This window comes from Klenkia sesuvii (genome assembly GCF_037083825.1).
Lineage (GTDB): Bacteria > Actinomycetota > Actinomycetes > Mycobacteriales > Geodermatophilaceae > Klenkia > Klenkia sesuvii.
The window spans coordinates 54,709-168,275 of the sequence record NZ_JBAPLU010000009.1; the positions used below are offsets into that span (position 1 = coordinate 54,709).

General features: G+C 75.2%; 110 protein-coding genes, 2 pseudogenes and 1 riboswitch (2 of these 113 only partly in view). Of the genes and pseudogenes, 57 read left to right on the top strand and 55 right to left on the bottom strand.

Annotated elements, in window-relative coordinates; genetic code table 11:
- On the bottom strand, positions 1-115 hold the start of the coding sequence (locus tag TEK04_RS10670; RefSeq protein ID WP_336404323.1) for a DUF6518 family protein. The gene continues 542 nt to the left of window position 1, outside the view; the window shows 115 of its 657 coding nt (coding positions 1-115); its start codon is at positions 113-115; its stop codon lies off the left edge, out of view.
- 364 nt (positions 116-479) lie between these two features.
- On the opposite strand from TEK04_RS10670, the gene TEK04_RS10675 reads away from it, so the two are divergent.
- The 8 genes from TEK04_RS10675 to TEK04_RS10710 are packed head-to-tail and all read left to right on the top strand — an operon-like array spanning position 480 to position 8,560.
- Entirely contained in the window at positions 480-830 is a 351-nt protein-coding gene (locus TEK04_RS10675) for an NADH-quinone oxidoreductase subunit A (RefSeq protein ID WP_336404324.1), read from the top strand.
- Positions 827-1,990 carry a hypothetical protein gene (locus tag TEK04_RS10680; RefSeq protein WP_336404325.1) on the top strand — a complete coding sequence of 388 codons (1,164 nt, stop codon included), beginning with the start codon at positions 827-829 and terminating at the stop codon, positions 1,988-1,990. Before TEK04_RS10675 ends, TEK04_RS10680 begins: the two co-directional genes overlap by 4 nt.
- On the top strand, positions 1,983-2,885 hold the full coding sequence (locus TEK04_RS10685) for an NADH-quinone oxidoreductase subunit H (RefSeq protein ID WP_336404326.1): 903 nt from the start codon (positions 1,983-1,985) through the stop codon (positions 2,883-2,885). The genes TEK04_RS10680 and TEK04_RS10685 overlap by 8 nt, the downstream gene beginning before the upstream one ends.
- The gene (locus TEK04_RS10690; RefSeq protein WP_336404327.1) at positions 2,882-3,448 is read left to right on the top strand and encodes an NADH-quinone oxidoreductase subunit J; all 567 of its coding nucleotides are present in this window, start codon (positions 2,882-2,884) and stop codon (positions 3,446-3,448) included. Before TEK04_RS10685 ends, TEK04_RS10690 begins: the two co-directional genes overlap by 4 nt.
- Entirely contained in the window at positions 3,445-3,747 is a 303-nt protein-coding gene (locus TEK04_RS10695; protein ID WP_336404328.1) for an NADH-quinone oxidoreductase subunit NuoK, read from the top strand. Before TEK04_RS10690 ends, TEK04_RS10695 begins: the two co-directional genes overlap by 4 nt.
- Entirely contained in the window at positions 3,744-5,612 is a 1,869-nt protein-coding gene (locus TEK04_RS10700) for a proton-conducting transporter transmembrane domain-containing protein (RefSeq protein WP_336404329.1), read from the top strand. Before TEK04_RS10695 ends, TEK04_RS10700 begins: the two co-directional genes overlap by 4 nt.
- The gene (locus tag TEK04_RS10705) at positions 5,609-7,102 is read left to right on the top strand and encodes a complex I subunit 4 family protein (RefSeq protein ID WP_336404330.1); all 1,494 of its coding nucleotides are present in this window, start codon (positions 5,609-5,611) and stop codon (positions 7,100-7,102) included. Before TEK04_RS10700 ends, TEK04_RS10705 begins: the two co-directional genes overlap by 4 nt.
- Positions 7,103-8,560 (top strand): NADH-quinone oxidoreductase subunit N, encoded by a 1,458-nt coding sequence (locus tag TEK04_RS10710; protein ID WP_336404331.1) that lies wholly within the window; start codon positions 7,103-7,105, stop codon positions 8,558-8,560.
- Between the two features lie 44 nt (positions 8,561-8,604).
- On the opposite strand, the pseudogene TEK04_RS10715 reads toward TEK04_RS10710, so the two are convergent.
- From TEK04_RS10715 to TEK04_RS10750, 8 genes and pseudogenes are all read right to left on the bottom strand, one after another.
- Positions 8,605-9,312, bottom strand: a pseudogene (locus TEK04_RS10715) (GntR family transcriptional regulator); the annotation flags it as partial.
- Entirely contained in the window at positions 9,197-10,102 is a 906-nt protein-coding gene (locus TEK04_RS10720) for a DMT family transporter (protein ID WP_336404332.1), read from the bottom strand. The gene TEK04_RS10720 and the pseudogene TEK04_RS10715, both read right to left, overlap by 116 nt.
- A 30-nt stretch (positions 10,103-10,132) precedes the next feature.
- Entirely contained in the window at positions 10,133-10,939 is an 807-nt protein-coding gene (locus TEK04_RS10725; RefSeq protein ID WP_336404333.1) for a DNA-formamidopyrimidine glycosylase family protein, read from the bottom strand.
- A gap of 31 nt (positions 10,940-10,970) precedes the next feature.
- Complete coding sequence (locus TEK04_RS10730) at positions 10,971-12,542, bottom strand: AtzH-like domain-containing protein (protein ID WP_336404334.1); 1,572 nt, start codon at positions 12,540-12,542, stop codon at positions 10,971-10,973.
- Positions 12,539-12,976: a cupin domain-containing protein gene (locus TEK04_RS10735; RefSeq protein WP_336404335.1), complete on the bottom strand. Its 438-nt coding sequence runs from the start codon at positions 12,974-12,976 to the stop codon at positions 12,539-12,541. Before TEK04_RS10735 ends, TEK04_RS10730 begins: the two co-directional genes overlap by 4 nt.
- A gap of 9 nt (positions 12,977-12,985) precedes the next feature.
- Entirely contained in the window at positions 12,986-13,726 is a 741-nt protein-coding gene (locus tag TEK04_RS10740; RefSeq protein WP_336404336.1) for a cysteine hydrolase family protein, read from the bottom strand.
- Positions 13,723-14,478 carry an SDR family NAD(P)-dependent oxidoreductase gene (locus tag TEK04_RS10745; protein ID WP_336404337.1) on the bottom strand — a complete coding sequence of 252 codons (756 nt, stop codon included), beginning with the start codon at positions 14,476-14,478 and terminating at the stop codon, positions 13,723-13,725. The genes TEK04_RS10740 and TEK04_RS10745 overlap by 4 nt, the downstream gene beginning before the upstream one ends.
- Positions 14,475-15,254: a creatininase family protein gene (locus TEK04_RS10750; RefSeq protein WP_336404338.1), complete on the bottom strand. Its 780-nt coding sequence runs from the start codon at positions 15,252-15,254 to the stop codon at positions 14,475-14,477. The genes TEK04_RS10745 and TEK04_RS10750 overlap by 4 nt, the downstream gene beginning before the upstream one ends.
- 94 nt (positions 15,255-15,348) lie before the next feature.
- Here TEK04_RS10750 and TEK04_RS10755 point away from each other — a divergent pair, with 94 nt between their 5' ends.
- From TEK04_RS10755 to TEK04_RS10780, 6 genes and pseudogenes are all read left to right on the top strand, one after another.
- Complete coding sequence (locus tag TEK04_RS10755) at positions 15,349-16,638, top strand: amidohydrolase family protein (protein ID WP_336404339.1); 1,290 nt, start codon at positions 15,349-15,351, stop codon at positions 16,636-16,638.
- 331 nt (positions 16,639-16,969) lie between these two features.
- A pseudogene (locus TEK04_RS10760) lies at positions 16,970-17,068 on the top strand (NAD(P)-binding protein); the annotation flags it as partial.
- Between the two features lie 146 nt (positions 17,069-17,214).
- Positions 17,215-17,418, top strand: coding sequence for a hypothetical protein (locus tag TEK04_RS10765; RefSeq protein WP_336404435.1), 204 nt, complete (start codon positions 17,215-17,217; stop codon positions 17,416-17,418).
- A gap of 317 nt (positions 17,419-17,735) precedes the next feature.
- Positions 17,736-18,836: a Rieske 2Fe-2S domain-containing protein gene (locus tag TEK04_RS10770; protein WP_336404341.1), complete on the top strand. Its 1,101-nt coding sequence runs from the start codon at positions 17,736-17,738 to the stop codon at positions 18,834-18,836.
- Complete coding sequence (locus TEK04_RS10775) at positions 18,836-20,215, top strand: amidohydrolase family protein (protein WP_336404342.1); 1,380 nt, start codon at positions 18,836-18,838, stop codon at positions 20,213-20,215. Before TEK04_RS10770 ends, TEK04_RS10775 begins: the two co-directional genes overlap by 1 nt.
- On the top strand, positions 20,212-21,273 hold the full coding sequence (locus tag TEK04_RS10780; protein ID WP_336404343.1) for an acetamidase/formamidase family protein: 1,062 nt from the start codon (positions 20,212-20,214) through the stop codon (positions 21,271-21,273). The genes TEK04_RS10775 and TEK04_RS10780 overlap by 4 nt, the downstream gene beginning before the upstream one ends.
- A 69-nt stretch (positions 21,274-21,342) precedes the next feature.
- Here the strand turns inward: TEK04_RS10780 and TEK04_RS10785 are convergent, their stop codons facing one another.
- The 7 genes from TEK04_RS10785 to TEK04_RS10815 all read right to left on the bottom strand — a co-directional run bounded on the left by TEK04_RS10785 (position 21,343) and on the right by TEK04_RS10815 (position 29,092).
- Positions 21,343-22,740: an amidase family protein gene (locus tag TEK04_RS10785; RefSeq protein WP_336404344.1), complete on the bottom strand. Its 1,398-nt coding sequence runs from the start codon at positions 22,738-22,740 to the stop codon at positions 21,343-21,345.
- 66 nt (positions 22,741-22,806) lie between these two features.
- The gene (locus TEK04_RS10790) at positions 22,807-23,979 is read right to left on the bottom strand and encodes an ABC transporter substrate-binding protein (protein WP_336404345.1); all 1,173 of its coding nucleotides are present in this window, start codon (positions 23,977-23,979) and stop codon (positions 22,807-22,809) included.
- A 114-nt stretch (positions 23,980-24,093) separates the two neighbouring features.
- Positions 24,094-25,005 carry an ABC transporter permease gene (locus TEK04_RS10795; protein ID WP_336404346.1) on the bottom strand — a complete coding sequence of 304 codons (912 nt, stop codon included), beginning with the start codon at positions 25,003-25,005 and terminating at the stop codon, positions 24,094-24,096.
- Positions 25,002-25,775, bottom strand: coding sequence for an ABC transporter ATP-binding protein (locus tag TEK04_RS10800; RefSeq protein WP_336404347.1), 774 nt, complete (start codon positions 25,773-25,775; stop codon positions 25,002-25,004). Before TEK04_RS10800 ends, TEK04_RS10795 begins: the two co-directional genes overlap by 4 nt.
- 136 nt (positions 25,776-25,911) lie before the next feature.
- Positions 25,912-27,144, bottom strand: a complete 1,233-nt coding sequence (locus tag TEK04_RS10805; RefSeq protein WP_336404348.1) for an amidohydrolase family protein — start codon at positions 27,142-27,144, stop codon at positions 25,912-25,914.
- Positions 27,141-28,139, bottom strand: coding sequence for a methylenetetrahydrofolate reductase (locus TEK04_RS10810; protein WP_336404349.1), 999 nt, complete (start codon positions 28,137-28,139; stop codon positions 27,141-27,143). The genes TEK04_RS10805 and TEK04_RS10810 overlap by 4 nt, the downstream gene beginning before the upstream one ends.
- Positions 28,136-29,092, bottom strand: a complete 957-nt coding sequence (locus tag TEK04_RS10815; RefSeq protein WP_336404350.1) for a PDR/VanB family oxidoreductase — start codon at positions 29,090-29,092, stop codon at positions 28,136-28,138. The genes TEK04_RS10810 and TEK04_RS10815 overlap by 4 nt, the downstream gene beginning before the upstream one ends.
- A gap of 89 nt (positions 29,093-29,181) precedes the next feature.
- Here TEK04_RS10815 and TEK04_RS10820 point away from each other — a divergent pair, with 89 nt between their 5' ends.
- The 5 genes from TEK04_RS10820 (at position 29,182) to TEK04_RS10840 (ending at position 34,298) form a co-directional block, all read left to right on the top strand.
- Positions 29,182-30,528 carry an FAD-binding oxidoreductase gene (locus tag TEK04_RS10820; RefSeq protein WP_336404351.1) on the top strand — a complete coding sequence of 449 codons (1,347 nt, stop codon included), beginning with the start codon at positions 29,182-29,184 and terminating at the stop codon, positions 30,526-30,528.
- Positions 30,525-31,136, top strand: a complete 612-nt coding sequence (locus tag TEK04_RS10825) for a pyridoxamine 5'-phosphate oxidase family protein (RefSeq protein ID WP_336404352.1) — start codon at positions 30,525-30,527, stop codon at positions 31,134-31,136. The genes TEK04_RS10820 and TEK04_RS10825 overlap by 4 nt, the downstream gene beginning before the upstream one ends.
- Before the next feature lie 213 nt (positions 31,137-31,349).
- Positions 31,350-32,663: a nucleotide disphospho-sugar-binding domain-containing protein gene (locus TEK04_RS10830; protein WP_336404353.1), complete on the top strand. Its 1,314-nt coding sequence runs from the start codon at positions 31,350-31,352 to the stop codon at positions 32,661-32,663.
- On the top strand, positions 32,644-33,297 hold the full coding sequence (locus TEK04_RS10835; protein ID WP_336404354.1) for a TetR/AcrR family transcriptional regulator: 654 nt from the start codon (positions 32,644-32,646) through the stop codon (positions 33,295-33,297). The genes TEK04_RS10830 and TEK04_RS10835 overlap by 20 nt, the downstream gene beginning before the upstream one ends.
- Positions 33,298-33,326: 29 nt before the next feature.
- Complete coding sequence (locus TEK04_RS10840) at positions 33,327-34,298, top strand: TAXI family TRAP transporter solute-binding subunit (protein ID WP_336404355.1); 972 nt, start codon at positions 33,327-33,329, stop codon at positions 34,296-34,298.
- Here TEK04_RS10840 and TEK04_RS10845 read toward each other — a convergent pair.
- The 3 genes from TEK04_RS10845 to TEK04_RS10855 all read right to left on the bottom strand — a co-directional run bounded on the left by TEK04_RS10845 (position 34,228) and on the right by TEK04_RS10855 (position 37,702).
- Positions 34,228-35,607, bottom strand: coding sequence for a sensor histidine kinase (locus tag TEK04_RS10845; RefSeq protein WP_336404356.1), 1,380 nt, complete (start codon positions 35,605-35,607; stop codon positions 34,228-34,230). The two genes, TEK04_RS10840 and TEK04_RS10845, sit on opposite strands and share 71 nt — an antisense overlap.
- Entirely contained in the window at positions 35,604-36,287 is a 684-nt protein-coding gene (locus TEK04_RS10850) for a response regulator transcription factor (RefSeq protein WP_336404357.1), read from the bottom strand. The genes TEK04_RS10845 and TEK04_RS10850 overlap by 4 nt, the downstream gene beginning before the upstream one ends.
- Before the next feature lie 68 nt (positions 36,288-36,355).
- The gene (locus tag TEK04_RS10855) at positions 36,356-37,702 is read right to left on the bottom strand and encodes an MFS transporter (RefSeq protein ID WP_336404358.1); all 1,347 of its coding nucleotides are present in this window, start codon (positions 37,700-37,702) and stop codon (positions 36,356-36,358) included.
- Positions 37,703-38,106: 404 nt separating this feature from the next.
- Here TEK04_RS10855 and TEK04_RS10860 point away from each other — a divergent pair, with 404 nt between their 5' ends.
- From TEK04_RS10860 to TEK04_RS10870, 3 genes are all read left to right on the top strand, one after another.
- Positions 38,107-38,595, top strand: a complete 489-nt coding sequence (locus tag TEK04_RS10860; RefSeq protein ID WP_336404359.1) for a hypothetical protein — start codon at positions 38,107-38,109, stop codon at positions 38,593-38,595.
- 56 nt (positions 38,596-38,651) lie between these two features.
- Positions 38,652-39,002: a hypothetical protein gene (locus tag TEK04_RS10865; protein ID WP_336404360.1), complete on the top strand. Its 351-nt coding sequence runs from the start codon at positions 38,652-38,654 to the stop codon at positions 39,000-39,002.
- Positions 39,003-39,639: 637 nt separating this feature from the next.
- Positions 39,640-41,046 carry a carboxylesterase family protein gene (locus TEK04_RS10870; RefSeq protein ID WP_336404361.1) on the top strand — a complete coding sequence of 469 codons (1,407 nt, stop codon included), beginning with the start codon at positions 39,640-39,642 and terminating at the stop codon, positions 41,044-41,046.
- Here the strand turns inward: TEK04_RS10870 and TEK04_RS10875 are convergent.
- Positions 41,036-42,670, bottom strand: coding sequence for an SLC13 family permease (locus tag TEK04_RS10875; RefSeq protein WP_336404362.1), 1,635 nt, complete (start codon positions 42,668-42,670; stop codon positions 41,036-41,038). The genes TEK04_RS10870 and TEK04_RS10875 overlap by 11 nt on opposite strands.
- A 101-nt stretch (positions 42,671-42,771) precedes the next feature.
- Entirely contained in the window at positions 42,772-44,814 is a 2,043-nt protein-coding gene (locus TEK04_RS10880; RefSeq protein ID WP_336404363.1) for a DEAD/DEAH box helicase, read from the bottom strand.
- 322 nt (positions 44,815-45,136) lie between these two features.
- Here TEK04_RS10880 and TEK04_RS10885 point away from each other — a divergent pair, with 322 nt between their 5' ends.
- The 4 genes from TEK04_RS10885 to TEK04_RS10900 all read left to right on the top strand — a co-directional run bounded on the left by TEK04_RS10885 (position 45,137) and on the right by TEK04_RS10900 (position 49,502).
- Positions 45,137-45,940, top strand: coding sequence for an alpha/beta hydrolase family protein (locus TEK04_RS10885; protein ID WP_336404364.1), 804 nt, complete (start codon positions 45,137-45,139; stop codon positions 45,938-45,940).
- Positions 45,941-46,132: 192 nt separating this feature from the next.
- Positions 46,133-46,513: a hypothetical protein gene (locus TEK04_RS10890; RefSeq protein ID WP_336404365.1), complete on the top strand. Its 381-nt coding sequence runs from the start codon at positions 46,133-46,135 to the stop codon at positions 46,511-46,513.
- Between the two features lie 338 nt (positions 46,514-46,851).
- A complete protein-coding gene (locus TEK04_RS10895; RefSeq protein ID WP_336404366.1) occupies positions 46,852-48,042 on the top strand; it encodes a zinc-dependent alcohol dehydrogenase in 1,191 nt (396 codons plus the stop codon).
- Between the two features lie 20 nt (positions 48,043-48,062).
- Positions 48,063-49,502 carry a protein adenylyltransferase SelO gene (locus TEK04_RS10900; RefSeq protein ID WP_336404367.1) on the top strand — a complete coding sequence of 480 codons (1,440 nt, stop codon included), beginning with the start codon at positions 48,063-48,065 and terminating at the stop codon, positions 49,500-49,502.
- A gap of 15 nt (positions 49,503-49,517) precedes the next feature.
- Here the strand turns inward: TEK04_RS10900 and TEK04_RS10905 are convergent, their stop codons facing one another.
- Entirely contained in the window at positions 49,518-50,315 is a 798-nt protein-coding gene (locus tag TEK04_RS10905; protein ID WP_336404368.1) for a VldE C-terminal domain-containing protein, read from the bottom strand.
- A gap of 13 nt (positions 50,316-50,328) precedes the next feature.
- Positions 50,329-50,477: riboswitch (cyclic di-AMP (ydaO/yuaA leader) on the bottom strand.
- A gap of 122 nt (positions 50,478-50,599) precedes the next feature.
- Here TEK04_RS10905 and TEK04_RS10910 point away from each other — a divergent pair.
- Together TEK04_RS10910 and TEK04_RS10915 are read left to right on the top strand one after the other, a co-directional pair.
- A complete protein-coding gene (locus TEK04_RS10910; RefSeq protein ID WP_336404369.1) occupies positions 50,600-51,919 on the top strand; it encodes a M20/M25/M40 family metallo-hydrolase in 1,320 nt (439 codons plus the stop codon).
- Positions 51,916-53,349: an MFS transporter gene (locus TEK04_RS10915; protein ID WP_336404370.1), complete on the top strand. Its 1,434-nt coding sequence runs from the start codon at positions 51,916-51,918 to the stop codon at positions 53,347-53,349. Before TEK04_RS10910 ends, TEK04_RS10915 begins: the two co-directional genes overlap by 4 nt.
- 99 nt (positions 53,350-53,448) lie before the next feature.
- On the opposite strand, the gene TEK04_RS10920 is transcribed toward TEK04_RS10915, so the two are convergent.
- From TEK04_RS10920 to TEK04_RS10930, 3 genes are all read right to left on the bottom strand, one after another.
- A complete protein-coding gene (locus tag TEK04_RS10920; protein WP_336404371.1) occupies positions 53,449-54,618 on the bottom strand; it encodes an RNA polymerase sigma factor in 1,170 nt (389 codons plus the stop codon).
- A 228-nt stretch (positions 54,619-54,846) separates the two neighbouring features.
- Positions 54,847-55,857, bottom strand: a complete 1,011-nt coding sequence (locus tag TEK04_RS10925; protein ID WP_336404372.1) for an aldo/keto reductase — start codon at positions 55,855-55,857, stop codon at positions 54,847-54,849.
- Positions 55,858-55,891: 34 nt separating this feature from the next.
- A complete protein-coding gene (locus TEK04_RS10930) occupies positions 55,892-56,263 on the bottom strand; it encodes a MerR family transcriptional regulator (protein WP_336404373.1) in 372 nt (123 codons plus the stop codon).
- A gap of 34 nt (positions 56,264-56,297) precedes the next feature.
- Here TEK04_RS10930 and TEK04_RS10935 point away from each other — a divergent pair, with 34 nt between their 5' ends.
- From TEK04_RS10935 to TEK04_RS10945, 3 genes are all read left to right on the top strand, one after another.
- Complete coding sequence (locus TEK04_RS10935; protein ID WP_336404374.1) at positions 56,298-57,074, top strand: thioesterase family protein; 777 nt, start codon at positions 56,298-56,300, stop codon at positions 57,072-57,074.
- 15 nt (positions 57,075-57,089) lie between these two features.
- Positions 57,090-58,043 (top strand): SDR family NAD(P)-dependent oxidoreductase, encoded by a 954-nt coding sequence (locus TEK04_RS10940; protein WP_336404375.1) that lies wholly within the window; start codon positions 57,090-57,092, stop codon positions 58,041-58,043.
- 124 nt (positions 58,044-58,167) lie between these two features.
- The gene (locus tag TEK04_RS10945) at positions 58,168-58,299 is read left to right on the top strand and encodes a hypothetical protein (protein ID WP_336404376.1); all 132 of its coding nucleotides are present in this window, start codon (positions 58,168-58,170) and stop codon (positions 58,297-58,299) included.
- A 101-nt stretch (positions 58,300-58,400) separates the two neighbouring features.
- Here TEK04_RS10945 and TEK04_RS10950 read toward each other — a convergent pair whose 3' ends face one another.
- The 3 genes from TEK04_RS10950 to TEK04_RS10960 are packed head-to-tail and all read right to left on the bottom strand — an operon-like array spanning position 58,401 to position 62,174.
- On the bottom strand, positions 58,401-59,846 hold the full coding sequence (locus TEK04_RS10950) for a DUF2252 domain-containing protein (protein ID WP_336404377.1): 1,446 nt from the start codon (positions 59,844-59,846) through the stop codon (positions 58,401-58,403).
- 52 nt (positions 59,847-59,898) lie between these two features.
- Positions 59,899-60,717 carry an IclR family transcriptional regulator domain-containing protein gene (locus TEK04_RS10955; protein WP_336404378.1) on the bottom strand — a complete coding sequence of 273 codons (819 nt, stop codon included), beginning with the start codon at positions 60,715-60,717 and terminating at the stop codon, positions 59,899-59,901.
- Positions 60,717-62,174 carry an amidohydrolase family protein gene (locus tag TEK04_RS10960; protein ID WP_336404379.1) on the bottom strand — a complete coding sequence of 486 codons (1,458 nt, stop codon included), beginning with the start codon at positions 62,172-62,174 and terminating at the stop codon, positions 60,717-60,719. The genes TEK04_RS10955 and TEK04_RS10960 overlap by 1 nt, the downstream gene beginning before the upstream one ends.
- A gap of 190 nt (positions 62,175-62,364) precedes the next feature.
- On the opposite strand from TEK04_RS10960, the gene TEK04_RS10965 reads away from it, so the two are divergent.
- The 3 genes from TEK04_RS10965 to TEK04_RS10975 are packed head-to-tail and all read left to right on the top strand — an operon-like array spanning position 62,365 to position 65,195.
- Positions 62,365-63,516, top strand: coding sequence for a CaiB/BaiF CoA transferase family protein (locus TEK04_RS10965; RefSeq protein ID WP_336404380.1), 1,152 nt, complete (start codon positions 62,365-62,367; stop codon positions 63,514-63,516).
- Positions 63,513-64,307 carry a citryl-CoA lyase gene (locus TEK04_RS10970; protein WP_336404381.1) on the top strand — a complete coding sequence of 265 codons (795 nt, stop codon included), beginning with the start codon at positions 63,513-63,515 and terminating at the stop codon, positions 64,305-64,307. Before TEK04_RS10965 ends, TEK04_RS10970 begins: the two co-directional genes overlap by 4 nt.
- A gap of 27 nt (positions 64,308-64,334) precedes the next feature.
- Positions 64,335-65,195 carry a dioxygenase family protein gene (locus TEK04_RS10975; RefSeq protein ID WP_336404382.1) on the top strand — a complete coding sequence of 287 codons (861 nt, stop codon included), beginning with the start codon at positions 64,335-64,337 and terminating at the stop codon, positions 65,193-65,195.
- Positions 65,196-65,208: 13 nt separating this feature from the next.
- Here TEK04_RS10975 and TEK04_RS10980 read toward each other — a convergent pair whose 3' ends face one another.
- A complete protein-coding gene (locus tag TEK04_RS10980) occupies positions 65,209-66,153 on the bottom strand; it encodes an intradiol ring-cleavage dioxygenase (RefSeq protein WP_336404383.1) in 945 nt (314 codons plus the stop codon).
- A gap of 101 nt (positions 66,154-66,254) precedes the next feature.
- Between TEK04_RS10980 and TEK04_RS10985 the strand changes: the two genes are divergently transcribed.
- Complete coding sequence (locus TEK04_RS10985) at positions 66,255-67,871, top strand: bifunctional 3'-5' exonuclease/DNA polymerase (protein WP_336404384.1); 1,617 nt, start codon at positions 66,255-66,257, stop codon at positions 67,869-67,871.
- 10 nt (positions 67,872-67,881) lie between these two features.
- Here the strand turns inward: TEK04_RS10985 and TEK04_RS10990 are convergent, their stop codons facing one another.
- The 8 genes from TEK04_RS10990 to TEK04_RS11025 form a co-directional block, all read right to left on the bottom strand.
- On the bottom strand, positions 67,882-69,057 hold the full coding sequence (locus TEK04_RS10990) for a zinc-dependent alcohol dehydrogenase (RefSeq protein ID WP_336404385.1): 1,176 nt from the start codon (positions 69,055-69,057) through the stop codon (positions 67,882-67,884).
- Positions 69,054-69,521 carry a hypothetical protein gene (locus TEK04_RS10995; protein WP_336404386.1) on the bottom strand — a complete coding sequence of 156 codons (468 nt, stop codon included), beginning with the start codon at positions 69,519-69,521 and terminating at the stop codon, positions 69,054-69,056. Before TEK04_RS10995 ends, TEK04_RS10990 begins: the two co-directional genes overlap by 4 nt.
- The gene (locus TEK04_RS11000) at positions 69,518-70,111 is read right to left on the bottom strand and encodes a DUF3618 domain-containing protein (RefSeq protein ID WP_336404387.1); all 594 of its coding nucleotides are present in this window, start codon (positions 70,109-70,111) and stop codon (positions 69,518-69,520) included. The genes TEK04_RS10995 and TEK04_RS11000 overlap by 4 nt, the downstream gene beginning before the upstream one ends.
- 19 nt (positions 70,112-70,130) lie before the next feature.
- Positions 70,131-70,544 carry a phage holin family protein gene (locus TEK04_RS11005; protein ID WP_336404388.1) on the bottom strand — a complete coding sequence of 138 codons (414 nt, stop codon included), beginning with the start codon at positions 70,542-70,544 and terminating at the stop codon, positions 70,131-70,133.
- On the bottom strand, positions 70,541-71,281 hold the full coding sequence (locus TEK04_RS11010; RefSeq protein ID WP_336404389.1) for a hypothetical protein: 741 nt from the start codon (positions 71,279-71,281) through the stop codon (positions 70,541-70,543). The genes TEK04_RS11005 and TEK04_RS11010 overlap by 4 nt, the downstream gene beginning before the upstream one ends.
- Before the next feature lie 26 nt (positions 71,282-71,307).
- Positions 71,308-71,529, bottom strand: a complete 222-nt coding sequence (locus tag TEK04_RS11015; RefSeq protein ID WP_336404390.1) for a hypothetical protein — start codon at positions 71,527-71,529, stop codon at positions 71,308-71,310.
- A 75-nt stretch (positions 71,530-71,604) separates the two neighbouring features.
- Entirely contained in the window at positions 71,605-72,468 is an 864-nt protein-coding gene (locus tag TEK04_RS11020; RefSeq protein ID WP_336404391.1) for a manganese catalase, read from the bottom strand.
- Positions 72,469-72,594: 126 nt separating this feature from the next.
- On the bottom strand, positions 72,595-73,371 hold the full coding sequence (locus TEK04_RS11025; protein ID WP_336404392.1) for a sensor histidine kinase: 777 nt from the start codon (positions 73,369-73,371) through the stop codon (positions 72,595-72,597).
- A 65-nt stretch (positions 73,372-73,436) separates the two neighbouring features.
- Between TEK04_RS11025 and TEK04_RS11030 the strand changes: the two genes are divergently transcribed.
- From TEK04_RS11030 to TEK04_RS11040, 3 genes are all read left to right on the top strand, one after another.
- Entirely contained in the window at positions 73,437-74,120 is a 684-nt protein-coding gene (locus tag TEK04_RS11030) for a response regulator transcription factor (RefSeq protein WP_336404393.1), read from the top strand.
- Between the two features lie 229 nt (positions 74,121-74,349).
- Positions 74,350-75,636 carry an Nramp family divalent metal transporter gene (locus TEK04_RS11035; RefSeq protein WP_336404394.1) on the top strand — a complete coding sequence of 429 codons (1,287 nt, stop codon included), beginning with the start codon at positions 74,350-74,352 and terminating at the stop codon, positions 75,634-75,636.
- A gap of 23 nt (positions 75,637-75,659) precedes the next feature.
- Positions 75,660-76,784 carry a spore photoproduct lyase family protein gene (locus TEK04_RS11040; protein ID WP_336404395.1) on the top strand — a complete coding sequence of 375 codons (1,125 nt, stop codon included), beginning with the start codon at positions 75,660-75,662 and terminating at the stop codon, positions 76,782-76,784.
- A gap of 9 nt (positions 76,785-76,793) precedes the next feature.
- Here the strand turns inward: TEK04_RS11040 and TEK04_RS11045 are convergent, their stop codons facing one another.
- The gene (locus tag TEK04_RS11045; protein ID WP_336404396.1) at positions 76,794-77,327 is read right to left on the bottom strand and encodes a GNAT family N-acetyltransferase; all 534 of its coding nucleotides are present in this window, start codon (positions 77,325-77,327) and stop codon (positions 76,794-76,796) included.
- A 180-nt stretch (positions 77,328-77,507) separates the two neighbouring features.
- Here TEK04_RS11045 and TEK04_RS11050 point away from each other — a divergent pair, with 180 nt between their 5' ends.
- Both TEK04_RS11050 and TEK04_RS11055 read left to right on the top strand, forming a co-directional pair.
- Complete coding sequence (locus tag TEK04_RS11050; protein WP_336404397.1) at positions 77,508-77,783, top strand: isoamylase early set domain-containing protein; 276 nt, start codon at positions 77,508-77,510, stop codon at positions 77,781-77,783.
- A 160-nt stretch (positions 77,784-77,943) separates the two neighbouring features.
- Positions 77,944-78,078, top strand: coding sequence for a hypothetical protein (locus TEK04_RS11055; RefSeq protein ID WP_336404398.1), 135 nt, complete (start codon positions 77,944-77,946; stop codon positions 78,076-78,078).
- A gap of 1 nt (position 78,079) precedes the next feature.
- Here the strand turns inward: TEK04_RS11055 and TEK04_RS11060 are convergent, their stop codons facing one another.
- Together TEK04_RS11060 and TEK04_RS11065 are read right to left on the bottom strand one after the other, a co-directional pair.
- Positions 78,080-79,342: a fatty acid desaturase family protein gene (locus TEK04_RS11060; protein WP_336404399.1), complete on the bottom strand. Its 1,263-nt coding sequence runs from the start codon at positions 79,340-79,342 to the stop codon at positions 78,080-78,082.
- A gap of 29 nt (positions 79,343-79,371) precedes the next feature.
- Positions 79,372-80,445 carry a ferredoxin reductase gene (locus tag TEK04_RS11065; protein WP_336404400.1) on the bottom strand — a complete coding sequence of 358 codons (1,074 nt, stop codon included), beginning with the start codon at positions 80,443-80,445 and terminating at the stop codon, positions 79,372-79,374.
- 102 nt (positions 80,446-80,547) lie between these two features.
- Here TEK04_RS11065 and TEK04_RS11070 point away from each other — a divergent pair, with 102 nt between their 5' ends.
- The gene (locus TEK04_RS11070) at positions 80,548-81,714 is read left to right on the top strand and encodes a helix-turn-helix domain-containing protein (RefSeq protein ID WP_336404401.1); all 1,167 of its coding nucleotides are present in this window, start codon (positions 80,548-80,550) and stop codon (positions 81,712-81,714) included.
- Here TEK04_RS11070 and TEK04_RS11075 read toward each other — a convergent pair.
- The 3 genes from TEK04_RS11075 to TEK04_RS11085 form a co-directional block, all read right to left on the bottom strand.
- Positions 81,711-82,736, bottom strand: coding sequence for a class I SAM-dependent methyltransferase (locus TEK04_RS11075; protein WP_336404402.1), 1,026 nt, complete (start codon positions 82,734-82,736; stop codon positions 81,711-81,713). The genes TEK04_RS11070 and TEK04_RS11075 overlap by 4 nt on opposite strands.
- 36 nt (positions 82,737-82,772) lie before the next feature.
- Complete coding sequence (locus TEK04_RS11080; RefSeq protein WP_336404403.1) at positions 82,773-83,279, bottom strand: hypothetical protein; 507 nt, start codon at positions 83,277-83,279, stop codon at positions 82,773-82,775.
- 74 nt (positions 83,280-83,353) lie between these two features.
- Complete coding sequence (locus TEK04_RS11085) at positions 83,354-84,007, bottom strand: DUF6518 family protein (RefSeq protein WP_336404404.1); 654 nt, start codon at positions 84,005-84,007, stop codon at positions 83,354-83,356.
- Positions 84,008-84,228: 221 nt separating this feature from the next.
- On the opposite strand from TEK04_RS11085, the gene TEK04_RS11090 reads away from it, so the two are divergent.
- A complete protein-coding gene (locus tag TEK04_RS11090; protein ID WP_336404405.1) occupies positions 84,229-86,061 on the top strand; it encodes an HNH endonuclease in 1,833 nt (610 codons plus the stop codon).
- Between the two features lie 36 nt (positions 86,062-86,097).
- Here the strand turns inward: TEK04_RS11090 and TEK04_RS11095 are convergent, their stop codons facing one another.
- The gene (locus TEK04_RS11095) at positions 86,098-86,490 is read right to left on the bottom strand and encodes a GNAT family N-acetyltransferase (protein ID WP_336404406.1); all 393 of its coding nucleotides are present in this window, start codon (positions 86,488-86,490) and stop codon (positions 86,098-86,100) included.
- Between the two features lie 72 nt (positions 86,491-86,562).
- A complete protein-coding gene (locus TEK04_RS11100; RefSeq protein ID WP_336404407.1) occupies positions 86,563-86,775 on the bottom strand; it encodes a hypothetical protein in 213 nt (70 codons plus the stop codon).
- 49 nt (positions 86,776-86,824) lie between these two features.
- Between TEK04_RS11100 and TEK04_RS11105 the strand changes: the two genes are divergently transcribed.
- Both TEK04_RS11105 and TEK04_RS11110 read left to right on the top strand, forming a co-directional pair.
- On the top strand, positions 86,825-87,229 hold the full coding sequence (locus tag TEK04_RS11105; protein ID WP_336404408.1) for a VOC family protein: 405 nt from the start codon (positions 86,825-86,827) through the stop codon (positions 87,227-87,229).
- 73 nt (positions 87,230-87,302) lie between these two features.
- Positions 87,303-88,481, top strand: a complete 1,179-nt coding sequence (locus tag TEK04_RS11110) for an MFS transporter (protein ID WP_336404409.1) — start codon at positions 87,303-87,305, stop codon at positions 88,479-88,481.
- Positions 88,482-88,485: 4 nt separating this feature from the next.
- Here TEK04_RS11110 and TEK04_RS11115 read toward each other — a convergent pair whose 3' ends face one another.
- The 5 genes from TEK04_RS11115 to TEK04_RS11135 form a co-directional block, all read right to left on the bottom strand.
- Positions 88,486-91,095, bottom strand: coding sequence for a putative bifunctional diguanylate cyclase/phosphodiesterase (locus TEK04_RS11115; protein ID WP_336404410.1), 2,610 nt, complete (start codon positions 91,093-91,095; stop codon positions 88,486-88,488).
- A 194-nt stretch (positions 91,096-91,289) separates the two neighbouring features.
- On the bottom strand, positions 91,290-92,318 hold the full coding sequence (locus TEK04_RS11120) for an Atu2307/SP_0267 family LLM class monooxygenase (protein ID WP_336404411.1): 1,029 nt from the start codon (positions 92,316-92,318) through the stop codon (positions 91,290-91,292).
- Between the two features lie 14 nt (positions 92,319-92,332).
- Complete coding sequence (locus TEK04_RS11125; protein ID WP_336404412.1) at positions 92,333-95,092, bottom strand: FAD-binding and (Fe-S)-binding domain-containing protein; 2,760 nt, start codon at positions 95,090-95,092, stop codon at positions 92,333-92,335.
- 57 nt (positions 95,093-95,149) lie between these two features.
- On the bottom strand, positions 95,150-96,409 hold the full coding sequence (locus TEK04_RS11130; RefSeq protein ID WP_336404413.1) for an alkaline phosphatase family protein: 1,260 nt from the start codon (positions 96,407-96,409) through the stop codon (positions 95,150-95,152).
- Positions 96,410-96,482: 73 nt separating this feature from the next.
- Entirely contained in the window at positions 96,483-97,652 is a 1,170-nt protein-coding gene (locus TEK04_RS11135; RefSeq protein ID WP_336404414.1) for an MGDG synthase family glycosyltransferase, read from the bottom strand.
- Between the two features lie 184 nt (positions 97,653-97,836).
- On the opposite strand from TEK04_RS11135, the gene ppk2 reads away from it, so the two are divergent.
- From ppk2 to TEK04_RS11155, 4 genes are read left to right on the top strand one after another with little or no spacing between them, the layout of a single operon-like run.
- The gene (gene ppk2 / locus TEK04_RS11140) at positions 97,837-98,793 is read left to right on the top strand and encodes a polyphosphate kinase 2 (RefSeq protein ID WP_336404415.1); all 957 of its coding nucleotides are present in this window, start codon (positions 97,837-97,839) and stop codon (positions 98,791-98,793) included.
- Positions 98,794-98,812: 19 nt separating this feature from the next.
- Positions 98,813-99,619: a glycoside hydrolase family 25 domain-containing protein gene (locus TEK04_RS11145; protein ID WP_336404416.1), complete on the top strand. Its 807-nt coding sequence runs from the start codon at positions 98,813-98,815 to the stop codon at positions 99,617-99,619.
- 17 nt (positions 99,620-99,636) lie between these two features.
- Entirely contained in the window at positions 99,637-100,686 is a 1,050-nt protein-coding gene (locus tag TEK04_RS11150) for a Gfo/Idh/MocA family protein (protein WP_336404417.1), read from the top strand.
- Positions 100,683-101,162, top strand: coding sequence for a nucleoside deaminase (locus TEK04_RS11155; RefSeq protein ID WP_336404418.1), 480 nt, complete (start codon positions 100,683-100,685; stop codon positions 101,160-101,162). The genes TEK04_RS11150 and TEK04_RS11155 overlap by 4 nt, the downstream gene beginning before the upstream one ends.
- Positions 101,163-101,330: 168 nt before the next feature.
- On the opposite strand, the gene TEK04_RS21365 is transcribed toward TEK04_RS11155, so the two are convergent.
- Positions 101,331-102,665: a cold-shock protein gene (locus tag TEK04_RS21365; RefSeq protein ID WP_432277330.1), complete on the bottom strand. Its 1,335-nt coding sequence runs from the start codon at positions 102,663-102,665 to the stop codon at positions 101,331-101,333.
- Positions 102,666-102,735: 70 nt separating this feature from the next.
- Positions 102,736-103,800, bottom strand: coding sequence for a lysylphosphatidylglycerol synthase transmembrane domain-containing protein (locus tag TEK04_RS11185; RefSeq protein WP_336404419.1), 1,065 nt, complete (start codon positions 103,798-103,800; stop codon positions 102,736-102,738).
- Positions 103,801-103,863: 63 nt separating this feature from the next.
- On the opposite strand from TEK04_RS11185, the gene TEK04_RS11190 reads away from it, so the two are divergent.
- Together TEK04_RS11190 and TEK04_RS11195 are read left to right on the top strand one after the other, a co-directional pair.
- Positions 103,864-104,226 (top strand): hypothetical protein, encoded by a 363-nt coding sequence (locus TEK04_RS11190; RefSeq protein ID WP_336404420.1) that lies wholly within the window; start codon positions 103,864-103,866, stop codon positions 104,224-104,226.
- Between the two features lie 155 nt (positions 104,227-104,381).
- Positions 104,382-106,067 (top strand): ribonuclease J, encoded by a 1,686-nt coding sequence (locus TEK04_RS11195; protein WP_336404421.1) that lies wholly within the window; start codon positions 104,382-104,384, stop codon positions 106,065-106,067.
- 75 nt (positions 106,068-106,142) lie between these two features.
- Here TEK04_RS11195 and TEK04_RS11200 read toward each other — a convergent pair whose 3' ends face one another.
- A complete protein-coding gene (locus TEK04_RS11200; protein WP_336404422.1) occupies positions 106,143-106,448 on the bottom strand; it encodes a hypothetical protein in 306 nt (101 codons plus the stop codon).
- Positions 106,449-106,620: 172 nt separating this feature from the next.
- Between TEK04_RS11200 and TEK04_RS11205 the strand changes: the two genes are divergently transcribed.
- The 6 genes from TEK04_RS11205 to TEK04_RS11230 all read left to right on the top strand — a co-directional run bounded on the left by TEK04_RS11205 (position 106,621) and on the right by TEK04_RS11230 (position 111,531).
- Positions 106,621-107,193, top strand: a complete 573-nt coding sequence (locus TEK04_RS11205; RefSeq protein ID WP_336404423.1) for a sigma-70 family RNA polymerase sigma factor — start codon at positions 106,621-106,623, stop codon at positions 107,191-107,193.
- Positions 107,194-107,269: 76 nt separating this feature from the next.
- On the top strand, positions 107,270-107,950 hold the full coding sequence (locus tag TEK04_RS11210; protein WP_336404424.1) for an anti-sigma factor family protein: 681 nt from the start codon (positions 107,270-107,272) through the stop codon (positions 107,948-107,950).
- 89 nt (positions 107,951-108,039) lie between these two features.
- Positions 108,040-108,762, top strand: a complete 723-nt coding sequence (locus TEK04_RS11215) for a CHRD domain-containing protein (RefSeq protein WP_336404425.1) — start codon at positions 108,040-108,042, stop codon at positions 108,760-108,762.
- Positions 108,759-109,400: a class F sortase gene (locus TEK04_RS11220; RefSeq protein WP_336404426.1), complete on the top strand. Its 642-nt coding sequence runs from the start codon at positions 108,759-108,761 to the stop codon at positions 109,398-109,400. Before TEK04_RS11215 ends, TEK04_RS11220 begins: the two co-directional genes overlap by 4 nt.
- 15 nt (positions 109,401-109,415) lie before the next feature.
- Positions 109,416-110,267, top strand: coding sequence for a pyridoxal kinase PdxY (gene pdxY / locus TEK04_RS11225; protein WP_336404427.1), 852 nt, complete (start codon positions 109,416-109,418; stop codon positions 110,265-110,267).
- Between the two features lie 28 nt (positions 110,268-110,295).
- Complete coding sequence (locus tag TEK04_RS11230) at positions 110,296-111,531, top strand: MFS transporter (protein WP_336404428.1); 1,236 nt, start codon at positions 110,296-110,298, stop codon at positions 111,529-111,531.
- Here TEK04_RS11230 and TEK04_RS11235 read toward each other — a convergent pair.
- Positions 111,519-112,226, bottom strand: a complete 708-nt coding sequence (locus TEK04_RS11235; protein WP_336404429.1) for a TIGR03943 family putative permease subunit — start codon at positions 112,224-112,226, stop codon at positions 111,519-111,521. The two genes, TEK04_RS11230 and TEK04_RS11235, sit on opposite strands and share 13 nt — an antisense overlap.
- Positions 112,214-113,158 (bottom strand): permease, encoded by a 945-nt coding sequence (locus TEK04_RS11240; RefSeq protein WP_336404430.1) that lies wholly within the window; start codon positions 113,156-113,158, stop codon positions 112,214-112,216. Before TEK04_RS11240 ends, TEK04_RS11235 begins: the two co-directional genes overlap by 13 nt.
- 115 nt (positions 113,159-113,273) lie before the next feature.
- On the opposite strand from TEK04_RS11240, the gene TEK04_RS11245 reads away from it, so the two are divergent.
- Positions 113,274-113,567: the 5' portion of a DUF1490 family protein gene (locus TEK04_RS11245; RefSeq protein WP_336404431.1), read on the top strand. 18 nt of this gene lie beyond the right edge of the window; the window shows 294 of its 312 coding nt (coding positions 1-294); the start codon lies at positions 113,274-113,276; its stop codon lies off the right edge, out of view.

Consider the following 113,567-nt stretch of genomic DNA (forward strand, 5'->3'; position numbering starts at 1 on the left):
GCAGCCCGGCGGCGAGGGCGACCAGCAGCAGGCGCGCCGGCGGAGTACCGCGCCGGGAGCGGGTGGTCGGGGCGGCGGCGGTCGGGGCAGTGGCGGTCGGGGCAGCGGTGGTCACGGTGTCGAGTGTGCGGGCGGGAGCGTCGCCGGCGCATCGGCCCTGGGTCCGATCCTGGGTCCACCCGTGGGCGGAGCACGACCGGGCACACGTGCTGGGTGCTCAGCGTCGCCAGCCGCCTGATGCCCCCGCTGCTCCGCGCGATGCGCCGCACGGTCGCGCCCGATGGCGCGGCGTCCGGGCAGCACGTCGTGCACGTCCACGGCGGCACCTGGTCGGCCTGCTCCGCTGACCCTGGACGGTCGACCAGCCGCACGGCCGGCGGCCCGCCGCGGCGTCGTCCGTCCCGTCCCGCGCTGCGGGCCGCGACCTCCACGCCGACGATGGTCGACGCAACCAACCCCCTGCGCCGAGCTGGAGCCCGATGCCCGCCTACCTGGACCTCGCGGTGATGGCCGGCACCGGTGTGCTGGGTGTCGCGCTGGTCGTGGGCCTGGGGCACCGGCTGGCCGCCGCGCCGCCGGACCGGCACGTGCTGCCGTTCTCCGGGGGCCGCCGGCCCACCGAGCACGCGCTCTCCCGCTTCCACGCCCGGTGGTACCCGGTGACCCTGCTGTTCCTCGCCTTCGACGTCGAGATGCTCTACATGTACCCGTGGACCGTCGTGGTGGCGCGGGTCGGCGTCGGCGCGGTCGTCGAGATGTTCGTGTTCCTGGGTGTCCTCATGGCCGCGGTGGTCTGGGCCTGGCGCGAGGGGGCGCTGCGGTGGACGTGAGCGGTGCCCTGACCCGGCTCGCCGCCCGCCGGCTGCACGTGCTCCTGGTCGAGGCCCGCGGCGCGACCGCGGTGCGCTGGGCGGCGGAGGCGGAGCTGGACCGGCGCGGGTGGGTGGTCGCCGCGTCGGCCGCCGACGCCGACGTCGTGCTGGTCTGCGGGACACCCGGCCCGGCGCTGGCCGCCCTGGCCGACGCCGTGCTCGACCTGCTCCCCCGCCCCGCGGACCGGGCGGCCGCCGCCACCCCCGAGGAAGTGGGCACCGCCCTGGACGGCGCGCTCGCCCGGTGGGCCACCGGCGGGCTGCCGCGGGCCGGCCGAGCGGCCGGCGCCGAGGACGGCGACGGCGACGGCGACGGCGGCAGCGGCGACGGCGGCAGCGACGACGGCGGCAGCGACGACGATGACGGCGACGACGGCGGCGGCATGGACATGAGCGGCCCGGGTGGGGTGCCGCTGGCCGGCGGGGCCGAGGACCGGGACGGGCTGGAGATGGACGTGCTGCACGTGCCGCTCGGGCCGGTGCTGCCGGCGTGGCCGGCCGGCCTGGTGCTCACCGGCACGCTGGCCGGGGACGTGGTCACCGGCGCGGGGGTCGACGTGCTGCCGGCCGCAGGTCCCGCACCGGGGGCCGTGCCCGCAGCGGTGCCGGTGCGCCCACCCGGCGGGGCCCTGCGCGCCGACCTGGTCGCCCGGGTCCTCACCCTGGCCGGCCGCGCCGACCTGGCGGGGCGGGCCCGCACGGCGCGGGGGCTGCTGCTGGCCGGCGACCCCTCGGCGGCGCAGCGGCAGTGGGTGCGGGTCGGCCGCGCCGTCGGCAGGTCCCGGGGGCTGCGCTGGTCGCTGCGCGACGTGGGCGCCCTGGACGGGGTGCTGCTCGCCGAGCACCGGGTCCCCGCCGGGCTGGCCGGGGACGTCGCCGACCGGCTGGCCGCGGCCCTGGCCGACCCGCTGTCCCACCCGCTGGACGCCGAGCCGCTGGACGCCGGTTCCGCAGGCTGGCCCGGGCCGGCTCCGGCGGGCTGGCGCGCCCGGCTGCTGGGCCTGCTCCCCGGGCTGGTCACCGGCGCGGAGCTGGCCGGGGTGCGGCTGGTGCTGGCCAGCCTCCCCGCCGACCTCACCGCGGTCGTGCCCGAGGTCGAGCAGGTGCGGCATGGGTGAGGTCACCGCGGTCGGCACCGGCTGGGTGCCGCTGGCGGCCGCGGTGCTGCTGGCCACGACGGCGGTGACCGCGACCGCCGACGGGGCGCTGCTGGGCCGCCCGGACCGGCCGTGGGCCGAGGCCGCTCGGCTGCTGCGCCAGCAGCGCCGCACCACCCTCGCCGCGGACACCCTGCTGGGCCGCGGCGCGGTGCTGCTCGCCCCCGTCGTCGCACTGCTGATGGTCGCGGTGGTGCCCCTGGGCACCTGGACCGTCGCCGACCTCGGTGTCGGGGTGGTCTGGTTCAACGCCCTGGACGTGGTGCTGTGGGCGGTGTTCTGGCTGGCCGGCTGGGGCGCGAACAGCGCGCTCGCCCTGGTCGGGGCCTACCGGTTCCTGGCCCAGGCGCTGGCCTACGAGCTGCCGCTGATGTTCGCCCTCGCCGCGCCGGCGGTGGCCGCGCAGAGCCTGCGCCTGGGCGACGTGGTCGCCGCCCAGCAAGGACTGTGGTTCGTCGTGTGGATGCCGGCGGCCTTCGCCGTGTACTGCACCGGGGTGCTGGGCTTCACCGCCCGCGGCCCGTTCGCCGCGCCCGTGTCGGCCGACGTCGCCGGGGGGCTGGCGGCCGAGCTGTCCGGCGTGGACCGGCTGCTGCTGGCCGGCGGCCGCTGGCTGCTGCTGGTGGCCGGGGCCGCGTTCGGGGTCACGGCCTTCCTGGGCGGGGGCGGCGGTCCGCTGCTGCCGGGCTGGCTGTGGGTGCTGGTGAAGACCGTGCTGCTGTCCCTGGTCCTCGCCGCGGTGGCCCGCCGGCTGCCGCTGTGGCGGGCCGACCGGTTCACCGAGGTGGGCTGGCTGGTGCTGCTGCCGGTGGCGCTGCTCCAGCTGCTGGTCGTCGCCGTCGTGGAGGTGCTGTGAGCGTGCTGTCGGGGATCGTGTTCTGGGTGCTGGGGGCGCTCGCCGTCGGCACCGGCGTGGCCGTGTTCCGGGTCGACTCGATGGCCCGGGCCAGCTACGCCCTGGCGGTGAGCTTCGCCGCGGTCGGCCTGGCGCTGCTGCTGGTCGACCTGGAGTTCGTCGGCGTCGTCACCGTGCTCATGATGACCATGGAGATGGCCGTCATGGCGGTCTTCATGGTCATGTTCATGGGGATGAACCCGGCGTTGATGCCGATGAGCATGACCCACGGCACCCGCACGCCGGCGGTGCTCGCCGTCGGCTGCTTCCTGCTGCTGGGCTCCGGTTCGGTCCTGGTCCCCTGGCCGACCCGCGAGGGTTCACCCGCCGCCGACCCCACCGCCAGTCTGGGGCTGGCCCTCATGGAGTCCAAGATGCTGGTGATGCTCACCGTCAGCGCGGTGCTGTTCGCCACCGTCGTGGCCGCCCTGTGCCTGGCCGCGGCGCGCACCCGCTACGACCGGTTCGGCGACGACCTGCGCTCGCGGCCGGTCGACCCGATCCGCGGCGGGGTGGGCCGGTGACCCTGCAGACGGTCCTCCTGGTCGCCTCCGCGCTGTTCAGCGTCGGGCTGTACGGCGCGCTGTCCCAGCAGGTCGTGGTGATGGTGATGATGGGCCTGGAGCTGATGCTCAACGGCGTCGTCCTGGCCGCCGCGGCCTTCTGGTGGTTCCTGTCCCCCTCCCCCGACGGGCAGGTGCTGCTGCTGGTGGTCATCACCGCGATGACCGTGGAGATGGCCATGGGCTTCGCCGTCGCCACCCTGCTGCACCGCACCGCGGGCACCGACAGCGCCGAGTCGGTTGCCGAGCTGCACGGGTGAGCGCCGTGCTGCTCGGGGTCCTGGTGGGCCTGCCGCTGCTGGCCGGGACGGCGTTGTGCCTGCTGCCGGTGCGCCGCCCCGCACCCGTCGCCGTCGCGGTGGCGGTGGTCGTCGCGGTGGCCGCCGTCGTCGCGGCGATCCGCCGGCCCACCGGCGGGTGGGCGTTCCTGCCGCTGGTGGAGGGCGGTCGCGCCGAGCTGGCCGTCGACGACCTGGCCGCGCCGGTGCTGGTCGCCGTCGGGGCGGTCGCCGCCCTGGTGCTGCTGACCGCAGCCCTCTCCGGCGAGCCCCGACCGGCCCGGTTCTGGGGGCTGATGCTGGTCTTCACCGGCTCGGTGGTGCTGACGGTGACCGCGACGACGCTGCCGGCGCTGCTGCTGGGGTGGGAGGTCATGGGCGCCTGCTCCTACGCGCTGATCGGGCTGCGCTGGTCCGCGCCGGCGACGGTCGACGCGGGGGCCGCCGCGTTCCTCACCACCCGGACCACCGACCTCGGGCTGTACCTCGCCGGTGGCGCCGCGCTCGCCGGCGGGGCCGGCTGGTCGCTGGACCGGTTGCCCACCGCGGCCGGGCCGTGGCTGCACCTGGCTGCTGCCGGTGTGCTGGTGGCCGCGCTGGGCAAGGCCGCGCAGCTGCCGTTCTCGGCCTGGCTGTCCCGGGCCATGGAGGGTCCGGCCCCGGTCAGCGCCCTGCTGCACTCGGCCGCGATGGTCGCGATGGGCGGCTACCTGCTGCTGCGCACCGCCCCGCTGCTGGCCGCCACCGGCTGGGCCGGGCCGGCCGCCGCCTGGACCGGCGCGCTCACCGCGGTCGCCCTGGGCGCGGTGGCGGTGGCCCAGACCGACCTCAAGCAGCTGCTGGCCGCCTCCACCGCCGCGCAGCTGGGCTTCGTGGTGCTCGCCGCGGGGGTGTCGGCGACCGCGGCCGGCAGCGCCCAGCTGGTGGCGCACGCGGCGGTGAAGGCCGGGCTGTTCCTCGCCGCCGGGGCCTGGCTGACGGCGATCGGCAGCAAGCAGCTGCCCGCCCTGCGCGGCGCGGCCCGCCGCCCCCGCGGCCTCGGCGTGCTGGCCACCGTGGGGCTGCTCGCGCTGGCCGGGGTGCCACCGCTGGCGCTGTGGTGGACCAAGGACGCGGTGCTCGCGGTGGCCGGCGAGCAGTCGGTGCCGCTGCAGCTGGTGGGCCTGGTGGGCGCGCTGCTCTCGGCGGCCTACGCGGGGACGGCGCTGCGGGTGCTGTGGTCGCGTGCGGCGCCGGCACCCGGGGGCGACGAGCAGACCCCCACCGGGCACGTCCCCCGCCTGCAGCTGGTCCCCCTCGGCGCCCTGGCCGTCGGGTCCCTCGTCCTCGGTGCGCTGGCCCCGGGCACCGCCGGCCCGGCCGAGCTGGTGGTCAGCGGCGCCCTGGCCACCGCGGTCGTGCTGGTGGTGCTCCGCCACCCGGTACCGGCCCCCCGGTGGGCAGCTCGCTGGCTGGGCCTGCCGGCCGCCACGGACCAGGTGGTGCGCGGCCTGGCCCGGGTGGTCGCCGGCGCCGCGCGCATGGAGCGCCTCGTGGGACGCGGCACCGCCGGGGTCGCCCGCGCCGTCCCCCGGTCAGCCGCCGCGGTGGCCGTCCTGGACGACCGGGGGCCGGGCGCGGTGGTGCGCGGGGCCGGCCGAGCACTGCCCCGGCTGGCCGGGGCCGCAGCGACCCTGGACGACCGCGGCCCGGGCGCGGCGGTGCGCGCGGTCACCGCCGGCGCCCGCTCGCTCGGGGTGCTGGCCCGGCGGCCGCAGACCGGCCTGGCCCACCAGTACTACGCCCAGGTGCTCGTGGCGCTCGCCGTCGTCGTGGCCGCCGTCCTGCTGTCGATCGTGGTGAGGTGAGCGTGCTCGAGCTGGTCGTGCTCGGTCCGGTGGTGGCCGCGGCCCTGCTGGCGGTGGTGCCGGTGACCGACCGGGCCGCGCGGTGGGTCTGGCTGGCGGTGACCCTGGCCGACCTGGCGCTGCTGGCCGCGCTGGCGCTGGCCTACCGGACCCCACCGGCCGGCGGGCTGGCGTTCGAGCGGCAGGCGACCTGGATCCCGTCGGCGGGGGTGGGCTACCACGTCGGGGTCGACGGGCTGTCCCTGCCGCTGCTGCTGCTCACCGGGGTGGTGTTCGCCGCCTGCGCGGTGCACGCGCTGCGCGAGCAACGTCGACCCCGGGCCCAGGCGGCGCTGTTCCTCTTCCTGCAGACCGCCTGCCTGGGCGTCTTCGTCGCCCAGGACCTGGTGCTCTTCTTCGTCTTCTTCGACCTGACGATCGTCGGCATGTGGTTCTCCATCGCCGGCTGGGGCCACGGGGACCACCGCCGCTCGGCGCTGCAGTTCTTCCTCTACACCTTCCTGGGCAGCCTGGTCCTGCTGGCCGGGTTCATCGGCGTCTACGTCGCCGCCGACCCGCACACCTTCGACATCCCCACCCTCGTGGCGGCCGACCCGCTGGGCGACCACCCGGTCGGCGGCGCGGTCGTGCTCGGGCTGGTGCTGCTGGGCCTGGCCATCAAGACCCCCCTGGTGCCCGTCCACACCTGGCTGCCCCCCGCGCACACCGACGCCCCGGCCATCGGGTCGGCGGTGCTGGCCGCGGTGATGCTCAAGCTGGGCACCTACGGGTTCGTCCGGGTCGCGATGCCGGTGCTGCCCGACGCCTGGCGGGCCTGGGCGTGGGTGGTGGTCGCACTCGGGGTGGTGTCGGTGCTGTACGGCGGCCTGGTCGCCCTCGCCCAGACCGACGTCAAGCGGCTGGTCGCCTACACCTCGGTGACCCACATGGGCTACGTCGCGGTGGGCCTCGGGGCGGCCGGGCTCATCGACCGCGGCGACCCGGTGCTGCGCCAGGTGGCGACCACCGGTGCGGTCACCCAGATGGTCAGCCACGGGCTGCTCGCCGGGGCAATGTTCCTGCTCGCCGGTGCACTGCACGACCGGCGGGGCAGCTACGCGCTGGCCGACTACGGCGGGCTGGCCCGACCTGCGCCGCGGTTCGCCGCGCTGTTCGGCGTCGCCGCGTTCGGTTCGCTGGGCCTGCCCGGGTTCAGCGGCTTCGTCGCCGAGTTCCAGGTGCTCAGCGGGAGCATCGGGACCACCGCGTGGGCCGCCGCCGCGGTCCCGGGCATCCTGCTCACCGCCGTGCTGCTGGTGCGGGCCACCGGGTCGCTGCTCACCGGGCCCACCCGCGGCCGGGCCGTCGGGTTCACCGACCTGCGCCCGCACGAGGCGGTGCCGGTGGCCGGCCTGCTGGCGCTGTCGGTGCTGGTCGGGGTGCTGCCCGGTCCGCTGCTGGCGTGGGTCACCCCGGCCACGGAGTCCCTGGTCGCCCTGGTCGGCGGCTAGGTGTACGCCGACCTCGTCCCCGAGGCCTGCCTGCTCGGCGGTGCCGTCGCCTGCCTGCTCGGGGGCTCCTTCCTGCCCCGGACGCGGCAGTGGGTGGCCCGGGTCGTCGCGGTCGCCGCGCTGCTGGGCTCGCTGGTCAGCGCCGTGGTCACCGCCGTGGTCGCCGGCGCCGCGGGGCCCACCACGTTCGACGGCAGCTACGCCCTGGACGGCGGGACCACCGCCGCCCGCGTGCTGGCTGCCGCCATCACCCTCGTGGTGGTCGCGCTGGGCACCGCCGAGCTGGCCGGCGACCGGCGGGAGAGCGAGACGTACTGCCTCCTGCTGCTGGCCGCGCTGGGCGTGGTCGTGCTGGCCGGCGCCTCGGACCTGCTGGTGCTGGTCGTCGGGTTCCTGCTGGCGTCGATCCCGGTGTACGGGCTGGTGGGGCTCGGCCGCACCCGTCCCGGCACCGAGGCCGCCGTCCGCACCTACCTGCTCGGTGCCCTGGCCGGCATCCTGCTCATGCTGGGGGTCACCCTGCTGACCGCGCTGGCCGGCGGGTCGACCTACCGCGAACTGGCCGAGCGGTTGCCGGGCGCGCCGCTCGCCGCGGTCGGCGTCGGCGTCCTCCTCGTGCTGGTCGGCCTGCTGTTCGAGGCCGGCGCCGTCCCGCTGCACCCGTGGGTGCCCGACGCCGTCCAGGGCACCCGGACGGCGGTGGCCGCGTTCCTGACCACCGTGCCCAAGGTGGGCGCCCTGCTGGCGCTGTCCCGGCTGGTCGAGACCGTCCCCGCCGCGGTGCCGGTGCGGCCGGTGGTCGGCGGGCTCGCCGCGGCCAGCCTGGTGCTGGGCACCTTCGCCGCGTTCGGCCAGCACGACCTGCGCCGGTTGCTGGGCTGGTCGACGGTCAGCCAGGTCGGGTTCCTGCTGGTGCCGGTGGCGGCGGCCGGTCGGTCCCCGCTGGCGGTGGGTTCGCTGGTGCTCTACCTGGCCGGCTACGCGGTCACGACCCTGGCGCTGTTCGCCGTCCTGGCCGCGCTCCCCCAGCAGCGCACGCTCACCGACGTCCGGGGCAGCGCGCGGGCGCACCCCTGGCTGACCGCGGTGGTGCTGCTCGGCCTGCTGGGCACCGCGGGCACACCGCCCACCGCGGTCTTCCTCGGCAAGCTGACGACCTTCACCGCCGCCTGGGAGGCCGGCCTCGCCTGGTTGGTCGTCGTGGCGGTCGCGGCCACCGTGGCCAGCCTGTTCTACCTGCTGCGCTGGGGTGCGGCGGTGCTGCCGTGGTCGGCGCCGTCAGGGCCCGGAGCGGCGGCCGAGCCAGCAGACCCCGAACCAGCGGACCCCGAGCCGGCAGACCCCGGACCGGCGGGGCGGTGGGCGGCGAGCACCGCGGTGCTGTGCGCCGCCGGCGTCCTGGTGCTCGGCGTGGGCGGCGACGTCGTGCTGTCCGGGACGGCGGCGCTGGTCCGCTGACCGGCCCGCGCGGCCAGGATGACCGCCGTGCTGCGGTCCAGGTGTTCGCGCACGGCCGCCGGCCCGCGCTGCTGCACGTCGTCCAGGTAGGCCTGGTGCTCGCCCACCAGCGCGCCGACGTCGTAGGCCGGGCGCACGTGCACCAGCAGCAGGAGCACCTCGGAGTGCAGCCGGGCGTAGGCCTCGGTGATCCGCGGGCTGCCGGCTGCGGCCACCAGCGCGAGGTGCACCTGCGCGTGCGCGGTGGCGACGGCCGGCCAGTCGTCGTCCGGGGCGTCGGCGAGCTCGGCGACCGCTCGCCGGGCCGCGGAGAGCACCTCGTCGGGCCACCGCGTGCCGTGCGCCTCGCCGAGCAGCCGCACCGCCTCCCCCTCCAGCGCGCCGCGCAGCTGCTGCAGGGCCACGACGTCGGCGTCGGCGAACGCGGCGACCCGCACGCCCCGGTAGGCCTCGGCCACCAGCAGCCGCTCGTCGACCAGCCGGGCCAGCGCCGCCCGCACGGTGTGCCGGGAGGCTCCGGTGGCCGCGGCGAGGTCCTCCTCCCGCAGCGGCTCCCCGGGAGCCAGCGCACAGGTGAGCACCCGCCGCCGCAGGTCGTCGGCCAGCCGGGCCGTCGCGGTCGGCCCCGGCGCCGCCTCACGCCGCCGCGGCACTCGCGACCACCCCCGCGCGCCGCCGGCGGGCCGTGAGGACGGCGATGCCCAGCCCGAGCACCGCCACCCCGGCCCCGGCCGCCGGGGCCAGCCGCTCACCCAGCACGCCCACCCCCAGCAGCGCCGCGCACAGGGGCTCGGCCAGGGTCAGCGTCGCGACGGTGGTCGCCGGCAGCCGGGCCAACCCGTAGCCGAACAGCAGGTAGGCGACGGTCGTGGTGACCACGCCCAGCCACAGGGTGAGCACCAGGCCGTCGACGGTGAGCAGGCCGCCCGGGCCGGCCACCAGGAGCACCGGCAGCGCCACCGCCGCGGCCGAGCCGAACACCGCGCCGACCGACCGGGTCGGTGCCCACCCGCGGTCGAGCAGCTCCTTCACCGCCACGGCGTAGAGCGCGTACGAGGCGCCCGCGACCACCGACCAGAGCACCCCGGCGCGCCACGAGCCGCCGCCCGACCCGGCGGCGACCAGCGCCAGCCCCACCAGGGCCAGCGCGGTGGCCGCCCACCACCGGCGCTCGGGCCGGCGTGCACGCAACCCGGCGTCCAGCAGGCCGGTCACCACCGGTGCCGAACCGAGGGCGACGACGGTGCCGATCGCCACGCCGTTCGTCGTCGTCCCGGCGAAGAAGGTCGGCTGGTAGGCCAGGACACCGACCGCACCCCCGGCCACCACCCACCCGGTGGGCACCCGGGCCAGCAGCCCGACCCCGCCGGCCGGGGCCGAGCCGGTGCCGCGGAGGACGCAGAGGGCGAGCAGCCCGCCGCCGACGACGATGCGGGCCAGCCCGACCACCAGCGGCGAGGCGTCGACGTCGAGGAGGGCCTGCGCCGTCCCGGTGGTGCCGAAGCCGACGGCGGCCAGCAGCACCGCGACCACGTACCTCACGCCGCGGATTGTTGCACAATCCTCCCGGGGTCAGGTCTGGCAGCGCGGGCACCACCACGTGTGCCGCACCCCGGGGTCGTTCGGCACCTCGGGCGAGAACTCCAACCGCGTGCCGCACCGTCGGCAGGGCTCGCCGGTGCGGCCGTAGACGTAGTACCGCTCCCCCGGTCGGGTGTTGCCGGTGGTCACCCGCCCCGGCCCACCGGGCTGCACCGCGAACCGCATCGCCCGCACCGCGAGCCTGACCAGGGGCTCGACCTCGACCTGCCCGACCGGGGTGAGCGGCAGGTGCCCGCGCAGGAACGCCAGCTCGTTGACCCACACGTTGCCCAGCCCCAGCACCAGGCGCTGGTCCAGCAGCGCGGACACCAGCGGCCGGTCGGGCTGGGACTCCAGGTTCGCGGTGGCCTGGGCGACGACCTCGGGCACCGGACAGGTGTCGTCGAGCAGGTCGGGGCCCAGGTGACCGACGACGGTGTGCTCGGCCTCGGTGGGCAGCAGCTCGACCACCGGCAGCCGCAGCCCGATCGCGGTGGGCCCGCTGGTGGCGAGCACCAGACGGGCGTCGCCCATCAGCCGGCGCGGCAGCAGCTTGCCGTGGCCGACGATGCTCCACTCGCCGTCCATCTCCAGGTGGGTGTGCAGGGTAACCGCTCGGCCGTCGTGGTCGAAGCGGGTCAGCATGTGCTTGCCGCGCGGGACCACCGACAGCACCCGGGCACCCGAGAGGTCGGCGGTGGCGAACCGGGGGACGCGGAAGTCGCTGCGCTCGACCTCGGTGCCGGTCAGCACCTGCATCCGGCGCGCGAGCCGGTAGATCGTGTCACCTTCGGGCATGAGGGCTCCACCGTAGACACGGTGCGGCCGGTCAGCCCGGTGGGACCGGCGTCCGCCCCCACGCCGCAAGCAGGGCGGTCAGCGCGGTGTCCGAGCCGGGCGCCCCGAGCAGCGCCAGCCCGACCGGGAGACCGTCCACGAGCGCGGCCGGGGCCACGGCCGAGGGCACCCCGCCGACCCCGGCCAGGCAGGTGAGCCGCAGCGTCGCCGCCCGCAGCGCGGCCTTCTCGGCGGTGGTGGCCTCGAGCCGGGGGCCGGTCGTGCTGGTGGCCGGGGCGAGCACGGCGACACCTGGGCCGATGCGGGCGCGCAGCTGCGCCCGCGCACCGTCGAGCACCTCACGGGCGGCGGCCTCCTCGCCGGGAATGACCGCCGCCGCGTCGGCGAAGCGCTGGGCGATGCCGGGACCGAGGACGCCGGGGTGCGCGGTGACCCAGGCCCCGTGGGCGGCCCAGGCCTCGGCGCCCTGCACCGTGCGGAAGGCGGTGAACCAGGCCTGCTGCTCGTCGGGCTCGGTGAGGCGCACGCTGCGCAGCGGGAGCCCGGACGCCGCAGCCAGTTCGCGGGCGGCGCCCAGCAGGGCGTCGGCCTCGGCCGGCTCGGCGAGGTCGAGCTGGTCCTGCGCCAGCACCAGCTCGGTGATCGACGCCGCCGCGGGTAGCAGCACCTGCGCCACCCGGTGCAGCAGGTCGGCGTCGCGGCTCAGCCAGCCCACCGTGTCGAAGCTCGGGGCCAGCGGCCGCACGCCGTCCAGGGACAGCGCCCCGTGCGTGGGGCGCAGGCCGTGCAGGCCGCACCACGACGCCGGCACCCGGATCGACCCGGCGGTGTCGGTGCCCAGCCCGAGGTCGGCCTGCCCGCGGGCGACGGCGCTGGCCGGACCGCTGGTGGAGCCGCCGACGACGCGCGTCGGGTCCCACGGGTTCACCGGGCTGCCGGTGTGCACGTTGGTGCCCGAGATGCTGTAGGCCAGCTCGTCGGTGGCCGCGATGCCGCGCACGTGCGCGCCCGCGGCGAGCAGCGCGGCCAGCGTTGGGGCGTGGGCGGGCTCGGGCCGGGCCTGGGCGAGCGCCACCGGGTTCCCCGACCCCACCCGTTGCCCGGCCACCGCGATCAGGTCCTTCACCGCGACCGCCGTGCCGTCCAGTGGACCCCGCCCGGTCGGGGCCACGAGCGGAGAGCCCAGCACCCGCCAGGTGGCCGGGTCGGTGATCGGCTCCAGCGGCTGCGGGCCGGAGCTCACGTGCGCCACCCGCACCTGCCAGTGCACGGCACCCCGCTCCCACACCTGGGTCTGCAGCCCGCGCGTGCCGTCAGGGCGCAGCGTCTCGGCGACGGCGGTCGCCAGGTCGGGACCGTGCACCACCACGTGCACCGCGGTCACGGTCCGGGCCGGCGCGCCACCGCGGTCGCGGCGGTACTCGCTGATCGCCTCGTGCGAGACCAGCACCCCGCCGGCGTCGGCGCGCAGCGTGGTGGGCCCGGGGGCGAACAGCGCATCCAGCTCGGGGAGGTCGTCGGCGGCCAGCGCGCGCTCGTACCGGTCGACCGCGGCGCGGACCTCGGCCTCGACGTCCGGCCCCCCGGCGTCCGCGATCGTCACGCCGCGCTGAGGACGGCGCCCAGCACCGCGGCGTCCTCGGCGTCCAGCTCGGCCTCCGGGCCGGTCAGGATGAGATCGGCGAAGCCGCCGTCGTTCTCCATCACGGTGATCGTGTAGAGCCGCTCGGTCGCCGAGGTGTTGACGATGTGGTGCACCGACGTCGCCGGCAGCACGATGACGTCCCCCGGGCCGAGGTCGGCGACGTGCTCGTCGCTGTGCGCCCGGGCGGTGCCGCGCAGCACGACGAAGGTCTCGGTGGAGGCCTCGTGCGAGTTGTCCGGCTGCGAGCCGCCGGGCTCCCAGATCTCCAGCACGACGGTGGTGCCCGACCCGTCGGCCGGGCCGGACAGGACGGCGAGCCGCACGCTGCGGTTGTCGCCGATGTGGTGCGGGGTGATGTCGGCCAGCGACTTGACGACGGGGGCCAGGGCCACGGGACGCTCCTAGGTGTCGAGGCCGGCGCGCAGCTCGGCCGAGGTGGTGGTGAACCCGAAGCACTGGCGCACGTTGTAGAGCGTCGCGTCGGTGCAGAAGCCCGGGGACGTGGTGCCGCACAGGTCCTCGACCAGGACGACGTCGTAGCCGAGGTTCGCCGCGTCGACGAGCGTGGCGTACACGCACTGGTCGGTGTTGAGCCCGGCGAACAGCAGGGTGTCCACCCGCAGGTTGCGCAGCACCGAGTCCAGCGGGGTGTCGGGGAAGCCGCTCATCCGGTGCTTGGCCACGTGCAGGTCGGCGGGCTCGGGCACCAGCTCGTCGACCAGCCCGGCCGACCAGGAGCCGAGCTGGAGCACCCGCGACCCGCCGGGCAGCGGGTCCCCGATGCCGGTGGAGGCGCCGTCGGGGTCGTAGACGTGCCGGACGCCGGGCGGCAGGTTGGCCCGGTCGGGCCGGGTGCCCCAGGTCAGCCACACCACGGGGACGCCGGCCGCCCGCAGCTCGGGCAGCACCGCCGCCAGGGCCCCGATCGGCCCGGCGGCGCCGGAGACGTCGACCCCGATGGAGGCCAGCCAGCCGTGGGGGTGGCAGAAGTCGTTCTGCAGGTCGACCGCGACCAGGGCCGTGCGCGACAGGTCGAGCGTGAGCCGCTGGGGCAGCGCACCGACCTCGACCGGCCGGGGCTCGACGGCCGGCCGCCGCAGGTCGACGTGCTCGGGCGAGAGGGTCCAGTCGTTGCGGCTCAATGCGTGACCATCCCGCCGGCCACGTTCAGCGCCTCGCCGGTCAGGTAGTCCGAGTCCGACGACGCGAGGAACAGTGCGGCACGGGCGACGTCCGCGGGCTCGCCGAGCCGGCCCAGCGGCGACCTCGCCGACCACCGGGCGACGTCCTCGGCGGTGCGGGTCCCGGCCCCCATCTCGGTCAGCACGTACCCCGGGCACAGGCAGGTCGCGGTGATGCCCAGCGGGCCGAGCTCCTCGGCCGCGGCCCGGGTGAGCCCGATGACGGCGGCCTTGGACGCCGCGTAGTGCGCCTGGCCCGCTCCCCCGGCCTTGCCGCCCATCGAGGCGGTGTTCACGATCTTCCCCACCACGTCGCCCGGGAACGCGGGTGCCCGCTCGGCGACCATCGCGGTCACCGCCACCTGGGTGGTCACCAGCATCGCGCGCACGTTGACCGCGAACACCTCGTCCCACTCCGTGGGCTCGATGTCCAGCAGCGGCGCGAACCGCAGGATGCCCGCGTTGTTGACCAGCACGTCGACCCCGCCGAGCGCGTCGACGGCCGACTGGGTGGCCGTGCGGGTGGCGGCGACGTCGGCCAGGTCGACCTCGACCGCGTGGCCGCCCACCTCGGCGGCCAGCTTCCCCGCCTCCTCGGCCAGCACGTCCACGACGGCCACCGCGGCGCCCTCGGCGGCGAAGGTGCGCACCATCGCCGCGCCGATGCCGCGGGCGCCGCCCGTGACGACGACCCGCTTGCCGGCCAACCTCACCGGCGGGGGCCGGGGTCGAAGCGGGCGACCTCGGCGAACGCCTCGCCCAGGTAGGTCAGCATCGCCTCGGCCTTCTCCTTGCCGTGCTCGGCGGTGGCGGTGCTCGCGTCGCCGATCACGCCGTCGGGGCCGAAGTCGTCCGACGTCCAGCCGAAGCTGACCGACCCGCCGAAGCGCACGTGCCGGTACTCGGTGAGCTGCTCGGGGACCCAGCGCTGCGCCTTGTCCATGTCGACCAGCTCGGGCCGCAGGTGCAGCATCAGCGAGGTCTCCTCGTGGCCGCCGTGGATGCCCAGGCCCAGCTCGCCCTCGGGGCTCTGCCCGCCGTGGTCGGCCGGCAGCGAGGGGTGCAGCGTGAAGGTGCGCAGGCCGTGGGCGATCCGCAGGTCGCGCGCGGCGACCTGCAGCAGGGCGGAGTTGCCGCCGTGGCCGTTGACGAACGCCAGCCGCCGGGCCGGGGTCTTGGTGATCGAGGAGCCGAGGTCGTGCAGCACGCTCATCAGCGTCTGCGCCGAGAGCCAGAAGGTGCCGCAGCTCCAGTGGTGCTCGTTGCTCTTGGTGTAGGCCAGCGGCGGCAGCAGCCACAGGTCCAGCTCCTCGCCGAACTCCGCGACCGCCCGCTCGGCCATGCTCTGCGCGGTGATCAGGTCGGTGGCGACCGGCAGGTGCGGGCCGTGCTGCTCGATCGCGCCGGTCGGCAGCACCAGCACCGAGTCCGGGCCGAGGGCGTCGGCGATGGCGGGGGCGGTGAGCTCGGTGAGCAGTCGGACGGTCACGGCACCGGACGCTAGGACCGGGTCGTTGCCGTGCGGTGACGACTGCGTTCCAGCCGACACCTGCGTGGAACACGCGCCTGCCAGGGTCGGTGGCGTGATCGACGTGACCGGGGCCGTGGCCGTGCTCGGATCGACCTCGCGGGAGGTCGCCTGCGGCGACGACGGCCGGGTCACCGGCTTCGCCGCCGCGGGCGGTGAGGTGCTCGACGCCACCGGCTGCGTGGTGACGCCGGGCCTGGTGAACGCCCACCACCACCTGCTGCAGACCGCCTTCCGCACCCTGCCGGGCACCCGTGGCGTGCCGATGGCGCAGTGGTTGCCGACGATGGCCGCCGCCTACGCCGCCGTCGGCGTCGACCCCGAGCTGGCGCACGCCGCGGCGTCGGCCGGGTTGGCCGAGGCACTGCTGTGCGGGGTGACCACGGTCGCCGACCACCACCTGACCTGGCCGGCCGGCGACCTCGACGTGGGCATCGCCCGCGGCGTTGCCGCGGCCGCGGCGCAGCTGGGTGCCCGCCTGGTGTTCGTGCGCGGCTCCGCCCGGGACGACGCGGCCACCGCGGCGGCCTCGGCCGACGCGATCGCCGGTGCGCTGGTCCCCCACGGCGGGGTGACCGCCGACGGGATGCTGCAGGTCGCGGTCGGACCGGCCGGGGTGCACAGCGACGGCCCGGAGACCTTCCGGCTGATGGCCGAGGTCGCGGCCGCCCGCGGGCTGCGCCGCCGCACCCAGGCCAACGAGCAGGTCGACGTCGACGTCGCGGCCGAGAAGTACGGACGGCGCCCCCTGGAGCTGCTCGAGGAGTGGGGCTGGCTGGCCCCCGACGTGACCCTGGCCCACCTGTGCGGGGTCACCGAGGCCGAGGTCGCCCGCCTCGCCGCGGCCGGGGTGAGCGCCACCCATGCCCCGGGCTGCGACCTGCCGATGGGCTGGGGCATCGCACCGGTGGCCGCCCTGGCCGACGCCGGGGTGCCGGTCGGGCTGGGCACCAGCGGCGGCGGGTCGAACGACGCCGGGCACCTGCTGGCCGACGCCCGGTTGGCGATGCAGGTCGCCCCGCTGATGGGCCGGCCCCTCGCCGCCGAGGAGGTGCTGGGCATGGCCACCCGCGGGTCGGCCGACGGCCTGGGCCGCCCCGACCTCGGCCGCCTCGAGGTGGGCGCCCGCGCCGACCTGGTCTGCTGGGACGTCACCGGGGTCGCCGACGTGGGCGTCGCCGACCCCGTCGCGGGCCTGCTGTGGGCCTCCCCGGGCCGGCGTCCCAAGCACGTGGTGGTCGGCGGCCGCGTCGTCGTGCGGGACGGGCGGCTGGTCACCCGGGACGAGGCCGACGTCGCCGCCGACCTCCGGGACCTGCTGACGGCACGCGCTGCGTCCCGGTGAACCGGGCGACCTTCTCCCCCACGCACGTCGTGCCCTGCGTCGCCTGAGTGAGCAGAACGGTCTGCGTCGCCTGAGTGAGCAGAACGGTCTGCGTCGCCTGAGTGAGCAGAACGGGCTGCGTCGCCTGGGTGAGCAGGGCACGAGGTCGGCTGGCGAGGTGTTGGTGCCACCGTGGTCCGGGAACCGCGGGCCCGCCGCCCCGACCACCGTCCCCACCGGCGCGACGACCCGGTTCACGGTGGGCAGCAACAACACGGCGATCGACTGCTGACGTCCAGACCTGCGACCGGATGCAACACGGACGTCACCGCCCGCCGGGACAGTGCCCGCCATGGCGACGACCGTGGTGGTGGACAGCGGGCACAACGGTCTGGCCTGCGCGGCCTACCTGGCCCGCGCCGGCCACGACGTCACCGTGCTGGAGGCCGCCGACGGTCGCGTGCGCACCGGCGCCCGGGTCGTGCGGGTGCTGGCCGAGGGGGCGCGGGTGCGCGGGGTGCTGCTGGCCGACGGCGCGGAGGTGCGCGCCGACGTCGTGGTCAGCTCGGCCCGCACCTCCCGGCCGGGTCCGAGCGCATGGTGGCCCGCTGGACCGCCCGCACCACCCCCGACGGCTACGGGTCCGAGCTCGACGCAGTCGTCGGCACGCTGCCGGCCTTCCCCCGGGTCGAACGGCTGCAGGACGTGGTCGGCCCGTTCGACCAGCACGCCCCCACCGTGACGATCGCACCGGGCACCGCCGCGATCGAGCGGGCCCACGCCGCCCTGGGCCGGGGGTGAGGTCGCCGCCCGGCCGATGGCGCTGGTCAAAACCCCGTCTGCGCTGGACCCCACGATGCGGTTCGGTGCGGACCACGTGCTGTCCCTCGGGGTGCTCTGGACGCCGTACGCCCTGCCCGGTGGGTGGGCGAGGTCCACCGAGCCGCAGCGCTGGCTGGACCTGCCGGGGTCTGGGGCGCACCGGGCCGCAACGCCGCCACCGTCGTCCGCACGGACCTGGAACGGGGCTGAAACCCGTCGGCAACGGACCACCGGCACCGTGCTGGACGGGGCCGCGCGAACGGCGCGAGCGGCCCGCGTCACGAGCAGGACGAGACATGACCGCTGTGCAGGAACCCCGCACCACCCGCCACGCCGGCCCCGAGACCCTGGTGCTCTCCGAGCACCCCGTCCTCCGCCGCTTCTGGTACGCCGTGTGCGCCGTCGACGACGTGCGCACCGAGGTCGAGCCCGGACGGCGGGGCGCGGCCCCGCTGCACCGGAAGGTCCTGGGCACCGACCTCGTGGTCTGGCGCCCCGACCCCGCCGGCCCGGTCAGCGTGGCCCACGACCGCTGCGCCCACCGCGACGCGCCGCTGTCGATGGGCTGGGTCGCCGACTGCCACCTGGTCTGCCCCTACCACGGGTGGGAGTGGGACAAGGACGGCCTGACCCAGCGGATCCCGCAGTTCCCGGAGGCACCGCACCCCACCAAGTCTGGGCTCACGATGGTGCGCAGCCAGGCGAAGTACGGCCTGGTGTGGGTGTGCCTGGCCACCGACGCCGAGGGCGGCCCGATCGCGGACGTCCCCGAGGTCGTCGAGTGGGACGACCCGGCGTGGCGACAGGTGCCGGAGGGCTCGTGGGACTTCGACTGCACCGCCATGCACCTGGTCGAGAACAACATCGACCCCGGCCACGTGGCCTTCGTGCACATGAACAGCTTCGGCAACCCCGACAACCCCGAGCTCACCGACCAGAACGTCGAGCGGACGCCGTACGGGCTCATCACCTGGACCGACGTCCCGGTCGAGGGCCGCCCGGGCGAGGACGGCGCCACCGTGCGGCACACCTGGAGCCAGGTGCACCTGCCCTCCTTCATGCACCTGCTCATCCGCTACCCCGACGGGCTGGGCCACGTGATGCTCAAGGCGATCACCCCGGTCGACGACACCCACTGCACCATCCACCAGGTCGTGCTGCGCACCGACACCGAGGCCGACCGGCCGGCCGCCGACATCCGCGCCTTCGACCACCAGGTGGAGCTGGAGGACAAGGCGCTGCTGGACCGGCTGCCCGACGAGTTCCCGCTCGCCCAGCACCTCAACGCGCACGCCAAGGCCGACAAGAACAGCCTGCTGCTGCGCCGCATGTACACCGAGCTGGTCACCGGCCAGTGGACCCCCACCCCGCACCCGACCACCGCCCGGGAGGCGTGATGACCACCCAGCCCCCGAGCACGAAGCTGCTCGTGCACGGCGCCACCCTGCTCACCGTCGACCCGCAGCGCCCCGACCCGTTCGTCGGCTGGTTCGCCGTCGGCACCGACGGCCGGCTCACCGCCGTCGAGGCCGGTGAGCCGTCGGCCGAGCAGCTCGCCGGCGCCGCGGACACCCTCGACGCGACCGGCACGATCATCGGCCCCGGCTTCGTCAGCGCGCACAGCCACCTGTTCACCTCCGGCAGCCGCGGCCTGGGCATGGACGAGACGCTGTACGGCTGGATCGAGGCGATGCTGCGCTACGTCATGCCGGCGACGCCTGCGGACATGTACTGGTGCACCCGGCACGGCGCGCAGGACTTCTTGCGCAACGGCATCACCACCGCCTACGACTTCACCGACGGCGGCCTGCAGTTCGACAAGACCATCGCCAGCTTCGGTGACCGGCTGCCCTCCCTGGAGCGGCAGGATGCCCAGCTGCGGGCCAAGCTCGACGCCGGGTTGCGCAGCCTGCACTCGGTGATGCTGGCCCAGGGGGACGTCCCCCGGGCCGACGCCCTCGCCCACGTCGAGGACACGGTCAAGGCCGCCGCCGACGCCGACCCCGCGCTGCTGCTGGGCGTCGCGGTCAGCGGCGCGGTGCAGTGGGCACCGACCCCCGACACCGCGGCGCTGGAGACCGAGGTGATGCGCGAGCACGGGCTGGTCAACCAGGCGCACTTCCTGGAGACCGCGGAGATGCTGGAGCTGCAGCGGTCGAAGTTCGCCTGGTACGCGGAGTCCGGTGCCCTGTCGCCGCAGCTGGTGTTCGGCCACTTCATCCAGACCACGCCCGAGATCATCGCCACCGCCGCGGCGGCCGGGTGCGCGATGAGCTGGCAGCCGATGAGCAACGGCCGGCTGGCCAGCGGCGTCGCCGCGATCCCCGAGATGCGGGCCGCCGGCATGCGCATCGGGATGGGTCTGGACGACCAGTCCTGCACCGACGTGTCCGACCCCTGGAACAACATGCGCACCGGCATCGCGATGGTGCGCGCGCAGTACAAGGACCCGCTGGCCGCCCCGGTCGGGGACGTGCTGGTGATGCACACCCGCGGCGGCGCCGAGGCCCTGGGCGTGGACGACCGGGTGGGCTCGCTCCGGGTCGGCCGGTTCGCCGACTTCTGCGTGGTCGACCCCCGCCGTCCCGACACCGGGCCGGTGTGGGACGCCGTCGGCACCTACGTGCTGGCCTGCTCGCTGCGCAACCTGCGCTCGGTGTGGGTGGGCGGCGAGCCCGTCGCGCACGGCGCCGACCTCGCGGACCCGCAGGCGGCGGAGGTGGAGTCCCAGGTGCACGAGCGGCTGGCCCGGATCGCCGCCGACCTCGGGCGGTGACGGTCCTCCAGCCGGGCACCGGTCCGGTCGCCGGCGACGTCTACCTGCCGGCGTCGGTCGACCACGTGCTGTGGGGCCGGCTGCCCTGCGCGACCGACCAGCCGGTGCTCTGCGTGGAGCCCGGCACCGCGGTCACCTTCGACACGATCAGCCACGAGGGCATCCTGGAGGACCAGGGCCGCGACCCGGCGGCCTTCTTCGGCGCCCACGGCGTCACCGACGTGCTCGACGACGCCGTCGCGCTGGCCGCCAGCGAGCACCCGCACCGGTTCGGCGTCGACGGCCCGCACGTGGTGAGCCGGCCCGTCCAGGTGGCCGGCGCCCAGGTCGGCGACCTGCTGGCGATGACCGTCGTCGAGACCGCACCCCGGGTGCCCTACGGCGTCATCAGCAACCGGCACGGCAAGGGCGCGCTCGTCGGCGAGTACCCCCTCGGGGGCGCGCCGCTGTTCAGCGCCTTCGCCACGGTGTCCGCCGACGGGGGGTACGGGCAGCTGCCCCTGGTCCCCGGGGGCGAGCCGACCGTGCGGTTCCCGCTCCGCCCCTTCCTGGGCACGATGGGGGTGGCGGTGCGCGGTGCCGAACGGCCGCACTCGGTACCGCCGGGCCCGCACGGCGGCAACGTCGACATCGCGCTGATCACCACCGGGGCCACGCTCTACCTGCCCGTGCAGGTGGACGGCGGTCTGGCCTACGTCGGCGACCCGCACGCAGCGCAAGGCGACGGCGAGGTGTCCCTGACCGCCATGGAGGCCAGCCTGCGGGCGACCGTACGGCTCGACGTGGTGGCCAGGGAGGACGCCCTGGCCCGGTTCGGCGACCTCGCCGGACCACTGGCGGAGACCGCCGAGTTCCTTGTGCCCACCGGGATGGACGAGGACCTCGACGTCGCGGTCGCCGACTGCGTGCGGGCGGTGGTGGCGCTGCTGCAGGCCAGGTTCGGGATGGACCCCTCGCTCGCCTACGCCTACCTCTCCGCGGCCACCGACTTCCGGATCAGCCAGGTCGTCGACGTCGTGAAGGGCGTCCACGCCACCATCCGCAAGAGCGACTTCTAGAAGGACCCCACCGCCCCCCGCCACGCGCTCCGCACGCGGCGGGTCCCTGCGGCGGGGCCGTGCCAGGCCCTACCAGCCGGGCGGGCGGCGGAACCCGACCAGCCCGGCCTCCTCGGCCAGCCGGGCGATGGCCAACGGGGTGCGGTCCTCCAGGTAGGCCCCCAGCAGCTGCGCCCCGACGGGTAGCCCGCTGACCTCCCCCGGCCCGAGCGGGACGACGGTGGCCGGCAACCGACCCAGGCTGGACAACCGCGCCCAGTCGCAGACCGAGTCGATCGGCACCTCACGTCCGTCGACCTCGACGGTCTCCGGGGCGGTCATCGCCGGGGTGTAGGTGGTGGCGACCCGCGACACCGCCGGGCACAGGACGACGTCCACGCCGGTGAACGTCTCCGCCCACCGCGCGGTGGCCGCGCGCTGGGCCTCCAGGTCGCGCAGCGCCGCCCAGACCGACTGGTGGTACCGGTCGTCGGCGGCGGCGAGGTCGTCGGCGGTGAAGCCGTGCACGATCTCCGCCGACTGCAGCCGCAGGTACAGCTGCAGGTCACCGGGGCCGCCGACCGGCGGGTGGACCAGCTCCGCGACCTGGGCACCGGCGTCGGCCAGCCGGTCGGCGAAGCCGCGGACCGCCGTCGCCACCTCGGGGTCCACCGGGGCGGCCGGGTCGTCGAGCCAGACCGCGATCCGCAGCCCGGTCAACGACGAGACCCGGGCCGGCGGCAGCCGCAGCTGCCAGCCGACGGCCTCGATGCCCTCGGCGCCGAACAGGGCCTCGCTGAACAGCGCGGTGTCGGCGGCCGAGCGGGCGAACGGACCGATCGCGCTCACCATCGGCTCCAGGAGACCGCCGTCGGGCCAGGGCAGGTTGCCCAGCTTCGAGACGGCGCCGTTGCTGGGCCGGTGGCCGAACAGCCCGCACCACGCGGCCGGGACCCGCAGCGACCCGGCCAGGTCGCTGCCGAGGTCGGCCACGCCGAGACCCGCTGCGACGGCGGCCGAGGAGCCACCGCTGGACCCGCCGCTGGAACGGGTGGTGTCCCACGGGTTGACCGTGGCGCCGAAGAGGGCGTTCTCGCTGTGCATGCTGGCCAGCCACACCGGCACGTTGGTCTTGCCCAGCACCACGCAGCCGGCCTGCCGCAACCGCCGCACGGCGGGCGCGTCGGTCGTGGCCAGCCGGCGGTCGTCGGGTCGGCCGTGCGAGCTGGGCAGCCCGCGGGCGTCGACCGAGTCCTTGACCGTGATCGGGAGGCCGGCCAGCGGGCCGAGCGGCCGCCCGGCGGCGCGGTCGGCGTCGACCGTGCGGGCCGCGGCCAGCGCGGCGTCGGTGTCCACCGCCACGAGGGCGTTCAGGGCCGCACCCGGACCGGCGATCCGGTCCAGGTGCGCCCGGGTGAGCTCCTCGGCCGACACCTCGCCGGCCGCGAGTGCGGCCAGCATCGTCGTGCCGTCGAGCAGGGTGTCCATGCGTCCCTCCCGGGCACGGGCCAGCGCCCGCCACCCCGGGTGGGTGACGGGCGCCGGCGGGGTGGGTCAGCTGGCGGGGACGCCGATGGTGTCGTCGATGAACTCGTTGGTGACGAGGTCGTCGGCGGTCAGGCCGTCGGTGGGCGGGGTGCCCTGCTCGGTGAAGATCGGCGTGGTCTGCTCGATGAGCGTGTCCACCCGGTCGGTGTCGAAGTTGCCGTGGACGTCGTCCGGGCCGTTCCCGACCAGGCCGAGCTCCTTCTGCGTCTCCACCGAGTAGTCGGCGACGCCCTGGGAGTAGACCCAGCCGGTGTCGTACTGGTCGACCAGCTCCAGGATGATCTCGTTCACCCGGGACGGGTCCTCGAGGTAGTCGACGTCGGCCTGCTGCATGAGCGGGACGAGCTCGGCGAGGCAGTCCGACATGCCGTCCAGGTCGGCCGAGCGCACCGAGATCGAGGACTGGTAGGGCTGGAACCCGGCGTCGTACACGAGCTGGAAGTCCACGTCCTTGCCCCAGTCGGCGACCTCGTTCTTGTAGATGTAGGGCTCGGCCGAGGCGAACCCCTGCTGGGCGACCTCGCCGGCGGCGGCCACGAAACCGGCCGGGGTGCCGTCGTAGGAGCCGTCGACCTGGGCGGCGTCCAGGATGCCGGCACCGGTGAGGTAGGCCATGTAGGCCGAGCCCTCGAAGTACCGCACCGTCACCCCTGCGGCGCCCAGGTCCTCGATGGAGGACACGTCGGGGTAGGTCTCCGGGTCCCACATGATCATCGTCGGCGAGATCTCCAGGGGTGCCAGCACGGCGGTGGTGGGCTGGGTGTCCGACAGCTGGATGGCCTCGTCTGTGGCGATGTAGCCCATCGTGATGTCGGTGTCGGAGTACATCTGCGCGGTGACCGTCTGGAAGCCGATGGCCGGGCCGCCGGCGCGGATCTCCAGGGTGACGCCCGTGCTGTCCCCGTCGCTGTCGATCAGCGTGCCGGTGACGGTCTTGCTGCCGGCGTCGATCGTGTAGTCGTCACCCAGCGACTCGTAGAGGCCGCCGTGCTCGGACTCGGGGTTCCAGTCGGTCTGCACGACGACGTTGCTCGGGCAGCCGGCCGCGGCGAGGTCGGTGCCACCGACGTCGCCGGAGGGACCGGCGGCCGCGCCGCCGTCGTCGCTGCCGCAGGCGGCGAGGGAGAGCGCCAGCACGGCGGTGGCCGCGAGGGCCGTCGTGGTCCGGGTGATGCGCACACGTGCTCCTGGGGATGGGTCGGGCCGGCACCTCGGGTTCGGGGTGTCGGTGACCGGGACGGACGGCGGCGGCCGGCCCGGGTGGGGCAGTCGGGGGCGGGCTGGTCTCCGGGATCAGCGGTCGCGGGACTGGTCGTACCAGCGGCCCACGGCCAGCTTGGACAGCCAGCCGAACAGGAAGAACACCGCGAAGCCGAGCGCGGCGGTGACGAGGATGGTGAAGAACAGCGCCGACCCCTGCAGCCGAGCGCGGAAGTTGTCCAGCAGGATGCCCAGGCCGGGGTCGCCCTGCTTGAAGAACAGGTCGCCGACGATGGCGCCGACCACCGACAGCCCGGCGGAGATCCGGAAGCCGGCGAAGATGGCGGGCATCGCGGCCGGCAGCTGCAGCTTGACCAGGCGGGTGATGCGGCCGGCCTTGTGCAGGGTGAACAGCTCGTGGTGGCCGCGCTCGACGGACTGGATGCCGAAGAGCGTGTTCGACACGATCGGGAACAGCGCGATCATCACGCAGACCACGACCCGGGACGGGAAGTCGTAGCCGAACCAGAACCCGATGAGCGGGACCAGGGCCAGGATCGGGATGCACTGCAGCGCCACGGCGTACGGGTAGAGCGAGGTCTCGATCGCGCGGCTCTGGCTCATCGCGATGGCCCAGAGCATGCCGATCACGATGGCGATCGCCAGCCCGGTGAAGGTGACCACGACCGACCGGCCCAGCGCCGGCCACACCTTGTCGGTGATCGCGGGGTCGAGCAGGGCGTCGGTGACGAGCGTGTGCGGGGCCGGCATCAGGAAGCGCCGACCCGGGTCCAGGATCAGGTAGGTGATGGCGTACCAAGCGCCGACCAGCGCGGCGAAGACGAGCACCGGCAGGGCCAGGTTCACCGCCCGTGGGCGGCGGCGCCGCACGACGGGTGCGGGGGTGCTGCCGGTGGCGACCGCCTCGGCGGTCGGGCTCTCCAGGGTGGAGGTCACCGCGGTCTCCTCGGAGGTGGTGGTCTGGCCGGGCAGGGTGGCGGTCACGAGTGGCCCTCGCGCAGTGCGTGGGAGACCTCGCCGGCGAGCTTGGCGAACTCCGGGGTGAACCGGAGCTCCGGCGTGCGGTCGGTGCCGAAGGGCACCTCGAAGCTGTCCACGATGCGTCCGGGACGGCCGCTCATGACCAGCACCCGGGTCGACATGTAGACCGCCTCGGACACCGAGTGCGTGATGAACAGCGCGCCGAAGCCCTTGGCCACGAAGAGCCGGATCAGCTCGTCGTTGAGGCGCTCGCGGGTGATCTCGTCGAGGGCACCGAAGGGCTCGTCGAAGAGGAACAGGTCGGGGTCGAGGGTGAGCGAGCGGGCCAGCGAGGCGCGCATCTTCATGCCGCCCGACAGCGCCCGCGGCAGCTTCTTCTCGTGACCCCGCAGGCCCACCAGCTCGATCGCGTCGAGGGCGGCCTGGTTGGTGGCGGTCGTGCTGATGCCGTGCAGCTCGGCGAGCAGCTCGACGTTCTTCTTCACGCTGCGCCAGGGCAGCAGGGTGGCGTCCTGGAAGACGTAGCCGATGCGGGCGGCGTCGACGCGGGCGGTGCCGGCGCTGGCGGCGTCCAGGCCCGAGGCGATCCGCAGCAGGGTGGACTTGCCGCACCCGGACGGGCCCACGACGGTGACGAACTCACCCCGGTCGATGGTGAGGTCGACGCCCTCCAGGGCGACCGTGCCGTCGGGGAACTGGCGGGCGACGTCGGTGAACTCCAGGACCCTGGTCCCGGTGGTCGTCGACGGGGCGGCGTGCGCGGGTGCGCTCACGGTCACCTCCGGTGCGTGGGCGGGGGGCCGGGCCGGGCCGGTCCCGTCGCCCGGTCGAGCACCGGGCGATGGGGAGACGATGGGCCCGGTCTGTTTCAGCTGCGTGTGCCGACGGTGAACGCGGCCGACCGCTTCATCACGACTGGGACACGGCCGTCCCCGGGAGCACCCGCTGCACCCGGGTGCTCGCGACGACCCGCCCGCGGGACACCACGACCCGGTCGGTGCCGGCCCCCGCGACGGCGGCGTCCAGGCTCTCGGCCCGCACCGCGAGGAACTCCCCCACGGACCCGACGGACACCGCGGGCACGGGCAATCCCATGCACCGGCGGGCGCCGGCGCTGACGGCGTCCCAGGCCTCGCGGGTCGAGAGGTGCCCCGAGGTGACCAGCAGCGACGCCGCCTCGCACGCGTCGGCCCGGCCCATGGGGTTGAACGGGTCGCGCAGGTTGTCGCCACCGGCCCCGAGCACCGCCCCGGCGTCCAGCAGCGCCCGGACGGCGGTCAGCCCGCGCGGGGTGGCGACGGGGGTGTCCCGGCCCTGCAGGTAGAGGTTGGTCTGCGGCAGCGCCACCACCCCGACCCCGGCGGCGGCGACCTCGGCCGCGGTGGCCCGGGCGACCTCCAGCGGGTGCACGCCGAGCGACACGCAGTGGCTGGCGGTGGCGCCGTGCGCGAAACCGGTGGCCCGCACCCGCTGCGCCAGGTGCAGCAGTCCCTGCGCGGTGGGGTCGAGCGTCTCGTCGGTGTGCAGGTCCACCGGCAACCCGCGCCGGGCCGCCACGCCGAAGGAGAGGTCCAACCCGGCACCGCGGTCGGGCCACATGTGCGGGGCCCCGCCGACCAGGTCGACGCCGAGGTCGACCGCCTCCTCCAGCAGCCGGGCGTTGTCCTCGGCCTCGCCGGGCGCCCAGGGCGCGCTGCACAGGGCGACCACCTGGACGTCGACCAGGCCGGCCAGCGCGTCGCGCACCTCGAGCAGGGCGCGCACGTGCCGCAGCCCGGTGTGCGCGCCGAGGTCGGCGTGCGTCCGGATCGCCGTCGTCCCGTTGGCCAGGTACTCGTGCGCGGCCCGGGTCGCCCGGTCGACCAGGTCGGCGTGGGTGAAGCCGGCCGAGATCGTGCGGATGGCCTCGATCGCGCCGGCCAGGTCGCCGGTGCGGTTGGGGGCGCGGTGGCTGGTGAGCGCCTTGTCCAGGTGCGCGTGCGGCTCCGCGGGGGCGGGCAGCAGGTGGCAACCGGCCAGGTCGTGCACCTCGTCGTCCGGGCGGGGATCGAGGGCGGGTGCGACGGCGGTGACGACGTCGTCCAGCCGGACGTCGACCAGGTCGCCGTCCACCGTCGTGACCGACCTCAGCAACAGGCTCAACTCAACGCTCTCCCGATCTCGGCCAGGGCCGTGGCGGTGGTCAGCTCGGTACCCGGGGCGGCCACCCCGGAGAGGTCGACCCCGCGCACGCCGGGCACCTCCAGGTAGGCCTCGGCCAGCGCGACGGCGGCGGCGATGCCTGCGCGGAACGGGTCCCGGGCACCCTCGATCCCGGCCAGGTAGCCCTCGGGCAGCCGCAACCCGGTGAACCGGCGCAGCTCGGCGACCGACCCGGGGTCGGTGGCCACCGCGACGCAGGCGATGAACGGCACGTCGGCCCCGGCGTCCGTGGCCTGCTCGACGAACGTGCGCAGCTCCTCGACCCCGCCGGCGTGGTCGACGAAGCACACCTGCGCGCCGGCGCGCACCTTCTCGGCCAGTCGCCGCGGACGGCGGTCCGCCGGGGGGCCGTGCGGGGTCTCCCCCACCGACACCAGCAGCCCGGCCGCGCGGGCAGCGGCGGCCAGCTGGGTGGAGTCCCAGTCGAAGACCGGCTGGGCGTCGGGCCGGTCACCGGTGAGCGTGTGGTCGCCGGTCACGCAGTGCACCGCGCCGACGCCGAGGTCGGCCAGCCCGGCCAGCTCCCCCTCGAGGGCGACGCGGTTGCGGTCCCGGCAGTTCAGGCCCTGCCACACCGTGACACCGGCGGCCTGCACGATCGAGGCGCGGTAGGTCGGGCAGAACTGCACCCGGGCGGCGGCGTGGTCCCCGAGCAGGACGGCGTCCACCCGGCCCGCCACGAACCCGGCGGCCCGCTCCAGCGACCAGCGGGACAGCGCGACCGCCGGCAGGTCGGCGACGACGACCGGTCGCTGACGCATCAGCTGCAGCAGCGGGGGCTCCGGGGTCACCGGCGCCACGGGGCGGCCCGCCCAGCGGACGGTGGGCAACGGCAGGAACGAGCAGGGCTCCGGGGCCACCTCGCAGCAGCCGTCCTCGGCCACCCCGCCGCACGGCCCGTGCACCATCGCCTTCGGGCAGGGTGGTGCGCTCACAGGTCGACCACGAGCCGCGGCCCGGCAGCACGGGAGACGCAGACCATCATCACGGTGCCGTCGGCCTGCTCACCGGGGCTGAGCACGGAGTCCCGGTGCTCGACCTCGCCCTCCAGCACCGGTGTCTCGCAGGTGCCGCAGGTGCCGGCCCGGCAGGAGGAGAGCACGTCGACCCCCTCGGCGGCCAGCGCGTCGAGCACCGTCACCCCGGGCTCGACGACGACCGTGGTGCCGGTGAGCGCCAGCTCCACCTCGAAGGGGCCTGGCCACACCGGGGCGCCGAACGCCTTGGCCTCGAACCGCTCGACGTGCAGCGTGCCCGCCCACCCGCTCGACGACGCCTCCAGCGCGTCCAGCAGCTTCGCCGGACCGCAGGCGTACACCGCGGTGCCGGCGTCGACGTCGAGCGCGGCGACGTCGAACCGGTCGCCCTCGTCGGCCACGTGCAGCCGCACCCGGTCGGGGTGGGCGGCGAGCAGGTCGTCGGCGAAGGCCATGCGGCCCCGTGAGCGGCCGGCGTAGTCCAGCACCCAGTCCGCGCCCGCCGCGTCGGCGGCGGCGACCATGGCCCGCAGCGGGGTGATCCCGATGCCCCCGGCCACGAAGCGGTACCGGGTGCTCGGGGTGACCTCGAGGACGAAGTGGTTGCGGGGGCCGCGCAGCCGCAGGCGCTGACCCACCTCGACCTCGTCGTGCAGGGCCACCGACCCGCCGGAGCCGCCGTCCTCCCGCAGCACCGCGATGCGCCACCGCGACCGGTCGGCGACGTCGCCGCACAGGGAGTACTGCCGCTCCAGGCCGGGGCGCAGCACGACGTCGACGTGCGAGCCGGGGGTCCAGCCGGGCAGTTCGCGGCCGTTGTGGGAGACCAGGTCCAGGGCCAGGACGCCGTCGGCCAGCAGCGTGCGGTCGGCCACGACGAGGTCGCGCTCGACGTCGGAGAAGAAGCTCACCGGCCGATCCTGCACACGCGGGCAGCCCTGGGTGCAGATGACGCAGAAGGGTCACACGGATGTAACCGCGGCCAGGTCTCATCGACGTCGTGACCGCCACCGTCCCCGCCGCCGTGCCCGCGACCGCCCTGTCCGCCCTCGAGGCCGAGCTCGTCGCCCTGCTCGGCGAGCGCGGCGTCAGCACCGAGCTGCGCGTGCGCGAACGCGTCTCGGTCGACGGGTCGCGGATGAGCCCGATCATCAGCGAGCTGCTGCCGCTGGGCATCGCCGACCTGGTGGCGTTCCCGACCACCGCCGAGCAGATCGCCCAGGTCGTGGCCGCCGCCGTGCGCCTGGGCGTCCCGGTGACCCCGCGCGGCAAGGGCACCGGCAACTACGGCCAGGGCATCCCGATGTCCGGTGGCCTGCTGCTGGACCTCTCCCGTGCCCGCGCCGTCGTCGAGGTCGGGGACGGGACCATCACCGCCGAGGCCGGCACGCCCATGGTCACGCTGGAGCGCGCCGCGCACGAGACCGGGCAGCAGCTGTGGATGTACCCCTCGACGGTGCAGAGCTCGCTCGGCGGGTTCCTGGCCGGCGGGTCGGGCGGCACCGGCAGCATCGTGCACGGCACCAACGACGCCGGCTTCGTGGCCGCGCTCGACGTCGTGCACGCCGACGGGTCCGCCGAGCTGGTGCACGTCGAGGGGGACGAGGCCCAGCGGTACGTGCACAACTACGGGACGGCGGGGATCATCGCCCGGGCCACCGTGCGCCTGGAACCGCTGCAGGAGTGGCGCGGCTTCTACGCCAGCTGCGCCGACTTCCGCACGGCGCAGGCCGTCATGGTGGCGCTGGGCAAGCTCCGGCCGACCCCCCGGCTGGTCTCGGCCGACACCCCCGAGATCACCGCCGCCCTCCCCGAGGACCCCGCGTTCCCCGCCGGTCGGGCCAGCGTGCGCGGCATCCTGGAGGCCAGCACGGTCGACGCCGCCACCGCAGCGGTGCAGGCCGCCGGCGGCCGGGTCGAGGACGTGCGGGACGGCGCCCAGGTGCCCCTGTCGCTGAGCGTGCTCAGCTACAACCACCCCATCGAGTGGCTGCAGAAGAGCGCGCCCGGCGTCTACTTCCACCTCGAGGTGGGTGGCCAGGCACTGGTGGACCGGGTCGACGAGGTGCACCAGGTGTTCGAGGGCGCGCTGCTGCACAACGAGGTCGGCCACTCCGGGCCCATCGGCATGCTCGCCGGGGTGTACCAGAGCCCCGAGCAGGTGCTGGAGGGCATCGCCGCGCTGGAGGCGCTCGGCGTCGGCGTGCACAACCCGCACCAGTGGAACGTCGACTTCCAGCTGCAGCGCACCGTGGAGACCGCGCGGCGCACCGACCCGCAGGGCCTGCTCAACCCCGGCAAGCTCAACCCGGGGTACGGCGGTCCCACCAAGGGCGCGGTGCGGTGACGCACCCGGCGACCACCCCGTTCGACCTGCACGCCGACGGCGACCCACCCGCCGACCCCTGGGTGGTCGCCCGCTCGTGGCTGCCGGCCGACGACGACCCCGAGCGGCCGCAGGTCACCCTCGCCACCACCGGCGCCGACGGCTGCCCCGACGCGCGCACGGTGCTGCTGACCGCCTTCGACGAGACCGGGTTCGCGTTCCACACCGCCCGCACCAGCCGCAAGGTGGCCGAGCTGGCCGCCGACCCCCGGGCGGCGCTGGTCGTGCTCTGGCCCGGGTTCACCCGCCAGCTGGTGGTGCGCGGCGGCGTCGTCCCGGACGGCCCGGCCGACGCCGCGCGCGCGTGGGCCGCGCGGTCGGACCACCTGCGCCGGTTGGCGTGGCTGGGCACCGACGAGCTGGCCGGCCTCGACCGGGCGGGCCGGGTGGCCGGCTGGGCGGCGGACGTGCCGACCGGTGCCGACACCGACCCGGCGCCGGGCTGGGTCGGCTACCGGGTGCGGCCGGTCGAGCTCACCTTCTGGGCCGGCGGCGTCGACACCGCCAGCCGCCGGCTGCAGTACTCCCTCGTCGAGGGCACCTGGCGCACCCGCTGGCTGGCCGGCTGATCCCGGGAGCGCACGGCGCCCCCGGGGCGGACCGGACGCGAGGGCAGGGCGGTCCGCACCGACCGGGGGCCTGGGGCGTGGGACGTCGGGCGTCAGGCCAACCCGAGCTGGGCCAGGAGGCGCTGCTCGATGATGGCTGCGTCGTCCCGCCGGGGCGTGGGGCAGCACGGCGACTTGGCTAGAGTGCAGCTCTAGCCAACCTGAAGGGCCGCCATGTCGACCTACCTGCTGTGCAGCACCCCGCTCTACGGGCACGTCGTCCCGCTCGTCACGATCGGCCGCCGGCTGGTCGAGCACGGTCACCGCGTCCTGCTGCTCACCGGATCGGTCTTCGCCGATCGCGTGCGGGCCGCCGGGTTGGAGTTCCGGCCCCTGCGTGGGGCGGCCGACTTCGACGAACGCGACCCGGGGACCTACGTGCCCGACCTCGACCGGTACCGCGGACTGCGGTTGTCGCGGTACCAGGTCGAGCAGACCTTCGTCCGGCCGATCCCCGACCAGTTCCGCGCCGTGCGCGCGATCCTCGACGCCGAGGGGGTCGACGCCGTGCTGGTGGACTGCGTGTTCGCCGGGATCCTGCCGCTGCTGACCGCCGCCCCCGGCACCCGCCCGCCCGTGCTGGCTGCCGGGATCATGCCGCTGGCCCAGACCAGCCGGGACGTCGCGCCCTACAACACGGCACTGCCCCCGTCGTCCACCCGGCTAGGCCGGCTCCGCAACCGCACCCTCAACGCGGTCGGCCGGCGGGTGCTGTTCGCCCCCACCCAACGCCTGGCCGACCAGCTGGTGCGCGACGTCGGCGGTACCGGGCTCGGTGACTCCTTCGTCATGGACCTGTCCCGGCTGTTCGACCGCTTCCTGCAGCTGGGGCCGGCCGAGTTCGAGTACCCCCGCTCGGACCTCTCGCCGAACCTGCGGTTCGTGGGCCCCGTCCTGCCCGGGCACGGCGGGGCGTCGCTTCCGGACTGGTGGTCCGAGCTCGACGACGGCCGGCCCGTCGTCCACGTCACCCAGGGCACGCTCGACACCGACGACTTCACCAAGCTCGTCCGACCCACCCTCGACGCGCTCGCCGACGACGACGTGCACGTGCTGGTCAGCACCGGGCGGCGACCCGTCGAGGCCGTGGGACCGACGCCGGCCAATGCCCGGGTGGCCGAGTTCCTGCCCTACGACGCGCTGCTGCCCCGCACCGACGTCGTGGTCACCAACGGCGGGTTCGGCGGCACGCTGCAGGCCCTGGCAGCTGGGGTGCCGCTGGTCGTCGCCGGGGCCGCCGAGGACAAGCCCGAGACCGCCGCGCGGGTGGCCCACTTCGGGCTGGGCATCGACCTGCGGACCGGGCGCCCCTCCGCCGAGCGGGTCCGGCGTGCGGTGCACGACGTCCTGGCCGACCCGTCGTGGCGGGCGCGGACCACCGCTCTGGCTGCGACCATGGCCGGGTACGACGCGCTCGACGCCGTGGTCGACGAACTGGAGCGGGCGGTTGCAGCGAGGCGGGAGGCCGGTGGACGCCGAGCAGGGTGATCGGCGCCGGTACGTGTCGCCGTCCCGGGCGGCCGGCGCCCAGAAGACCCGTCGTCGCATCGTCGCGGCCGCCGGTGCGCTGTTCGCCGAGCGCGGCTACCAGGCCACGACGATGCCGGCCATCGCCGCCGCGGCCGGGGTCTCGGTGCAGAGCGTGCACCTGGCCGGCCCGAAGAGCGCCCTGCTCGTCGCCGCCTTCGGGGTGGCCTTCATCGGCGACGAGGGCCAGCAGGCGCTCACCGACCGCCCCGAGCTCGAGCAGATCATGTCGCTGCCCCCCGCCGAGGCCCTCCCTGCCTACGCCTCCTTCCTGACCGCGGCGCACGCCCGGTCGGCCCGCATCTGGCAGGCCCTCCGCGCCGCCGCCACCACCGACCCGGTGGTGGCCGGGCTGGTCGACGCGCTCGAGGCCCGCCGCTACGCCGACTTCGAGCGGGCCGTCGCGTGGGCCGGTGAGCGAGGTGTGCTCGTGGGGCCCGGGGACCCCGCCGTCCGGGCCGACGTGATGGCCTGGCTGGCCGCGCCGGAGACCTACGTGTGGTTCACCCGTGACCGGGGCTGGACCGGGCAGCAGTACGCCGCCTGGCTCGTGCACGCCCTCACCACGCAGGCGTTCGGGCCGCTCCCCGACTGATCCCGCGTCCCGACCGTAGGATCCCGGCGGTGACGGTGGACCGGCGGCGGTTCCTCGGCGGGCTGGTCGCCGCCGGGGTCGCCGCGGTGCTGCCCGGGTGCTCGTCGGGCACCCCTGCCGACGGGGCCGCCGGCCGGCTGCGCATCGCCACCGGCTCCCCCGGCGCGGTCTTCCACCGCTACGGGTCGGCGCTGGCGGCCGAGGCCGGGCTGCTCATGCCGGGTGTGCGGGCCGACGCCCTGGTGACGACCGGGTCGGTGGACAACGACCTGGCCCTCGACGACGGCCGCGCCGACGTCGCGTTCTCGCTGGGCGACACCGCGGCGCTCGCCCTGGCCGGCACCGACCCGTTCACCGCTCCCCTGGCGCCGGTGGGCCTGGCCCGCTTGTACGACAGCTTCCTGCAGGTCGTCGTCCGGCGGGACTCGCCCGTGCGCACCGCAGCCGACCTCGCGGGGCGGCGCGTCGCCGACGGCGGCGTCGGGTCGGGGGGACGGGTGGTGCTGACCCGCTGCCTGGACGCCCTCGGCATCAGCGGCGACGTCGAGCTGCTCGGCGGCCCCCTCTCCGACGGCGCCGACCTGCTCCGCTCGGGCCGGGCCGACGCGCTCTCCTACGTCAGCGGCTACCCGGTCCAGGCGCTGGTCGAGCTGGGGGCCCAGGTGCCGCTGCGCGCGTTGGACCTCGGTGACCTGGTGGCCCCGCTGGTCGCCGCGCACGGACCGCTGTACGTCGCGGGTCCGCTCCCGGCCACCGCCTACGGGCTGCCCGAGGCCGTGCGGACGGTCGCGGTCACGACCTACCTGCTGGCGGCGCCGAGGCTGTCGGACGCTGCGGCCTACGGCCTGTGCTCGGTGGTGTTCGACCGGCAGGGGCAGCTCGCCGAGCGGGTGCCCGACGTCCGGCAGCCCACCCTGGCCTCCGGCATGTTCACCCAGCCCGTGCCGCTGCACCCGGGGGCGCTGCAGTGGTTCCGGGACCGGGCCCGCCAGGGAGGGTGACGGTCACCCGCAGCCCCGGGTCGGCGGCGTTGATCGTGGTGGTGCCCCCGGCGTCGGTGACCCGGCCGAGCACGATGGCCAGGCCCAGCCCCGTGCCGTCCACCTCGGCGTGCCGGGGCAGCCGGTGGAACCGCCGGCCCAGGTCGACTGCCTCGGCCGCGGTGACTCCTGGCCCGTGGTCGCGGACGTCGAGCAGCCACCCGTCCCCGTGCGGTCGCAGCTCCACCTCGACGGCGGCGTCGGGCGCGTACTTGGCCGCGTTGTCCAGCAACGCGTCGACCAGGGTCTCCACCAGGTCCGCCTCCAGCACCGCCGGCGCGGGGCCCGCCGGGACGCGGCAGGAGAGCCGCCCGGTGAACAGGGGCTCCCACAGGTGCACCCGGGCCCGCAACCGGTCGGCCAGGTCCAGGGGCACGGGGACGCGGTCGGCCGCACCGGTGCGGCTGACCTCCACCAGGCCGTCGAGGATCTGCGCCATGCGGTCGGTCTCGGCCAGCACCGGGGCGACCTCGGCCGGCCGGTCGGTCGACAGCGACTCCAGCCGCAGCCGCAGCGCGGTGAGCGGGTTGGCCAGCTGGTGCGACACGTCGGCGACCAGGTCGCGCTGCTGCTGCTGGGAGCGCTCCACCTGCGTCGTCATGCGGTTGAACGACTCCGCGAGCCGGCGCAGCTCGGGCGGTCCCTCCACCCGGGCCCGAGCCGGCCGGCCCGCCGTCACCTGCTGCACCGACTCCTCCAGGTCGTGCACCGGGCGCACGATCCACCCGACCAGCGGGCTGGCCACCGACCAGGCCAGCAGCGCGAGCAGCACCAGGCTCCCGGCGGCGGCCAGCGCCATCCACCGGCCCACCTCGGCCCGCACCCACGCGGTGTCCTCCACCAGCACGACCGCGCCCAGCACCTGCGCGTCGCGGCCGACCGGGGTGGCCACCACGAGCGGGTCGGTGCGCCAGGGCCACATCGCCGGGGGCGGCGCCGACGGCACGCCGTCCAGCGCCGCGCGCAGCGCCGCACCCACCGCGGGCCCGGTGGGCAGCGGGGTGCCGGCGTCGGCCAGCACGCCCTGGTCGGTGCCGACCACCCAGGCCTGCACGTCGGTGACCTCGCGGTAGCGCTGCAGGTCCCCACCCAGCCCGAGGGCGCCGTCGCCGGCCGCCACGAGGCTGGCGAAGCGCGTGGCGTCGGCCAGTCGGGCCTGGTGCAGGTCGGTCGCCCGCCCCTCGGCCCAGGCCACCAGCAGCGGGACGACGAGGGCGGCGAGCAGGCCTGCCGTGGTGAGCAGGGCGAGGGCGAGCAGCCGGCGCCTCACCGCTCGGCCACCGGCACCCGCTCGGCCACCGGCACCAGGCGGTAGCCGACCCCGCGGACGGTCTCGACGACCCCGGCGCCGAGCTTGGCGCGCAGGGTGCCGACGTGGACGTCGAGGGTGCGGGAGGCGCCGATCCACGCGGTGTCCCACACCTCCTCCATGAGGGCGGCGCGGCTGACCGGGCGCCCGGCCTGCCGCAGCAGCGCGGCCAGCAGCTCGCACTCCTTGGCGGTGAGGACGACGTCGCCGTCGGGGGTGCGCACCCGGCGGGCCTCGGCGTCCAGCTCGAACCCGGCGTCGACGGCGGGCGCCGGGTCCGGGCGGGTGCCGGCCCGCCGCGCCACGGCGTCCATCCGGGCCAGCAGCACCGCCAGGCTGTAGGGCTTGACCACGTAGTCGTCGACCCCGGCGCGCAGGGCCGCCACCACCGAGGCCTCCGCCCGGCGGGCGGTGAGCGCGACGATGGCCACCGAGCTGGTCTCCCGGATGCGGGCGCACACCCACAGCCCGTCGTGGTCGGGCAGGCCCATGTCCAGCAGCACCAGGTCGGTGTCGGGGGTCAGGGCGGCCACCGCGTCGCGGCCGGTGGCGGCGTGCCGCACGGTCCAGCCGCTGCCGCGCAGACCCTGGGTCAGGGCCTCGGCCACCCCGGCGTCGTCCTCCACCAGCAGCACGCGCACGTCTCCCCGCACCTCCGGCCGCGCACGCTACCGGGCCGTGGCGCTCGCCACGGCCCGGGAGCGACCGATCAGGACCGGCTGGCCGCGAGGTCCTGGCCGGGACGGGCGGGGGTGCCGTCCAGGAAGTTCTTCGTGCGCTGCAGGACGAACGCGTAGACCACGAGGGAGACCGCGATGGCCACCGTCACGTAGACGGCGAAGGCGGACTCGGCGTCGTTCTCGGCCGCGGCCTCGTAGATGACCGGGGCGGTGCCGCCGAACATCGAGTTGGCCAGCGCGTAGCCCAGACCGACACCCAGCGCCCGGACGTGGGAGGGGAACAGCTCGGCCTTCACCACGGCGTTGATCGAGGTGTACCCGGTCAGGACCACGTAGGTGCCGGTGATGAGCAGGAACGAGGCGACCGGCGAGGTCACCGTGGGCAGCAGGGTCAGGAACGTGTAGGTCCAGAGCACGCCCGCGACGCCGAAGCCGATCAGCAGCGGGCGCCGCCCGACCCGGTCACTGAGGTACCCGCCGACCGGCTGCATGAGCATGAGCAGCACGAGCGCGATGAAGTTGATCCAGGTGCCGGTCATGCCGTCGTCGGCGTAGACGCCCTTGATGATGCGCGGGCCGTTGACGCTGTAGGTGTAGAAGGCGATCGTGCCGCCGAGGGTGACCAGGAAGCACACCAGCAGCTGCTTGGGGTAGGCGGTGAACAGCTCGACCATCGAGCCGGACCTGCGCGCGCCCTCGCCGTCCTTCTGCAGCGTCTCGTCCATGCTGCGGCGCAGGAACAGCACCACGACCGCGCTGACGGCGCCGATGAAGAACCCGATGCGCCAGCCGAACCGGGTGATCTGCTCGTCGGTGAGGAAGGCCTGCTGGACGAGCAGGGTGGCCTGGGCCAGCACGTGGCCGCCGACCAGGGTCACGTACTGGAACGAGGAGAAGAAGCCCCGCCGTCCCTGGGTGGCTGCCTCGGACATGTAGGTGGCCGACGTCCCGTACTCACCGCCGGTGGCGAAACCCTGCACCAGCCGGCAGAGCACCAGCAGGACGACGGCGCCGGCACCGATGGTCTCCGCGGTCGGGGTGATCGCGATGACCAGCGACGCACCTGCCATCAGCGAGATGCTGAACACCAGCGCGGGACGGCGGCCGTGCCGGTCGGCGTAGCGGCCGAAGAACCACGAGCCGATGGGCCGCATGACGAAGGTGACCGCGAAGATGGCCAGCGTGTAGATGCCGGCGTTGGGCTCGCCCTCGGCGAAGAAGTTGGCCTGCAGGTAGGTCGCGAAGACCGTGTAGATGTACACGTCGTACCACTCGACGAGGTTGCCCAACGACCCGCGGATGGTGTTGAACACCGCCCGTCGGGTGGAGGGGGCGGTCAGCGGCTCGGGTCGCGCTGCGGGGGACGTCGTGCTCACGGGGCACCTCCGTTGGTGTCGGTGCCCAGACGCTAGGTATGACCACGACCACAGCCCGAGCCCGGACGACGTCTCCTTACACAGACTTTGCAGTCGCTCCCCGGTCTCGCTGTCGGCCATGACGGCGACCACCGTGATCACCGAGCAGACCGCGATGCAGACGTCGACCCGCCCCGGGTCGGGGTCGGGTCGGGCTCGGTGCCCAGCAGGGCCACCGCGATGATCGGCGCCGAGGCGCCGGCCACCAGTGACGCGAGCGGCGAACCGACCGACATGCCGGTGTGGGGTCCCTGGCGCCGAACACGTCGGCGGAGCAGGCGGCCTGCGGGCCGTGCATCTCCATCGCCGCCCCGTGGTGGAGGGCGCACGCAGGTTCTCACGACGTGGCTGCCGATACTGGTCGCGTGGACGAACGGCGGTCGAGCCTGCGGCTGCGGCCGGCCGTCGTGCGCACCTCGAACGGCGACCTGCACCATCTCGACCTCGTCGTCGACGGCATCTCGATCCAGACCACGATGGGCCATGAGGGCGCCACGACCCTGAACCGGGTGTGGATGCCGTCAGCCTGGTCCCCGGTGGACGTCTTCCGTGGGCGGGCAGTCGATGACCTCGCCGGTCCTGGTCGCCTCTCACTGCTCACCTGCTCGATCTGCGCCGATCTGGAGTGCGGGGCGCTGACGGCCGCCCTCCACATCGGTCCCGACCAGGTCGCGTGGTCGGACTTCCGATGGGTCACCGGCTACGACGACGATCTCCTGCTCAGCCAGCTCCCATCGCCGGTGCGGTTCGACCGCGCTGCCTACGAGCGCGAGCTGGACCAGGCAGCCGTCGTGCTGGAGACGCTGCCCGCCAAACTTCTCCGTCCCCCTCGGCAGCGGTGGTGGCGGCGGTGAACGTCCTCGGCCTACGCACCGTCGTGGACGGAGGTTTCGCGGAGGTCGTGCCGTACGTGGACGGTGTCCCGCTCGTCGACCTCGTCAGCGTCTTCGAGGCCGACAGCGGCTACGACGTCCCGGGGGCGTATGCCGGCCTCGCCCGTGACTGGGAGTTCGACGCAGAACGGTGGTGCCCGTCCCCCGAGCGCTTCCTGCGGGCGAACTTGCTCGGCTGCGATTGCGGCGAGGCCGGGTGCTGGCCGCTCGTTGCCCGCATCCGGGCGGTCCGCGACCAGGTCATCTGGGACTCGTTCGAGCAGCCGTTCCGCCCCGAGCGCGACTACACCGGCTTGGGTCCGTTCACCTTCGACGCTGGCCAGTACGCCGCCGCCCTCGTCGACCCCCGCGGCCGCCGCTCCGGGTGATGGATTGCCGAGTGTGCGGTCGATGCTGCTGGTACGCATCGGAGATCGCGCTGGCCGCACGCTCGGGAGCGTCCGTCCCCACCTCGCCGGATGAACGGTGCGACGTCAGCCCTCCTCGACCACCGCGGCTGCACAACCATCGGTGAGGCGGAACAGCAGCGCGTCTCCAGCGGTGTTGCAGTCCCCACCCCCGGAACGGCGAAGACGGTCGACCGCTGCGGGGCGGTCATCGCCCTGGGCCCAGCCCACCGGGGTCGAGCACCCCGAACGCTCAGCGGAGCGGGATCCCGCCGTGCCCATGGACGCTCCTGCCGGACGGTGAGCCGCTGGCCTCGCTCGAGCACTTCGCCGTCCGGGGCCCGAACGGCGGGGCCCTGATCGCCCTGTCCCCCGAGGTCCCATCGCGACTGCATCTGCTCGACCCGGCGAGTGCTGCGATGTCGGCTGCGCACCCGGTCTCGTGCACCGCGCACGCCATGCCCTGGCCTGGGCACCAGCGGTTCCACCGGCGCGGTCGACAACCGGCGGACGGGATCCTGACCCCGGTCGGGCGGTCGAGCATCCTCGACCGGGTCCCGTGGCAGTCGCTCGGTGCCACCCCGACCGCACACGGGCGGCCCGCGTCACGCATCCCGGCGTGGTGGCTGCGCGAGTGCTCTCCGGAGTGCGCAGCAGCCACGCCAGCATCGGCCAGGTGCGGCGGCTGCGTAGCGTGCCCGGGGTGGGTGGGGAGCTGGTTGACGTCGAGACCCCTGCCGGGGTGTTCACCGCGCGCCGCGAGGGCGGCCTCGTCCGGGCCACCGGCATCCGGTACGCCCGCGCCGAACGCTTCCGCGCCCCGGTTCCCGAGCCGGTGCACGAGCAGCCGGTCGACACCACCCACCTCTCCCCCGCGTGCCCGCAGAACCCCACTCCGCTGCTGGACGAGCTGTTGGTCGACGCCACCGCCGGCCTCACCGTCGACGAGGACTGCCTGCGCCTCTCGGTGACCGCCCCGGCCGACGCCGTGGCCGCGCCGGTGATGGTCTTCCTGCACGGCGGCTCGTACCGCGCCGGCGCGGGCGACGCCCCGGTGTTCGACCCACGGGCACTCGTCCGGGAGCAGGGGGTGGTCGTCGTCGCGGTCACCTACCGGCTCGGCCTGCTGGGGTACCTCGGGGACGGCGGGGCCCGCGCCGCCAACCTCGGCCTGCTCGACCAGATCGAGGCCCTGCGCTGGGTGCAGCGGGCGATCTCCGGCTTCGGCGGCGACCCGGGGAACGTCACCCTGTTCGGGCACTCGGCCGGCGGCGACGCGGTGGCCCACCTGATGGTCGCCGACGGCGCGCGGGGGCTGTTCCGGCGGGCGATCGTCCAGAGCGCGCCGCTGGGCATCAGCCGCGGCCGGGCCCGCATGTCCGCGGCGATGGACGCCGCCGCCGGGGACCTCGACGCGGAGACCCCGCTCGACGACGTCCTGGCCACCGAGGCCCGGGTGGAGGCCGCCGCGACCCCGTTCGGTCTGCTCGGCGCGATGCCCTTCGGCGTCCGGTACGGCCATGCCCCACTGCCCGCGGAGCAGGACCTCGACGCCGCCTGGGCCGCCGTGGCCCCGCACGTCGACCTCCTGATTGGCAGCACCGCCCGGGAGGTCGCGCTGTTCGTCCCGGGCCTCACCGGCCTGCCCGCCCGCCTGCTGTCGGCGCCGCTGCTCGGCCGCGTGCTCACGCGGGCCGCGGTCGCCGTCCTCAGCTGGAGGGTCTACGGCGAAGCCGCGCGTTCCACCGCCCGCAGGCACGCCGCAGCCGGCGGCCGGGCGTCGACCTACCGCCTCGAGTGGGGCCCGCCGGGCCCGTACCGCGGTGCGCACTGCGTCGACCTGCCGCTGCTGTTCACCGACGCGGCGGCGTGGCGGGACGCGCCGCTGATCGCCGGTGCCGACTGGGCCGACGTCGAGGCCCGCGGCCGGCAGCTGCGCCGGGTGTGGTCGGAGTTCGCCCGCACCGGGCTCGTCCCGCAGGTGGACGAGCCCGGCTTCCTGGGCACCCGCCGGGTCAGAAGGTGATGCCCAGCGCCAGCCCGCCCAGCGCGTAGACCGCGACGGTGATGAGCACGATGCCGATGACGTTGAGCGCGGCCCCGGCGCGCACCATCTGCCCGATCGAGACGTAGCCCGAGCCGAACACGATTGCGTTGGGCGGGGTCGCGACGGGCAGCATGAACGCGCAGGTGGCCGCCAGGGCCGCCGGTACCAGCAGCGCGAGCGGGGCGATCTCCAGGCCGAGCGCCACGCCGCCGAGCACCGGCAGGAAGGCCGCCGCCGTCGCGGTGTTGCTCGTGACCTCCGTCAGCAGGAGCACGACCACCGCCGTGACGACGACGAGGAGCACGACCGGCAGCGCCCCCAGCCCGCTGACCTGGCTGCCGATGAACTCGTCCAGCCCGGAGGACTGCACCGCGGTCGCCAGGCTGAGCCCGCCACCGAACAGCAGCAGCACGCCCCAGGGGAGCTGCGCGGCCGAGGCCCAGTCCAGCGCGGACACCCCGCGGCGGCCCTCGACGGGGACCAGGAACAGCGCCAGGGCGCCCGCGATGGCGATCACGGGGTCGGAGAGCTGGGCGACGAACGGCAGGACGTCGGTCAGCGCCGTCCACCCGGTGAGCGGCTGCCGGAGGACCCACAGCAGGGCGGTGGAGACGAAGATGCCCAGCACCGTCCACTCGGCGCGGGTCATCGGCCCCAGGGCGTCGAGCTCGTCCTGGATGACCTTGCGGCCGCCAGGGATCTCGGCGAGCCGGGTCGGGAAGACCACCCGGGTGAGCACCAGCCAGGCCGCGACGAGGAACACCAGCGACAGCGGCAGCCCGAGCAGCATCCAGGCCCCGAACCCCAGCTCGATCCCGTACTGCTGCTCGACGAAGCCGGCCAGGATGAGGTTCGGGGGCGTGCCGATGATGGTGGCCAGCGAGCCGATGCTCGCGGCGTAGGCGATGCCCAGCATGAGGGCCACCGCGAAGTTGCGGATGTCCTTGTCCTGGATCAGCTCGGTCACGACCGTGCCGCCGGCTGCGGGGGCGTCCTCCCCGGCCGCCCGCACCTGGTCGGCCACCTCGGGGTCGGCCGAACCCACCCGGTCGAGCACCAGCAGCAGCACCGACAGCCCGATCGGCAGCATCATCACCGCGGTCGCGGTGTTGCTGACCCACATGCTGATGAAGGCGGTGGCCAGCATGAAGCCGGCCACCAGCCGGTCGGGCCGGGTGCCGACGGCCCGGACGACGAGCAGCGCGATCCGCTTGTGCAGGTCCCAGCGCTGCATGGCCAGGGCGATCATGAACCCGCCCATGAACAGGAAGATGTTCGGGTCGGCGTAGGGCGCGGTCGCCTCCGACGTGCCGAGCACACCCAGCAGCGGGAAGGCCACGATCGGCACCAGGGCCGTGGCCGGCAGGGGCAGGGCCTCGGTCATCCACCAGACGGCCAGCAGGACGCCGACCGCCGCCGTGGCGCGACCGGCGTCGGACAGGTCGCCGGCCCCGCCCAGGGCCAGGTAGGCGACCACCGCGGCCACCGGGCCGGCCACGCGACCCACCCACAGGCGCCGGGTGGGCACCGTGCACCCCTCGGCGGCCTCGTCGAGCTTGCCGCGGTAGCGGTCGGCTGCGGTCTCGGTGGTCGGCTGCGCCACGGCAGGCCCCTCTGGGTCAGGGCGCCACCGCGGGCGCCGGCTCGACGCGGGTCCTGATCGTGCCCGCCCACCGTGACCACCGCCACAGGGAGCGCACAGGGTCAGCCCGGCGCCGGCGCCCCCAGCTCGTCGACCAGCAGGGCGACCAGGGCCTCGAGCTGGACGTCACCGGTCCCGGCGACCTCCTCGTCGGAGCCGTCGAGCGCCCGGGCGGCCAGGCCGGCCTTGCTGCCGATCAGCTCGGCGATGCGGGAGTCGATGGTCTGCGCGGCGATGATCCGCCACGCGGTGACCGGCTCGGTCTGCCCGATGCGGTGGCTGCGGTCGATGGCCTGGGTCTGCTCGGCGTCGGTCCACGACAGCTCGGCCAGGACGACGTTCGACGCCACCTGCAGGTTCAGCCCGACGCCGGCCGCGGTGAGCGAGCAGACCGCGACCTTGACGTCGGGGTCGGTGACGAACGCGTCGACCTGCTTCTGCCGGGCCGACGGCGTCTGGTCGCCGCGGATCGAGGAGAACCGCACCCCGGCCTTCTCGAACGAGGCCTCGGCGGTGTCCATGACCGCGATGTGCTTGGCGAAGAACACGACCTTGCCGGCGCTGCGGGCCAACTGGGCGGCGTAGTCGGCGGCCAGCTCGGCCTTGGCCAGGCCGATGCGCCGCATCATCGAGAACACGTTCTCGCCGGTCTGGCGGGTCATCGCGTCCTTGAGCTCGCTCTTGGCCACCCGGCGCACCAGGTCCATGTCCAGCTCGTCGTCGACGACGTCCCGGTAGGCCATCGCCGAGCGGTACTGGTGCACCATCCGCTGGGCCAGCTCGCGCTCGGCGGCCCGGATGGAACGACCCACGGCGCCGTCCAGCTCGACCGGCAGGTCGGCGATGCGGCGGGCCGGGATGTCGGCGGCGACGTCGACCTTGCGGCGGCGCACGATCCCCATGTCGATGACCGCGCGCCGGGCGGCGTCGTAGAACTCGCGGTCGGCCGGCACCAGCCCCAGGGACTCCAGCCGCTCGGTCAGCTCGGCCAGGGGCTTGCTGTCGTCGACCCAGCCCAGGAACCGCCAGATGGCCCGGAAGTCGTCGACGTCGTTGATGAGCGGGGTGCCGGTCAGGGCCATGAGCAGCGGCTTGGCGGTGCGCAGCCGCATGCCCTCGCTCAGCGCGAGCACGTGCTGCGAGCGCTGGGAGGTGACGTTCTTGATGAAGTGCGCCTCGTCGACGACCATCCCCCGGAACCCGAACTCGCCCAGCCACCCGCGGTGCCGGTCGAGCACCTCGTAGTTGACGACCACGATGTCGGCGAACCCGTCGACGGTCTCGCCGTCGCCCTGGACGACGGTCGCCGGCCGGTGCGGCGTCCAGACCGCGGCCTCGCGCGCCCAGTTGGTCTTCACGACGTTGGGGACGACGACCAGCAGCGGGTAGGCCATCGCCGCCTCGGCGGCCAGCAGCGCCTGGGCGGTCTTGCCCAGACCCGGCTCGTCGGCGAGCAGGAAGCTGCGGTGCCCCTCGGCGGCCGCGGCGACCAGCTGGCCCTGGTGCGACATCAGCTCGAGCCCGGGCGGGGTGAAGCGGCTGGTCGGGAACGGCAGCGGCATGCACGCCGGCGCGCCGCCGCTCGCTCGCTCGAAGGAGGTCAGCAGCGGGCCCATGAGCTCCCAGCCGGCCAGCCGCCCCACCCGCGGGCCCCGCTGCGCCGCGCCGGCCTCGTAGTCCGGGGCCAGGAAGGGGTTGGCCAGCTGGCGGGAGACCACCGACTGCGGGACGACCCGCCGTCCGACCTCGACCGGGGCGACCGGGGTGGGCTCGGGCTCGTCGTCCTCCTCGGGCTCCAGCCCCAGGTCCTGCCGGATCTCCTTGGCCACCTGGCGGGCCGCGGCGGAGACGACGGCGTCGTCCCCGAGCAGGGCCAGCAGGCCGGCGTCGCGGACGGCGGTGGTGGCCAGGATCGTGGCGATGCCCTCCAGCCGCTTCAGCTGCTCGGCGCGGTGGGCCTCGCTCCCCTCGGCGGTGCGCACCCGCGCGCGCTCCTCGCGCAGCAGCAGGGCGACGGCCTGGAACCGGGCCCGCACCGAGGGGGTGACGCGGCCGCGCTTGGCCGCTGCCTCCACCTCGCGGACGGTGCGCGCGAGGGCGCCCACGAGGTCGGTGCTGCGGGGGCGGTGCCCGCCCCGCCCGGCGGTGCGGCGAGCGCCGTCCCGACGCTGGCCTGCTCGAACCAACTGCGTCTCCTCCTGCTTGCGCGCGCTCCCGGCGCGGCGGTGCGCGGCGCACGAGCGCCGGGACGACGTCCCGGGTGCGCCGGACGGTGCGTGGACCGCTGGCCAGCAACGGCCCGGTCCGGTGCGGGAGCAGCCGCACGCCGACGACTGGTGGCGGGCCTTGCTCCCGACGCACAGGCTACGCGGACCGACACCGGCGCGGGAGACCGACCCGCCCGCCGACGTCCAGCAGGGTGTCGACGTGCGAACCCCGGGCATGCGACGACGTCAGCTGCTGGGCCTGGCCGCCTGGGGCACACTCGGCGCGGTGACCGCCGCCTGCTCCCGACCCGGCCCCGATCAGGGCACCACGCGCAGCGCCTACGGGTCCGACCCGAGCCAGTGGGCCGACCTGTACCGGCCCTCCGGCACCCCGCGCGGGGTGGTCGTGGTCATCCACGGCGGTTTCTGGCGGGCGCAGTACGACGCCTCGCTCGGCGAGCCCCTGGCCCGGTCGCTGGCGGCCGAGGGCTGGGCGGCGTGGAACCTGGAGTACCGGCGGGTGGGCAACGGCGGTGGGGTGCCCGCGACGCTGGACGACGTCGCGGCCGGGATCGACGCGCTCGCCACCACCGACCTCGACCTGACCCACGTGCTCGCGCTCGGGCACTCGGCAGGCGGGCACCTGGCGGTGTGGGCGGCCGGGCGCACCGGGGCCACGGTCCCGCTGACCGGGGCCGTGTCCCAGGCGGGGGTCCTCGACCTGCGGGCAGCGGCCGACGAGGGGTTGGGCGGCGGGGCCGTCGAGGCCTTCGTCGGCGGGCCGGTGGACGCGACCGTGGACCCGGTGCAGCAGGTGCCGCTCGCCGTCCCGGTGCGCTGCGTGCACGGGCGGTCGGACACCAACGTGCCACTGTCGCAGTCGCAGTCCTACGTGTCCGCGGCGACCGCGGCCGGGGCCGACGCGACGCTCACCGAGGTCGACGGCGACCACTTCGTGCTCATCGACCCGTCCGGGCCGGTGTGGCGGACCCAGCTCGACCTGCTGGCCGACCTCGCCCGCTGAGCGGGCGCGCACCCGCCCGCCAGGGCGCCCCCACGCGGCTGACCCCGGTCTCCGACCCGCACGGGGGCGCACCCGCCTCGCCCGTGCGGCCCGACGCGCCCCGACCGGCTCCCTGACCCGCATGGGCGCGCACCCGCCCGCCAGTGCGGTACCGCGGGCCGGATCGTCGGACCTGCCCAGCACACTGCGGGTGTGCCAGCCTTCTTCCTGCCCCGCGCCGCTGACCCCGACCAGGCCGAGCGGCTCTACGAGGCCCTCGCCGAGTTCGCCGGCTGCGAGCCCGCGCCCGCCGGCGAGCGCATTGCCGCGATCACGTTCGACGTCGACGGCGCCCGGTGGGTGGCCGCGGTCGGCGAGGAGCTCACCGGCACCCGCACCACCCGGCAGATGCGCCGCGGCGAGCTGCTCGAGCACACCGTCGAGCTCACCTCGCCGACCCGCGTGCTGGCGATCTACCCCGGCTCCCCCACCACCGTCGTGACCGACGCCGCACCCATCACCGGCGCCGAGTCCGAGTGGGCCAACCCGTTCACGGCGTCCCCGTCGGGGGTCACCCTCTTCGACCGGGCTTAGCCCGAGGTCAGTTCGCCCGCTCGACCGCTGAGGGCCGTCCTCGACGCGCCCACCGACGACCACGCTGCACCAGGACAGGTCCGCCACCGGCCACGACCCATTGCTCCGCCACCCACGACCCATGCCGGGAACAGCAGGAGCACGGTGGCCAGCAACGCCATCATCGGACCCCCGCTCTCGGCGACCCCACGATCCCCCGGCTGCCCCAGCGCCAGCTGCGCACCGCGTGCGATGTGCCTGCATGCGCACGCCGCTGTTTCGGCCCCCCTCCGCGGTGGGGAGGAGCCGCGGGCCTGGAGACCACGGGCGCAGCGACCGCGCGACCGAGGGGGACCCCCATGAAGGCAGTGACCTGGCACGGCAAGGGCGACGTCCGCGTGGACGACGTCCCCGACCCGACGATCCAGCAGCCGACCGACGCCATCATCCGCGTCACCACCACCAACATCTGCGGCTCCGACCTCCACCTCGTCGAGCCCCTCGCCCCGTTCATGAGCGTCGGCGACGTGATGGGCCACGAGACCATGGGCGAGGTGGTCGAGGTCGGCGGCGAGACCGGTGACCTGCGGGTCGGCGACCGGGTCTCCATCCCCTTCCAGATCTCCTGCGGGCACTGCTGGATGTGCGACCGCGGCCTGTACACCCAGTGCGAGACCACCCAGGTGCGCGACCAGGGGTCGGGTGCGGCGCTGTTCGGCTACTCGAAGATGTACGGCTCCGTCCCCGGCGGGCAGGCCGAGTTCCTGCGGGTGCCGCAGGCGCAGTTCACCCACGTCAAGCTGCCGGAGGGCCCGGCCGACGACCGGTTCGCCTACCTGTCGGACATCCTGCCCACCGCCTGGCAGGCCGTGGCCTACGCGCACGTCCCAGAGGGCGGCACGCTCGTCGTCCTCGGCCTCGGCCCGGTCGGCGACTTCGCCGCCCGCATCGGCCTGCACAAGGGCTACCGCGTCATCGGCGTGGACCTGGTCCCCGACCGGCTCGAGCGGGCCCGGCTGCGCGGTGTGGAGGTGGTCGACCTGCGCGAGCACGAGGACGACCTGGGTGACGCCATCCGCGACATGACCGACGGTCGCGGGCCGGACTCCGTCGTGGACGCGGTCGGCCTGGAGGCGCACGGCTCCCCCGCCACCACCTTCGTGCAGAAGGCCGCCGGACTGCTGCCCGACGTCCTCGCCGCCCCGCTGCAGAAGACCGCCGGTGTCGACCGGCTCGCCGCCCTGTACTCCGCCATCGACATCTGCCGGCGCGGCGGCACCATCTCGCTGTCCGGGGTCTACGGCGGCGCCGCCGACCCCATCCCGATGCTCACCCTGTTCGACAAGCAGCTGCAGCTGACCATGGGCCAGTGCAACGTCAAGAAGTGGGTGCCGGAGATCATGCCGCTCCTCACCGACGACGACCCGCTCGGCGTCGACACGTTCGCCTCCCACCGGCTGCCGCTGGCCCAGGCCCCGGAGGCCTACACGAACTTCCGCGCCAAGGAGCACGGTTGGCAGAAGGTCCTGCTCAAGCCCGCCGGCGTCTGAGCGGACGTACCGTCGTGGGGGTGAGCAGCACCCAGACCGGCATCCGCCTCGGGCACCGCTTCGCCGACGACCTGCCCGAGCTGTCGGTGCCGTGGCAGGCCGACCCGGCACCCGACCGGCGGCTGCTCGCCCTCGACGACGCACTGGCCGAGTCCCTCGGGCTCGACCCGGCCTGGCTGCGGACGCCGTCCGGCCTCGCGTTCCTCACGGGGAACGAGGTGTCCGACGGCGCCCGCCCGGTCGCCCAGGGGTACGCCGGCCACCAGTTCGGCAGCTACTCCCCCCGCCTCGGCGACGGCCGGGCACTGCTGCTCGGCGAGCTCGGGGACACCGACCTGCACCTGAAGGGCTCGGGACGCACCCCGTGGTCGCGCGGCGGCGACGGGCTGGCCGTCGTCGGCCCCATGCTGCGCGAGTACGTGATCAGCACCGCGATGCACGCGCTCGGCATCCCCACCACCCGGTCGCTGGCCGTCGTCGGCACGGGTCGCACGGTGCAGCGGGAGACCCCGCAGCCGGGTGCGCTGCTCGCCCGGACGGCGGCCAGCCACCTGCGGGTCGGGTCGTTCCAGCTCGCCCGGGCCACCGACGACCTGGACCTGCTGCAGCGGCTGCTCGACCACGCGATCGCCCGGCACGTGCCGGAGGCTGCCGACGCCGAGGTGCCCGCGCTGGCCCTCTACGAGCACGTGGTCGGGGTGCAGGCCGAGCTGGTCGCGCAGTGGATGCTGGTCGGGTTCGTGCACGGCGTGATGAACACCGACAACATGACCATCTCCGGCGAGACCATCGACTACGGCCCGTGCGCCTTCCTCGACGCGCACGACGCCGACACGGTGTTCAGCTCCATCGACTCCGGCGGCCGGTACCGCTACGGCAACCAGCCGCTGGCCGCGCAGTGGAACCTGGCCCGGCTGGCCGAGGCGCTGCTGCCGCTCATCGACCCGGACGCCGAGGCAGCGATCCCCCGCGCGGTCGCTGTCCTGGAGACCTTCCTGCCGCGCTACGAGGCGGCCTGGGCGGCGGGCATGCGGGCCAAGCTGGGGTTGCCCGCCGCCGCCGACGCCGACCTCGCCACCGCGCTGGTCACCGACCTGCAGGCCCTGCTGGACGCCAACCACCCCGACCACACCGGGTTCTTCCGGGCGCTGGGCGGGGCCGCACGCGGGGACGTCGAGCCCGCGCGGGAGCTGGTGCTCAACCTGGCGGCGTTCGACGCGTGGCTCGAGCGGTGGCGCGCCGCCGGACCGGACGCCGACGCCATGGACCGGGTCAACCCCGTCCACGTGCCGCGCAACCACCTCGTGCAGGAGGCGCTGGACGCCGCGACGACCGGCGACCTCGGCCCCCTCGACGAGCTGGTCGACGTGCTGCGCCACCCCTACGAGGAGCGGCCGGGCCAGGAGCGCTACCGCACCCCCGGCCCGAACACGGCCTACGTCACCTATTGCGGGACGTGAACTACGGCTGCGTCCTCAGCGGTAGTTCACGTGCGGGTGGTCGAAGTGGTTCGCGGTCGTGCCGCCGCGGTCCTCCATCATCACCCAGGAACCACCCGGCGAGGACAGCATGCGCTGCTCCCAGATGATGTACTCCACGCGCAGCTCCGACCAGTGGTCGATGTGGTACTGCACGATGGCGTCGCCGAGCGCCGCGTCGCGCATGACCATGTAGTCCAGCGCGTAGCCCGACGGGTGGCCGTGCGGGTCGGCGGCGCTGGCCCGGGTGCCGCCGAGGGTGATCGAGTCCGCGCCCGGCACGTTCGTGACGACGGCGTCGGCGGCGGCCTGCACGACCGCCTTCACCGGGCCCGCGCTGTTGGTGATCTTCGCGATCCCGGACACCGCGTTGGCCGGCGCCGCGGCGACGGCTGCGGCCTCGGCCGCCTCCTTCGCGGCGGCGGCGGCTGCCGCCTCGGCAGCTGCCTGCGCGGCGGCCTCGGCCGCGGCGGCCTCGGCGGCCTGCTGGTCGAGCACGGCCTGGTCGGCGGCGGCCTGCGCGGCGGACGCGGCGGCCTGCTGGTCCTCGCGGGTGCTGCGGCTGGCGGCGAGGTCGGCCAGCTGACCGAGGTCCGGGGCGGGGGCGACGTCGGCGGTCAGCCCGAGCGACGCGGCGACGCTGGCCGGCTCGGTCGCGGCCACCGGGGTCGACGCCGGCGCGGCGCCGATGAGGACGTGGGCCAGGACGGCGCCGGAGGCGGTCAGGCCGAGGTACATCGCCGGACGGCGCCGGCGGGTGGGCACGCCGTGGCGGCGTGCTCGGGGGGTCGCCATGCGGCGGCTCTCCAATTGCTCCCAGTGGCCGCCTACCGGGTTAGCTGACGGGTTCGGGCGGGAAGTCGCCCTACCCCTGACGGTCAGGTGTGACCGGCAGCGGGATGCACCCCAGGACTGCGGTGGGTCCCCGGCTCGCCCGTGCGCTGGCGGGGCCAGCGGGCGACTCGACGGCGTCGCCCCTGCGGGACGACCAGCCCACGGTAGCCACCCGCACAGCCGCGGCCAAGGATCAGCGGCGGATTCGTCACGTGATGTCGTACGCACGTGACAGCATCCGCGGCGTGAGCGAGACCCACCCCGCCGTCCGGGCGCTGCAGGAGCTGGTGCGGCACCCCACCGTCGCCGACCGCGACCCGGCCCGCACCGACCCCGCCCCGTTCGTGGCGCTGCGCGCGTCGCTGGCCGAGCACTTCCCGCTCCTGCACGGGCTGGAGCGGGTCGAGGTCGAACCGCACGCGCTGCTGGTGCGCTGGCCGGGCCGGTCCGCCGAGGGCCCCGTCGTCCTCATGGCCCACCTCGACGTGGTCCCCGCCGAGGGCCGGTGGACGCACCCTCCCTTCGGGGCCGAGGTCCACGAGGGGGCGGTCTGGGGCCGCGGCACCCTCGACGACAAGGGCGCCGTCGTCGGCATCTGCGCGGCGGTGGAGTCGCTGCTGACCGAGGGGTTCGTGCCCGCCCGCGACGTGTGGTTGTCCTTCGGGTCCACCGAGGAGGTGTCCGGCACCACCGCGGCCGACGCGGTCGCCGAGCTGCGCCGCCGCGGGGTGCGGCCGTGGTTCGTGCTCGACGAGGGCGGCGCGGTGGCCGCCGAGGCCTTCCCCCTGGTGGCCGCACCGCTCGCGGTCGTCGGGGTCACCGAGAAGGGCGTGACGTCGGTCGAGCTCGTCGCCGAGGGCGCCGGCGGCCACGCCTCCACCCCGGCCCCCGGCGGCCCCACCGCGCGGCTGGCCCGCGCCATCACCGCACTGGAGGCCGCGCCGCTGCCCCTGCGCGCCCCGGCACCCACGCTGGAGCTGCTGCGCCGGCTCGGCCCGCACCTGCCGGCACCGCTGCGGCCGGTGCTCGCCCGGGCCGACCGGCTGGCGCCGGTGCTCACCCGGGTGCTGCGGGCCGCCGGGGCCGAGGCGGCCGCGATGGTGCGGACGACGGTGGCGGTCACCACGCTGTCGGGGTCACCCGCGCTCAACGTGGTCGCCTCCACCGCGCGTGCCGGGGTCAACCTGCGGGTGATGGTCGGCGACACCGTCGAGGAGGTGCTGGCGCACGTGCGCCGCACCGTCGGCCCCGGCATCCGGCTCGAGGTCGTCGAGCGCAACGAGCCCAGCCCGGTCTCGCCCTGGGACGACGCCGCCTTCGCGCTGCTGGAGCGCATCACCGGTGAGCTGTTCCCCGACGCCGTGCCCACGCCCTACGTGATGATGGCCGCCACCGACGCCCGCTTCTTCACCGGCCTGTGCGACCGGGTCTACCGGTTCACCCCGTTCCGCATGACCAAGGCCCAGCGGGCGACGATCCACGCGGCCGACGAGCACATCGGGGTGGCCGACCTGCTGGCCGGGGTCGACTGGTACCGCCGCCTGGTCCAGGAGCTGCCGGCATGACCCGGGCCACCGCGCAGGCCCGGGCGCAGACGCTGTTCGCCGTCGTCGGTGCCCTGTCGGTGGTCGAGGTCGCCAGCGGGGTGCTGCAGGGCTTCTACACACCGGTGTTCTCCGACGTCGCCCGGGCGCTGGGCATCGGCGACGGCGACGTGAACTGGTTCGAGGCCGCGCAGCTGGTCGCCTCCGCCCTGCTGGTGCCGGTGCTGGCCCGGTTGGCCGACCTGCACGGGCACCGGCGGGTGCTGCTGGCCTCCACCGCCGTCACCGCGCTGGGCACCTGGGTGATGGCCGTGGCACCGGCCACCGGCCCGGCGGGGTTCGCCGTGTTCGTCGCCGGGTCGGCCCTGCAGGGCGCCTACGTCGTCTGGCTGCCGCTGGAGGTCGCGATCGTGCACCGGCGCGCGGCTGCCGACGACCACCGCACCCGCCGCGCGGCGGGTGTGCTGGTCGCCTTCCTGCAGCTCGGGGTGCTGGCCGGGGCGCTGTCCAGCGGTGCGCTGGTCACCGTGCTGCCGGTGCCCGTGCTGCTCGCCCTGCCGGCGCTCGTGGTCACCGTCTGCCTGGCGGTGGTGTGGTGGGGCGTCGAGCCCGACGCCGTGCGGGTGCCGGGGCGGTTGGACCTGCCCGGGCTCGGCCTGCTGACCACCGCCCTGCTGCTGGTGATGGGCGGGCTGGTAGCGGTGCGGGTGCTGGGCCCGGGCTCGGCCCTGCCCTGGCTGCTGGTGCTGGCCGGCCTGGCCGCCGGGTGGCTGCTGGTACGGGTGGAGGCCCGGCAGCCCGAGCCGTTGCTCGACGTCCCCGTGCTGACCGCGCCGGGGCAGTGGCCGGTGCAGGCCACCGCCTTCCTGTCCGGCATGTCGGTGCTGGGGGCGCAGATCCCGCTGTCGACCTTCGCCCGGGCCGACCCGGCGGTCACCGGCTACGGCCTGGGGGCGAGCGCGTCGTTCGTGTCGGTGCTGATCGGCCTCTACGTGCTCACGCTGCTGACCGGCGCCCTGCTGCTGCCGGTGCTCTCGCGGTGGCTGGGCGGGCGCCGCGCGATGGCGGCCGGCGCGGCCACCGTGGCGGTGGGGTACGCGCTGTGGTTGCCGTTCCACGACACCGCGGCCCAGGCGTTGACCAACATGGCGGTGGCCGGCGTCGGGTCGGGTCTGCTGGTGGCCGCGCTGCCGGCCGCGGCGGTCGCCGCCGCCCCCGCCGACCGCACCGGGTTCGCGGCCGGGATGACCAACAGCACGAAGACCGTCGGCGGCGCGATCGCCTCGGCCGTGTTCGCTGTGTCGTTGGCCTCCACCGGCGGCATCGACGACCCCGCGGCCGGCTCGGCCCCGCTGTCGGGCTACCTCGCCGTGTGGAGCGTCTGCGCCGCCGCCGCAGCGCTGGCCGCAGTCATCCTGCTGAGCGCCCGCCCCGCCGTCCCGGGACATTGATCAGGGGGTGCACGGAAGTCCTTCCTCCTCCGCCAGATGTGGTGGAGGAGGACAGACCTTCGTGCACCCCCCTGATCGACGCTGGGCGCGCGAGTGCGACTAGTCGAGGTAGTCGCGCAGCACCTGGGAGCGCGACGGGTGCCGGAGCTTGCTCATCGTCTTGGACTCGATCTGGCGGATCCGCTCGCGGGTCACGCCGTAGACCTGGCCGATCTCGTCCAGGGTCCGCGGGGTGCCGTCGGAGAGGCCGAACCGCAGCCGCACCACGCCGGCCTCGCGCTCGCTGAGGGTCTGCAGCACCGAGGTGAGCTGCTCCTGCATGAAGCCGTAGGACACGGCCTCGACGGCGACGACGGCCTCGGAGTCCTCGATGAAGTCACCGAGCTGGCTGTCGCCCTCGTCGCCGATGGTCTGGTCGAGGCTGATGGGCTCCCGGGCGTACTGCTGGATCTCCAGCACCTTGTCCGGGGTGATGTCCATCTCCTTGGCCAGCTCCTCCGGGGTGGCCTCCCGGCCCAGCTCCTGGAGCAGCTCGCGCTGGATGCGACCCAGCTTGTTGATGACCTCGACCATGTGCACCGGGATGCGGATGGTGCGCGCCTGGTCGGCCATCGCCCGGGTGATCGCCTGCCGGATCCACCACGTGGCGTAGGTCGAGAACTTGAAGCCCTTGGTGTAGTCGAACTTCTCCACCGCGCGGATCAGGCCCAGGTTGCCCTCCTGGATCAGGTCCAGGAAGGCCATGCCGCGGCCGGTGTAGCGCTTGGCCAGCGACACGACGAGGCGGAGGTTGGCCTCCAGCAGGTGCGTCTTGGCCCGCTCGCCGTCGCGGACCACCCAGTTGAGGTCGCGGCGCATGGTGGGCGTGAACTTGGCGTCGGTGTCGGCCAGCTTGTGCGCGGCGTACAGCCCGGCCTCGACCCGGCGGGCCAGGTCGACCTCCTGCTCGGCGGTCAGCAGCGCGACCCGGCCGATCAGCTTGAGGTAGGCGCGCACCGCATCGGTCGAGGTGGCCAGCTCGGCGTCCTTGCGGGCCTTCTGCAGGGCGAGCGACTCCTCCTCGTCCCACTCGAAGGAGCCGGCGGCGGCAGCGGGGACCGCCGGCTCGTCGGCGATGTCGGCGTCGTCGTCGAGGTCCACCTCGGCGTCGGCGTCGGGCGCGGGCGCGATCTGCACGGTCTCCGCGTCGGCCGAGCGGGCCTTGCGGGCGCCGGCGGCGGCCTTCTTGCGCGGGGTCTTGGCGGTGCTGTCGGCGACTGTCGTGCTCATCTCGCCTCTCCTGAGGATGTCGTGCGGCGTCGCGAGGGCGCGGGGCCCTGGCGGAGAGGCCACCCACGAAGGGGCAGCTCAGGCCGCCCACGGTGAGGGACGGGGGTCGGAGGCCGGGCGCGGCGACGCATCGGCCTCCGACATTCTAATCCGTCCGGGCTCGGAGGGGGGCGGCGCCCGTTACCCCGGCGGGGGAATTCCACACACCGGCTCCCACCTGCCCCTCCCTCACCGGTCGATCGAGCTCATGTCGCCGTACCGGTCGCCGCGCACGGCGTCGCGGGGCACCGCCGCCGAGAGCGCCTCGACGTCGGCGGTCGTGAGCGTCACCGCGGCGGCGCCGACGTTCTCCTCCAGGTAGCGCACCCGCTTCGTCCCCGGGATCGGGACGACGTCCTCGCCCTGGGCCAGCACCCACGCCAGGGCCAGCTGGCCCGGGGTGCACCCGTGCGCGGCGGCCTGCTCGCGCACCCGGTCCACCAGCACCAGGTTGGCTGCCAGCGCCTCGCCCTGGAACCGGGGGAAGTAGCCGCTGGCCCGGCTGTCGCCGTCCGCGGGGGTCTGCGTGACCGCACCGGTGAGCAGGCCGCGACCCAGCGGCGAGTAGGGCACCAGGCCGACGCCGAGCTCCCGCAGCGTCGGCAGCACGGTGTCCTCCAGGTCGCGGGTGAACAACGAGTACTCGGTCTGCACCGCGGTGACCGGGTGCACGGCGTGCGCCCGGCGGATGGTCTCGGCCGAGGCCTCGCTGAGCCCGAGGAAGCGCACCTTGCCGGCGGTGACCAGCTCGGCCATGGCGCCGACGGTGTCCTCGATCGGCACGGTGGGGTCGACCCGGTGCTGGTAGTAGAGGTCGATGGTGTCGACGCCCAGCCGCTGCAGGGAGGCGTCGCACGCGGCCCGCACGTACTCCGGGGAGCCGTCGATGCCCAGCCGCGAGCCGTCCTCGCCGCGCTTGTTGCCGAACTTGGTGGCCAGCTGCACCTCGTCGCGCCGACCGGCGATCGCCCGTCCGACCAGCTCCTCGTTCGTGAAGGGGCCGTACATGTCGGCGGTGTCGAGGAAGGTGACGCCGAGGTCGAGCGCGCGGGCGAGGGTGTCCAGACCCGACTGCTCGTCGGGGGCGCCGTAGAACTCGCTCATGCCCATGCAGCCCAGGCCCAGGGTCGAGACGGTCAGGGCGGCGGAGCCGGAGCCCAGGGTGCGGGTGGTCAGCGGTGCGGGTCGCGGTGACGTCATGGGGAGCAGCGAACCCCTTCGAGCGCGCTCGAAGTCAAGCCGAGCGCTCGTAAATCCCGATCTTGTGGTCGATGGCGGCCAGGTGCGCCGCGGTCTCGTCGAGTTCGCGCTGCACCCGGGCCCGGTGGGTGCGCAGCAGCTGCAGCCGCTCGGGCTCGGTGCCGGCGCCGGACCGCACCAGCGCGGCGTAGCGCTTGACGTCGCGGATGGGCATGCCGGTGGCCCGCAGCCGGCTCACCACCACGATCCAGTCCAGGTCCCGCTCGGTGTAGCGACGTCGCCCGCCGGCGTCGCGGTCGACGTCGCCCAGCAGCAGCCCGTCGCGCTCGTAGTACCGCAGGGTGTGGGCGCTGAGGCCGGTGCGCTCGACGACCTCGGCGATGCCGAGTACGGGGACGGTGGTCACGGCCCCCAGTGTGGCCCGGGGCAGGATCGGGTGCGTGGCGTACTTCGAACGGCTGACCAGCACCCCCGACGGCGGCGGGAGGTTCCGCGCGACGCCGCACACCGGGGGCGGGTGGAACCCGGCCGAGCAGCACATCGCCCCCACCGTCGGGCTGGTGGCGCACAGCCTGCAGCGGGCCTCCGCCGGGGCGCCGGTGCAGCGGCTCGCGGTGGAGATCCTCGGCACGATCGGCATCGACGAGGTCGAGGTCCAGGTGGCCACCGTGCGGCCGGGTCGCACCATCGAGCTGGTCGAGGCGACGGTCGCGTGGGCCGGCCGCGACGTCGTGCGGGCGCGGGCCTGGCGGTTGGCCGGGTCCGACACCACCGAGGTCGCGGCGTCCGCCGAGCCGGCACTGCCCGCCCGCGAGGAGCTCGCCCCCTGGGACATGAGCACCGCGTGGCCCGGTGGCTACATCGCCTCGCTGGAGGTGCGGCACCGCGACGCGGGCCCGGGCCGGGCGCAGGCGTGGTTGCGGGCCCGCCAGGAGCTGCTGGACGACGAGGAGGTCACCGACCTCACCCGCACCCTGCTGCTGGCCGACACCGCGAACGGCCTCGTGCAGGGGCCTGGCCGGCGCGGGTGGTTCTACCCCAACGTCGAGCTGACGGTGCACCTGTTCCGGGCGCCGGTGGGTGCGTGGGTGGGCATGGACACCTCGGTCAGCTGGGGCCCCGGCGGTCACGGGCTGACCGCCACCGTGCTGCACGACGAGGCCGGCCCGGTCGGCCGGGTGTCCCAGTCGTGCACCCTGCGCCGCGGGCCGGGCTGAGCCAGGATGTCCGGCGTGCCCGCGCTGACCCGCCTCGCCGATGCCCTGCTCGATCGCGCCGTCGTCCCCGGCTACAGCAAGCTCGGCCCGGCCCTGCGGCGCCGGTGGTGGCCGGCGGACCCGGTGCGCGGGTCGATGCGGGGGCGGCGCGTGCTGGTCACCGGGGCCACGTCGGGCATCGGGACGGCGATCGCCGAGGAGCTGCTCACGCTGGGCGCCACCGTGCACGTGCTCGGTCGCGACCGCACCAGGACCGACGACCTGGTGGCCCGGCTGACCCGCGAGCGCCCGGGCGCCCAGCTGCACGCCGAGGTGTGCGACGTCGGCGACCTGGACGCCGTCCGGGCGTGGGCGGCCGACTTCACGAGTCGGGTGGCGGACCTGCACGGCCTGGTGCACAACGCCGGCGCCCTGCCGGCGCAGCGGTCGGAGACCGCCCAGGGCCACGAGCTGACCCTGGCCGTGCACGTGCTCGGCCCGCACCTGATGACCGCGCTGCTGGCCGACACCCTGGCCGCGGACGCGGCGGTGGTGTGGATGTCCTCGGGGGGCATGTACGGCGCCGGGCTGCGCGACGACGACCTCGAGTTCACCGACGGCGAGTACAGCGGCGTGCGCGCCTACGCCCGCACCAAGCGCATGCAGGTGGTGCTGGCCGCCGAGTGGGCGCGCCGCCTGCGCGGGCGGCACGTGTACTCCACCCACCCCGGCTGGGTGGCCACCGACGGCGTCACGACGTCCATCCCGGCGTTCGGGAAGCTCATGGCACCGCTGCTGCGCACCCCCGCCGACGGGGCCGACACCACGGTGTGGCTGGTGGCCACCCGCCCGCCGTCCCGCCCGCCGCACTTCTGGCACGACCGGGCACAACGGCCCTCCACCCTGGGCTGGGAGCGCGGCCAGGACCCGGGCACCGTGCGGCGGTTCCTCACCGCGGTCGACGACCTCGCGGGGGTCAGCGGGTCCTGAGCGGCCCCCCGACCGGTCGACCGCGACCGGAGGGGGTCACCACCGCGCCGACCACCGGTGCCCGCAGCCACGGCACAGCAGGCGCGCCCACCACCCGTCCGCCTCCGTCGACGGGGTGACGTCGGTGAGGTCCCGGCCGCCGCACGCCGGGCAGTGCAGCAGCACCGCCAGCGCGCTCACCGCCGCCCCCCGGAGGTCGGCCGGGGACCGGCGGCGGCCGTCCGCGAACGCCGGGGACGTCGAGCTGCGCGTGTGATGGCCATGCACCACTCTGTCCCGCCCGGCCCGCGGCAGGACCACCGACGCACCGCACGGGATGATCGTGACCAGATCGATGCGCGCGCTGACGGTGGGTGATCAGCGGTAGACCCGGTCGACCTCGCGGAAGGCACCCAGGGCGTGGTCGGTGCGGAAGTGCTCGTGGTCGGCGCGCAGCCGGTCGAGGGCCTCGACGGCGAAGCCGAGCACGTCGTCGACGAAGAGGTCGCGGGCGCCGATCGCCGCGATCACGTCGGGTTCGACGTCGTGGTCGACCAGGCCCGCCTCGTCCGACAGTGCGTGCGCCTGGGCCAGCACGCCACCGCAGATACGGGCGTAGTCCACCCACTGGCCCTTGGAGAGGTCCTCCAGGTCGACGTCGTTCTTGTAGGGCGACCGCTCGCGCACCATGAAGCTGGTGCCGTCGAGGTCGACGGCCCCGAAGAACGCGTCGCCGCCGACCAGCTGCACCCGCTGGGCGTGCTTGACCCGGTCGGCCTCGCCCACCAGCTCGATGGGCGAGGGCGGGACCAACCCGCGCAGCGCCGAGCGGCGGGCCTGCTTGAACTCCAGGACGACGTCGTCGGTGCCGTCGGCGGCCGGCCCCTCGATGAGCACGTAGTAGCGCTCCAGGCCCAGGGAGGCCACCCCCTGCCCGTGCCGCAGGCACACGTCCTTGACCCGCATGCCGCCGGCCCGGGCCGGCGGCTGCAGGTCGTTGACCTCGACGTAGCGGTCGACGAGGGCCTGGAACTCGGCGACCCGGGCGCTCACCGGCTCCAGCCTGCGGGAGCTGTGGAACCGCCGACCGGTCTCGTCGAGGTACTTCTTCGCGAGCCACTTCTCCCGGGACCGCGACGCCGATTCCTGCAGGACCTCCGCGATCAAGGGCGGGGCGTCGGCGAGGCCCATCTGGCCCGCGGTCTCGTCCAGGTCGCCGGCGTAGCGGTGCATGGCATCGACGTAGCCGTCCAGGAAGGCGCGCGCGGTGCGCTCCTGGGTACCCCGGCCGTAGCCGCCGGCCTCGGCGACGCCGACCAGGAAACCGACCGCACCGCGCTTGAGGTCCCAGGTGAAGGGGGCGTAGAAGGCCTCGTCGAAGTCGTCGACCCCGAAGACCGGTGCGTTGTCGGCGTTGGGCATGACCCCGAAGTTGTCCGGGTGCACGTCGCCGAGGGTCAGCACCGTGGGCATCCAGGAGTCCTCGCCGGCCAGGTCCCGGTAGAACAGCAGGCACGACCCCCGGAAGAACGCGAACAACGAGTCGGCCAGCAGGTCGAACTTGCGCCCGGCGTCGACGACGCCGGTGACGATCCGGTTCTGGTGGTCCTCGCGGACGGTCTGCCGCACGTGGATGCGCCGGTCGTGGCCGGTCAGCATCCGGGGCAGCAGCACCATCGCTCCCTCGCCGCGGGCGCGGGCGAGCTCGGCGAAGGCCTCGGTGCGCGACCCGACGGCGACGGCGCCACCGGCCTCGTCGGTGGACGCGCCCGGGCCCCGGGTGCGGGCGCGGGGGGTCGTGGTGCGGGTGCGGGCGGCGCTCATGCCCGGCACCTTCGCACCCCCGCCCGCGCTCGGCAGGGCGGACCGGGCGGTCTCACCCGGTCGCGGCCCCGCGCTCGACGGTGACGTGCGGCCGACGTCGCCATGCGGCCCACTCGCCGCTGACGTCACCGGCGGTGCGCAGCAGCAGCGGCAGGTGCTGCTCCAGCAACACCTCCCGACTGGTCTCGGCCGCGTGCACGGTGACGTTGGCCGCCGCGCGCACCACGCCGTCGCCGTCGCGCACCGGCACGGCGACCGACCGGACACCCGGGGCCAGCTCCTCGTCAGCCAGCGCCCAGCCGCGCGCCCGCACCTCGGCCAGCTCGTCGTGCAGCTGGGCCGCCGTGCGGCCGGTGCACCGGGGCAACCCCGACCGGGACGGCGTGGTCAACACCTCGGCCAGCTCGTCGGCGTCCAGGGCGGCGAGCAGCACCTTGCCCTGCGAGGTCTGCACCGCCGGGAAGCGCGTGCCGATCTCGACCCGCAGCGTGATCAGCTTCGGGACGGCGACCCGGGCGACGTAGACGATGTCGGAGCCGTCGAGCTGGGCCATCGACGACGACTCCCCGGTGCGGGCGACCAGCGCCTGCAGGTGCGGCCGCGCGATGTCCCACAGCCCGAGCGACCCGACGTAGGCCATGCCGAGGTCGAGCACCTTGGGCGTGAGCCGGTAGCCGCCGTCCGTGGTGGCCACGTGCCCCAGCTCCTCCAGGGTGAGCAGCAGCCGGCGGGCGGTCGGCCGGGCGAGGTCCGCCGCGGCCGCCACCTCCGACAGCGTCATCACCGGGCGCTGCGCCGAGAAGCTGGCCAGCACGTCGAGCCCGCGGGCCAACGCCTCGACGAAGTCCGGGCCGTGCCCACGCCCGGCCATCAGGACCCGAACAACGAGCCCCGGGCCTCGCGGGTCTCGTCGCTCTTGAACTCGGTGTAGGTGTAGGGGTTGTCGAGCACGTCGTCGCCGTCCTCGGGCATCGCCGGGTTCATGCCGGCCTGCCATGTCGAGTCCCCCATCGCCCCGCGCAGGTGCTCCACGGTCGACTCGACCGCCGAGCGGACGGCGGCGCCGTCGTACCCGACGAGCTCGCCCTCACGCTTCACGACCCGGCCGCCGACCAGCACGGTGTGCACGTCGCCGCGCTGGGCCTGGAACGCCACGTGGCCGTAGGGGTTCAGCAGCGGGAAGGACACCGGCGAGGCGTCGTTCTTGATCAGCACGACGTCGGCGGTCTTGCCCACCTCGAGCGAACCGAGGTCATCGCGGCCGAGGGCCTTCGCGCCGCCGCGGGTGGCCCAGTCGACGACGTGCTCGGCACGCAGGTGCACCTGGGTGACGGTGTTCCCCTCGACGTGGGCCTCGAGGTGCTCCCGGGAGCGGTCGGCGCCCAGCGTGGTGCGCATGGCCGAGAACAGGTCGGCCGACCACCAGACACTGGTGTCCATCGACAGCGAGACCGGGATGCCGTGCTTGCGGACCTGCCAGGTGGGCGGGTATCCCTGCCCGGCGCTCTGCTCGCTCTCGGTGGACACCGAGACCGACCCGCCGGTGGCCGCGATGCGGTGGTAGCTGTCGGTGTCCAGCGACGCGGCGTGCACGTAGACGGTCTCCGGCGTCATGAATCCGGCGTCGTGCATGAGCTGGATCGAGGCGTCGGAGGTCGCGCCCCAGACGCCGGCGTGGGTGGTGACCGGCAGGCCCAGCTCGCGGGCGACCTCGAACGCGGCCTTCTCCGGGAACGACGGATCGCCGGTGACGTCGAAGGCCAGTTGCAGGCCGAGCTTCCCTTCGTCGGCCCGACGCCTCAGGAACCCCTGGACCGCGGGATCGGCGGTCCACTCCCACGGCCCGGCCTGGATGTTGCCGTAGGCGAGCACGAATCGGCCGGGGACGGCGAGCAGGGCGTCGGCGGCGGCCTCGGCGTGGTCGACGGTCTGCAGCCCGTGGCTCCAGTCGACCGTGGTGGTGACCCCGGCCTCCAACCCCTCCCAGGCACTGAGCAGGTTGCCGGCGTGCACGTCCTCGGGGCGGAAGGTCTTCCCGTGCTCGAGGTAGTACCAGACGAAGTACTGGGTGAGCGTCCAGTCGGCGCCGTAGCCGCGCATCGCGGTCTGCCACATGTGCCGGTGCGTGTCGATCATGCCGGGCATGACGACGCCGCCGGTGGCGTCGACCTCCTCGGTGCCCGCGGGGACGTCGAGGTCCGTGCCGACGGCGGCCACCTTCCCGTCGACGACGAGGACGTCGGCGCGGGGCAGCACGGTGTGGGCGTCGTCCATGGTCAGCACGGTGCCGCCGCGGAGCACCACGGGCCGGTTGTCGGGGCTGGACATCGTCGTCTCCTCCAGTTGGCCGGACAGGCGTCCGCTGTGCGGTCGGTGGGTTGTCTGCGCCACTGTGCACATGACCCGTGCCACCGTCAACACCGCGCCCGCTGCGGTTGACAGTCAGATCGTCGCCCGGTGATACTGCGGTGCCGATCGCACCGGACAGCTGTCCGCAACGAAGGAGTGCAGCCCACCGATGACCTCCCCCACGGGACCGCTCGCCGGCGTACTGGTCGCGGACTTCTCGCGCGTCCTGGCCGGTCCCTACTCCACGATGCTGCTCGCCGACCTGGGTGCCGAGGTGGTGAAGGTCGAGGGCCCGAACGGTGACGACACCCGGCACTGGTCACCACCCGTCCGCGAGGTCGACGGGGAGGGGATCAGCACCTACTACCTGGGCGTCAACCGCAACAAGCGGTCGGTCGCCCTCGACCTGAAGGACGACGGCGACCGCACGGCGGCGCAGGAGCTCGCCCGCCGCGCCGACGTCGTCGTGGAGAACTTCAAGCCCGGGGGCCTGGCCCGCTTCGGTCTCGACTACGAGACCGTCGCGGCCACCAACCCCCGCGTCGTGTACGCCTCCATCAGCGGGTTCGGCAGCCAGGAGGGAGGCTCGCACCTGCCCGGCTACGACCTCATCGTCCAGGCCATCTCCGGGCTGATGAGCCTCACCGGCTCCCCCGACGGCGAGCCCTACCGCGCCGGCATCTCGGTGTTCGACGTCATCGCCGGCCTGCACGCCACCATCGGCGTGCTGAGCGCGCTCAACGCCCGGCACGAGACGGGTGCGGGCCAGCACGTCGAGGTCAGCCTCCTGGCGTCGGCGCTGTCGGGCATGGTCAACCAGAGCTCGGCCGCGGTCGCCGGGGAGGTCGTGCCGTTCCGGATGGGCAACAGCCACCCGTCGCTGTTCCCCTACGAGCCCCTGGAGTGCGCCGACGGCGAGCTCATCATCACGGCCGGCAACAACGGCCAGTTCCGCAAGCTGGTCGAGGTGCTCGGGGTGCCCGAGCTCGCCGACGACCCCCGCTTCGCCCGCAACGAGGACCGCACCGCGAACCGGGACGAGCTGCGCCCCCTGCTGGTCGAGCGGCTGCGCACCCGCGGCAAGCAGGAGTGGTTCGACGCCATCTTCGCCGTCGGCGTGCCGTGCGGGCCGATCAACACCGTCGACGGCGGTGTGGCCTTCGCCGAGCAGGTGGGCCTGGACCCCGTCGTCCGGCCGGGTGGCATCCCCTCCATCCGCAACCCGATCACCTTCTCGGAGACCCCGCCGTCCTACCGCCTGCCCCCGCCGAGCCTGGACGAGCACGGCGACGAGATCCGGAAGTGGCTGACGCAGCGATGACCGAACCCCGTACCTACGAGACCGCGCTGGGTGCCTCCTCCCGCGAGACGATCACGCTGCTGGGCACCGACCTGGCCCGCGACGTCATGGGCACGGTCGGGTTCGGCGAGCTGGCGTTCTGGCTGGCCACCCAGCGCCGGCCCGCACCGGGCCAGGTGCGGGTGTTCGAGGCCGTGCTGGCAGCGCTGGCCGACCACGGCTTCACCCCCACCGCGATCGTCACCCGGCTGACCTACCTGTCGGCGCCGGACTCCGTGCAGGGCGCCCTGGCCGCCGGCCTGCTGGGCGGCGGTTCGCGGTTCCTCGGCGTCACCGAGGACTGCGGCCGGTTCCTCGACGACGTGCTGGTCGCCCAGGACGAGCTGCCCGGGGACGACGCCGGCTGGGACGCGCTCGCGCTGTCCGTCGTCCAGCGCGAGCGCGAGGCGGGGCGGTTCGTGCCAGGTCTGGGGCACCACGTGCACAAGGACGGCGACCCCCGCACCGCGCGGCTCATGCAGATCGCCGCCGAGGAGGACCAGACCGGCCCGCACCTCGCGCTGTTCGCCGCGATCGGCCGCGTGCACTCGCAGGTGCTGGGGAAGACGCTGCCGCTGAACGGAGCCGGCGTCTGCGGTGCCGCTCTGGCCGACCTCGGCCTGCCCCTGCCGCTGCTGCGCGGGTTCGCACTGCTGGCCCGCACCGCCGGGCTGATCGGGCAGCTGGCCGAGGAGCTGCGGCACCCCGTCGCCAACGACATCTTCCTGTCCGTGGACCTGAACAACCGCTCGGTCGCCCCCGACCCGAGCTGAGCCCTGACCCGACCGCTGGAGGCAGCAGTGCAGCTCGTCACCGAGGACAACATCACCGACCTCGCGGCCGCCCGGTGGGCCACCGCCCACGACCCCCGCACTGCGGAGCTGATGAGCGCGCTGGTGCGGCACCTGCACGCCTTCGCCCGTGATGTGCAGCTCACCGAGGCCGAGTGGATGGCCGCCATCCAGTGGCTGACCCGCACCGGGCAGATCAGCGACGACAAGCGCGAGGAGTTCATCCTCACCAGCGACGTGCTGGGGCTGTCGATGCTCGTCGTCCAGATGAACCAGCGGCTGGATCCCCGGGCGACCCCGGCCACCGTGCTCGGGCCCTTCCACATCGACGGCTCCCCCGAGCGGGAGTACGCCGAGGACATGTCCGAGGGTGTGCGCGGGACCCCGCTCTTCCTGCACGGCACGGTGCGCGACCTGGACGGCGCGACGATCGGCGGGGCGGTGCTCGACGTCTGGCAGGCCGACGACGACGGGCTCTACGAGAGCCAGCACGTCGAGGTCGACGAGGCCCGCCTGCGGGCGAAGTACACCGCCCGCGAGGACGGCTCGTTCGCAATCCGCACCGTGGCCCCGCTGGGCTACACCATCCCGATGGACGGCCCGGTCGGCGACCTCATCTCGCGCACCGACATCTCGGAGTACCGGCCGGCGCACTTCCACGTGCTGCTGAACGTGCCCGGCTACCGCCCGCTGATCACCCACCTGTTCCAGGAGGGCGCGGACTACCTGGACAGCGACGTCGTCTTCGGCGTCAAGGAGCAGCTGGTCGTGCGCTACGAGCCGCGCGAAGGCGGCACGATGCCCGACGGCACCGCCGTCGAGGGGCCCTGGTTCGAGGCCAGCTACGACGTCGTGCTGCAGCCGGTCTGACGCCACCGACGCCTCAGCGCCCCGGCGGCTGGCCACCGCCGCCGGGGCCCCCGCCAGACCCGCCGCCGGGGCCCCCGCCGGCCGAGCCGCCACCCCCGGCCGCGGTGGTGGTGTCCACGCCGACGCCCATCGCCACCGTGTAGCCCGACGAGACGTCGCCGGTGATGGTGGGCGTCTGCAGGTCGGCCCCGTCGGAGAACACGTTGTCGGTCGCCAGGCTGATCTGCGACAGGTTGCGCACCGACTGCTCGTACCCGCTGGTCGCGTAGACGGTCTCGCAGACGTCCTGCAGCAGGGCGACCTGCGAGGTGGCGATCGCGTTGGCCGAGTCGGTGATGGAGTCGACGTCCGGGTAGACCTCGAAGTGGACGTGTGGCCACCGGCCGGAGTAGCAGGCCGGGAAGATGCTGGTGAAGGTCACCGCTCCGTCGGAGTCGGCCACCTGGACGCCGCGCAGGTAGTTCTCACCGGTGATGCCCTCGGAGTAGAGCGAGTAGCCACCCGCGCGGTCGCAGTGCCAGACGTAGACCGCCGCACCCTCGAAGGGCACCCCGTTCGCCAGGTCCTGCACCGTCAGGGTCAGGGTCATCGGGACGCCCTCGGCCGTGCCGGACGCCGACCCGAAGCTCGAGCGGATGTCCGAGCGGACGATGCCGCTCTCGTTCAGCACGTCGACCCCGTTGGACCCGTCCCCCGGGTAGGGTCCGGCAGTCTCCTCCGGGATCTCCCCCGCCGAGGTCGCCGTCGAGCTCGCCGTCGAGCCCGCCGCCGCGGCAGCGCTGGTGGTCGAGCTGCTGGAGCCCCCGCAGGCCGCGAGCCCGACGCCGACCGCGCCGAGCCCGAGGAACCCCAGCACGCGGCGCCGGCTGAGCAGCGTGTCCAGGTCGAACCGGAGACCCTGGTCGACCACCTCCTCCTCGGGTCGGGGCAGCGGGCGTCCTTCGTAGCTCGTCGTCATGCACCCACCGTGCTGCCTGCGGCCATGAGCCCCACCAGCGCCACCTGTGCACTCCCCGTGCGGTGCGCGGTGTTGTCGGACCCGCGCGCGAGACTGCACGCGTGGGGTCGACGGTCGTGCTGCAACGGGTGGGCGACGGCGTCCGCGCACACCTCGACGACGGGGCCGTGCACGACCTGGCCCGCGCCGAGCTGCCCGCGTGGGTGACCACGCAGGAGGCCGCCCGCCCCCGGTGGGTGTGGGACGACACCACCCGCTGGTACCCCGCACTACTGGCCGCCGGCGTCCGGGTGGAGCGGTGCACCGACCTGCGGTTGACCCACGCCGTCCTGCGCCGTTCCCCGCACGTCGACCAGCACCTGCTCGCCGGCCCCGACACCGACGGGTGGGACGGCCTCACCCCGGTCGTGCCCGAGGAGGCCACCCTGTTCGCCCTGGACGACCCCGCCGACGCCCTCGACCCGGTGGCCGAGCACGCCGCCCAGCAGCGGGCCCTCGCCGCCTCGCCGCAGCGCGGACGCTTGGCGCTGCTGCTGGCCGCGGAGTCCGCCGCCTCGCTGGTGGCGGCGGAGATGCAGCACGCCGGCATGCCGTGGCGGGCCGACGTGCACGACCGGCTGCTCACCGCGCTGGTCGGTCCGCGGCCACCGGCCGGGCAGCGTCCCGCCGGCCTGGAGGCGATGCTGCCGGGCATCCGCGCCGCCTTCGGGCAGCCGGCGCTGAACCCCGACTCCCCCGCCGACCTGCTGGCCGGGCTGCGTGCCGCCGGGCTCGACGTCGCCGACACCCGCTCCTGGACCCTTCGCGAGCTCGACCACCCCGGCATCGCGCCGCTGCTGCGCTACAAGAAGCTGCTGCGCCTGGTGCAGGCCAACGGCTGGGCGTGGCTGGAGACCTGGGTGCGCGACGGCCGCTTCCGCCCGGTGCTGCTGCCCGGCGGCGTGGTCACCGGCCGGTGGGCGGCCCAGGGCGGTGGAGCGCTCAGCGCCCCGGCGCAGCTGCGCGGTGCGGCGGTGGCCGACGAGGGCTGGCGGTTCGTCGTCGCCGACGTCGCCCAGCTCGAGCCCCGGGTGCTGGCCGGGATGAGCCGGGACGCCGCGATGGCGCAGGCCGCCCGGGCCCGGGACCTCTACCAGGGGATCGTGGACGCCGGCGTGGTCGCCACCCGCGCGCAGGCCAAGGTGGGCATCATCGGCGCGCTCTACGGGGGCACCCGCGGCGAGAGCGGCGTCCTGCTGCCGCGGATCGCCCGCCGGTACCCCGCCGCGCTCGGCCTGGTCGAGCAGGCCGCGCGGGACGGTGAGCGCGGCGAGGTGGTGACGACGCTGCTGGGTCGCGGCTCCCCGCGCCCGGGGCCCTTCGGCGGGGGCGGTGACGACCCCGCCGCCGGCCGGGCCGCGGACGCGCGCCGGCGCTCCTGGGGTCGGTTCACGCGCAACTTCGTCGTGCAGGGCACCGGCGCCGAGTGGGCGTCCTGCTGGCTGGCCGACCTGCGCAACCGGCTGTGGCACCTGGGCTCGGGCCCGCTCACCGACCGACCACACCTGGTGTTCTTCCTGCACGACGAGGTGGTGGTGCACACCCCGACCGCACTGGCCGACGAGGTGGTGGCCGCGGTGCGCGCCGCGGCCGACGAGGCCGGCCGGTTGCTGTTCGGCGACTTCCCGGTCGACTTCCCCCTCGACGTCGCGGTGGTGCGGTCGTGGGCCGACGCCTGAGCCCGGTCGGCTACCCCGTCGGGTCGAAGACCGTGCGCACGCAGCCGTCCTCCTTCTCCTTGAAGATCCGGTAGCCCTCCGCCGCCTGGGAGAGCGGCATCGTGTGGGTGGCCAGGTGCTCGGTGGTGAGCGCTCCGCTCTCCATGTGGCGGAGGATCTCGGGCACGTAGCGCTGGCCGTGCTGCTGCGCCCCGCGCACGGTGAGCCCCTTGTTCATCAGGGCGCCGAGCGGGAACTTGTCGACCATGCCGGCGTAGACGCCGAGCACGAACACGCTGCCGCCCTTGCGGCAGGCCCGGATCGCCTCCCGCACCGCCGAGGGCCGGTCGGTCTGCAGCCGCAGCTGCTGCTTGACCTGGTCGAAGGCACCCTGCACCCCGGTGCTGTGCGCCTCCATGCCGACCGCCTCGATGCACACGTCGGGCCCCCGGCCGCCGGTCCGCTCCCGGAGCTCGGCGACGACGTCGGTGGTCGTGTAGTCCACCGCCTCGGCGCCGATGTGCTGGCGCACCTGCGCCAGCCGCTCGGGCAGCCGGTCGATGACCACCACCTGCTCGGCGCCCAGGAGCATCGCCGCCCGCGCGGCCATCTGGCCCACCGCGCCGGCACCCCACACCGCGACGACGTCCCCGGGCTGCGTGCCGCCCAGGTGCGCACCGGTCCACCCGGTGGTCACCGAGTCCGAGGCGAACAGCGCGCGGGTGTCGGACACCCCGTCCGGCACGACGAAGCACCCGACGTCGGCGTAGGGCACCCGCATGTACTCCGCGTGGCTGCCGGCGTAGCCGCCCATCGCGTGGGAGTAGCCGAAGCAGCCGCCCGGGCTCTGCCCCCACAGGCCCTCGGTGATGCCGGGGTCGGGGTTGCCGTTGTCGCACAGGGAGTAGAGCTCCTGCGAGCAGTACCAGCAGTTCCCGCAGGCGACGAAGGACGGGACGACGACCCGGTCCCCCACCTGCACCTTCGTCACGGCCCTGCCGCGCTCCACGACGGTGCCGAGGAACTCGTGGCCCAGGACGTCGCCGGCCCGCATCGCCGGGATGTACCCGCCGATGAGGTGCAGGTCCGACCCGCAGGTGACCGTCTGGTGGATCTGCAGCAGGACGTCGTGGTCGTTGAGCAGCTGCGGCTCGGGGACGTCCTCGACCGCGACCTCGTTGACCCCGGCCCACACCGCCGCCCTCACAGCACGCCCTCCTTCGGGGCCTGCGCCGCCGCGCCCTCCAGTGCGGCGCCCTGCGGCGTGGGCGTCCTCCTGCCGTGCGGCTGGGGGTCGACGCGCAGCACCTCCCCCACCTCGGCCAGCTGCTTGGTGCGCCGCAGGGCCGCCCGGAGCTCGCCGACCTGGTCCTCGGTGGGTGAACCGTGGAACCTGCCGTACAGCTCCGTCCCGCGACCGCCGGGGGCCGGCTGCATGCGCACCTCCAGGTCCGGGCCCAACGCCTCCAGCTCGGGGAACGGACCCGCGAGGTCGTCCCGGAACACCGTCACCGCCCGCCACCGCCGGGCGGCCACGTCGGCGGGCTCGGTGGTCGAGGCCTGCCCGACGCCGGGGATGCGGGTGTGCTGCAGCGTGCCCAGCGCCGCCCCGCCGAGCTGGGCAGCCTTGCCGAGCACCTGCCGCAGCGGGCCGCTCACCGCGCTGCTCACCGGGAGTCCTGCACGTCCCGGCGGGCCTGCTGGGCCTGGCCCTGCACGTCCCCCGCGGCGGACTGGCCCTCCTCCTTCACCGCCTGCACGGCCTGGGTCGCGGTGCCCTGCACGGACTGCGCCGCCTCCTGGGCGGCGGGCTGCAGCTGCTCCGCGGCGTCCTGGGCGACCTGCTTGACGTCCTCCACCAGCGGCTGCGCGGCCTGCTCGGCCTGGGCGGCGAGCTCCTTCTCGCGCTGGCTGGTCGGCAGCAGGGAGGACACCAGCCAACCGACCCCGAAGGCGATCAGGCCGGCGGCCACCGGGTTGCCCCGGGTGCCCTGGACGGCGGCGTCGGGCGCCTGCGCCACCCCCTGGGCGGCGTCGTGGGCCCGGGCGGTCACCCCGCCGGCGGAGGAGCTGGACGGGGAGTCCGAGCCGAAGACCCGGCCGCGCAGGTCGTCCACGGCCTGCTTGGTCCGGGTGACCCGGCGGTCGACCACCCGGGCCGGGTTGACCTTCTCGTTGAGCGCGTCGACGTCGTGGCCGAGGTCGGCACGGGTGTCCTCGATCTGCTGCCGGATGACGTCGGGGTCGTTGCTGCTGGTCATGACGGGGTCTCCTCGGGTGTCAGGAACGGGGGGTGACGGCATCGGGGACCCGCTGCAGGGTCTCCACCGTCCGCTCGGGCTTGGGGTCCACGCCCTTCAGCCGGCCGCGGCCGACCACGAACAGCACGGCGGCGACGACGGCCCAGATCGCCGCCACGACGAGTGCGGCCCAGCCGGCCCGGATGGCGCTGGCCAGCCCGGCCCAGAGGGCGAGGCTCAGGGACAGCACGGTCAGGTGGCCGGCGTAGCCGGCCCCGCCGAGCATGCCGGCACCGACGCCGGCCTTCTTGGCCTCCGCGGTGAGCTCGGCCCTGGCCAGGGCGAGCTCTTGCCGCACGAGCGTGGACAGGTCGCGGCTGACCTCGCCGATCAGCTCGCCGACCGGGGTGCCCTCGACGTCGGGACGGTCCTCCCGTGGGTCGGGGCCGGTCATGCCTGGCCACCGCTGTACGGCGAGGGCGGGACGGGGCTGTAGCCCGTGACCGGGTCGTACCCGGGGCCCGTCGACGCCGCCGGGGGTGCGGCCGGGACGGCCCGGACGTCGTCCTCGCCGGGGAGCGGGCCGGTGCCGGTGCTGACCGCGTGCTCCGGCTGCCCGCCGGGGGTGGCCGCGCCGTCGGAGCTGCCGGAGCTGCTCGGGGCGATGCCCTCCTTGTGCGCGGCGACGACGCCGCTGGTGAGCCGGCCGGCGAGCACCCCGGCCACGGCGGCGCCGAGCAGGAAGGCGCCCGGACGGCGTCGGGCGAACCGGCGGGCGTCCTCGAGCAGGTCACCGGGCTCCCGGTCGCGCAGGTGCCCGGCCAGGCCCTCGACCCGGTCGGTGGCCTGGCGGAGCAGGTCGGTGGCCGGCCCGGAGCCGCCCTCGCCGTTCGTGAGCGAGCGCAGCTCGTCGGCCAGCGCGCCGAGGCTCTCGGCCGCCTTCTGCTGACCGGCGCGGGCCTGCTCGGTGGCCTGGCCGCGGCCCTGCTCGAGCAGGTCGTTCGCCTGCCGGCGGGCCTCGCCCGCGACCTGCTTGGCCTGGTCGGCGGCCGTGCCGGCGACCTGCTGGCCGGCCCCGGCTGCGGTGTGGCCGACCTCGGCGGCCTGGCCCTTCGCGACGTCGGTCGTGCTGCGGTCGCGGCTGCCGGGTGTGCCTCCCGAGCCGTTGGGGGTGTCGAGGGAGTGGGACATGGGTTCCTCCTGGGTGTGCGGGTGGGTCAGGGGGCGGCCGGCACAGCGGCCGGCGCGGTGGCCCGGCGCGGCCGGTGGTGCCGGTGGTGCCGGTGGTGCCGGTGGTGGCGGCCGACGGCCAGTCGGTGCAGCAGTCCGGCGGCCACGACGAGGCCGGCCAGCGGCGGCACGCCGGGGACGACGACGGCGACGAGCGCCGCGAGCAGCAGCGTCAGCAGCAGGGGCAGGGAGCGGGGGCTGGGCAGCACGGCGAGCACCTCGTCGTCGGTGGTGGTGGGTCCTGCGGGGTGGCCCGGGCCTGCCGGGCGGCAGGCCCGGGGGGGCTACTTCAGGGCGTCCTTGGCCTTCTGCAGGAGGGACTCACCCGGCACCGGCGGGGTGCCGAACAGGCGGGGGTCGCCCGGCGGGAGGATCGGCGCGTCCGCGTGCGCGGCGATCGGCGCCGCCGAGAGGGTCGCGTCGCTGCCGTCGAGCGCCGGGCCGTTCGCCCAGCGCCCGTTCGCGGCGTCCGGGCCGTCGGAGGCGTCGATGAACACGTGTGCGAACTCCGGCAGCTCCTCGTCGAGCGGGAACGCCTCGGGCACCGGGATGCCGTCCAGGCCGTCGGCCTTGAGCTCCTCCATCGCCGCCAGCCACTGCTGCTGGTGCATGTGGTCGCGGGTGAGCAGGAAGCGGAGCAGGTCCTTCACGCCGTGGTCGTCGGTCATGTTCCACAGCCGCGCGACCTGCAGGCGGCCCTGCATCTCGGCGGTGGCGTTGTAGGAGAAGTCGGCGAACAGGTTGCCGCTGGCGGTGACGTAGGCCCCGGTCCAGGGGTTGCCCATGCTGTCCATGTAGGAGGCACCCGAGCCGTTGGCGATGAGGTGCTGCGGGTTGTGCTGGCCGTACCCGGCCGCGGCCTCCTTGGTGCGGTCGGCGGCGTCGGGCTTGAGCGGCGCGTGGTCCAGCAGCCGGTCGATCATCGTCACGATCATCTCGACGTGGGCGAGCTCCTCGGTGCCGATCGCCAGCAGCATGTCCTTGTACTTGCCGGGCAGTCGGCAGTTCCAGCCCTGCAGCAGGTACTGGGTGGCGACGGTCATCTCGCCCCACTGGCCACCGAGGACCTCCTGCATCTTGCGCGCGAAGTCGGCGTCGGGACCATCGGGCTTGGCCTCGAACTGCAGGGCGTGGGTGTGGGTGAACACGGGGTCTCCTCGATGCTGGGTGTGGTGCTCGGGGTGGGGTGTCGTGCACCGCGACGCGGCCTCGACCCCTTCCTCCCCACCCCCGCTGGCCCGCCGGGGCCGACCGGTGGCCCCCGCGGGCCCGCCTCACCGGTCGGGCAGGTCGACCACGACGCTGAGGCCCGCCTCGTCCCGGATGCACGCCACGTGGCCGCCCAGTTCGCGGGTCTGCCGCTGCACCGACCAGAGCCCGAGACCGGTGAGGTCGGTCGGGGGCCGGTCGGCCTGCAGGTGCGCCACCACCCGGTCGGGGACGCCGTCCTGGGTCACCACCAGCCGGGCCCACCCGTGCCGGGCACCCACCGCGAGCACGACCGAGCGCCCCGCGCCGTGCCGGTACGCGTTCTCCAGCAGGTTGGTGAGGATCCGCTGCACCCGCGCGTCGCCGACCGGCACCACGGCCGCGTCGGGGGCCATCGCCAGCCTCACCTGCCGGGCGGGCAGCCCGGAGGCCTGCAGGCTGGCCCGGACGACGTCGGTCAGCGGGCGGGGCCAACCACCGGGCAGCGCCCCGCCGGTGGCCACGGCGGTGCGCAGCATCGACACCAGGCTGTCGGCCTGGGCCAGCGCCAGCTCAGCGAGGTCCGCCCCGAGGTCGGCGCCGTGGTCGCTACCGAGGTCGGCGCCGGGATCGTTACCGAGGCCGGCGCCGGGATCGCTACCGGGGTCGGCCACGCGACCCCGGTCGTCGAGGTGCGCGAGCAGGGCCCGCAGCGACGCCAGCGGGGTGCCGAGGTCGTGGCACAGCGCCCGCAGGACGGCGTCCTCGGTGCTGACCGCGGGTGCCGCGCCGCGGCGCAGCCGGGTGTGCCAGCGGGGGCGCCAGCGCGGGGCGGCAGACGGGGTGTCGAGACCGATCGTCACGGATACACCTCCCCCGACGCCCCCGGCCAGCCCCGCCGGAGGGCGCCCGGACACCCAGGTGAGGAATGGACCCGCACCCCGAGACCCCGCCCGTCGACAGCCCGCCCGTCGATGTCGTCCTGGTCGACGACCACGCCCTGTTCAGCCGCGGCCTGGCCGCGCTGCTGCCCACGGTCAGCGGTGGCCGGGTGCGCGTGGTCGGCACGACCGACGACGCATCGGCGGCGGCGACCCTGGTGCGCCGCGCGCAGGCCGACCTGGCGCTCGTGGACCTGTCCATGCCCCCGCCCGGCGGCGTCCGGGCCATCCAGGCCATCCGCCGCACCGCGCCGGCCGTGCGCGTCGTGGCCCTGTCGGGCACCCCCGACGAGGACGAGCAGCTCGAGGCCCTGCACGCCGGCGCCGAGGCCTTCCTGCCCAAGACCAGCGACCCGGAGGCCCTGGTGCCCCCGCTGCTCGCCCTGCTGCAGGGGTGGTCGGTGGTGCCGGTGACGCTGCTGCGCCGGATGCTGGCCGACGCCGCGCCCCGGGAGGACCAGGGCGTCCTGGGCCGGCTGTCCGCCGACGACCGGCGGCTGTGGCGGTTGGTCGCGGCCGGGACGTCGACGGTGGACATCGCCCTGTCCCTGCACGTCTCCGAGCGCACCGCGAAGCGGCTGGTGGCCGGTCTGCTGCGTCAGCTGCGGGTCTCCAGCCGCACCGAGGCGGCGGCGCTGGCCGGTCGGGTGGGGCTGGACCCGCAGCACTGAGGCGGGGCACGGGGGCCGGGGTGGCGGCATCGGGGGTCCTCGGCGTCGTGGGGGGCAGGACGGCCGCGGGCTGGACCTCGGGGTACTCCCTGAGCCCACCGCACCGCGCCCGACCCGGCCACCCGGGCGGCGACCTTGGCCCGGCCGGGCCAGAAGACGCACCGGACGTTTGGCCCGGCCGGGCCAGGCCACGGCCCGCGCGGGCCCTCGGCGGGGGCACGGACAGCACGTGTTCCTCAGCCGCGTCGAGGCCGCCACGCTGCCGCCCGCCACGCCACCGCGACCCCCGTCGTCCGCGCGGGCAGCCCGGCGGGCCCGGCTGTGGCCGATGCTCGGTCCGGCCTTCGTCGCCGCGATCGCCTACGTCGACCCGGGGAACGTGGCCACCAACGCGACGGCCGGGGCGTCGTTCGGCTACACGCTGCTGTGGGTGGTGGTGGCGGCCAACGTGCTCGCCGTCCTGGTGCAGACGCTCACCGCCAAGCTCGGCGTGGCGACCGGACGCGACCTGGCGACGCTGTGCCGGCTGACCCTCCCCACGCCGGTGACCCGCCTGCTGTGGGCGCAGGCCGAGGTCGTGGCGATAGCCACCGACCTGGCCGAGATCGTCGGCGGAGCCGACGCGCTCCACCTGCTCTTCGGCGTCCCGCTGCCGGTCGGCGGCCTGCTCACGGCCGGGGTCGCGTTCGCGCTGCTCGGGCTGCAGCGCTTCGGTCACCGACCCTTCGAGCGGGCGGTCACCGGGTGCCTGCTGGTGATCGCCGCCGGGTTCGGCTACACGATGGTGGATGCCGGCGTCGACCCGGCCGGCGTGGTCGCGGGGCTCGCCCCCACGCCGCTGTCGGGCGACGCCGCGGTGCTCGCCGTCGGCATCCTGGGCGCCACCGTGATGCCGCACGTGGTCCTCGTGCACTCCGCGCTCACCCCGGGCCGCTACGGGGACGCGGTGACCGCCGGGCGCACCCGGGCCGGGCGAGGCCGGCTGCTGCGGGCCCAGCGGCTCGACGTCCTGCTGGCCATGGTGCTCGCCGGGCTGGTCAACGCGGTGCTGCTGGTCGTGGCCGCCGGGCTGTTCGCCGGCCAGGGTGACCAGACCCTGGAGAGCGTGTACGCCGGGCTGGCCGAGCGCTCGGGCCAGGGCGCCTCGGTCGCGTTCGCCCTGGCGCTGCTGGCGTCGGGCTTCGCGGCGTCCTCGGTGGGCACGCACGCCGGCCAGGTGGTGATGGCCGGGTTCCTGCGGCGGCACATCCCGGTGCTGCTGCGCCGGACGATCACCGTCGCCCCGGCCGTGGGCCTGCTGATGTGGGGAGCGGACCCCACGACGGCGCTGGTGTGGTCGCAGGTGGTGCTGAGCTTCGGCATCCCGTTCGCGCTGGTGCCCCTGGTGTGGCTGACCGCCCGCCGCTCGGTCATGGGGGCCTGGGTGAACCGCCGGGTGACGACGGCGGCCGCCGTCCTGGTCGCCGTCGCGGTGACCACGCTGAACGCGTGGCTCGTCGTCGACGTGTTGACCTGAGCCCGGGCGGGCAGGGTGCAGCGGTGACCCAGCCGAGCCTGTTCGACGAGCTGGACGACGCCGAGGCCCGGGCCGCCGAGACGCCGGTGGAGAACCGCCTGCTCCAGGTGCGGCGGATCTACGCCGAACCCGCCGCCGCGGCCTCCCCGCGGGGCCGGCAGGTGCTCGCCCGCTTCCCCGCCGCCGAGGTGGTCGAGGTGGCCAGCCACTGGGGTGTCCCCGAGCTGCACGGCAACGCGGGGAACGTCGAGCGCTGGGTGCGGGTGAAGACCGAGACCCTGGTGCTCGGGGTGAAGAAGTCCATCGCCACCCGGGAGAACGGCCGGTCGGCGAACTGGATCGCCCCCTCGGCGGCCAACGGCTGCGCGATGGCCTGCGCCTACTGCTACGTGCCGCGCCGCAAGGGTTACGCCAACCCGATCACCGTGTTCACCAACATCGAGCAGATCACCGCGCACCTGCGCCGGCACGTCGCCAAGCTGGGACCCAAGCCCGAGCCCGACCAGTGCGACCCCGCGGCGTGGGTCTACGACATCGGCGAGAACGGCGACTGCTCGGTCGACGCGGTGGTCAGCGACAACGTGGCTGACCTGGTCGCCCTGTTCGCCGACCTGCCCACGGCGAAGGCGTCCTTCGCCACCAAGTGGGTCAACCGGCAGCTGCTCGACCTCGACCCGCGCGGGCGCACCCGCGTCCGGTTCTCCGTCATGCCCGACGCCGACGCGCTGCTCCTCGACGTCCGCACGAGCCGGGTCGCCGAGCGGATCGCCGCGGCCGACGACTTCGTCGCCGCCGGCTACGAGGTGCACCTCAACCTCTCCCCCGTCGTGCTGCGCCCGGGGTGGGAAGCGGACTGGACGGCGCTGCTGCAGCAGCTGTCCGACGTCCTGTCCCCGGCGACCCGGGCCCAGGCCGCCGCCGAGGTGATCATGCTGACCCACAACGAGGCCCTGCACGAGGTCAACCTGGGCTGGCACCCGCAGGCCGAGGCCGTGCTGTGGCGTCTGGACCTCCAGGAGGCGAAGACCTCCCAGAACGGCCAGACCAACGTGCGGTACCGGGCCGACGTCAAGCGGGCCGCGGTGGCCCGGCTGCGCGGGCTGATCGCGGCGCACGCCCCCTGGCTGACCGTGCGCTACGCGTTCTGAGCGGGTCGGTCAGGGCAGGTCGCGGCGGTAGACCATCAGGTCGGTACCGGGGACCGGCGACCAGTCGCGCTCGGGGAGACGGGTGAAGCCCAGCCGCTCGTAGAGCCGGTGCGCGGTGTGCATCCGCGGGTCGGTCGACAGCACCATCGCGGTCTTGCCGGCATGGACGGCGCGGCGCAGGCAGGCCCGCACCAGCGCCTCGCCGATCCCGCGTCCGCGCACCGCGCTGTCCACGACGAGCATCCGGAAGGCCGCCTCGTGCGGGCCGTCGATCACCTCCCCGAACGCGCCGTCCAGCACGAGCGCCACGCTGCCCACGACCGCACCGTCCCCGCCGTCCCCGCCGTCCCCGCCGTCCCCGGCGTCCCCGCCGCCGGCGAGCCGGGCGACCAGCAGCTCGGCCTGCGCGGCGCGGCCGGCGACGTCGGCCAGCTTCTCCTGGTAGTCCGGCGGCGCCCAGCCCTGCGACGTGTAGGTGGTGACCGTGAGGTCGGCGATGGCCGGGAAGTCGGTGGGCTGCGCGGGTTCGACGACGACGGGCACGCCGCGGACGGTAGCCCGCGCGCCCCACCCGTCCCACAGGTCCCAGATCGGCCGGGTCACCGGTGTGGCGAGCGGACCGGTCCGCCCGCCGTCCCTAGGTTGCTGGGCACGCCCCCGCAGGACCGGCCGCCGAAGCCCGGACCGCACGCCCCGAGCCCACCGCACACCCCGGAGTACACCGTGATCCGTCTGAAGAAGTCCCCCGCCGACGTCGCCGTCACCTTCGCCCTCGCCGAGGAGGCCGTCACCGGCCCCGTCTCCGTCGTCGGCGACTTCAACGGCTGGACGCCGGGCACCCACACGCTGAAGAAGCGCAGCAACGGCACCCGCAGCATCGTGGTCAAGCTCCCCGTCGGCGAGCAGGTCCGCTTCCGCTACCTGGCCGACGGCGGCGTGTGGCTGGACGACCCGACCGCGCACGCCCACGACGAGCAGGGCTCGCTGCTCCACCTCTGACGAGGGCCGCGGTGCCTGCACCGCAGCCGTCACGGAACGTCACGGAGCCCCGTACCGCGATCGCGGTACGGGGCTCCGTGGTGTTCTGGGTGGCAGGTGCAGCCCAGCCGCACGCACACTTGCCCCTCCACCGAGACGGTGGAGTTCCGGGGGGTGTGCGATGGACGACGCGTTCGCGACGGGCCTGGCGCTGGGGGTGCTCGGCGGGGGCTACGTCTGCTACTGGCTGGGCCAGGTCAGGGCCGCGTACCGAGGGGGCAGGAACACCTACCGCTCGGTCCGCGGACGACGCTGACTCAGGCGGCGGGGGCGAGCTCCGCTGCCTCCGCGGCATGCGCGGCCTGGCGGGCGCGGGTGGCCGCGATGCGCTGCGCGCGGTCGTGGACCCGGCGCACCTTGGGCCCACCGGTGGTGAGCTTGTAGAGCAGGCCCAGCTGCTGCGGCAGGTTCTTGGCGTTGGTCGCGGCCAGCCAGCCGTTGGGCAGCGAGAGCCGGAAGACCTTGTGCCACGCGCTCGCGACCTGCTGGGGCAGCGGCGCGGTGTGGTAGCGCAGGCCGTACTCGTCGAAGATCGCCTTCACCTTCGGCGCGATCTCGGCGTACCGGTTGCTGGGCAGGTCGGGGAACAGGTGGTGCTCCACCTGGTGCGACAGGTTGCCGGTCATGATGTGCATGGCCGCAGAGCCCGAGATGTTCGCCGAGCCCAGCATCTGGCGCAGGTACCACTCACCGCGCGTCTCGCCCTCGATCGAGGTCTTCTCGTAGGTCTCGACGCCCTCGGGGAAGTGCCCGCACATGATCACCGAGTGCGACCACAGGTTGCGCACCAGGTTGGCCACGAAGTTCGCGGCCAGGGTGGGTACGAAGCTGGGGCCCGACAGCGCCGGGTGCACCAGGTAGTCCTTGGTGGCCTGCTTGCGGATCTTGCCCAGCACCTGCTTGGCGGCGGCGCGGAACTTCGGGTCGTTGCGGCGGGCCGGGGTGGAGAGGTTCTTGCCCAGCTCCAGGTCGTAGGCCGCGATGCCGTACTCGAAGAAGCAGGCGTTGACGAAGTTCCAGAGCGGCTGGGCCAGGTAGAGCGGGATCCACTTCTGGTCCTCGTCGACCCGCATGATGCCGTAGCCGAGGTCGTTGTCCTTGCCGATCACGTTGGTGTACGTGTGGTGCAACTCGTTGTGCGAGTGCTTCCACTGCTCGGCGGGGCTGGCCATGTCCCACTCCCACGTCGTGGAGTGGATCTTGGGGTCGCGCATCCAGTCCCACTGCCCGTGCAGGATGTTGTGCCCGATCTCCATGTTCTCGAGGATCTTGGCCACGCTCAGGCCCGCGGTCCCCAGGACCCAGGCCGGGGGGAACTTGCTGAGCAGCAGCACGGCCCGGCTGGCCAGCTCGATCTTGCGCTGCACGTCGATGACCTTGCGGATGTAGGCCGCGTCGTCGGCGCCGCGGCTGTCGACGACCTCCTGGCGGATGGCGTCGAGCCGACGGCCGATCTCCTCGACGTCGGAGGCCGACAGGTGGGCGACCGGGTTCTCGGACTTCTTCTGCAGGGCGGTCACGTGCTTCTCCTCGTCGTCGGGGACGGTGGTCAGTGGTCGATGTCGCAGGCGCCGGCGGCGGCGCTGATGCAGGTCTGCACCAGCACCCCGTCGCCGGGGGCAGCGACGGTGAGTTCGCCGTTGCGGATGTCGCGGACGGCGCCCTCGCGCAGCGGGAGGACGCAGCCGTAGCAGATGCCCATGCGGCAGCCGCTGGGCATGATGAGCCCGGCCTCCTCGGCGGCGTCCAGGATCGGCGTCGCGCCGTCGGACTCCACGGTGGTGCCGGTCCTGTTGTAGGTGACTGAGCCGCCCTCGCCGGTGACCTGCACGCGCGGCCGGAACTGCTCGATGAGCAGCTGGTCGGCGATGCCTTCGGCGGCCCAGTGCTCCTCCAGGGCCTCGAGCAGGCCGGCCGGGCCGCACGCCCAGGTGGTCCGCTCGTGCAGGTCGGGCACGAGCTCGGCCAGCTCGGCGGGCTTGAGGAAGCCGTCGGTGTCGGTGTGCCGCTCGACCAACCGCACCCGGCCGGCGGCCGCCATCGCGCGCAGCTCGGCACCGAACACGACGTCCTCGGCCGTGGGGGCCGAGTGCACCAGGACCGCGTCGGGCAGCTCGTCGAGGTGGTTGCGCAGCATCCCCATCACCGGGGTGATGCCGGAGCCGGCGGTGACGAACAGCGCCTTGGCAGGCCGCTGCCCGGGCAGGGTGAACTCGCCGGTCGCCTGGTCGAGCTGGACGACGGTCCCCGGACGCAGGTCGCGGACGACGTGGTTGCTGACCTTCCCGTCGGGGATGGCCTTGACGCAGATGCTGATGGTGCCGTCGGCGGCCGCGCGGTCGGAGGTGAGCGAGTAGGCCCGCCACTGCCGGACGCCGTCGACGTCGACGCCGATGCGGATGTACTGGCCGGGCACGTGCTCGCGCCAGCCGCGGCCGGGCCGGATGACGACGGTGACGGCGTCGGCGGTCTCGTGCCGCTTGGCGACGACCTTGCCGCGCAGGTCGGCGCCGCTGCGCAGGGGTGCGAAGAGGTCGAGGTAGTCGCGGGGCAGCAGCGGGGTGGTGGCGGCCTCCACGAGGCGCGTCACGCGGTCGCGCAGCCCGGGTCCGGTCGTCGTCATGGATCGATGATGTCCTGCGCCGGGGGGTGAATACCTGTGCTCTCGACGTGAATCGAGGAGTAGTTTTCACCTCCTGCGAACAACGATTCCGGGAACTTCCCGGTGAGCGAGGAGGTGGCGGTGTCCGAGACCCGCACGCTGTCCCCCACGGTGGCCCGCGCCATCCGCCGTGAGCTGCCGCAGGTCGCCGAGGCCACGGTGGCCACCATCGTCGCCGAGGTGCCAGCCTACGCCGGGGCCTACACCGACGGCATGAGCAGGACCATCGAGAGCGCGGTCCAGCTGGCCCTGGGCGGATTCCTGGAGCTGGCCACCACGCGCGGGGCGGCCGCCGCCGACACCCCCATCCAGCCTGCGTTGGACGCCTCCTACCGGCTGGGGCGCGGCGAGGCACGCGGTGGCCGGTCGATGGACGCGCTGCTGGCGGCGTTCCGGGTCGGCGCCCGCGTCGCCTTCCGCGGCCTGGCCGACCGGGCGGTGGCGGCCGGGCTGTCCGCGGCCCAGCTGGCCCGCTTCGCCGAGCTGGTCTTCGCCTACATCGACGCCCTGACCGCGGCCAGCGTGGCCGGGCACAGCGACGAGCTGCAGACCGCCGGCCGGGCGCAGGCCCGGTTGCTGGAGAAGCTGGGCCAGCAGCTGCTGGCCGGCGCCGCACCCGACGAGCTCGCCCTGCTCGCCACGCGCGCGGGCTGGACGCCGCCGACCACCCTGACCGCCGTCCTGCTGCCGGCCGCCCGCGTACGCGGTGCCCTGGCCATGCTGGACCCGCGCACCCTGCAACCCGGGGACGACGACGTGTCGGTGCTGCTCGTACCGGACGCGGAGGGGTCGGGCCGGGTCGCGCTGCTGCGGGCCCTGGAGGGGAAGGAGGCCGTCGTCGGCCCGCCGCGGCCATGGACCGACGCCGCAGCCTCCCACCGGCGGGCGGCGCGGGTCCTCGAGCTCGACCCGACCGCGCCCGGCGCAGCGCCGGTGGACACCCAGCAGCGGCTCGCCGACCTGGTGCTGCACGCCGACGAGGACGCCCTGGCCGACCTGCGGGCGGCTGCCCTCGCTCCCCTCGACGACCTGTCCGACGGTGCGCGGGAGAAGCTCACCGAGACCCTGCGCGCCTGGTTGCTGCACCACGGCCGGCGCGAGGCGGTCGCGGCGGAGCTGTTCGTGCACCCGCAGACCGTCCGCTACCGCATGGGCCAGCTGCGGGAGCTGTTCGGCGAGCGGTTGGAGGACCCGCGGACGGTCCTGGAGCTGACCCTGGCGCTGGCCTAGGGCCCCTCGGGCAGCCGGGCCACCAGGAGGATGTGGGTGTCGGGCCAGTCCAGCTGCTCGTCGGTGTCCGGGTCGAGCAGCTGGGCGACCGGGGCGAGCACGTTCTCGACCAGCCACTCGTTGAGCCACGGGCCCGAGCGCGGGTCGACCTCGAAGCCTGCGTCGGTCGCGAGCCGGGTCCAGGCCTCGCCGTCGAGGGCGCAGAAGCGCTCGTGGGTCTCGCTGAGCCAGTTGTCGGTGTAGCTGCGCTTGGTCAGGAACTCCATGGCGTCGGCCAGGGTCAGCAGGACGTCGTCGCCGTCGGTGCGGTAGGCGTACGGCACCCCCGCCCCGCGGCGGAAGTCGACGGCGAACTGGTCGAACCGCGCCCGGGTGGACAGGCCGTCCAGGTACGCCTGCGGATCGGGCAGCGCGGCGAGGTCGACCGGGCCGGCGGGCCGCGCGCCGTCGTCCGTCCGCAGCCGCAGGCGGACCTCCCGGTCGCCGCCGGCCGGGCCGCAGACGTCGGAGTTGACCCAGACCCCGCCGGGCGCGGTCTGCGCGGCGATCTGCGCGGCCAACCGCTCCAGGGAGGGGACGCCGTCGCCGTAGCTGAGGATCTCGTGGGTCAGCGCGAAGGTGGTCGTGGTGTCGACGGTGCCTGGTGGGAACACCGGCCCGTTGAGCACGTTGGCCTGCACGAAGAAGGTGTTCGGGTTCGCCGCGAACGCACCCTGCGCCTTGCGGTGCTCGCACTCGTCGTAGAGGTGCCGGGCCACCTCGACGCCGTAGAGGTCGGACTCGTGCAGGGTCGGCTCGGCGGCGGCCAGCTCGAGCATCGCCCCGGTCGCGCAGCCGACGTCCACGATCCGCCCCGGCCGGATCCACGGTCGGGCCTGGTCCCACTTGCGCTGCGCGGCGGCCTCGAACGCCGCGATGTACGAGCGGTACTCGCGGGTGGCGGTCAGCCCGCCCTCGTCGCCCACGACCGGGTCGGTGCAGACGACCCGGGTGGCCTCGGCCAGTCCGTAGCGGTCGAACACCGAGACCGTCGCCGGGTGGGCCAGCTCCCGCCAGGTCTAGTCGCCGGCCACGAGCATGCCCAGGACGTCCCAGGGCCGAGCCGGGTCGTCGGGGTGGCCGGCCTCCACCGGGACGACGCGGAAGCCCAGCGCCCGGTACATCGCGATCACCGCCGCCGTCGAGCAGGCTACGACGGTGTCGGCCGGTGTCGGGGTGCGCTGGCCGCCGGTCTCGTGCGCGACGGTCTTCACGGTCAGCTCGGCGAACCGCTCGGTGGGTGCGACGTCGACGACGCCGACCACCAGGCTCTCGATGCCCTCGGTCAGCGCGAACCGCTCGATCGCGGCCTCGCGCCGGGTGACCGGGACCGGGTTGCGCCGGGTGCCCCGGTGGTTGGCCGACGTCACCGCCCAGACGACGACGGCGTCCTCGGCCATCTCGACCGGCTCCCCCTCGGTGTCGGTGACCTGGCCGGCGAGCAGCGCGTGCAAGTAGTCGGCCTGGAACCGGGTGAGGACGTGGTGCCGCCCGGGCAGCAGGACGGTGCGGAAGGGCTGATTCACGGGTGGGATGGTGCCGTGCTCCGGGCGCGGGACGTCACCGTGTCCGCCGACGGCTACGGCTCGGCGAGGGCGGTTCACCACGGCGAGCCCGTCGCGAGGAGCTGTTCCAGGACGTCGGGCGCGGAGACCAGCAGGAATCCCGCCACGGTGCTGGGCAGCACCCACGCCGCCGTCCGCGTGAGCTGGCCCGGCGTCCTCGCCCCGATGCGCAGCACGACCAGCACGGCCGCGGCGGCGAGGACCAGGACGGCAGGGTCCGGCGCGTACCAGGCAGCGCGGCGCGCGGCGTCGGCGACCAGGAGCCCGACCGCCCCGGCCGTGGCCACCGGGCCCCAGCGGCCGGGCTGCCCGACGTGGCTGGCACCCCACCCCAGCACGGTGCCCGCGACGACGGCGAGGACCAGCCACTCGACGAGCACCGAGGTGTTCACCTCGTAGGGCATGCCCGGGTACTCGACCCCGTACATGACGTCCTTGCCGACGTAGAAGGCCACGACGGCGGTCGCCAGCGCAACGACCGATGCGGCCACCGCAGCCCGCCACGGTCGACGGGCGGAGACCAGCACGACGAGCAGGATCCAAAGACCGAACGTGTGCGACAGCTCGCGGAAGGCGTCGCCGTAGTAGGCCCAGGCGGCGAACCCGCCCGTGAGCAGTCCGCCCGCCATCGCGGCCAGGAGCAGCCGCGGCGAGGCGGTGGTCGAGAGCTGGTCGGCGGTGCGATCCACGTGGGCCTCCGGAGCCGTCGGGTACCGCATCGTGCCGTCCCCGGCCCGTCCGCGGCAACGACCTCCGGTGCAACCGCCGGATCTGACGGAGCGGCACCGCAGTCACGGTCCGCCGCCGCCCGAGGTGCTCCCGGAAGGCCGCCGGGCCGGCACCCGCCGGTGGTCGTGCGGGCTCGTCCGTCGACCCGGAATTGTCGTACCCCTCCCCTAGCGTGCAGGTCATGGAGACGAGGGCACGGCTGGGGGTGGCCCTGCAGGTCGCCGTCATCAGCCCGCCTCCACCCACCTCGACCGAGGTCCTCGACCGGCCGCAGCGCCTGTGCGAGGTGCTCGCCCCACGCCTGCTGGACGACGTCGCGTGCGCCGGGGAGCTGCAGCGCATCACCGACCTGCGCGCCCGCCTCGACGCCTACGAGGTCGGTGTGGTGGCACGGTTGGCCGACCTCCGTCCCGACCTGTGGGAGCACCTGGACCACCCCGGTGGCCCGGTCGAGGGGTGGTCACCGGTGCGCGAGTTCCCCGGGGTCAGCGAGTTCTTCGTCGACGAAGTGGCAGCCGTGCTGGACCTGTCGCGCACGCGGGCGCACACGGTCGCGAACACCGCGCTGGTGCTGGTGCACCAGCTCCCGGCGACGTGGCACGCCCTGGCCGACGGCCGCATCGACCTGGCTCGCGCCCGGTCGCTGGTGACCGTGCTCGGCTGGCAGCAGCCCGAGGTCGCCGCCGAGGTCATCGCCGCCGTCGAGGCCGAGGCACTGGCCTGGGCGATCTCCGGGGAAGGTCCCTACCGGCTGCAGAACCGCACGGCCGCGCTGCTGCTCGAGCACGACGCCGCCGCGGCCGACCGCTCCCGCAAGCAGGCCGAGCGCGAGGCCGACGTCCAGGTCCGTGGTCGCCGCGACGGGCTCGCCGACCTCGTCGTCCCGCTCGACCCGGCCACGGCCGCCGCGTGCCGCGACGCCACCGACCGCTACGCCCGCATGTGCAAGGCCGACGGTGACGACCGACCGATCGGCCAGCTGCGCACCCTGATCGCCGCCGACCTGCTGCTGCGCGCGTGGGACACCACGCGGCCACCGGTGACGGCGCACATCACCATCCATGCGCCGCTGCCGTCCCTGTTCCCGCCACAGGCCGCGGCCGGCACCGCACATCCAGGCGCCTGCCCCGACGACACCATGGAGCCGGGCAGCGGGCCCGACGACGTCCCGCGACCGGGCACCGGCCCCGACGACGCCTCGGAGGTGGGTGCACCCGAGCGGCACGGCACGGTGGGCGGACTGCCCATCACGGCTGCACACCTGCGCGAGCTGCTCCGGCAGTGGTCCGATGCCGACCTCGACGACCTGCACGCCCCCGACGCCGGATCGCTCGACATCGCGCTCACCGACCCTGCCAGCGGTCGGCTGCGTGCCGTCGTCACCGAAACCGAACTTCGCCGGGCCACCACCTGCGGCTGCCCGCTGCACTCCCCGCCGACCGCACCGGCCGGGTCCCCGGCGTCCTCGCCGGCGACGGCCGCCTGCGCCTGTCCAGTCCTCGACGCCCCACCCATGACCAAGGCCTACCGGCCGACCGCTGCCCAGCGGCGGTTCATCGCCGCCCGCGATCGCGGGTGCCGCCATCCCGGCTGCTCCCGCCCCGCAATCTGGACCGACGCCGACCACGTCGTTGCCCACCACCACGGCGGCGAGACCGAGTGCGGCAACCTCTGCACCCTGTGCCGCCGGCACCACCGGCTCAAGACCCTCGCGCCCGGCTGGCGGTTCGAGATGACCCCGGACGGCGTCCTGTCGGTGACCACACCGTCTGGCGTCACCCGCACCACCCGACCGCCGGGCATGGGCCACGGCATCGACCACCTGATCATCACCGGCCTGCTCACCAGCGACGACCCCGACCGGGAACCGGGCATGCTCCCCACGCCGAGCAGCGTCGCTGCCCCGTGTGCCGGCCGGGACACCCCGGCTGACCCAGACCTGGATCACGACCTCGTCCAGGACCCCAACCCGGATTCGAACCAGGACCAGGACGACGACCCCGCACCGTTCTGATCGACCCGGCGCCCCGGGGGCACGCCGTTGCCTGGATCAGTCGTCGGACGGCGCGGGGCGCACCAGGTGCTCGACCGACACCAGCCGGAACCCGCACCGAGCAGCCAGTCGTCGCGACGGCAGGTCGGACTCGACAGTGCGGTGCTGCACCCACTCCCACCGCCCGGCGGCCCGCCGCAGCACCTCCCCCTCCAACGCCGACGCCGCCCCACGCCCGCGGGCGCCGGGTCCCACCAGCACACTGATCTCCGGCGGCCCGGCCGGTGTGGCCACGAGGGCCGCGATGCCCACCAGGTCGGCACCGTCGAGCATCCCCACCGCCAGCAGGGCGTCCGACGGCAGCGGGCTCGCGGCAGCGAGGTCGGGCGCAGGGACGGCCCCGTGCAGGACGCGTGCAGCCTGGTCGTCCTCGGGCCCCAGCGGCCGCACCGGGAGCGGCGCTGAGGACCGGCTCCTCGCCCTCGGCCGCACCAAGCCGCGCAGCCCCACCATCCGCGGTACTCAGCTCCGGGCCACCTCGCCGGGCCGGTCGAGAACCGCCAGCACCCGACCGTGCAGCTGCACCACGCGCGGGCCGGCCGCATCGCCCGGGCCGGTGGCCTGCACCCAGGCCCGGCCCGGGTCGCGCACCTCGTCCGGCGGGGCACCCCAGCAGGTCGCCAACACCCCGAGGTGGTCGTCGTCGGCCGGCCGCAGACACCAGAAGGTCGCCACCCTGCCTTCCTACCTCGCAGCCGCGGCCGACAGCGGCCAGGGTGGGTCCATGACCGCACCCGCCCGGTTCAAGGATCTCTGCCTCGACGCCCGTGACCACCACGCACTCGCCGACTGGTGGTGCACCGCCATGGGTTACGTCCGCCGCGACGAGCTGCACCCGGCCGACGACGGCTGGGTGCGCCCCGTCGACTGGCCGGTGCCGATCGTCGACCCGGCAGGGCACGGCCCGATGATCTGGCTCGTGCCGGTGGCCGACGAGAAGGTGGTGAAGAACCGCATGCACCACGACGTCGTCGGTGACACCCAGCGGCTCCTCGACCTGGGCGCCACCCTGGTCCGCGGCGACGACCGGCGAGCCGACGGTGAGCTGACCGACTGGAGGGCCGGCGACATCGAGTGGGACGTGCTGGCCGACCCCGAGGGCAACGAGTTCTGCTGCTTCGCCCCCTGACCGCCACGCCTTCCCGCAGCCCGGGGACCAGCCGGGGGACATCGCCACCGACTGACCGTGCGAGCATCGCCACGTGGTCGACGGGGGCAGGGAGCGGTTGCCCCGCGAGGTCCACGTACTGGCGGTCGTCGCCTTCGTGGTGGCACTCGGGTTCGGCATCGTCGCCCCGGCGATCCCGGTCTTCGTCCGCTCGTTCGGCGTCGGCACCACCGCAGTCGGGCTGGCGGTCAGCTCGTTCGCCTTCTTCCGGTTCGTGTCGGCCTTCGGTGGCGGCGCACTGGTGGAGCGGTTCGGCGAGCGCGCGGTGCTCGCCGCCGGCCTGGTCGTCGTGGCGGTCACCACGGGCGCCGCCGGGTTGGTCGGCAACTTCCCGCTGTTCCTGGCGCTGCGCTCGGCCGGCGGCGTCGGCAGCGCGATGTTCACGGTGTCGGCGCTGTCCCTGCTGCTGCGGGTGGCCCCCGCGCAGCACCGAGGGCGGTCGGCGGCGACCTTCCAGGGCGGCTTCATCCTGGGCGGCATCGCCGGCCCGGCAGCCGGTGGCCTGCTGGCCACGCTCTCCCCGCGCCTGCCGTTCCTGCTGTACGCAGGGTTCCTGCTGGTCGCCGGGGCCGTCGCGCTGACCCTCCTCCGGGCCCCCGACCGCGCCGCCCCGGGCGACCCCGACACGCCGCAGGCCGCACCGCCGCTGCCGCTGGCCGCGGCCGTGCGCAACCGCGCCTACGTCGCCGCCCTGGTGGCCAACTTCGGCGTCGGCTGGATGCTGTTCGGCGTCCGCAACTCCCTCGTCCCGCTGTACGTCACCGAGGACCTCGGCCGCACCGTCGCCTGGGCCGGCGCCGGACTGCTGGTCGGGTCGGTCGCGCAGGCCGTCGGCCTGCTGCGGTCGGGCCGCATGGTCGACGGCTGGGGACGACGACCCTCCCTCGTCCTGGGCTCGACGCTGGCCACCGGGTCGGTCGCGCTGTTGGCCGGCCCGCCCTCGACCGCGGTCTTCCTGGTGTCCATGGCGGTCTTCGGCCTGGGCGCGTCGCTGCTGGCCAGTGCCCCGGCGGCGCTCGTCGCCGACGTCAGCCCGGCCCGCGGCGGCCGCGTGGTCGCGGTCTTCCAGATGGCGTCGGACCTCGGGGGCATCGTCGGGCCGCTCGCCGCCGGCGCGCTCACCGACGCCGTCGACTACCAGCTCGCCTTCGGCGTCACGGCCGCGGTCCTGGCGGCCGGACTGGTCGCCGCGCTCGCCCTCCCCCGCACGTAGCCCGTCAGCCCACCGGTTCGCCGGTGCGGGCGCCGAACAGCTCGCCGGCCCGGTCCGGGGTCAGGGGCGCCGACAGGTGGTGGCCCTGGGCTGCGTCGCACGCGTCGGCGGCCAACCGGTCGAGCACGTCGGCCCGCTCGACCCCCTCGGCCACCACCGTCAGCCCGCTGGCGTGGGCGGCGGCGACCACGAGGGCGACCAGCCGCTGGTCAGCGGGGTCGCTCGAGACTGACCGGCCGTCGACCTTCAACGCATCCACCGGGAGGTGGCGCAGTGCGCCGATGGACGTCGTCCCGGAGCCGAAGTCGTCGAGGGCCACCCGCACGCCGAGAGCCCGCAGATCCGCCAACCGGTCCAGCAGGGTCGGTGACTCGACGACTGCGGCCTCCCCGATCTCCAGCACCAGCGACCGCGCCGGCACCCCGGCCGCCACCAGCTCGTCGAGGACGACGTCGGTCACCCGTGGGTCGCCCAGGAACCGCGCCGAGACGTTGACCGAGACGACGGGCCCGGCCTCGTCGAGGGCCAGACCGGCAGCGGCCCGCCAGGCTGCCAGCTGGACGACGGTGGCCCGCAGCACCCAGCGGTCCAGCTCGCAGACCAGGTCCGACTGCTCCGCGACCGGCACGAACGTCTCGGGGGTCAGCACGCCCACGCCGGGGCGGTCCCAGCGCGGGAGCGCCTCGAAGCCGAGGAGGGCACCGGTCGGAACCTCCAGCACCGGCTGGTAGACCACCCGCACGTCGCCCTCCGCCAGGCCCCGGCGCAACCCCTCCTCGATGTCCCGGCGCTCGTCGAGGTGGCTGCGCAGCCCCTCGTCGAAGACCTCCACCCGCCCCCGGCCGGCGTGCTTGGCCAGGTAGACGGCGGCGTCGGCGCGGGCCAGCAGCTCGTCGCCGTCGACCTCGCCGTCCTGGGCCAGGGCGACCCCGATGCTGGCACCGACGGCGACGAGCCGCGACCCCGACGCGGTGGCCACCGCCACCGGGCGGGACACCGCGCGGACGAGGCGCTCGCCCAGCCGCACCAGCTCCGCGACGTCGCGCACCCCCTCCACCAGGACGACGAACTCGTCGCCCCCGAGGCGGCAGACGGTGTCCCCGGACCGGACCACCTCGCGCATGCGGGCGCCGACGGTGCGCAGCACGGCGTCGCCGGCGGCGTGCCCGGCGCGGTCGTTGACCGCCTTGAACCCGTCGAGGTCGACGAACAGCAGGCCCGTGCCCGCGCCGGACCGGCGGGCCCGGTGCAGGGCAGCCGTGGTCAGCCGCAGGGCCTGGCCGCGGTTGGGCAGGTCCGTCAGCGGGTCGTGCGCGGCCTCGTGCCGGAGCGCGGCCTGCAGCCGATCGCGGGTGCGGAAGGCGTCCACGAGGCGCTCGACGGAGGCGTGCAGCACGGCGCCGAGCGGTCCGGGCAGCGGCTCACCGAGGACCGGCGCCTCCAGGTCGCCCCGGGCCACCGCGGCGGCCTGGTCCTGGATGCGGCGCAACGAGTCCACCGTCGAGCCCAGCGCGCGCCCCACCGACCGCACCTCCCGGGGTCCGTCGGACCCGACGTCGACGAACCGGCCCCGGCTGATCTCGTCGGCCTGCTCCGAGAGCCGCCGCAACGACCGGGTGACCTGGTGGCCGAGCAGCCACAGCAGCAGCACCGTGCCGACCAGCGCCCCGCCGGCGACGACCACAGTGCGGTCGCGCTCGGTGGCCGCCGCCGCCCCGTCGGCCGCGGCCGAAGCTGCCGCCCCGTCCACTGCCCGGGCCAGCAGGTCGATGGTCTCCGCGGCCACGGCATCGGCCGAGACCACCAGCGCGCGCAGCCGGGGCAGGGGCGGCACCACCGGACCGTCGGTCGCGGCGGCGTCCAGCACGGCAGCCACCTGGACGGCGTCCTCGGTGCCGGCGAGCCGGAGGGCCTGGGTGCGCAGCGCCGGGTCGCCGATGGTGTCCAGGGACTCCCGGGCGAGCATGACGCCGGCGTGGCTGCGCAGCCACTCCCACCGGCTCTGCGCTTCCTCGGGGCTCTGCGCATCGAGCAGCCAGCTCAGGTAGTCGACGACGTCGGGGGTGAGCGCGGTCGCGAGGTCGGCCAGCACCCGCACGTCGCGGATCGCGGCCACCGTGCTCGTGCTGCCGGCCGCGCTCGCGGCGGCGACGACCACGACGTCCTGCTCGGCGCGCAGCTGGTCGGCCACGGCCACCCAGCTGGACCGCAGCGCCGCCAGGTCCAGCGGCCCACCCCCGTCGACGCGGTCCCGCAGCTCGGCGATGGCCGACCGGGCCGACCCCACGGCCGCGGCCGGGACCCCGGTCGCCGCGGCCAGGGACAGCTCGCGGTCGGTTCCGCTGCGGACCCGGGCCCGTGCGTCGGCCACCAGCGCCGCCAGGAGGGGGGCCGACTGCGGGGTGATGCCCAGCCGCTCGGCGACGTCGGGGCTGCTGAGCGTCGCCTGGGCCACGACGACCAGCAGTTCCTGGTCCACCGCCGCCGAGGCGCGCGCGAGCTGACCGTAGGTGCGCACCTGGGCCGCGGCGGTGCTGGACGCCGCGGCCTCGTCCTGGGCGCGGCTGGTCAGCACGACGGCGAAGGCCGCCACGGTGCTCAGCGGTACGAGCACCAGGACGACCAGCAGTGCCCAGAGCGGGGTACCCCGACGGTTCCGGGCGGACCGCCGTTGTCGAGTCCACACGGCCTGCACTACGACGCCCGGGCACACCTGCTTGAGCCGGTGCCGGCGCCCTCACCCGGGTGGGGGACGGTGACTCGGGGGACGGTGACTCAGGGGGGACGGTGACTCGGGGGGACGGCGACTCAGGCGTCGGCGACCAGCGGGGCGACCTCGGTGCCCAGCAGCTCGATGCCGCGCAGCAGGTCGGCGTGGGCCAGCCGCGGGTTGGTCATCTGCAGCGAGAGGCGGTCGACCCCGCCGAGCTGGTCGGCGATGCGCCGGATCTTCTCGGCCACGGTCTGCGGCGAACCCATGAAGAAGGCGCCGTCGGGGCCGGAGGTGGCGTCGAACTGGGCGCGGGTGGGCGGGCGGAACCCGCGCTCGCGGCTGACCTTCGTGAACATCTCGTGCCAGCCGGGGTAGATGGTGTCCGCGGCGGCCTGGGTGCTCTCCGCGACGTAGCCGAACACGTGCAGGCCGACCTGCAGTTTCTCGGGGGCGTGCCCGGCCTGGGCGCCGGCCCGGCGGTAGAGGTCGACCAGCGGGGCGAACTGGCGGGGCTCCCCACCGATGATCGCGACCATCAGGGGCAGCCCGAGCAGGCCGGCCCGGGCGAAGGACTCGGGGCTGCCGCCCACGCCGACCCAGATCGGCAGCCGCTCCTGCGCGGGGCGGGGGTAGACGCCCTGGCCGGACAGCGCCGGGCGGTGCCGGCCCGACCAGGTGACCTGCTCGGCGTCGCGGATCTGCAGCAGCAGCTCGAGCTTCTCGGTGAAGAGGCTGTCGTAGTCCGACAGCGACAGCCCGAAGAGCGGGAAGGCCTCGGTGAACGAGCCGCGGCCGACGACGAGGTCGGTGCGCCCGCCGGAGAGGAGGTCGAGGGTGGCGAACTGCTGGAACACCCGCACGGGGTCGGCGGCCGACAGCACGGTGACCGCGCTCCCCAGCCGGATGCGCTCGGTGCGGGCGGCGGCCGCAGCCAGGATGATCGCCGGCGCGGAGTCGTAGTACTCGGGCCGGTGGTGCTCGCCGATGCCGAAGGAGTACAGGCCCACCCGGTCGGCGAGCTCGATCTCCTCCAGCAGGTCGGCCATCCGCTGCTGCGGGCCGACGGCCTCGCCCGTGGTCGGGTCGGTCACTGCCGCGACGAAGCTGTCGATGCCGATGTGCATGGCCGCCATGTTAGTCAAGCGTTCAACCGTTCCGCCAGCACTTCCGCGAGGTGTCGGCCACGCACCCCGGCCAGCTGGTCGAGCTGGGTGCGGCAGGAGAACCCGTCGGCCAGCACCGCCGCCCCCGGCCCGGCCGCCCGGACGGCGGGCAGCAGCGCGGTCTCGGCGACCGCCACGGACACCGCGTGGTGGCCGGCCTCGGCGCCGAAGTTGCCGGCGAGGCCGCAGCACCCGCCCACCGCCGCGACGTCGGCCCCGGCCGCGGCCAGCAGCGCGCGGTCGGCGTCCCACCCCAGGACAGCGTGCTGGTGGCAGTGCGGCTGGGCGACGCCGCGCACCCCGGTGAGGTCCGGCGGGGTCCAACCGCGGGCGGTGAGCAGCTCGGCCAGGGTGTGCGTGGCCGCGGCCACCCGCTCGGCCGCGGGGCCGGGGACCAGCTCGTGGGCGTCGCCGCGCAGCACGGCGGTGCACGAGGGTTCCAGGCCCACCACGGGTAGCCCGCGGTCCAGGGCGGCGACGGTGGCCGCGAGCCGGGCGCGGGCGGTGTCGAGCTGGCCGGTGGAGATCCAGGTCAGCCCGCAGCACGTCGGGTCGGGCAGCTGGACCGCGTACCCGGCGTCGGCCAGCACGGCCACGGCGGCCCGGCCGACCTCGGGCGTGAAGTGGTCGGTGAACGTGTCGACGAACAACAGCACCGGGTCGCCGTCCCCCGCCGGTTGCCGGGCGTGCCAGGCGCGGAAGGTCTCCGGGGCGAACCGGGGCAGCGCGCGGTCGCGGTCGATCCCGCCGGCCGCCCGGGCCACCGCGGCCCCGGCCGCCGTCCCCAGGACGGCGTTCACCAGCCGCGGCGCGCGGGCCGCCCAGCGGGCGGTGGCCGGCAGCCAGCCCAGCGACCAGTGCGTCCGCGGCCGCCACCAGCGGCGGTACCGCGCGTGCAGCACCTCGGCCTTGTAGGTGGCCATGTCCACCCCGGCGGGGCAGTCGACCGCGCAGCCCTTGCAGGACAGGCACAGGTCGAGGGAGTCCAGCACCTCGGGGGCGCCCAGCCCGCCGACCAGGGTGCCGTTGGCGGCCTCCTGCAGCACCCGGGCCCGACCGCGGGTGGAGTCCCGCTCGTCGCCGGTGGCCAGGAACGACGGGCACATCACGGCACCCGACGCGGTGGCGTCGGCCCGGCAGCGCCCCACCCCGACGCACCGGTGCGCGGCCACCGACAGGTCACCGCCATCGGCGGCCAGCGCGAACGCCCGGGCCGGGAGCGGGTGCGCGCGGGGCAGCCGCAGCGTGGCGTCGAGGGGTTCGGGGTCGACCAGGACCCCGGGGTTGAGCAGCCCGGCGGGGTCGAAGGCGTGCTTGACCGCCGCGAAGGCCGTCAGCAGCTCGGGGCCGTACATCCGGGGCAGCAGCTCGCTGCGGGCGCGGCCGTCGCCGTGCTCACCGGACACCGACCCGCCGTAGCCGGCCACCACCTCGGCGGCGGCCTCGACGAACCCCCGCAGCACCTGCGGCCGGTCGGCCAGCGGGAAGTCGATGCGGGCGTGCACGCAGCCGTCGCCGAAGTGCCCGTACACGAGGGCGTCCAGGCCGTGCTCGTCGAGCAGGCCGCGGAAGTCCCGCAGGTAGGCGCCCAGGTGCTCGGGCGGGACCGCGGCGTCCTCCCACCCGGGCCAGGCCGGCGCCCCGGCGGGGGTGCGCCCACCGAGCCCGGCGCCGTCCTCCCGGATCCGCCACAGCCGCAGCGCGTCGGCCCCGGTCACCACCAGGGAGTCCAGCGCCCCGGCGTCGGCGGCCAACCGGGCCGCGGCGTCCCGGGCGGCGCCCGGCGTCTCGGCGGCCACCTCGACGAACAGCCAGCCCGCACCCTCGGGCAGGTGCGGCACCGCGGCGGCGCCGCGCCGCCGGCGCACCACCTCGACGAGCCGGGCGTCCATCCCCTCCAGCGCGCGGGGTGCGTGCGGCAGCAGCGCCGGGACGGCGTCGGCCGCCGCCGGCATGTCCGGGTACCCCAGGACGACCAGGGCGGTGGCCGCCGGCACCCGGGCCAGCGAGACCGTGGCCTGCAGCAGGACGGCGAGCGTGCCCTCGCTGCCGGCCAGGAAGCGGCCCACGTGCCGCCCGTTCTCAGGCAGCAGGTGCTCCAGCGAGTAGCCCGAGACCTGCCGCCGGAAGCGGCCCGACCCGGTGCGGATCGCGGCCAGGGCACCGTCGACCACCGGCCACAGGTCGACCGGTCCGGCCGCCCCGGGCCCGGCGGTGAACACCTCCCCCGCCGCGGTGGCCACCCGCAGCGACACGACGGTGTCGGCGGCGCGCCCGGCGCTCATCGCGTGGGCGCCGCAGGCGTTGTTGCCCAGGGTGCCGCCGATCGTGGCGCGCGAGTGGGTGGACGGGTCGGGGCCGTAGGCCAGTCCGTACGGGGCGCCGGCGTCGGTGATCCGGTCCAGCACCACCCCGGGCTCGACGACGGCGGTGCCGGCACCGGGGTCCAGGTCCACGATGCGGGTGAGGTGCCGCGAGCTGTCCAGCACCAGGCCCGCGCCGATCGCGTTGCCGGCGATCGAGGTGCCGCCCCCGCGCATGGTCAGCGGTACGCCCAGGTCGCGGCAGACTCCGAGGGCGGCGAGGACCTCGTCGACGTGCCGGGGGTGGGCGACGGCGGCCGGCACGACCCGGTGGTTGGAGGCGTCGGAGCTGTACTCGGCCCGTCGCCGGCTCCCCTCCTCCACCTCGGTCAGCCCGGCGGCGCGGAGGCGGGCGGTCAGGTCGCTGGGCACCGCCCGAGTGTGCCCGGAGGGCTCACCCCGGCGTCACCCGCGCACCGCGCCCGGGGCTCAGCGGCCGAAGGCCTCCCGGCGGGCCGTGCCGTCCCAACCGCCCGCGGGCGGCCGCAGCCCGAACAGGTGCGCGACGGTGGGGGCGACGTCGACCGTGCGGGCCGGTGCCGTCGAGACGCCCTGCCGCACCCGGGGGTGCCCGCCGGCCACGAAGAACGGGATCGGCTCGGTCGCCGGGTGCCCGTGGTTGCCGGGGATGGGGTTGCTGACCACGGTGGGGTCGCTGAACCGCCACCCCGGCCGGCAGTAGGCGACCAGGTCGCCGGCCTCGGGCCCCAGCCGCAGCTGCGCAGGCGGCTGCACCGACAGGACGCCGGGGTGCGCCCGCACCAGGTCGGCGACCTCGCGCAGGCCGGCCGCGCGGGCGGCGTCCGGGCCGGTCCAGTAGACGAGGTCGGCCCCTCCGTTCTGGCCGATCTGCACGTTCGCCCGCAGGTCGGGGCGGGTGCGCAGCACCAGGTCCAGCGAGATCACGTTCGTCGGCACCGACCAGTCCATCGAGTGGTCGGCCAGCACCACCAGCACCGACGACGCCCACCGCCCGGTGGCCTGCAGGTGCGCCACGAACCGGGCCACCTGGCCGTCCTGGGTGAGCAGCGCGGCCCGGCGCGCGGCCTGCAGGCCGACGGGGCCGGTGACGTCGGAGTGGCCCACGCGGTCGACGTCGCCGAGGTTGACGAACACCAGGGCCGGGTCGAACTCGTCGACCATCGCGACGGCGGCGTCCATCGTGGCGGCGTCCGGGGCGTGGCCGGTGACCGGCAGCAGCGGGAAGGGCTCCCAGCGGTGCGTGGCCCGGGTGCCGAACACGCCGTACAGGTAGTCCTTGCTGAGCACGCTGCCGGTGGTGCGGCCGGTGGCGGCCACCCGCTCCAGCAGCGTGGGCGCCCTCAGGTCACCGGCCCGGTCCAGGGTCCGGACGACGCCCTCGGCGCGGTCGTACACCGCGTTGGCCGGCACGCCGGACCGGTCGGGCCGCACCCCGGTCATCATCATCACGTGGTTGGGGATGGTCTCCATCACCGGCAGCGACCGCGCGTGGGGGAACGTCGTCCCGGCCTGCTGCAGCGACCACAGCATCGGCGTGCTCACCGGCGTCACCTCGTCGGGCCGCATCCCGTCGGTGACGAGCACGTACACCCGCAGGTCGCCGGGTACGGCCCGGGCCGGGGTCGCCCCGAGGGACGTCGACAGCAGCACGCCGGCCCCACCCGCGGCGGTGACCTGCAGGAAGCGACGGCGGGAGAGATCGGCCATGCCGGGCCCAACGGCGTCGGCCGCGCCCGGTTGCGCGCCCGGCACCACCTGTCGCCCGTTGTTCACCGTGAGGTCACGCGGCCGCCGGCACCCGGGCGCCCACGACGTCGAGCACGAAGGCGGCGGGGTCGGGGTGGTGCTGCCGGCGGCGCGGCTGCGCGGCCGCCGACGCGACGGCCGCCCCGAGCTCGCGCGCGGTCGTCGTCCACGGCGCGAGCCCGGCAGCGGACAGCACCGCGGCGTTGGCCCGGCCGTGCCCGGGGATCGGCCGGTGGGTGACCATCGGCAGCCCGGCCACCAGCGCCTCGGTGCAGGACATGCCACCGGCGTTGTGCACCAGCACGTCGGCGACCGCCATGAGGTCGGGGACGTCGTCCCGCCAGCCCAGCGCCACCACGCCGGGGACGGCGGCCAGCCGCGCGCGCCGGGCCTCGTTGCGCCCGCAGAGCACCACCGGCACCGCGCCGCCCACGATCAGGTCGGTCACGGTCGTCGCCACGTCGCCCAGCCCGAGCGAACCGGCCACGACGAGGGCCACCGGGGACGCGTCGGTCAGCCCCAGGCCGGCGCGCAGCCGCGCGGCGCGGTCCGCGGGCACGGGCTGGGCGAAGCGCGCCGGCACCAGCGGGCCGGCGACCGTCATCGGCTGCCCGTAGCGCTGCTCGCCGTGCCGGGCGGTGGCGCCGGTGACGGTGAGGTGGGCGTCGACGGCCTCGTGGACCCACGTGCGGTGGACAGCCGGGTCGGTCAGGTAGGTGAGCACCGGTGCCCGCAGGACGCCCTCGGCCCGGAGGTCGCCCAGGGTCTGCGAGGCCAGCGGGTGGGTGGAGACGACGACGTCCGGGGCCGTGCCGCACACCCAGCCGAGCACCCCGGGTCGGGCGGCGGTGGCCGAGCGACGGGCCGCCCGGCGGAGCAGGCCGTCGCGCTCCAGGCTGCGCACGAGCAGGTCGAAGGCGGCCGGAGCCCGGTTGACGCAGGGTCCGTAGGCGTCCCCGACCACCCGGCGCAGCGGACCGGGCAGCGCGGTCAGCAGGTCCTGCACGTGCACGGCGGCGCCGGCCAGCCGCAGGCGCGCGGCCAGCTCGGCAGCAGCGGCGTCGTGGCCGGCGCCCACCCCGGCCGACACGACGAGCACGCGCGGGCCCGTCGGGTGCGCTGTCCGGTGCGCTGTCCGGTGCGCCGCCGAGGGCGCCGTCCGGTGCGTGACCTGGTGGCGGACGCGGTTGCTGACCAGGTGCACGGTCGTCTCCTCCGTGGTCGGGGGTCCACGGACGGCGACGCTGCACGCGGTGGGTCGCCGTCCGGGGGACCGGCGCTGGCCGGTCGGCGAACAGCGCGTGGCCGTGGGGGGCCGGGCCGCAGGTTTCACCCCGGGTTCACCGCGGGTCCGGTCGGCCGACGTCCGTCCGGCGCACCCTGCCCCGGTGACCCCGCTCGACGCGCCCGCCGCCCCCCGCTACGTCGCCGACGACGACGCACCCCTCGCCGACCTCCCCGGGTGGCAGCTGGCCCCGCTGCCCGACGAGCACTCCGACGAGGACTGGGACGACGACCGCGAGCTGCTCGACCCCGCGGGGAACCGGGTGGAGACCTGGCGCGAGGACTACCCCTACGCCGTCCGGCTGGGCCGCCGGGAGTACGAGGTCGAGAAGCGTCGGCTGCAGATCGAGCTGCTGAAGATGCAGGGCTGGGTCAAGGACTCCGGCCAGCGGCTGGTCGTGGTCTTCGAGGGCCGCGACGCCGCGGGCAAGGGCGGCACCATCAAGCGGTTCACCGAGCACCTCAACCCGCGCGGGGCCCGGGTGGTGGCGCTGGACAAGCCCACCGAGCGCGAGCGGGGCCAGTGGTACTTCCAGCGCTACGTCGCCCACCTCCCCGCCGCCGGCGAGATCGCCCTGTTCGACCGGTCCTGGTACAACCGCGGCGGCGTCGAGCGGGTGATGGGCTACTGCACCGACGCGGAGTACGAGCTGTTCTGCCGGCAGGCGCCGGAGTTCGAGCGGATGCTGGTCGACAGCGGCACGCTGCTGGTCAAGCTGTGGTTCTCGGTGTCCCGCGGCGAGCAGCGCACCCGGTTCGTCGTCCGGCAGATCGACCCGGTGCGGCAGTGGAAGCTCTCCCCCACCGACCTGGCCTCCCTGGACCGGTGGGACGACTACACGCGCGCCAAGGAGGCGGTCTTCGCGGCCACCGACACCGACCACGCACCGTGGACGGTGGTGCGCAGCAACGACAAGAAGCGCGCCCGGCTGGAGGCCATGCGGCACGTGCTGTCGCTGCTGCCCTACGACGGTCGCGACGAGGACCTGGTCGGCACCCCGGACCCGCTGGTGGTCGTCTCCGCCCAGGACGTGCTGGAGGCCGACGCCCGTCCGGCCTGACCGCGTACCGTCTCGGCGCATGGGGGCTCGACGGGGAGCGCTCGCCGTCGTGGCGGGGGTGCTGCTGGGCGTGCTCGCCGGGCCCGGGCTGGCCCGGGCGTCCACCGAGGTCGGGCACGACGTGTCCTATCCGCAGTGCGGCCAGGAGCTCCCGGCCGACTCGGCGTTCGGGGTCGTCGGCGTCAACGGGGGCGTGGCCACCACCGTCAACCCGTGCCTGGCCGAGCAGCTGACCTGGGCGGCCGGGCTGCCGGGGTCGCCGGGCCTGCAGGTGTACGTCAACACCGCCAACCCGGGGCAGCTGGACCCCGTCCCCTCGACCTGGCCCAGCAGCGGCGACAGCCCCTACGGCGAGTGCACCGGCGGTGCCGGCCCGGCCTGCTCGTTCGTCTACGGCAGCACCCGGGCCTCGGTCGACATCCACGCGTTCCTGCTGCCCGCCGCCGCGCGGGCCGGGGTCGCCGTCGTCCCGGCCGACCTCGTGTGGTGGCTCGACGTCGAGACCATGAACACCTGGCAGACGGGCTCGGCGTCGGCACTGGCGAACAACCGGGCGACGCTGGAGGGCATGGTGGCCTACCTGACCGGGACCGGTGCTCGGGTCGGCCTCTACTCCACCGGGCTGCAGTGGCGGGAGATCGTCGGCTGGGTGCCGCCGGGGTCCTCCCTGCACCACCTCGACAGCTGGCTGGCCGGCGCCCGGGACCCGGTGGGTGCCGCCGAGCTGTGCGGGCTGCCGGCGCTGACCGGCGGGGGCGACGTCGTCCTGGCCCAGTTCGTCACCGAGCTCGACGGCCGACCGCTGGACCACGACCTGCCCTGCTGAGACGGCAGACTGCACCCATGGACTCCGGTGCGGTGCGGTTCGGCCTGGTCGGCTACGGCTTCGGCGGGCGGTGGTTCCACGCGCCCCTGCTGGCCGCGGCCGCCGAGGTCGACTTCCTGGGCGTGGTGACCACCTCGTCCGAGCGGCGGGGGCTGGTGACCGCCGACCACCCGACCGCGACCTGCTTCGACTCGCTGGAGGCGTTGGCCGACGCCGGTGCCGAGGCGGTGGCCATCTCGACCCCGGCGGACACCCACTCCGACCTCACCGACCGGGCGCTGGACCTCGGGCTGGCCGTGGTCTGCGACAAGCCGTTCGCGATGGACGCCGACGCCGCGCAGGCCTCGGTCGACCGCGCGGCCGCGGCCGGGCTCGCGCTGTCGCCCTACCAGAACCGCCGGTGGGACTCCGACTTCCTGACCCTGCGCCGCCTGGTCGACGACGGGTCGCTGGGTGAGGTGCGGACCCTGGAGTCGCGCTTCGAGCGGATGGCCGACGGCGACGGGCCGGGTGCCGCCGGCGGTGGCACGCTGCGCGACTTCGGCAGCCACCTCGTCGACCAGGCGCTGGTGCTGCTCGGCCCGGTCACGTCGGTGTTCGCCCGGTGGTCGCTGCGCGCGACGGGCCTGGACGACGACGTCCTGGTGGTGCTCGACCACGCCGGCGGAGCCCGGTCGGTGCTCGGCGGGAGCTGGCGTTCCGGCGCGCCGGGCCCACGGTTCCGGGTCACCGGGACGGCGGGGAGCTACGTCGTCGGCACCGAGGTGCTGGCCGACGGGATGGGCGCGATGGACGGGCAGGAGTTCGCGCTGCTGGCCGGGGAGTCACCTGCCTCGCCCACTTGGGGCACCGAGCCGGAGTCGGCGTGGGGGCGACTGCAGCGGGGGGCGGCGTCGACCGTCGTGGAGTCCGAGCGCGGCCGGTGGGACACCTTCTACCCGGCGTTCGCCGGGGCGGTGCGGGGCACCGGCCCGGTGCCGGTCGACCCGCGGGACGCCGTCGCGACCGCCCGGGTGCTCGACGCCGCGCGGCGCAGCGCCACCTCCGGTGAGGTCGTCGGGCTGTGAGCCTCACCGAGGTCGACCGCCGGCACCTGGCCCGGTGCGTGGAGCTGGCCAAGGAGGCGCTCGAGGCCGGCGACGAGCCGTTCGGGTCGGTGCTCGTGGCCGCCGACGGCACCGTGCTGGCCGAGGACCGCAACCGCATCGCCGGCGGCGACGCCACCCGGCACCCGGAGTTCGAACTGGCCCGGTGGGCGGCGTCGCACGTGCCGGCCCCCGAGCGCGCCGGGGCGACCGTGTACACCTCGGGCGAGCACTGCCCCATGTGCTCGGCCGCGCACGCCTGGGTGGGCCTGGGCCGCATCGTCTACGCCAGCTCGTCGGCCCAGCTGTCCGGGTGGCTGGCCGAGCTGGGCGCCGCACCGGCGCCGGTCGCGACGCTGCCGGTGCAGGTGGTCGCGCCGGGCATCATCGTCGACGGCCCCGACGACGAGCTCTCGGCGCGGGTCCGCGAGCTCCACGTGCGCCTGCACCGCCGCTGACCACCACCCGGCGCCCGCACCCGCTCACCCACTCACCGGCTCACCCGCTCAGCGGGCGCACCGGGCGCACCGGGATCGCGAGCCCCGCAACGGCCGCGGGCCCGGCAAGGACGAAGGCGCCCCCGGGACGAGGTCCTGGGGGCGCCGGTCGCGCTCGGGGCGAGCGGGTCAGAGCGGCTCGACCGCGTCGGCCTGCGGGCCCTTCTGCCCGGGGCTCGCGGTGAACTGCACCCGCTGGCCCTCCTCCAGGTCACGGAAGCCACCGCGGTCAGCGATCGCCGAGAAGTGCACGAAAACGTCGTCACCGCCGTCGTCGGGGGCGATGAAACCGAAGCCCTTCTCCGCGTGGAACCACTTCACGGTGCCCTCCTGCCCGCCCTCGACGGGCTGCGGGGCCGGGCGCGGTCCGCGGTCCTCGCGCTGCGGGCGGCCGCTCCCGCGCGCGGGGTCGCGACGGGCCTCGCGGCGAGCGGGGTCGCGTCGCGGCGGCGGACCGGCGGAGTCCAGCGGCCGGACGACGTCGGCCTGCGGCCCGCGGTCGCCCTGGCTGGCGGCGAACTCGACCCGCTGGCCCTCCGCGAGGTCGCCGTAGCCCCCGTCGTCCTCGATCACCGAGAAGTGCACGAACACGTCGCGCGAGCCGTCGTCGGGCTCGACGAACCCGAACCCCTTGTCGGTGTTGAAGAACCGCACCGTGCCCTGCTGCAGGCCCGACCCGCCGCCACCGCCGGCCAGCGGCTGCACGTGCGTGGCCTGCCATCCGCGGTCGCCCTGGGTCGCCTCGAACTCCACCCGCTGGCCCTCGTCGAGCGACCGGTAGCCACCGTCGTCGACGATCGCGGAGAAGTGCACGAAGACGTCGTCGCCGCCGTCGTCGGGGGTGATGAAGCCGAAGCCCTTCTCGGCGTCGAAGAACCGCACGGTCGCCTGCGGCAGCCCGGAGCCGGCGTCGTAGCCGCCGCCACCGCCGCCCGCGAGGGGCTCGACGTGGGTCGCCGCCAGTCCGCGCTCACCCTCGGTGGCCTCGAACAGCACCCGCTGGCCCTCGTCGAGCGACCGGTAGCCACCGTCGTCGACGATCGCGGAGAAGTGCACGAAGACGTCGTCGCCGCCGTCGTCGGGGGTGATGAAGCCGAAGCCCTTCTCGGCGTTGAAGAACCGCACCGTGCCCTCGGCACCGCCGCCGGTGGACCGCGGGGCGCGGGCCGGCTCGCGGCGGGGGGCCTCCCGCCGGGGTCCGCGGTCGTCGCGGCGGGGCTCGCGCGACTGCGACCGGTCGACCTGGACGGGCGGGCCGCCCAGCGGGGTGACCCGGTCGGCCTGGAGCCCGCGCTGGCCGGGGCTGGCCTGGTACTCCACGCGCGCACCCTCGTCGAGGCTGCGGAAACCACCCGTGTCCTCAATGGCCGAGAAGTGCACGAAGACGTCCTCACCACCGTCGTCGGGTCCGATGAACCCGAACCCCTTCTCGGCGTTGAACCACTTCACGAACCCCTGCGGCATGCCCTGCTCCTGCACTCGACTGCACTGCGACACCTGCGTGTGTACGGCACCAGCGTCCCACCCGGCGCGCTCATCCCTCCGCAGGGTGCACCGGTCGGGGTGCGAGCACCAGGCACAGCGCCCCGACGGCGGCCAGCAGCCACAGGCTGATCAACCGGTAGACCACCACCGCCGGCACCGCCTGGGCCGCCGGGAGACCGGCAGCCACCAGAGCGGAGGCCACCGCTGCCTCGACGACGCCGATGCCACCGGGGGTCAGCCGGGTGGAGGACACCAGCGCGCCGGCGGCGAACGCCAGCACCGTGCCGCGCAGCGAGAGGTCGGCCCCCACCGCCCGGACGGCCAGGTAGAGGCACAGCGCGTCGAGCACCCAGTTGGCCAGTGCGAGCAGGCCGGCGGCGCAGGCGTTGCGCACCCCGGGCCGGATCGCCCCCAACGAGGTGAGGGCGTCGTCCACGGCGGGACCGACGACGGCCGGGCGCAGCACCCGGAACCATCGCGACAGCGGGGCGAGCACCGCCATGAGCACCTTGACGACGAGGTTCTTGGCCTCCGTGCTGCGGGTGACGGCCAGCAGGGTGAGCACCGGGACGACGGCGGCCACCGACGCCAGCGAGGCGACGACGGCGCCCACCGTGCTCCCGGTGGCCGCCGAGCTCACCGCCACGACCGCGGCCAGGGCGACGGTCGAGCACACCCCCGACACCGCCAGCGTCCAGCTGACCAGCACGGCGGAGTTGCCCAGGTCGCGCATGCGTCGGAAGCCGTAGGCGACGCTGGCCGCAGAACCGGCCAGCGGCAGGCCGACCGCGATCGCGTTGCCGCCGTAGACGGTCGCGGTCAGGCTGCGCTGCGGAGCCACGCCGCCCCCGGAGCGCAGCAGCAGCTGCTGCTGCCACACCAGGCACTGCATCGACAGCAGCTGGACCAGGACGGCCGCCAGCGCCCACCGGGGGTCGGTCGCGGCGATGGTGCGGAACCACCCCAGCACCGACTGCCAGAAGACGACGACCGCCACGACCGTGCCGACGGCGAAGACCACGCCGAGCACCGGCCGCCACCACCGGGCGACCGGGCCGGAGGTCCCCTCGGCCGCCGGTCCGTCCCCGGGGACCGGGTCGAGGCCGCTGCTCATCAGGGGCACGGTAGCGACCAGGACCCCTCGCGGGTGACCAGGTGCCCCTACCGGGTGAGACCGGTGCGTGCGCGACGCCGACTCTTCACCCGCGGGACACCCCGCAGCGGGCCCGACGCCGATCCGGTCGGGCACACCTTCCTCGTGCGCCCCCGGTCCGCCCCCGTCCTGCTCCCCTCGTCGGTGTCCGTGGTCGTGCCCTCGTCCCGGCCACCGCACCCGCCACCGCACCCGCCGCCGACGACGACCACGCGCTGGGGCCGGGGTTGGGACGACCTCGGCTGGTCGGTGGTCACGGCCCTGCTCGGTCCGGTCGCCGACCGCAACCCCGACGTGGCGCTGAGCCTGCTCGCGCGGGCCGACGAGGCCGTGGCCGCCGGTCGGGCCCGCTGGCGGCGGCACGGGCCGTGGCCGCCCCGACCCTGAGCGCAGCCGCCCGGCACCGGAGTGCAGCCGCCCGGCACCGGAGCACATCCGTCCCGGCCCCGGAGCGCAGCCGCCCCGGCCCTGGACGGCGGCCGTGCGGGTCGGCCGGGCAGCCGTGACCGGTTCTGTCGGTGGGTGCCCGTAGCGTGAGCACCATGAGCCGCACGCACCCCGAGCTGAAGACCCCGCCTCCCCTGCCGGAGGGGGGCCTGCGGATCGTGGCGCTGGGCGGGCTCGGCGAGATCGGCCGCAACATGACGGTGTTCGAGCACGACGGCAAGCTGCTGGTCGTCGACTGCGGGGTGCTCTTCCCCGAGGAGCACCAGCCCGGCGTCGACGTCATCCTGCCCGACTTCACGTCCATCCGTGACCGGATGGACGACATCGAGGCGATCGTCCTCACCCACGGCCACGAGGACCACATCGGTGGCGTGCCCTACCTGCTGCGCGAGCGGCGCGACATCCCGCTGGTGGGCTCCAAGCTCACCTTGGCCTTCATCTCGGCCAAGCTCGAGGAGCACAAGATCAAGCCGGTGCTGCGCGAGGTGGCGGAGGGCGACCGGGTCCCGTTCGGCCCCTTCGACACCGAGTTCCTGGCGGTCAACCACTCCATCCCCGACGCCCTGGCCGTGGCCATCCGCACGGCGGCCGGCATCGTGCTGCACACCGGCGACTTCAAGATGGACCAGTTCCCCCTCGACCGGCGGATCACCGACCTGCGCGGCTTCGCCCGGCTCGGCGAGGAGGGGGTCGACCTGTTCCTCACCGACTCCACCAACGCCGAGGTCCCCGGCTTCACGATGAGCGAGGGCGACCTGATCCCGGCGATCGAGACGGTGTTCCGCACCGCACCCAAGCGGGTGATCGTCTCCAGCTTCGCCAGCCACGTGCACCGCATCCAGCAGGTGCTCAACGCCGCGCACGCGCACGGCCGCAAGGTGGCCTTCGTGGGTCGGTCGATGGTCCGCAACATGGGCATCGCCCGTGAGCTGGGCTACCTCGACGTGCCGCAGGGCCTGGTCGTCGACCTCAAGCAGATGGACAAGCTGCCGGCCGACCAGGTGTGCGTGATCTGCACGGGGTCGCAGGGCGAGCCGATGGCGGCGTTGTCCCGCATGGCCAACCGCGACCACGTCATCCGCATCTCCGAGGGCGACACGGTGCTGATGGCCAGCTCGCTCATCCCGGGCAACGAGAACGCGATCTACCGCATCATCAACGAGCTGACCCGCTGGGGCGCCAACGTGGTGCACAAGGGCAACGCCAAGGTGCACGTGTCCGGCCACGCCAGTGCCGGCGAGCTCGTGTACTGCTACAACATCGTCAAGCCGCGCAACGTCATGCCGGTGCACGGCGAGTGGCGGCACCTCAAGGCCAACGGCGAGCTGGCGATCAAGACTGGCGTGCACCCCCGCGGCGTCGTGCTCGCCGAGGACGGCAACGTCGTCGACCTGGTCGGCGGCAAGGTCCGCATCACCGGCAAGGTCAGCGCCGGCAACGTCTACGTCGACGGCGCGACGGTGGGCGGGGCGACGGAGGCCTCGTTGAAGGACCGGCGCAACCTGGCCGAGGAGGGCGTCATCACGGTGGTCGCCATCGTCGACGCCGACACCGGTCTGCTGGCCGAGCCGCCGGACTTCCTGGCCCGGGGCTTCGTGCACGACGAGGGCACCTTCGACGGCGTCGTGCCGCTCATCGAGAAGGCCCTGGCCAAGGCGGCCGAGGAGGGTGTCGGGGGCGCGCTGCAGCTCGAGCAGCTGATCACCCGCGCAGTGGCCCAGTGGGCGCACCGCAACGGTCGGCGCAGCCCGATGATCATCCCGGTGGTCATCGACGCCTGAGGAAGGATCCCCTCGCTGCCCACGACAGGCTCCGCCCGCCGCGGGGCCCGGCGAGGGGGCCGTTCCAGCGTGTGGCTAGGCGGCGCGGCCGAACCAGGTGTCGAGCAGCACCTGGCGCACGGCCACCGGCAGGGCGTTCCACCGCAGCAGGGCCGCCCGTTCGGGCTGCTGACTGGCCCGCGCGAGCCGGCCGAGCTCGCGGACGCGGTGGGCGGGGGGTGCCGTCGTCCCGCGTCCGCCGACCAGGCGGAGCGTGGCGATCGGCCCGGTCAGGGCCTGGCACAGGGAGTCGTACGCCGCCGTGATCGCGGCCTGGTGCGCGGGGTCGGACCAGTGCGGGCATCGCCCGGGGTGCCCGACGGAGGCTGCATGAGCGCTCATGCCCGATGTATCGGTAGCGCACGGCCAGATCGTGACCACCCCGTGACCGTGCTCGGGTACAGGCGCGCACGACCGGACGGCGCACCATCCGGTCCGCCGGGTGAACGCCGCCGTCCCGCGGGCCGTACTCCCCCGCGGGGCGAGGACCGGAGCGAGGACCGGAGGGGGCGACATGGTGGGTAGGCGGACCGGTCGGGCGCTGCGCGCACCCGGCCCGGGCGGCTCGGCCGTACCCGTCGAGGGCTTCGAGCCGCGTGCCGCCTACGCCGCGCACGGGGCGGAGCTGTACCGCTTCGCCCTGCGCCAGCTCGGCGACGACGGCGCGGCCCAGGACGTCGTGCAGGAGGTCTTCCTGCGGGCCTGGCGGGCGGCGGACTCCTACGACCCGCAGCTGGCGGGCCTGCGCACCTGGCTGTTCGCCATCGCCCGCAACGTGGTGGTCGACGAGGCCCGGCGGTTCGCCGTCCGCCCCTGGCAGCGTCAGCTGGCCGACGACGCCGGGCACGACGTCCCCGTGGGCATCGGTCTCGACGAGGCCCTGGTCGACGCGTGGGTGGTGGAGGAGGCGCTGGGACGGTTGGGCACCGACCACCGCGTCGCCATCGTGCAGACCCACCTGCGCGGCCGCCCGCACGCCGAGGTGGCTGCCGAGCTCGGCATCCCTGTGGGCACACTGCGCAGTCGGGTCTTCTACGGGCTCAAGGCGTTGCGGCTGGCGCTGGAGGAGATGGGGGTGGAGCCGTGAGGGGAGTCGGGCCCACGGGACGACGTGCGTCCGGCCCGGGACGGCGCCGCGACGGCGACGACGAGGGAGGACAGCCGTGAGCACGCACCGGGAGCTGCGCGAGCAGCTCGGGGTCTACGCACTCGGGCACGGCACGCCGGCCGAGCGGGCCGCGCTGCGCGCCCACCTCGACGGCTGCGACCAGTGCCGTGCCGAGCTCGCCGCGCTCACCCCGCTGCGCGGACGGCTGGCCACGGTCGACCCGGACCGGCTCGACCACGTCCCGACACCCCCTCCCGGGTTGGGCGACCGCGTGCTGGCCGGCATCGCCGCCGAGCACGCCACCGCCCAACGCGCCGCCGCCCAGCACGCCGCCGTGCCGCTGCGCCGGCGGCGCTGGGCCCCGGCCGCCGCCGCAGCCGGGATCGCTGCCGCCGGCTTCGGCGTCGGCTGGCTGGTCCGGCCGGTGCCCTCGCCCCCACCCCTGGAGCCGGTGGCGGTGCAGGTCGCCGTGCCCGAGGTGGAGGCCACCGCCGACGTCGTGCCGCACACGTGGGGCATGGAGGTGCAGCTGCACGGCGCGGGCTTCACCGCCGGTGAGGTCTACCGCGCCCAGGTGGTCGAGGACGACGGGCGGGTGGTGTCCGCCGGGGAGTTCCTCGGCACCGGGCCCGCGGAGATGGTGTGCAACCTCAACAGCTCCGTGCTGCGCCAGGACGCCGCGTCCTTCGCCGTGCTGGACAGCTCGGGATCGGTGGTGCTGACCTCGTCGCTGTGACCCCGGGAATTCTGCTCCCGCGGTGAACGCACCCGGTGCAGGCGCCGTATGCACCAGGGACAGCGACCACCGAGCACTGGAGCCCGACGATGTCCCGCACCCGCACCACTCTCCTGCGCACCGCCGTCGTGACCGGCGCGGCCGGCGCCCTGGCCCTCACCGCCGTGGGCCCGGCGTCCGCCGAGACCGAGGTCGCCGAGCCGAGCACCTTCACCAGCGCGTTCACCGCGATGGCCACCCCCGACATGGTGGTCAACAGCGAGGGGATCGCGACCATGGGCGAGCCCGGCGCCAGCGGCACCTTCACCTACCGGATCAACTCCGACACCGAGGTGATCTGCTACGACATCCGCCTCACCGGTGTCACGCCGCCCTACCAGTCACCGGCCAAGACCGCGACGCACATCCACGAGGCCGATGCCGGCCAGTCCGGCCCGCCCCGCATCGCGTTCCCGAACCCCGAGGACGACGGCAGCGGCACCCTGGTGAGCACCGGGTGCCTGCAGGGGCCCTTCACCACCGGCGTGGTCACCGACGGCGCCGACACCGGTGACGGCTTCACCCTGGCCCAGATCGAGGCCGACCCGTCCGCGTTCTTCACCGACACCCACACCTCCACCTACGTGCCCGGCGCGGTCCGCGGCCAGCTGCAGTCGATCCCCGTCGGCGGCGTCGAGACCGGGGCGGGCGGCACGTCGCTGACCGGCACCGACGACGGGGCCACGGGCCCGGTCGTCGCCGCGGTCGGCGGTGCGGCCCTGCTGGCGGCCGGCGGCGCCGTGGCCCTGCGTCGTCGGACCCAGCAGCAGTGACGACCCGCGGGCTCCGTCCCGCCGCGCTGGCCGTCGTCGCCGCGCTGGCGCTGGGCGGCTGCGCAGCGGCGACGGAGCCCGCGGCCGCACCACCCACCAGCACCTCCACCTCGGTACCGCCGCCCCCGGCGCCCGCCACGTCGGCGCCGGAGGTGCCCGGCGCGCCGCCGACGTCCTTCCTCGACCCGGTCACGGTCCCTCCCCCCACCGCGGTGTCCATCCCGGTGCTGGGCGTGGAGCAGGACCTGATCGGCCTCGGGGTCGCCGCCGACGGCACCGCCGAGGTGCCGACGGACTTCGACGACGTCGGCTGGTTCACCCCCGGTGGCCGACCCGGCGCCCGCGGCCCGACGGTGCTCATGGGCCACGTCGACTCGACGGCCGGTCCCGCCGTGTTCTACGACCTGCGCGACCTGGCGCCCGGGGACACCGTGCAGCTGACCGTCGCCGACGGGTCGGCGGCCACGTACACCGTCACCGGCACCGAGCAGGTCGCCAAGGACACGTTCCCGACCGCGGCCGTGTTCGGCGCGACCGCCGACGACGTGCTGCGGCTGATCACCTGCACCGGGGCCTTCGACGCCGGTGCCCGCAGCTACACCGACAACCTGGTGGTCACCGCGGTCCGCTCGGGCTGAGTAGGGTCGCCGGCCGTGGCGAACGTCCTCTCGATCCAGTCCCACGTGGCCTACGGGCACGTCGGCAACGCCTCCGCGGTGTTCCCCCTGCAGCGCCTCGGGCACGAGGTCTGGCCGGTGCACACGGTGCAGTTCTCCAACCACACCGGCTACGGCTCGTGGACCGGGCGGGTGTTCGACGGGCAGGCCGTCGACGAGGTCGTCGACGGCATCGCCGCCCGCGGCGTCCTGGGCACGTGCGACGCCGTGCTGTCGGGCTACCTGGGCTCGGCCGACATCGGGCACGCCGTCGTCGGCACCGTCGCCCGGGTGCGCGCGGCCAACCCCGCGGCCGTCTACTGCTGCGACCCGGTCATCGGCGACGTGGGCCGCGGGGTGTTCGTCCGCCCGGGCATCGCGGAGTTCATGCGGGACGTCGCCGTCCCGGCCGCCGACCTGGTCACCCCCAACCACTTCGAGCTCGACCTGCTCACCGGCCGGACGACGACCACCCTCCCGCAGGTGCGCGACGCCGTCGCCGCCCTGCAGGCGACCGGGCCGCGGGTCGTCCTGGTCACCAGCCTCGACGTCGAGGACACCCCCGAGGACGCCGTGGACCTGCTCGCCGCGGCGGACGGCCGGGCCTGGCGGGTGCGCACCCCCGAGCTGGGCCTGTCGGTCAACGGTGCCGGCGACGCGGTTGCTGCGCTGTTCCTGGCGCACTGGATGTCCACCGGGTCGGCCACCGCGGCGCTGGGGGCGGCGGCGTCGTCGGTGTTCGGGCTGCTGCGGATGACCGCCGAGGCGGGCAGCCGGGAGATCCTGACGGTGGCCGCGCAGGAGGAGTTCGTCGCCCCCAGCCGCACCTTCGAGGTGGTCGAGGTCTGAGCGGGTCGACGCGGCCGGGAGGAGGCCCGTGACCGCACGGACCCCCCGCACCCCGACCACCGCCGCGCCGACCACCCCCGCGGCCCGCGCCGTCGTCGCCGCGTTCTGCCTGCTGGTCGCCGCCACCCAGGTGCTGTGGCTGACCTTCTCCCCGGTCACCGCGGAGTCGGCCCGTGCCCTCGACGTCGGCACCGGTGCGATCGCCAACCTGGCCGCGGTCAACCCGCTCGTGTTCGTGCTGCTGGCGCTGCCCGCCGGCCGCTGGCTGGACCGGGCGCTCGTGCCGGCGCTCGCCGCGGGCGCCGCGCTGACCGTCGGCGGCGCCGTGGTGCGGGCCCTGGTCGTGGACTCCTACGCCGTCGTGCCGGCCGGGCAGGCGCTCCTCTCGCTCGGCCAACCCCTGGTGCTCGGGGCCACCACCGCCGTCGCCGTCCGGTACGTCTCCCCCGCCGGCCGCACCGCGGCCATCGCCGCGGCCAGCGCGGGCCAGTTCGTCGGCATCCTCGTCGCCGCCCTGGTCGCCCAACCGGTGGTCGACGCGGTCGGGGTGGGCGGGTTGCTGCGCGCCGAGGCCGTCGGGGTGGCGGTCGTGGGGCTGCTGTTCGTCGTCCTGGCCCGGCGGGTCGCGCCCCGGCAAGCTGCGGGAGCGGCGACGGGGACGGCGGTCGCTCCGGGCGCGCCGCTCCCCGGGCTCCGCCCCGACCGGCTCCTGGTGGGGCTCGCGGTCGTGCTCTTCGTCGGTGTCGGGGTGTTCAACGCGGTGGCGACCTGGCTGGACGCCGTCCTCGACGACCTCGGCGCGCCCGGCCGGGCCGGGCTGCTCATCGCCGCGACGACCGCCGCCGGCATCGTCGGCGCCGCGCTGCTCCCGACCCTGGCCGCGGCCCGCGACCGCCGGCGGGCCGTCCTGGTAGCGGCCGCGCTGACCAGCACAGGCGGGTTCGCGACGGCGGCGGCCGTCCCTGCCCCGGCCGCGGCCACGGCCCTGGCCGTCGTCCTGCCGCTGATCGGCTTCGTGCTCCTCGCCGGCCTGCCGGTCGCCCTGGAGTGGGCCGAGCTGCACGTCGGCGCGGACCGCGCGGCGCGGGCCACCAGCCTCCTGCTGCTGGCCGGCAATGCCGGCGGGGTCGTGCTGGTGCTGCTGGTCGAGCTGGCCGGGGGCAGGGCCCGCCCGACGCTGGTGGTGCTGGCGCTGCTCGGCCTGCCGGCACTGGTCGCCGGGTTCACGCTGCCCCGACGGGCCGGGTCGGATCAGTCCTCGTAGCCGTCGGCCGGCGGGTCGACCGGGGTGACCGTCACCGGCCGCAGCGCCGGCTCCGGGTAGCCGAGCGAGGGGTGCGGCAGCGAGGGGGTGTACTCCCCCACCACCTCCACCCACTGGTCGGCGGCGCCCGGCACGTCCCCGGCGAGCACGACCTGGACGGCGGTCGCGTCGGCGGCGCAGCAGGCGATGCGGATGCGCGAGACGTACCACCCGCCGCCCTCCCGCGGGGACAGGAAGCCGACCAGCCGGATCGAGCGGCCCTGCAGCGGGGTGGTGTCGCCCTGCTGAGTGCGCACGGCGTACCCCGACAGCGTCATCGTGCGGTGGGTCTCCCCCGGGTCGTCGGCCCCGATGCCCAGGGGAGCATCGCCCTCCAGGGGCGCCACCACCGGGGCGGCCTGGCGCTGCGCGGTGAACGACCCCAGCGGGCCCGGGGCCACCACCAGCAGGACGGCGACCGGCGCCAGCAGCAGCCACGCCACGGACAGGCCCGGGTGCCCGTCGTCGGCACCGGGCCGGGACCGCACCACCCCGACCGCCCCGACGGCCAGCACGAGCGCCCCGGCGAGCACCAGCAGCGGCCGGAACCCGGCCTGCACGTAGGCCAGGTACCCCTGCCCCAGCGACACCCGCAGGGTCACCCCGCCCAGCAGGACCAGCAGCAGGTGCTGGGTCAGCCGGTTCACAGCAGCCACCAGCCGACCAGCGACGCCGCGGCCACCGCCACCACGAACGTCGTCGGGGCGAACCGCACCGCGAACCGGCGACCGAACGTGCCGGTCTGCAGCGCGACCAGCTTGACGTCGACGGCCGGGCCCACCACCAGGAACGCCAACCGCGCGGTGAGGGAGAACGACGTGAGACCGGCCGCGACGAACGCGTCGGCCTCCGAGCAGATGGCCAGCAGCACCGCCAGGGCGGCCAGCACCAGCACGGCGAGCAGGGGTTCGGCGGCCACCGCGTCGAGCCACGCCCGCGGCACCACGACGTTCAGCGTGGCCGCGGTCAGCCCACCGACCACCAGGAAACCCCCGGCGTGCACCAGGTCGTGCTGGACGACCGCCAGGAACGCGGCGGCCCGCGAGGTCCCCGGGGCGTGGTCGTGGCGGGGTGGCAGCTGCAACCAGCGCCCGCGGCCGAACGCCGTCCACAGCCAGCCCATCACCAGCGCGACCGCCAGCGAGGCGACGAACCGGGCCACGACCACCTCGGGGTCGTCGGGGAAGGCGACCGCGGTGGCCACGAGCACCACCGGGTTGATCGCGGGCGCGGACAGCAGGAAGGCCAGCGCCGCCGCGGGGGTGACCCCCCGGCGGACCAGGCTGCCGGCCACCGGCACCGACGCGCACTCGCAGCCGGGCAGCACCAGCCCGGCGGCGCCGGCCACCGGCACCGCGAGGCCGGGCCGGCGAGGCAGGGCCCGGGCGAAGAACGACGGCGGCACCAGGGTGCTGATCGCGGCCGACAGCAGCACCCCGAGCACCAGGAACGGCAGCGCCTGCAGGCACACGGCGACGAACACGGTCGACCACGCCTGCACGGCCGGCACGTCGAACACCCCGGGGAAGGCGAAGCGGGCCGCGACGACCACCAGCAGCAGGCCGACGAGCACGTCGGTGGACCGCACCCGAGGGGCCGTGACCTGCGCCTCCGTCTGCACCCCGCCCCCTACCGTGAACATCGTTCCCACTACCGTGGTCGCGCACAGCCTCGCACGACCGTCGACGAACCAGGAGCGTCCCGTGGCCGAGACCAGCAAGTCCCGCACGTCCCGCACCGGGGGCCTGCTCCGCAAGGCCGCCGGCACCGTCGCCACCGGCGTGGTCGGGGTCGTGGTCGTCCGCGCCGCCGAGGGCGGCGACGCCGGCAGCCTGCCGAAGAAGGTCGCCGTCGCGGCCACCAAGCTCGGCATCCTGGGCGCCCGTCGCGCCGAGAAGGTCGTGGAGAAGACCCGGCTGGCCGCCGGCGACGTCCGGGCGCAGGCCTACGCCGACCTCGGCGAGCAGGCTCCCCCGCCGGCCGACCGGTCCGCCGGG

Excerpts from the sequence above, each read along its gene's own strand:
- TEK04_RS11200 (WP_336404422.1), bottom strand. The coding sequence starts at position 106,448 with ATGAGCGCTCATGCAGCCTCCGTCGGGCACCCCGGGCGATGCCCGCAC.
- TEK04_RS10960 (WP_336404379.1), bottom strand. The coding sequence starts at position 62,174 with ATGTCCAGCCCCGACAACCGGCCCGTGGTGCTCCGCGGCGGCACCGTG.
- TEK04_RS10920 (WP_336404371.1), bottom strand. The coding sequence starts at position 54,618 with ATGAGCACGACAGTCGCCGACAGCACCGCCAAGACCCCGCGCAAGAAG.
- TEK04_RS10895 (WP_336404366.1), top strand. The coding sequence starts at position 46,852 with ATGAAGGCAGTGACCTGGCACGGCAAGGGCGACGTCCGCGTGGACGAC.
- TEK04_RS10905 (WP_336404368.1), bottom strand. The coding sequence starts at position 50,315 with ATGGCGACCCCCCGAGCACGCCGCCACGGCGTGCCCACCCGCCGGCGC.
- TEK04_RS11120 (WP_336404411.1), bottom strand. The coding sequence starts at position 92,318 with ATGCACATCGGCATCGACAGCTTCGTCGCGGCAGTGACCGACCCGACC.
- TEK04_RS11005 (WP_336404388.1), bottom strand. The coding sequence starts at position 70,544 with ATGACCGGCCCCGACCCACGGGAGGACCGTCCCGACGTCGAGGGCACC.
- TEK04_RS11010 (WP_336404389.1), bottom strand. The coding sequence starts at position 71,281 with ATGTCCCACTCCCTCGACACCCCCAACGGCTCGGGAGGCACACCCGGC.
- TEK04_RS10685 (WP_336404326.1), top strand. The coding sequence starts at position 1,983 with ATGGGTGAGGTCACCGCGGTCGGCACCGGCTGGGTGCCGCTGGCGGCC.
- TEK04_RS10775 (WP_336404342.1), top strand. The coding sequence starts at position 18,836 with ATGACCACCCAGCCCCCGAGCACGAAGCTGCTCGTGCACGGCGCCACC.
- TEK04_RS21365 (WP_432277330.1), bottom strand. The coding sequence starts at position 102,665 with ATGCCGCAGGGGTTCGTGAAGTGGTTCAACGCCGAGAAGGGGTTCGGG.
- TEK04_RS10830 (WP_336404353.1), top strand. The coding sequence starts at position 31,350 with ATGTCGACCTACCTGCTGTGCAGCACCCCGCTCTACGGGCACGTCGTC.
- TEK04_RS11150 (WP_336404417.1), top strand. The coding sequence starts at position 99,637 with ATGGACTCCGGTGCGGTGCGGTTCGGCCTGGTCGGCTACGGCTTCGGC.
- TEK04_RS10675 (WP_336404324.1), top strand. The coding sequence starts at position 480 with ATGCCCGCCTACCTGGACCTCGCGGTGATGGCCGGCACCGGTGTGCTG.
- TEK04_RS10955 (WP_336404378.1), bottom strand. The coding sequence starts at position 60,717 with ATGGCCGGGCGTGGGCACGGCCCGGACTTCGTCGAGGCGTTGGCCCGC.
- TEK04_RS10765 (WP_336404435.1), top strand. The coding sequence starts at position 17,215 with ATGGTGGCCCGCTGGACCGCCCGCACCACCCCCGACGGCTACGGGTCC.
- TEK04_RS10915 (WP_336404370.1), top strand. The coding sequence starts at position 51,916 with ATGACCCGGGCCACCGCGCAGGCCCGGGCGCAGACGCTGTTCGCCGTC.
- TEK04_RS10980 (WP_336404383.1), bottom strand. The coding sequence starts at position 66,153 with ATGACGACGAGCTACGAAGGACGCCCGCTGCCCCGACCCGAGGAGGAG.
- TEK04_RS10965 (WP_336404380.1), top strand. The coding sequence starts at position 62,365 with ATGACCTCCCCCACGGGACCGCTCGCCGGCGTACTGGTCGCGGACTTC.
- TEK04_RS11215 (WP_336404425.1), top strand. The coding sequence starts at position 108,040 with ATGTCCCGCACCCGCACCACTCTCCTGCGCACCGCCGTCGTGACCGGC.
- TEK04_RS11055 (WP_336404398.1), top strand. The coding sequence starts at position 77,944 with ATGGACGACGCGTTCGCGACGGGCCTGGCGCTGGGGGTGCTCGGCGGG.
- TEK04_RS11195 (WP_336404421.1), top strand. The coding sequence starts at position 104,382 with ATGAGCCGCACGCACCCCGAGCTGAAGACCCCGCCTCCCCTGCCGGAG.
- TEK04_RS10950 (WP_336404377.1), bottom strand. The coding sequence starts at position 59,846 with ATGAGCGCCGCCCGCACCCGCACCACGACCCCCCGCGCCCGCACCCGG.
- TEK04_RS11205 (WP_336404423.1), top strand. The coding sequence starts at position 106,621 with ATGGTGGGTAGGCGGACCGGTCGGGCGCTGCGCGCACCCGGCCCGGGC.
- TEK04_RS11065 (WP_336404400.1), bottom strand. The coding sequence starts at position 80,445 with ATGACGACGACCGGACCCGGGCTGCGCGACCGCGTGACGCGCCTCGTG.
- TEK04_RS11185 (WP_336404419.1), bottom strand. The coding sequence starts at position 103,800 with ATGAGCAGCGGCCTCGACCCGGTCCCCGGGGACGGACCGGCGGCCGAG.
- TEK04_RS10970 (WP_336404381.1), top strand. The coding sequence starts at position 63,513 with ATGACCGAACCCCGTACCTACGAGACCGCGCTGGGTGCCTCCTCCCGC.
- TEK04_RS11000 (WP_336404387.1), bottom strand. The coding sequence starts at position 70,111 with ATGACCAGCAGCAACGACCCCGACGTCATCCGGCAGCAGATCGAGGAC.
- TEK04_RS11030 (WP_336404393.1), top strand. The coding sequence starts at position 73,437 with ATGGACCCGCACCCCGAGACCCCGCCCGTCGACAGCCCGCCCGTCGAT.
- TEK04_RS11145 (WP_336404416.1), top strand. The coding sequence starts at position 98,813 with ATGGGGGCTCGACGGGGAGCGCTCGCCGTCGTGGCGGGGGTGCTGCTG.
- TEK04_RS10725 (WP_336404333.1), bottom strand. The coding sequence starts at position 10,939 with ATGCCCGAAGGTGACACGATCTACCGGCTCGCGCGCCGGATGCAGGTG.
- TEK04_RS11130 (WP_336404413.1), bottom strand. The coding sequence starts at position 96,409 with ATGGCCGATCTCTCCCGCCGTCGCTTCCTGCAGGTCACCGCCGCGGGT.
- TEK04_RS10770 (WP_336404341.1), top strand. The coding sequence starts at position 17,736 with ATGACCGCTGTGCAGGAACCCCGCACCACCCGCCACGCCGGCCCCGAG.
- TEK04_RS10785 (WP_336404344.1), bottom strand. The coding sequence starts at position 22,740 with ATGGACACCCTGCTCGACGGCACGACGATGCTGGCCGCACTCGCGGCC.
- TEK04_RS11105 (WP_336404408.1), top strand. The coding sequence starts at position 86,825 with ATGACCGCACCCGCCCGGTTCAAGGATCTCTGCCTCGACGCCCGTGAC.
- TEK04_RS10925 (WP_336404372.1), bottom strand. The coding sequence starts at position 55,857 with ATGACGTCACCGCGACCCGCACCGCTGACCACCCGCACCCTGGGCTCC.
- TEK04_RS11090 (WP_336404405.1), top strand. The coding sequence starts at position 84,229 with ATGGAGACGAGGGCACGGCTGGGGGTGGCCCTGCAGGTCGCCGTCATC.